This is a genomic window from Nostocoides sp. F2B08, from assembly GCF_009184895.1.
Lineage (GTDB): Bacteria > Actinomycetota > Actinomycetes > Actinomycetales > Dermatophilaceae > F2B08.
Genome location: NZ_WESE01000012.1, coordinates 1 through 88,816, shown reverse-complemented (window position 1 = coordinate 88,816; position 88,816 = coordinate 1). Strand labels below are relative to the sequence as shown.

At 67.7% G+C, this 88,816-nt stretch carries 91 protein-coding genes; 52 read left to right on the top strand and 39 right to left on the bottom strand.

The genetic code is table 11. The features are described from left to right. Positions 1–84: 84 nt before the first annotated feature. From GA707_RS18960 to GA707_RS18920, 9 genes are all read right to left on the bottom strand, one after another. Entirely contained in the window at positions 85–555 is a 471-nt protein-coding gene (locus GA707_RS18960) for a hypothetical protein (protein WP_152180019.1), read from the bottom strand. 127 nt (positions 556–682) lie between these two features. Continuing rightward, a complete protein-coding gene (locus tag GA707_RS18955; RefSeq protein WP_152180018.1) occupies positions 683–910 on the bottom strand; it encodes a hypothetical protein in 228 nt (75 codons plus the stop codon). After that, the gene (locus tag GA707_RS18950; RefSeq protein WP_152180017.1) at positions 907–1,137 is read right to left on the bottom strand and encodes a hypothetical protein; all 231 of its coding nucleotides are present in this window, start codon (positions 1,135–1,137) and stop codon (positions 907–909) included. Before GA707_RS18950 ends, GA707_RS18955 begins: the two co-directional genes overlap by 4 nt. 187 nt (positions 1,138–1,324) lie before the next feature. Then, entirely contained in the window at positions 1,325–1,672 is a 348-nt protein-coding gene (locus GA707_RS18945) for a hypothetical protein (protein ID WP_152180016.1), read from the bottom strand. Between the two features lie 146 nt (positions 1,673–1,818). Beyond that, positions 1,819–2,574: a hypothetical protein gene (locus tag GA707_RS18940; protein ID WP_152180015.1), complete on the bottom strand. Its 756-nt coding sequence runs from the start codon at positions 2,572–2,574 to the stop codon at positions 1,819–1,821. A gap of 161 nt (positions 2,575–2,735) precedes the next feature. Further along, positions 2,736–3,035, bottom strand: a complete 300-nt coding sequence (locus tag GA707_RS18935) for a hypothetical protein (protein WP_152180014.1) — start codon at positions 3,033–3,035, stop codon at positions 2,736–2,738. A gap of 91 nt (positions 3,036–3,126) precedes the next feature. Next, the gene (locus tag GA707_RS18930) at positions 3,127–4,035 is read right to left on the bottom strand and encodes a DUF3560 domain-containing protein (protein ID WP_152180013.1); all 909 of its coding nucleotides are present in this window, start codon (positions 4,033–4,035) and stop codon (positions 3,127–3,129) included. Between the two features lie 141 nt (positions 4,036–4,176). Next, entirely contained in the window at positions 4,177–4,710 is a 534-nt protein-coding gene (locus GA707_RS18925) for a hypothetical protein (RefSeq protein ID WP_152180012.1), read from the bottom strand. 138 nt (positions 4,711–4,848) lie between these two features. Then, positions 4,849–5,049, bottom strand: coding sequence for a hypothetical protein (locus tag GA707_RS18920; RefSeq protein WP_152180011.1), 201 nt, complete (start codon positions 5,047–5,049; stop codon positions 4,849–4,851). A 306-nt stretch (positions 5,050–5,355) separates the two neighbouring features. Between GA707_RS18920 and erm the strand changes: the two genes are divergently transcribed. Beyond that, positions 5,356–6,174 carry a 23S ribosomal RNA methyltransferase Erm gene (erm, locus tag GA707_RS18915; RefSeq protein WP_048700196.1) on the top strand — a complete coding sequence of 273 codons (819 nt, stop codon included), beginning with the start codon at positions 5,356–5,358 and terminating at the stop codon, positions 6,172–6,174. A 78-nt stretch (positions 6,175–6,252) separates the two neighbouring features. On the opposite strand, the gene GA707_RS18910 is transcribed toward erm, so the two are convergent. The 18 genes from GA707_RS18910 to GA707_RS18825 form a co-directional block, all read right to left on the bottom strand. After that, on the bottom strand, positions 6,253–7,380 hold the full coding sequence (locus tag GA707_RS18910) for a hypothetical protein (protein ID WP_048700198.1): 1,128 nt from the start codon (positions 7,378–7,380) through the stop codon (positions 6,253–6,255). A 1,108-nt stretch (positions 7,381–8,488) separates the two neighbouring features. Further along, on the bottom strand, positions 8,489–8,812 hold the full coding sequence (locus GA707_RS18905; protein WP_048700200.1) for a helix-turn-helix transcriptional regulator: 324 nt from the start codon (positions 8,810–8,812) through the stop codon (positions 8,489–8,491). Further along, on the bottom strand, positions 8,790–9,896 hold the full coding sequence (locus GA707_RS18900; RefSeq protein ID WP_226963962.1) for a tyrosine-type recombinase/integrase: 1,107 nt from the start codon (positions 9,894–9,896) through the stop codon (positions 8,790–8,792). The genes GA707_RS18905 and GA707_RS18900 overlap by 23 nt, the downstream gene beginning before the upstream one ends. A gap of 75 nt (positions 9,897–9,971) precedes the next feature. Next, positions 9,972–10,271: a hypothetical protein gene (locus GA707_RS18895; RefSeq protein WP_048698326.1), complete on the bottom strand. Its 300-nt coding sequence runs from the start codon at positions 10,269–10,271 to the stop codon at positions 9,972–9,974. After that, positions 10,271–11,251 carry a caspase family protein gene (locus GA707_RS18890; protein ID WP_048698327.1) on the bottom strand — a complete coding sequence of 327 codons (981 nt, stop codon included), beginning with the start codon at positions 11,249–11,251 and terminating at the stop codon, positions 10,271–10,273. Before GA707_RS18890 ends, GA707_RS18895 begins: the two co-directional genes overlap by 1 nt. Before the next feature lie 3 nt (positions 11,252–11,254). Then, positions 11,255–11,626, bottom strand: a complete 372-nt coding sequence (locus GA707_RS18885) for a TIR domain-containing protein (protein ID WP_048698329.1) — start codon at positions 11,624–11,626, stop codon at positions 11,255–11,257. 82 nt (positions 11,627–11,708) lie between these two features. After that, positions 11,709–12,317, bottom strand: coding sequence for a hypothetical protein (locus GA707_RS18880; RefSeq protein WP_193315424.1), 609 nt, complete (start codon positions 12,315–12,317; stop codon positions 11,709–11,711). Between the two features lie 238 nt (positions 12,318–12,555). Then, entirely contained in the window at positions 12,556–12,897 is a 342-nt protein-coding gene (locus GA707_RS18875) for a hypothetical protein (RefSeq protein WP_152180009.1), read from the bottom strand. 19 nt (positions 12,898–12,916) lie between these two features. Further along, positions 12,917–13,738, bottom strand: a complete 822-nt coding sequence (locus GA707_RS18870) for a phosphoadenosine phosphosulfate reductase family protein (RefSeq protein WP_152180008.1) — start codon at positions 13,736–13,738, stop codon at positions 12,917–12,919. Further along, on the bottom strand, positions 13,735–14,076 hold the full coding sequence (locus GA707_RS21425) for a hypothetical protein (protein ID WP_226963961.1): 342 nt from the start codon (positions 14,074–14,076) through the stop codon (positions 13,735–13,737). The genes GA707_RS18870 and GA707_RS21425 overlap by 4 nt, the downstream gene beginning before the upstream one ends. A gap of 377 nt (positions 14,077–14,453) precedes the next feature. Further along, positions 14,454–15,335 (bottom strand): hypothetical protein, encoded by an 882-nt coding sequence (locus GA707_RS18860; RefSeq protein WP_152180006.1) that lies wholly within the window; start codon positions 15,333–15,335, stop codon positions 14,454–14,456. Then, complete coding sequence (locus GA707_RS18855) at positions 15,335–15,763, bottom strand: hypothetical protein (protein ID WP_226963960.1); 429 nt, start codon at positions 15,761–15,763, stop codon at positions 15,335–15,337. The genes GA707_RS18860 and GA707_RS18855 overlap by 1 nt, the downstream gene beginning before the upstream one ends. Then, entirely contained in the window at positions 15,760–15,990 is a 231-nt protein-coding gene (locus tag GA707_RS18850) for a hypothetical protein (RefSeq protein ID WP_152180005.1), read from the bottom strand. The genes GA707_RS18855 and GA707_RS18850 overlap by 4 nt, the downstream gene beginning before the upstream one ends. After that, positions 15,987–16,388, bottom strand: a complete 402-nt coding sequence (locus GA707_RS21420) for a hypothetical protein (RefSeq protein ID WP_226963959.1) — start codon at positions 16,386–16,388, stop codon at positions 15,987–15,989. Before GA707_RS21420 ends, GA707_RS18850 begins: the two co-directional genes overlap by 4 nt. 352 nt (positions 16,389–16,740) lie before the next feature. Continuing rightward, a complete protein-coding gene (locus tag GA707_RS18840) occupies positions 16,741–19,332 on the bottom strand; it encodes a DEAD/DEAH box helicase (protein ID WP_193315423.1) in 2,592 nt (863 codons plus the stop codon). Positions 19,333–19,336: 4 nt separating this feature from the next. Next, the gene (locus GA707_RS18835; protein WP_152180002.1) at positions 19,337–21,454 is read right to left on the bottom strand and encodes a site-specific DNA-methyltransferase; all 2,118 of its coding nucleotides are present in this window, start codon (positions 21,452–21,454) and stop codon (positions 19,337–19,339) included. Between the two features lie 119 nt (positions 21,455–21,573). Further along, positions 21,574–22,017, bottom strand: coding sequence for a hypothetical protein (locus GA707_RS18830; RefSeq protein ID WP_226963958.1), 444 nt, complete (start codon positions 22,015–22,017; stop codon positions 21,574–21,576). Positions 22,018–22,214: 197 nt separating this feature from the next. Continuing rightward, entirely contained in the window at positions 22,215–22,745 is a 531-nt protein-coding gene (locus GA707_RS18825) for a WhiB family transcriptional regulator (RefSeq protein WP_226963957.1), read from the bottom strand. 134 nt (positions 22,746–22,879) lie between these two features. Here GA707_RS18825 and GA707_RS18820 point away from each other — a divergent pair, with 134 nt between their 5' ends. Continuing rightward, positions 22,880–23,329 (top strand): hypothetical protein, encoded by a 450-nt coding sequence (locus tag GA707_RS18820; RefSeq protein ID WP_152180000.1) that lies wholly within the window; start codon positions 22,880–22,882, stop codon positions 23,327–23,329. Positions 23,330–23,472: 143 nt separating this feature from the next. On the opposite strand, the gene GA707_RS18815 is transcribed toward GA707_RS18820, so the two are convergent. The 8 genes from GA707_RS18815 to GA707_RS18785 all read right to left on the bottom strand — a co-directional run bounded on the left by GA707_RS18815 (position 23,473) and on the right by GA707_RS18785 (position 33,891). After that, on the bottom strand, positions 23,473–24,120 hold the full coding sequence (locus GA707_RS18815) for an A24 family peptidase (RefSeq protein ID WP_226963956.1): 648 nt from the start codon (positions 24,118–24,120) through the stop codon (positions 23,473–23,475). 234 nt (positions 24,121–24,354) lie between these two features. Continuing rightward, positions 24,355–24,513, bottom strand: a complete 159-nt coding sequence (locus GA707_RS20985) for a hypothetical protein (protein WP_193315422.1) — start codon at positions 24,511–24,513, stop codon at positions 24,355–24,357. Between the two features lie 20 nt (positions 24,514–24,533). Next, positions 24,534–25,421 carry a hypothetical protein gene (locus tag GA707_RS18810; RefSeq protein WP_152179999.1) on the bottom strand — a complete coding sequence of 296 codons (888 nt, stop codon included), beginning with the start codon at positions 25,419–25,421 and terminating at the stop codon, positions 24,534–24,536. Positions 25,422–25,558: 137 nt separating this feature from the next. Continuing rightward, positions 25,559–26,053: a hypothetical protein gene (locus GA707_RS18805; RefSeq protein WP_226963955.1), complete on the bottom strand. Its 495-nt coding sequence runs from the start codon at positions 26,051–26,053 to the stop codon at positions 25,559–25,561. 196 nt (positions 26,054–26,249) lie between these two features. Continuing rightward, positions 26,250–26,846 (bottom strand): helix-turn-helix domain-containing protein, encoded by a 597-nt coding sequence (locus GA707_RS18800; RefSeq protein ID WP_152179997.1) that lies wholly within the window; start codon positions 26,844–26,846, stop codon positions 26,250–26,252. After that, on the bottom strand, positions 26,846–32,008 hold the full coding sequence (locus GA707_RS18795; RefSeq protein ID WP_226963954.1) for a hypothetical protein: 5,163 nt from the start codon (positions 32,006–32,008) through the stop codon (positions 26,846–26,848). Before GA707_RS18795 ends, GA707_RS18800 begins: the two co-directional genes overlap by 1 nt. 440 nt (positions 32,009–32,448) lie before the next feature. Next, positions 32,449–32,628 carry a hypothetical protein gene (locus GA707_RS18790; RefSeq protein ID WP_152179995.1) on the bottom strand — a complete coding sequence of 60 codons (180 nt, stop codon included), beginning with the start codon at positions 32,626–32,628 and terminating at the stop codon, positions 32,449–32,451. A 609-nt stretch (positions 32,629–33,237) separates the two neighbouring features. Further along, a complete protein-coding gene (locus GA707_RS18785; protein ID WP_226963953.1) occupies positions 33,238–33,891 on the bottom strand; it encodes a hypothetical protein in 654 nt (217 codons plus the stop codon). A gap of 478 nt (positions 33,892–34,369) precedes the next feature. Here GA707_RS18785 and GA707_RS18780 point away from each other — a divergent pair, with 478 nt between their 5' ends. From GA707_RS18780 to GA707_RS18710, 14 genes are all read left to right on the top strand, one after another. Continuing rightward, complete coding sequence (locus GA707_RS18780) at positions 34,370–35,344, top strand: ParA family protein (protein WP_193315421.1); 975 nt, start codon at positions 34,370–34,372, stop codon at positions 35,342–35,344. Continuing rightward, entirely contained in the window at positions 35,341–35,955 is a 615-nt protein-coding gene (locus tag GA707_RS18775) for a hypothetical protein (RefSeq protein ID WP_152179993.1), read from the top strand. Before GA707_RS18780 ends, GA707_RS18775 begins: the two co-directional genes overlap by 4 nt. Positions 35,956–36,128: 173 nt before the next feature. Then, positions 36,129–36,701 (top strand): SAF domain-containing protein, encoded by a 573-nt coding sequence (locus GA707_RS18770; protein ID WP_226963952.1) that lies wholly within the window; start codon positions 36,129–36,131, stop codon positions 36,699–36,701. A gap of 46 nt (positions 36,702–36,747) precedes the next feature. Next, positions 36,748–37,503 (top strand): hypothetical protein, encoded by a 756-nt coding sequence (locus GA707_RS18765; protein WP_226963951.1) that lies wholly within the window; start codon positions 36,748–36,750, stop codon positions 37,501–37,503. Further along, a complete protein-coding gene (locus GA707_RS18760) occupies positions 37,500–39,089 on the top strand; it encodes a CpaF family protein (protein ID WP_152179990.1) in 1,590 nt (529 codons plus the stop codon). Before GA707_RS18765 ends, GA707_RS18760 begins: the two co-directional genes overlap by 4 nt. Before the next feature lie 3 nt (positions 39,090–39,092). Next, on the top strand, positions 39,093–39,959 hold the full coding sequence (locus GA707_RS18755) for a type II secretion system F family protein (protein WP_152179989.1): 867 nt from the start codon (positions 39,093–39,095) through the stop codon (positions 39,957–39,959). Next, the gene (locus GA707_RS18750; protein ID WP_152179988.1) at positions 39,956–40,864 is read left to right on the top strand and encodes a hypothetical protein; all 909 of its coding nucleotides are present in this window, start codon (positions 39,956–39,958) and stop codon (positions 40,862–40,864) included. The genes GA707_RS18755 and GA707_RS18750 overlap by 4 nt, the downstream gene beginning before the upstream one ends. A gap of 253 nt (positions 40,865–41,117) precedes the next feature. Continuing rightward, entirely contained in the window at positions 41,118–41,282 is a 165-nt protein-coding gene (locus tag GA707_RS20980; protein ID WP_193315425.1) for a hypothetical protein, read from the top strand. Next, positions 41,279–41,695 (top strand): TadE/TadG family type IV pilus assembly protein, encoded by a 417-nt coding sequence (locus GA707_RS18745; RefSeq protein ID WP_152179987.1) that lies wholly within the window; start codon positions 41,279–41,281, stop codon positions 41,693–41,695. Before GA707_RS20980 ends, GA707_RS18745 begins: the two co-directional genes overlap by 4 nt. After that, a complete protein-coding gene (locus tag GA707_RS18740) occupies positions 41,692–42,141 on the top strand; it encodes a TadE/TadG family type IV pilus assembly protein (protein ID WP_152179986.1) in 450 nt (149 codons plus the stop codon). Before GA707_RS18745 ends, GA707_RS18740 begins: the two co-directional genes overlap by 4 nt. Continuing rightward, a complete protein-coding gene (locus GA707_RS18735; protein ID WP_152179985.1) occupies positions 42,138–42,578 on the top strand; it encodes a pilus assembly protein TadG-related protein in 441 nt (146 codons plus the stop codon). Before GA707_RS18740 ends, GA707_RS18735 begins: the two co-directional genes overlap by 4 nt. Positions 42,579–42,580: 2 nt before the next feature. After that, positions 42,581–46,003, top strand: a complete 3,423-nt coding sequence (locus GA707_RS18730) for a LysM peptidoglycan-binding domain-containing protein (RefSeq protein WP_226963950.1) — start codon at positions 42,581–42,583, stop codon at positions 46,001–46,003. Positions 46,004–46,017: 14 nt separating this feature from the next. Next, complete coding sequence (locus tag GA707_RS20975) at positions 46,018–46,644, top strand: hypothetical protein (protein ID WP_193315420.1); 627 nt, start codon at positions 46,018–46,020, stop codon at positions 46,642–46,644. 452 nt (positions 46,645–47,096) lie between these two features. Then, entirely contained in the window at positions 47,097–47,528 is a 432-nt protein-coding gene (locus GA707_RS18710) for an ATP/GTP-binding protein (protein ID WP_152179982.1), read from the top strand. Between the two features lie 78 nt (positions 47,529–47,606). Here GA707_RS18710 and GA707_RS18705 read toward each other — a convergent pair whose 3' ends face one another. Then, on the bottom strand, positions 47,607–48,524 hold the full coding sequence (locus tag GA707_RS18705; RefSeq protein ID WP_152179981.1) for a hypothetical protein: 918 nt from the start codon (positions 48,522–48,524) through the stop codon (positions 47,607–47,609). A 327-nt stretch (positions 48,525–48,851) separates the two neighbouring features. On the opposite strand from GA707_RS18705, the gene GA707_RS18700 reads away from it, so the two are divergent. Genes GA707_RS18700 through GA707_RS18665 form a run of 8 tightly spaced genes read left to right on the top strand, consistent with a single transcriptional unit; the run spans position 48,852 to position 58,461 of the window. After that, positions 48,852–49,190, top strand: a complete 339-nt coding sequence (locus tag GA707_RS18700) for a hypothetical protein (RefSeq protein ID WP_193315419.1) — start codon at positions 48,852–48,854, stop codon at positions 49,188–49,190. Continuing rightward, positions 49,187–50,248, top strand: a complete 1,062-nt coding sequence (locus GA707_RS18695) for a conjugal transfer protein (protein WP_152179980.1) — start codon at positions 49,187–49,189, stop codon at positions 50,246–50,248. The genes GA707_RS18700 and GA707_RS18695 overlap by 4 nt, the downstream gene beginning before the upstream one ends. A 13-nt stretch (positions 50,249–50,261) precedes the next feature. Further along, positions 50,262–50,630, top strand: a complete 369-nt coding sequence (locus tag GA707_RS18690) for a hypothetical protein (RefSeq protein ID WP_152179979.1) — start codon at positions 50,262–50,264, stop codon at positions 50,628–50,630. A 43-nt stretch (positions 50,631–50,673) separates the two neighbouring features. After that, positions 50,674–51,333 (top strand): hypothetical protein, encoded by a 660-nt coding sequence (locus GA707_RS18685; RefSeq protein WP_152179978.1) that lies wholly within the window; start codon positions 50,674–50,676, stop codon positions 51,331–51,333. 20 nt (positions 51,334–51,353) lie between these two features. After that, entirely contained in the window at positions 51,354–53,906 is a 2,553-nt protein-coding gene (locus GA707_RS18680) for an ATP-binding protein (protein ID WP_226963949.1), read from the top strand. Continuing rightward, complete coding sequence (locus GA707_RS18675; protein ID WP_152179976.1) at positions 53,903–56,149, top strand: integral membrane sensor protein; 2,247 nt, start codon at positions 53,903–53,905, stop codon at positions 56,147–56,149. The genes GA707_RS18680 and GA707_RS18675 overlap by 4 nt, the downstream gene beginning before the upstream one ends. Positions 56,150–56,164: 15 nt before the next feature. Then, positions 56,165–56,800, top strand: coding sequence for a hypothetical protein (locus GA707_RS18670; protein ID WP_152179975.1), 636 nt, complete (start codon positions 56,165–56,167; stop codon positions 56,798–56,800). After that, positions 56,797–58,461 (top strand): peptidoglycan DD-metalloendopeptidase family protein, encoded by a 1,665-nt coding sequence (locus GA707_RS18665; RefSeq protein WP_152179974.1) that lies wholly within the window; start codon positions 56,797–56,799, stop codon positions 58,459–58,461. The genes GA707_RS18670 and GA707_RS18665 overlap by 4 nt, the downstream gene beginning before the upstream one ends. 120 nt (positions 58,462–58,581) lie before the next feature. Here the strand turns inward: GA707_RS18665 and GA707_RS18660 are convergent, their stop codons facing one another. From GA707_RS18660 to GA707_RS18650, 3 genes are all read right to left on the bottom strand, one after another. Then, the gene (locus tag GA707_RS18660; RefSeq protein ID WP_226963948.1) at positions 58,582–59,073 is read right to left on the bottom strand and encodes a DUF6650 family protein; all 492 of its coding nucleotides are present in this window, start codon (positions 59,071–59,073) and stop codon (positions 58,582–58,584) included. A gap of 105 nt (positions 59,074–59,178) precedes the next feature. After that, the gene (locus GA707_RS18655) at positions 59,179–59,997 is read right to left on the bottom strand and encodes a TIGR02391 family protein (RefSeq protein ID WP_226963947.1); all 819 of its coding nucleotides are present in this window, start codon (positions 59,995–59,997) and stop codon (positions 59,179–59,181) included. Between the two features lie 231 nt (positions 59,998–60,228). Then, positions 60,229–61,845 (bottom strand): hypothetical protein, encoded by a 1,617-nt coding sequence (locus GA707_RS18650; RefSeq protein ID WP_152179971.1) that lies wholly within the window; start codon positions 61,843–61,845, stop codon positions 60,229–60,231. Between the two features lie 530 nt (positions 61,846–62,375). On the opposite strand from GA707_RS18650, the gene GA707_RS18645 reads away from it, so the two are divergent. The 28 genes from GA707_RS18645 (at position 62,376) to GA707_RS18515 (ending at position 88,733) form a co-directional block, all read left to right on the top strand. Then, the gene (locus tag GA707_RS18645) at positions 62,376–63,317 is read left to right on the top strand and encodes a hypothetical protein (RefSeq protein WP_152179970.1); all 942 of its coding nucleotides are present in this window, start codon (positions 62,376–62,378) and stop codon (positions 63,315–63,317) included. 1,179 nt (positions 63,318–64,496) lie between these two features. Further along, positions 64,497–66,602, top strand: a complete 2,106-nt coding sequence (locus GA707_RS18640; RefSeq protein WP_226963946.1) for a cell division protein FtsK — start codon at positions 64,497–64,499, stop codon at positions 66,600–66,602. Further along, entirely contained in the window at positions 66,599–66,922 is a 324-nt protein-coding gene (locus GA707_RS18635; RefSeq protein WP_152179968.1) for a hypothetical protein, read from the top strand. The genes GA707_RS18640 and GA707_RS18635 overlap by 4 nt, the downstream gene beginning before the upstream one ends. Further along, the gene (locus GA707_RS18630) at positions 66,919–67,233 is read left to right on the top strand and encodes a hypothetical protein (RefSeq protein WP_152179967.1); all 315 of its coding nucleotides are present in this window, start codon (positions 66,919–66,921) and stop codon (positions 67,231–67,233) included. The genes GA707_RS18635 and GA707_RS18630 overlap by 4 nt, the downstream gene beginning before the upstream one ends. 320 nt (positions 67,234–67,553) lie before the next feature. Continuing rightward, positions 67,554–68,348, top strand: coding sequence for a hypothetical protein (locus GA707_RS18625; protein ID WP_152179966.1), 795 nt, complete (start codon positions 67,554–67,556; stop codon positions 68,346–68,348). Between the two features lie 272 nt (positions 68,349–68,620). Then, positions 68,621–68,839: a hypothetical protein gene (locus GA707_RS18620; protein WP_152179965.1), complete on the top strand. Its 219-nt coding sequence runs from the start codon at positions 68,621–68,623 to the stop codon at positions 68,837–68,839. Between the two features lie 221 nt (positions 68,840–69,060). Continuing rightward, a complete protein-coding gene (locus GA707_RS20970) occupies positions 69,061–69,495 on the top strand; it encodes a hypothetical protein (protein ID WP_193315418.1) in 435 nt (144 codons plus the stop codon). Then, the gene (locus tag GA707_RS18615; RefSeq protein WP_193315417.1) at positions 69,492–72,407 is read left to right on the top strand and encodes a DEAD/DEAH box helicase; all 2,916 of its coding nucleotides are present in this window, start codon (positions 69,492–69,494) and stop codon (positions 72,405–72,407) included. The genes GA707_RS20970 and GA707_RS18615 overlap by 4 nt, the downstream gene beginning before the upstream one ends. 16 nt (positions 72,408–72,423) lie before the next feature. Next, positions 72,424–72,756, top strand: a complete 333-nt coding sequence (locus GA707_RS18610) for a WhiB family transcriptional regulator (protein WP_152179963.1) — start codon at positions 72,424–72,426, stop codon at positions 72,754–72,756. Further along, the gene (locus GA707_RS18605) at positions 72,753–72,974 is read left to right on the top strand and encodes a hypothetical protein (protein WP_152179962.1); all 222 of its coding nucleotides are present in this window, start codon (positions 72,753–72,755) and stop codon (positions 72,972–72,974) included. The genes GA707_RS18610 and GA707_RS18605 overlap by 4 nt, the downstream gene beginning before the upstream one ends. Before the next feature lie 17 nt (positions 72,975–72,991). Continuing rightward, entirely contained in the window at positions 72,992–73,651 is a 660-nt protein-coding gene (locus GA707_RS21415) for a DUF4031 domain-containing protein (protein ID WP_226963945.1), read from the top strand. Between the two features lie 180 nt (positions 73,652–73,831). Next, the gene (locus GA707_RS18590; RefSeq protein WP_152179961.1) at positions 73,832–74,935 is read left to right on the top strand and encodes an AAA family ATPase; all 1,104 of its coding nucleotides are present in this window, start codon (positions 73,832–73,834) and stop codon (positions 74,933–74,935) included. Beyond that, a complete protein-coding gene (locus tag GA707_RS18585; RefSeq protein ID WP_152179960.1) occupies positions 74,932–76,188 on the top strand; it encodes a VWA-like domain-containing protein in 1,257 nt (418 codons plus the stop codon). The genes GA707_RS18590 and GA707_RS18585 overlap by 4 nt, the downstream gene beginning before the upstream one ends. 154 nt (positions 76,189–76,342) lie before the next feature. Further along, entirely contained in the window at positions 76,343–76,672 is a 330-nt protein-coding gene (locus GA707_RS18580; RefSeq protein ID WP_226963944.1) for a hypothetical protein, read from the top strand. Further along, complete coding sequence (locus GA707_RS18575; protein WP_152179959.1) at positions 76,663–77,784, top strand: integrase core domain-containing protein; 1,122 nt, start codon at positions 76,663–76,665, stop codon at positions 77,782–77,784. The genes GA707_RS18580 and GA707_RS18575 overlap by 10 nt, the downstream gene beginning before the upstream one ends. Positions 77,785–78,033: 249 nt before the next feature. Continuing rightward, positions 78,034–78,219: a hypothetical protein gene (locus GA707_RS18570; protein ID WP_152179958.1), complete on the top strand. Its 186-nt coding sequence runs from the start codon at positions 78,034–78,036 to the stop codon at positions 78,217–78,219. Further along, positions 78,216–79,379 (top strand): hypothetical protein, encoded by a 1,164-nt coding sequence (locus tag GA707_RS18565; protein WP_152179957.1) that lies wholly within the window; start codon positions 78,216–78,218, stop codon positions 79,377–79,379. Before GA707_RS18570 ends, GA707_RS18565 begins: the two co-directional genes overlap by 4 nt. Positions 79,380–79,471: 92 nt before the next feature. Further along, entirely contained in the window at positions 79,472–80,767 is a 1,296-nt protein-coding gene (locus tag GA707_RS18560) for an AAA family ATPase (RefSeq protein WP_152179956.1), read from the top strand. A 270-nt stretch (positions 80,768–81,037) separates the two neighbouring features. Next, positions 81,038–81,538 carry a 3'-5' exonuclease gene (locus tag GA707_RS18555; RefSeq protein WP_193315416.1) on the top strand — a complete coding sequence of 167 codons (501 nt, stop codon included), beginning with the start codon at positions 81,038–81,040 and terminating at the stop codon, positions 81,536–81,538. Continuing rightward, positions 81,535–82,278 carry a metal-dependent hydrolase gene (locus GA707_RS18550; protein WP_152179954.1) on the top strand — a complete coding sequence of 248 codons (744 nt, stop codon included), beginning with the start codon at positions 81,535–81,537 and terminating at the stop codon, positions 82,276–82,278. Before GA707_RS18555 ends, GA707_RS18550 begins: the two co-directional genes overlap by 4 nt. Before the next feature lie 194 nt (positions 82,279–82,472). Continuing rightward, on the top strand, positions 82,473–83,351 hold the full coding sequence (locus GA707_RS18545; RefSeq protein WP_152179953.1) for a hypothetical protein: 879 nt from the start codon (positions 82,473–82,475) through the stop codon (positions 83,349–83,351). Beyond that, positions 83,348–83,587, top strand: a complete 240-nt coding sequence (locus GA707_RS18540; RefSeq protein WP_152179952.1) for a hypothetical protein — start codon at positions 83,348–83,350, stop codon at positions 83,585–83,587. Before GA707_RS18545 ends, GA707_RS18540 begins: the two co-directional genes overlap by 4 nt. Further along, the gene (locus tag GA707_RS18535) at positions 83,584–83,787 is read left to right on the top strand and encodes a hypothetical protein (protein ID WP_152179951.1); all 204 of its coding nucleotides are present in this window, start codon (positions 83,584–83,586) and stop codon (positions 83,785–83,787) included. Before GA707_RS18540 ends, GA707_RS18535 begins: the two co-directional genes overlap by 4 nt. Positions 83,788–83,884: 97 nt before the next feature. Further along, positions 83,885–85,372, top strand: coding sequence for an ImmA/IrrE family metallo-endopeptidase (locus tag GA707_RS18530; RefSeq protein WP_152179950.1), 1,488 nt, complete (start codon positions 83,885–83,887; stop codon positions 85,370–85,372). Positions 85,373–85,375: 3 nt separating this feature from the next. Next, positions 85,376–85,540, top strand: coding sequence for a hypothetical protein (locus tag GA707_RS20965; protein ID WP_193315415.1), 165 nt, complete (start codon positions 85,376–85,378; stop codon positions 85,538–85,540). 124 nt (positions 85,541–85,664) lie between these two features. Next, positions 85,665–86,132: a DUF3145 family protein gene (locus GA707_RS18525; RefSeq protein WP_152179949.1), complete on the top strand. Its 468-nt coding sequence runs from the start codon at positions 85,665–85,667 to the stop codon at positions 86,130–86,132. Positions 86,133–86,315: 183 nt separating this feature from the next. Next, on the top strand, positions 86,316–87,524 hold the full coding sequence (dnaN, locus tag GA707_RS18520) for a DNA polymerase III subunit beta (protein WP_152179948.1): 1,209 nt from the start codon (positions 86,316–86,318) through the stop codon (positions 87,522–87,524). Between the two features lie 207 nt (positions 87,525–87,731). Next, positions 87,732–88,733 carry a DUF4192 domain-containing protein gene (locus GA707_RS18515; RefSeq protein ID WP_152179947.1) on the top strand — a complete coding sequence of 334 codons (1,002 nt, stop codon included), beginning with the start codon at positions 87,732–87,734 and terminating at the stop codon, positions 88,731–88,733. The last annotated feature ends 83 nt before the right edge of the window (positions 88,734–88,816 follow it).

Here is an 88,816-nt window from a genome sequence, read left to right as displayed (position 1 = left end):
CCTTCGGGCAGGGTGCCAGGCGCTGCGCGCCTGCATCCGAAGGAGCGTGCCGGCAAGCCGGCCCGGCCCGGGGTCACTCCGAGCTCACGTCTCGGCCGCGGGGTGGCTGTGGGTCTCGGCGTACTCCTCGGCCCACCGCTGGCACCGCTCGAGGTCGTCCCCGTGCAGCAGCACCTCGTCACGATCTGCCCAGCGAACATCACCGGCCGGTGTGACCAGCAGCGTGCCGGTGGGTGCGGTGATCGACCAGCCCTCGCGACCCTGCTCGTCACGGGTGCGAACACTCCACACCGGGAACCCTGCTGGGCGAGTCGGGGTTGCGCGGATCACGCGGCCGGTGGCGAGCGCCCCCCGCACCCGGGTGCCGGCTGCGTCCTGGTTGCCCTGGTGCAGGATCGCTCCGGTGATCCGCCCGGAGCGCCGACCCACGTAGATCGCGCCGAAGCAACCGTCCTGACCGTGCTGGTCGACCACGTGGATCGTCCGTCCGCCGACAGTCGTGGTGCGGATCCGGAAGCCACGGTTCTGAGCCTGCCGGATGATGCGCTCAGTCACGCTGGTCATTGTGATCTGCCCTCCTTCGCTCTGTGCCGTTACCGGATCGTGATTGACGTAGTGGTGTGCGAGTGGTGGGTAAGTGGTTGCCCTGCTTGGGGGTGGGGGGCTGCGCTCCCCCGGCCCCTTAGGTCAGACGAACCTGCCGCGTGACCCGGGCGGCCCGCCGGAAGGCTCGGCGGGTCTGCCGTCCCCGGCGGGCCCTGGAGAGGACCGCCAAGGGCCCAACGACCACCAGCCCGGCCAGCCACGCCAGCGACCCATAGAAGGCCACTGCGAGCGCTGTGCACGCCACGGCGAGCACGAGCAGCCGCAAGCCTCGACGGGCCCCGTCGTGACCCTTCTGACGGCTCACCGGTATCCCTCCTTGGCCAGCTGCTGACGCTCGAAGCCTTCGAGGTCGTCCACCTCGTCATCGCGCCATGCGAGGTTGCCGGTCCAGTCGTCCCGCAGGCGCTGCCCGCCGGCGTTGTACCAAGCACCGCACGAGCAGGAGACATCCCCCTGCCCGCGCCAGCGCTCGACCTGCTGGCCGCACTTCCCGCACGGCTTGGCCCAAGTGGGCTTCTCATGGTCAGACATCTCGGTGCCCCTTCCGGCGGCGTCAGATCAAGTGACGGATGGTCAGTCCGTCGAGGTTGGTGTCTTCGACGTTAGCCGCCACCCCTGACAGCAGCCAGGGTTTGTGTCCCAGGGACGGGCGGCATGGGGTGCCCGTCCCTGGGGTGACGATTGCTTCCCCGTCCCCCGGGCCGGGACTGTCCGGGGGCTAGCGGTTGGGCGCTGGCAGGGTGGCGACCGGTGTGTCGCCGACGTAGACGCGGACCTCGAGCTCGAGGTCGTCCCGGTCCAGGTCGAGGACGACCACCGGCAGCGGCCCGTCGTCGGTGCTCCGGTGCTGGTACATGGCCAGGCGCAGCCCGCCGATCGCGCCGAGGATCACCGGCAGGTCCGCATCGCCGGGCCAGACGGCGGCGTGCGCCTTCAGGGCGCCGGGGCGATGGCGGACCGGGTAGGCGTTCCAGTGCCCTCCCCCGCTGCCCTCGCGCTCGATTGCCTCTTCGGCGCTGTCTGCCTCGATCGGCATCGAGGTGTAGGTGACGATCCACTCGCTCACGACGCCACTCCGCAGAGCCAGTCCCGCCCGTCCCGGCCCTCCACGTGCGTCCCGCCCGGCGGGGCCGCGAGCGCGGCCCGTAGCGGCTTCTGGAGGCCATCGCTGGCGCGGGTCAGGCAGTCGTCACGGTGCTCGACCCAGTCCGGTCACTGCCACCCGGCTCCGGCGTCGACGGAGAACACCCGCACCTGCCCGGGGTGCACGCGGTGCCCGAGGACGGCGACGTCGACGTCGTTCGGCCCATCTGGATCCCGGGTGACCAGCACCTCGGCGAGCACCGGGTCCTGGTCGCACTCGGCGAGGACCTGGTCGACGGCGAGGACGAAGATCCCGCGGCGACGGTCGGTGCACCACAGGCCGGGTACTGCTCCGACGTGCTCGCCGTTGCCGATGTGCGGGAGGTAGAGGTGCGCTGCGGCGAAGTCCACGTCCTCGGGCAGGTCGAGGTCTTCGATTGCGCGACCGGCGTCCCAGCCGGTCACGTCCAGCCAGTCGCCCTGGTCGGACGCCTCCAGGTGCACCCGCACGACGGTGGGGTGCTGCTCCCGGGTCTGCCGGGCGATCGCATAGGCCGCGGCCCGCATCTCGGCCACGGTCGCCTCGATGACGATCGCGGCCAGCTGATCCATGCGTGCCAGCGCCTCTGCGACAGAAGAGCCCACCTGCTCGACCCTGGCGACCTCGCCAGACGACGGATGAACGGTGCTCATTCGAGAGCCGTCGAAGAGGCCCCGCTCGGTGACCCACCACGACACCTCTCTCCCGGTCTCCACGCCATGGTTCCGCTCGTCCTCTGTGTGGTGCAGACGAACGACCCGGTCACGTTGGAGGTTGTTGTTCCATACAGCCAGCCCGGGCGTGATTGGCACACCATCAGCGGTGTGGCTTGCAGTCGCAGCCATGACATCTCCTTGCGGAGTCAGGAGCCGATGGTCAGCCGGCTCAACAGGTTTGGTGGTTCTCACGCTACCCGCCAGCACTGACGCGCAACTGCCGTGAGCCTCCGAAGACGGGCGGCATGGGGTGCCCGTCTTCGCAGGTGGTCGATGATCGCTGAGCGACCCTAGTTGTCGCGGCCTTCGGTGAGTTCGACGGTGACGGTGCCGCCCTCGAAGGTGACAGCTGCTGTCCACTCACTGAACATCTCGCTCTCACTCTCGGCCGGCTGGGCGTCGAGCAGCTGCACGAGCTGGGCCAGGCACCCCCGGCCACCCTGGATGCTCACGATGCCGGTACATCCGACGTGGAAGGCGTCGGCATCGCCGGCGGCAAGCGCGTGCGCGGCGAGGAACCGGATCCCGCGCAGTCGGGCGATGCGCTGCCGCTGTGCCTGCTCGCCTTCGGTCTCGATGGTGGCTGTCATGGCTGCCTCCTTGCGTCTTGTGTGGTGTTGAGTGACACGATTCCGCTGCTGGCGCTGGCACTGCACGGTCGGTGGGTGAGAAGGGGGGTTATCAGGCGTTGCCGGCACCTCGGGGTCGGTGTTCTTGGACCGTGTGCCAGGGCGCCTTGCTGGTCCAGGAGTAGCCCGTCTTCACCGCTACGGTCTTGGCGTTGCAGCGGGCCACGGTGTGCCAGGAGCCGCTGATCTTGACCAGGTCGCCCACGGCGACATTCTCGGGGCTGTAGTTGGTGGCCTGGCCGGTGGCGAGCTGGTCGGCCCGCACCTTCTGCCAGTGCTCGAGGTCGGCCCGGTCGATGGCGAGCAGGTCTTCGAGGTCCTGGCGCTGGTGCCCGGCCGCGGCAGACTGGGCGAGGCTGCGTTCCATGCGTCGGACGCCGGCGGCGAGACGCTCAATGCGGTTGGCCACCGTCACCGGACTCTGCCGATGCCGGGGTCCTGCCGCCGCGACCGCGGCAGCCGCGGCCGCACGTTCGGCTCGCTCCTGGTGCTCCAGGCTGGCCTCCATGTGGGACCGGATCTTGCGAGCGTCCCGCTCGGCCCCGGCCTGCGAGTGGTGCCCAAGCAGGATCGGCTGCCCGAACGGGATCCCGTCCGCGATCCGGCGCGAGGCTGCGTACCGCTGCTGCGCCTTGGCCTGCTCACGCTCTGCCCGGTCCTCCAGTCGCCCCGCCCGCGCCTGCGCACGCACGGCCAGCCGCTCCTCGACCTCGCCGCGGTCCCCGGTCGTGGTGTCGATCACCACCTCGACCTCGAACCCGGCCGCGCGCAGCTGGACTGCGGTCTGCTCGATCAACACCCGCTTCGGTGCCGCGTCCCGGCTGCGCGGAACGAACCACAGCCCGATGCTGCGCCCCCACCGCCAACCCAGCCCCTTGACGACCTCGGCCGAACCGTCCCCTCGAGATGTCCCGTGCAGCAAGGTGCCTTCGGCCTCGGTGTGCTCGATGGTCAACGTCATGACCCCTCCTCGGGTCTCAGCAAGCGATGGTCAGTCGCTCGAAACGTGGTTGGTGCATTCGACGCTACCGCCCACCACCGACCCCGGACCGACCCACAGCAGCCGCGTCAGGCGGCATGGGGTGGCCAGGCTCGGGGGTTCTCAGACTGGCTCGATGAGGATGCTCACCCCGGCGGGTACCCGGATCACGACCGCATCTGGTGACTGGACCCGCACCGAGATCCGGGACTCGAGTTCCTCGACGAGCTCTCGGCGGCGTGAGTCGTGGCGATACCGAAGCATCTCGATCAGGAACCCCTGCATGGCCGCTTCGGCGTTGCCGGGTTGCCTCGCCACGTGCACCCACCGCAAAGGCCGCGCCTGGCCGCGCCTCCAGTCGCCTCCCGGCAGCGGCGTTCCGATCAGGCCGGCGAAGTCGTCAGCAGGCCTCCCGCTCCAGCGGATCCGGTCATCATCGCCCCGGGTGTATTCGGACACGGCGTAGGCGGACACGATCGTGCCCAGGTATGAGCCGAGGATCAACTGAACGCTCTGCGCATCCTTCGTGCTCACCCGCGCCCAGTCCCCGAGAGTCACCTGCTTCAGCCGCTCGAGCTGGGCAGCCCGGTCTCCCTCCAGCCCCAGTTCGATCACAAGGGGGTATGTCCGGGCGATGTTGACGGCGATTGCCTGCATATTCGCGCAGCCTCCTAACATCCGTTTCTATGTTAGGGATGATAGTAGCCTGTGGCGGCGTCAGGCAGGCGGTGGTGGTGGGTACGCCGGCGGCGGGCTGTGGCGCTCACCCGCCGCCGGCGTACTGGTCAGAGGAGGTCAGTCGACGTCGACGTCGCCGACCTCCCACGTGATGTCGTCCTCGCCGAGCGCGGCCCAGACTCCCTCACGGGTTAGTGCGCAGATGGCCTCGCTCTCACTGGTGGCGCTCAGGGTGACTCGGACGGTCGCGCTGACCTCGACCTCGAGGTCGTAGTCGCGGCTGCGTACTGGTAGGGGTGCACTATTCGGGGTGAGCACAGTTCTCCTTTCGCAGCCTGCGAGTTCTCGACCCTGGAATGACCGACGCGGCGTCCGCACCGCCGGGGGAATGCTCACAGGGAGGGCATCGTGTGAGCGCGGGCGGTACTTCAGATACTCGATGGGAACTTCCTGGTCCGTGCTCTAGGGTGGTGGGCATGTTGGTTCAGGGCACTGCCTCGCTGCGCCTGCGCAGCCGCTGACGGCGGCGAGCAGCACTTCTCTTCGTGACGCTCCCGCCCCCGGAGTCATGCCGGGCGGCCGCTATGCCATGCCCGGCTCCGCCACGAACAACGGAGCGAAGCAGTGCCCACCTACCGCCACGGCCGTCACGAGCACGGCCAGAACTACCTCACCGACCGCCAGACGATCCGACGCATCATCGACCTGGTCCGCGACACGTGCGGACCGATCTTGGAGATCGGACCAGGCGAGGGCGCGTTAACCCGCCCACTCCTGAGCCTTGGTAGACCCGTCCACGCCGTCGAGATCGACCCCCGTCTCGCCCGAAAGCTCAACCAAGAGCTTGGTCTCGCCACGATCACCGAGGGCGACTTCCTCAAGCACAGGATCCCTGACTATCCGCACGTGCTCGTCGGGAACCTCCCCTTCCACCAGACCACTGCCATCCTCCGCCACATCCTGCATGCACCCGGGTGGACCGACGCGGTGCTACTCGTCCAGTGGGAGGTTGCCCGACGACGGGCCGGCGTGGGTGGAGCCAGCATGATGACCGCTCAATGGTCACCATGGTTCGAGTTCACCCTTCACGGTCGCGTGCCGGCCCGAGCGTTCACCCCGGCTCCGGGAGTCGACGGAGGCCTGATGGCGATCCGGCGCTGCCCAGACCCGCCCATCCGCATGCGCGATCGTCGCCGCTTTCAGGCCCTTGTCCATCGGGTGTACACCGGTCCGGGACACGGATTGGCTCAGATTCTCGCTCGCAATACCGCCCTCGGAAGTCCGAAGGACGCCACGTCCTGGTTGCTCAAGCACAGACTCGCGGGATCCGACGTGCCCAAGTCGATGAGCACGATGGCATGGGTCGACCTGTTCCGCACGACGGGGACGTCTCCGCCACCGACACGCACCAATCGCGGTCAACGCAGCCGCCGGCGAGGTTGACGACCGACGGCGGGAGGCCTGGCGCCCGCGTGGATCCTGAGGTAAGCGCCTGGCGGTGTTCAACCCGACCAGCGTTCCTCACGCCGGATCCTGAGCTCGGCGCAGGACGACGTACTCAGTCCACTGGCGCTCGACCAGGGCAGCCCACTGGGAAGCGGTGGTGTGTGCCAGGCCGAGGTAATCCGCGAGTACGGGGACGGGCAGCTCCTTAGCGAGATGCGCGAGTGCGGCGTTCCTGGAAGGACGGACTCCGATTCCCAAGCACTGCTTCGTGCGTGCTGCCAGACTGCCGGGGTTGAGGTGTCGGCCGGGGTGTTGACCGGGGAAGAGCCAGCCGCTCATCGACTCTTCGGCCACTTTCCGCTGCTGCAGCACGAGATCCGCTAGAGAGTCAGGGAGGTGGATCGGCGTTCGCCCGACGATGAGTTCGACGCGGCCTTCATGTTCGACGACCTGTTCCACGCTCATCGTGGTCAAGGCGGTCGGCCCGAGGGCGAAAAGGAGAAGGAGGGCGCCAGCCACACGGATGTTTAACGGAAGTGAGGAGTCGACGATGCACCGGTGAAGCGTCTCCCAGCGCCGATCCGTGGGGAGGAACTCCGATGGCTGGCTATGTCGCCGCAGCGGTACCCGCAGCTCGTCCACCAAGCCTTGGCGATGGGCCCAGCTGATGAAGTCACGGATCTCCACGCGAGCCGGCGGTCCATTGGCGAGCCAACGGTCGAACCCCGACTGCGACAACTCTTGGAGCCCATGCCCTTCGGCTTCCAGCCACGACAGAAGGCGTAGGGCGAGGAGGAGACGTTCGCGTGCGTGATGACGAGTTGCCGGGCGGTGAGGGCGCCCCTTCGCCCGTCGCAGTACGTGCCACATCGCGTACCGTCGAACGATCGTCTGGTGCTGGGGCTGTACGGCGCCAAGTCGCTGGGTCAGCCACTCAAGGGTGTCGTCTAGTTCCGATGCACGACCTGGCAAGACTCCGGTGAACATGAGAAGTGCTCGAAGGAAGTTGGCGGCTGCGGTGTTGTTCTCGGCATCGAGCGCCTCGTGGCTCAGACCTTTGCCGTTGAGGAGTTCGCGAAGGATGGCCGCGGATCGGCTGCGCGTCCAGCCAATCGCGGTCATGGGGCGGTTCTCGATGTCGAAGTAGTCCAGCAGCGGTCTGAGGCTCTCAACCACATCACCGTCGCGTGAGATCACAGACATCAGTTCTTCCTGAGCGGTGCACCTCGGACATCGTCCACGAGAGTAGGGAGCAGCGAGGACACCGCAGGCGTGGCAGGTCCACGGGCGTCGTTGGCCCGCGCATGCACCGCAGATCCGGCGATCACCGCTGGCGATCCCGACCAGGGGTCTACTCTCGCCGCACTGAAAGCAAGGGTGAGGCTTGGTGCGGATCTGTTGGTAGCAGGCGCTGCACACAGGTCCGAGGGGAAGCTCGGCCCACACGGGCGAGGTACGACCGCACGCCCCGCAGGGTCGTTGCGGGCGACTGAGGACGTAGCAGGCGTAACAGAGATGCCCGCCATTGACCCGCCTGACTTTGGGCGACGTGCCCTTGCCACAGTCCCGGCAAGAGACCGGTCTCGGGTCCCAGCATCGGTCGCATAGTCGCTCCCCCCGTGGTCCCCGCCGGGGGACCTGCGCGTGCTCTCGACCGCAGTCAGAACACGCCTGCTTGTGGTGACGCTTGTAGCAGGCCCAGCACAAGGCAGCACCGGCGACGTTGAGGCTCTTCACCGTGTGCGTGCGCCCGCAACTCAGGCAGACGAAGCTCTCCCGCGGTCGGCAGGTCTGGCACAGGGGCTCGCCACCTGGAGTTCGGGCTGCTACGGGGTTGACCCGGCCGCAGAGGGAGCATTCCTGGCGACGCGCCGGATCATGCCTGATGCACGCCGTGCAGACCAGGCCATCCGTGGAGTGGCGGCCGCCGACTGGCCTGATGCGGCCGCAACGCCCGCAGGGGACAAGCCGATTGGCGAGATAGCAGGTGCCGCAGACTCGGTCGCCGTTGGCGCCCCAGCGGTTGAGAACCACTTGACGCCCGCAACCCGAGCACTTGGCTGGGACGACGAGCCCTGGGTGTGTCTCGGCAAGGGCCTTGAGAAGGCGCAGGCGACTTGCAGGGCCGTCCGATCGTCCTGACACCAGAGCATCGGGGTGGCTGTCCAAGTAGCTGAGCAACTTGGCTTGGACCTTGGGGTACAGGTTGAGCCCACCGAGAATCTCGGCAACAGAGTCCCGGACGTCGGGGTTGTCCAGCAACCGACAGATCGCCTCGACCAGCCGTGGATCAGTCGGCCAGGAGAGCACGTCATAGACCCTTGGGCCGCCGGATTGTCGTGCGTCGAACGGGAGGTTGCTCACGAGCTGCCGTCGTGCCGGTCTTGGCAACCTCCCGATTCACCACCGACACGCTGATGAGGTCTCCCGGCCCACACCCGAGGATGTCGCACAGCGCTGCGAGGGTGTCCATGGACAGCCGCTGCGGCGGCTGGGTCACCAGCCGGTAGACCTGCTCCCGTGATAGATGAATGCCTCGCTCCTCGAGGAGTGGAAGCAGGTCGCTCGTTTGGAACATGCCATGCGTTGCCATGAGCTGGCGCAAGTGCCAGTCATAGCCCATCTTGCGGATCATGAGTGATCTCCCATCGGTGTCGGTCCCGGTCGATGACGCGCTGAAGCAGCCGATGCCGGTAATCGTCTGAGACGCCGGCGTAGACCGCTGTGGTGGAGGCGTATTGGTGGCCTACCTGGTCCTGAACGAAGCGTTCCGGGTAGTCGAACTCGATCAGGTGGGTCACGTAGGAGTGGCGGAGCGAGTGCAAGTCCAGTTCTCCGGGCAGGCCCGCTTCCTCGCGGGCGTCGTTGAACGCTCGGTTGATCGACCTCAGAGAGAGACGTCCAGCTCGCTCGGAGAGGAACAGCGCAGGGTGGCCCGTCGGCCCGAACATCGGTCTCAGTTCATCGATCCACTGCCGCACCGAGGCAACGACCCAGTCCATCTCCGGCACCAGCAATACGGATCGACGCTTCGGAGGACCGCCACGCGAACTCTTGCCCCATCTCACGAACAGACAGCCCGCCTTGCCGTACTCGGGCACCTTGGGGTTGCCGTGGAGATCGGCGAGGTCAAGGCCCCAGAGCTCGCGGCGTCGAAGCCCAAAGGCATACACCACCTTGAGGACGATGGCGTCACGCTGCGCGGCGATCGCGCCTTTCCGGCCTCGGCAACGAATGCTCTCCACGAGACCGTCAGCGGCGTCGAATAGTGCCTGAACCTCGTCGTAGGTGAGTGGGCGGCGTCCGGGGTCGCCTTCGTAAGGCGTGGTGTGGTGGTAGCTGTTCCACTCGGTGACGACCTGGGTCGGGGCAGACCCGAACTCGTCCTTGCATCGGCTTACCCACTCGTAGTCCGCGCTCGTGACGTACTCCAGGAAGATTCGCAAGGCTGCTTGGTAGCCGCGGATCGTCGTCGGTCGAGCCCCGACCAGGCTGGTGACGAAGGCTTCGAACTCGGTTGCTGTCCACTGCCATGGGTACTGGTTGGTGTACTCCGCGAAGCGCCTCACGACAGCCAGCCGGCCCTCGATCGTCGAGGCCTTCAACTGCCGCGACCTCTGTTGAGCGGCCCACCCTTCCTGCATCGCGTCGAAGACGATGCGCTCGGGATCCACAGAAGGGGCAACCCCGGGGAATCGTCCCGCAACAACGTTCGTCACTGTTGCATTATATGCATCATTGATGCGGATGGATCACCCGAGGCCTGCGGGCCAAGCGTCGCGCCCCTGCTCTCGCTAGCTGTCCAGGGCCTGCCAGTCCTCCAGTGCTCTGATGACGACTGGCAGGTATCGCTGGACCTGTTCGCGATCGCTCTCCTGTTCTCCCTCCGGGAGGTTGACAAACGGCGTCTCGATCTGCCGCTCCCACCTTGCGACAAGATCTGGTGGGATGACGAGGGACCCATCGTCACGTCGTTGGCAGTGGGCATGGACGTAGCGTTGCCAGTGGGCCCATCGCTCGTGCTCGATCGAGGCGAGCCGATCGAGGATCCTCTTGCTCTCGAGGACCTGTCGGATCCTGTCGCTCTCGGACATTAGATGAGCTCTTGGTTGACTAGTCCCCAGTAATGCTGACCAAGGACGGTCAGTTCGCAAGCCTTTGAGTTCATCGCTGCGTGCCACATGTGCTTCTCCCCAACGGGCCGTACGAGGTTGACCTTTGCGAGTTCCTGCAAGATCGCGAAATCTGCGTTCTTCAGGGGATCCGGCAGCGGAGTGCCCGGGGGCTCGCTCCCATTACGCTCGGGCTCGTAGGACGGATCCAACGGGAGTTCCAACGCCGGGTCCTGAAACAGCTCGGTCAGCCTCTGCAAAGCTGTCAATGCGATCGGAGCTTCTGCCTTTCGCAGTGAAACGAAGCGCTCAACGTTGGTCTTGAAGACCGGCCGCTGGGCCCAAGGCCCTAGCGATTGATCGACATGTGCGTACACACTGCCCGGCGTAACCTCACCAACCAGGTTAGCCGCGGCACCGCTGAGAGCATCCACGAGGAGGTTGGTGAACACCCCAGAACCATTCGATTCCAGTGAATACTGTTTCGCCGTTGACGCGGTGAGAATCGTCACGCCGTCCTTGATCTCGGCAAACGCGGGAGAAATCGGATTGTTCCCCGCTCCTCCGCTGTGGCAGCAGTCGAGGATGATGACCTTGTTCTCCGCCGGGGACTGACTGGCCAACGTCATCACATCGCTGAGGGCGAGTCCGTCATGGCCGTCAGCACAGTCGCTAGGGCACAGGAATCCGCCCGTGCTGTCGATATAGCCGTGGCCCGAGAAGTAGAACAGCGCGATGTCGGCCTTGTCCCGAAACAGTTCCTGGACGGATTCGCGCAACTCGGTTCGCGACACGGCACTATCCTCGCTCGTCGCCACAAGCAACTTGGGCTGAGTGAAGTTCGTGGTCCCGTCGGCGTGCCGGTCCAGGACCCCCTTGACATTGTGCGCGTCATTGGCTGCTCCGTGCAGCGATACTATCGACTCGTAGTAGTCGATCCCCACGATGAGTGCCTTACGCATAGCTCAGAGCGAGTCGATGAAATTCGCCACGTTAGCGTCGGTCCATTCGACGGTTTGGACGCCCGCCAGCGCAGTCCGGTCATTGGAGTAGATCCAGATGCCTCGGATCTTCTTCCCCTCCTCCTTGGCGCACTGGATCTCCCACTTCTGACCAGATGACGTGAGCGAGTTCTTACTGACCAAAGCCACAATTCCGTCGGAGCGGCGAATCCGGGTGCGGACCTTTTCTTTCCACTCAGTGTCGTACGGCTTCTTGACCGACATGTCGATGAACTCGTAGGGGTGGCGCGGGTGCAGGGATTGTCCCTTGAAGAGGTCCCGCATCCTCTCGTCTTCGATCGCGAACGCGACGAATACAACCTTCTTGTCGGTCATGATTACTCTCCCATCGCGGCTAGGGCGTGAATGGCCCCGCAAGTTACTTCGGTTGAACAGGGCTCGATCGACTGTAACCTCGTCACGAGATGTTGGGGCCGCCCGCTGGACGAGCGGCCCCAACGTTGCATCCGTTGAATATGGCTCGCTTCCGGGGCAGCCCCACACGGGCCATGAAGTCATCGAACTCCCCACACCACTCGCGGTCGTCGGCCTCACCGTGTGCCTCAGCCACGACCTGCTCGCGCCACGCCTCATGCTCGCTACGGGTGGCGTGGTGGGCCCTCGCCTCAGCCAACAGCGCCCCCATCGCGGCTCGCTCGCCCTCGGTGGCCCTCCCCGTGACCAGGTGGCGTGCGTCGGCCTTGGCGACCGGCATCACCAGCCGACGCACCGTGGACCCGCACAGCACGAACACCGAGAACGTCTCATGCACCCGCGTCACGGCCTCCACCGGCCCCAACCAGTAGCCCTTCACCCCGGAGGGGATCACGTCAGGCATCTCGACGAACTCACCGGTCACCGGCAGCAGCACCACCGTCGCACCCTCCCGGCCGGTTCCCGGCTCACGCGCGGTGAACACCTCACTGCCCCGCAGCGCCGTCACGGTCGTGATCTCCTGGTCGACCACAGCGGGTCGTCCCACCAGGTCAATGCTCCACGCTGGAGCCTCAGCAGCCATGGTTGTCATGGGTCATCTCCTCATCGGAGTCAGGGGGCAGATGGTCAGCCCGCCCCAGTTGGTTGGTGCCATCGACACTACCGCCACCACCGACACCGAACACCCCTGAAACACAGGGAAATCCACTGTGCCCGGCGGCATGGGGTGCCGGGCACAGTGGAACAGCGCACAAGCTCTTGAGGGCCGACACGAGGCGGGTTCGCCCCTCCTCGGGAAGGTGGCCTTTTCCGCGGCGCGGCGTGCCTCGTCAGGGCAGTGAGGTGATCAACCCGGTGCGCAGGTCCCCCTGCCAAAGTGGCGCGTCGGAATCGACCGGGACCAGGGTGACCAGTTCGGCGTACTCGGGGAGGTGATCCGAGGCTTCCACGAGCGCGTCGTCGTAGACATGGCCTGCGTAGTAGCCCAACTGTCCGTTGACGGTGCGATACACCCGGTCAGAGGTCCGGGGCAGCAGAAGAGACTGCGCCTGGTCGAGTGAGATGGAGAACTCGACGCCAGGGTTCTGCGCTCGGGCTCGCGCGAGCAGCGCGTCCGTCAACCTCGTGACGTCCCCGACTGCGTCGGCAACGATCTCCTCGTACGGCTCCACGACTGGTTTCCTCCTTCGCTCACACGAACTCGCGTAGCCGGGGAAGGACAGTCGCGAGCTCCTCGAACAGGGTTGGCCAGCCGCGCCGAAGCCAGGTGATCCGGCCCTCTTCGAGTCTGCTTCCGTCGATCATCGCCGATACCCGCAGGAAGTGCTCGGGGGCGCCGAGCCGCCGCAGTTTGTCGTAGACCGGGTTGACCGGGAGCTGGTTCCGGCTGATGTGACCCCAGATCTCGTCGGTGTGCCAGTCCCACACGGGACCGTAGGCGACGGTGCCGTCGACCCGGCTGATCAGCCCGCCGTGCTGTGCTCGTCGCTGCTGCGTGGTGCAGGTGGTGGTGCACCTGCAAGTGGCTGATCGAAGTGCGTTGACATAGCCCGCCGCTCGTCCGCGGGACTCCTGCGCGCGCACCCCCCACAGCTCGCCGGGTCCGTGTGCTCGGTGTCCGATGGCGGCTGGTTCGACGATGAGCACCTGGTGCAGGTTGGGCACCCCCAGGTCAAGAGCGCGGTGGTCCCAGCCGCCGTTGCCGGCCAGCACCTCGAGGGTCGTCATCCGGGCTGGGATGACATGCAGATTCAGCGACCACAGTGCCGTCAGCTGCTCGAGGTAGGCGTAGGTCTCGGGGAACTCCAGTCCGCTGTCGAAGAACATCACGACCGCATCAGGCGCAACCTGGCGGACCAGATCGAGGACGACGAGGGAGTCCTTACCACCAGAGAAGGCGACATAGCCCTCGTGTTCGTCGAGATGCCTGCGGATCCGTCGCCGAATGAGGTCGAGGTCGCGCCGGGTGGCCCGCAGCCCTTGCAGGGCGTGCACGTCGAGGCCTGCGGTCATGAGCTCAACAGCGCCGGGAGCGCGAGCTGGTGCTGGCGTGTTGGGTGCATGTATGGAGGACGAATGCCGGCGCGACCGCGGCCGCCGTCGAGAACGTCACCGCCGGCGCGGGCTCGACAACTCAAGGGAGACGGCCGGCCGAGAGTCCCGTCGGGGTGCAGATGACCCGCGGTGAAGTCGTCGAGGTCCCCGGCGAGCTCCACCTCCCAACGCAGTACGTGGCCTTCACCGGTGGAGCGCTTCTTACCGATGCTGACGATCGGCTCCAGAAGCTCGAGGATGGCCGAGGGGTCGCCGACGGCGTGCCACGTGACCGAGGAGCATGGAGTGACCAGCAATGGCATCCTGCGCGCGCGGTAGCGACCCTGACGGTCAGAGACCGTCTTGGGTAGTCCGTGGGACACCTGTTCAAGTGCTCGGGCGTCCACTCTCCCGGTCCAGGTGTGGACGTCCACCCGTCCAGGGTCCTGGTCAGGGCGTGCGCAGGTCGCGGCCCAATGCCAAGGGCCCTGGCTGGGCGTGCAGCGCGCCAACGGAAGATCGAGATCGGGAGGGTCGTCTCGTTCCATCGCCCGCACGTAGTCGTGACCCTGCTCCCTGTAGATGGCCTTCTGTCGAGCCCATAGCTCCGAGGCGAGCAGCCCGTCTAGGGCGATCCCCCAGGGCGCGGCCTGCGCGATCCCGAAGGCGAGGTGTGCCCGGACCCTCAGTTTCTTCACGAGAGCCCCTGAAGGGCAGTGAGGATTTCCTCACGGTTCTGGGTGACCACAGATCGCCAGTCCGGAATGTCCTCATCCGCTGATGTCGAGTCGTTGGTGAGGTTTGCCCGCACCTGCCCATGTCCGATCCCGACCCTGCCGCCGAGCCGTCCGTCGGAACGGAACGTCTGGAGGACCTCGAGGAAGAACGCCATCTCCAAAGGGCTGGGTCGCCGCAGCCGCAGCCAGGTGCTGAACACCGTGCCGGCGGGGAAGGTCTCGATGTGGAAGAGCATCTGGTTGCTACCGCGCAGCACCGGCTCAGGCTGGCCGTCGTCGCCGAAGATGAGTTCGGCTCCGGTTTCGGTCGAGGGGATGACGCCGGCGAAGTCGTGCCCGTCGCCGTCGTCCTGGCGCGTGTATGCCTCCAGCTGGGTGGCGGTGAACGCTGAGCGGGTCGTGGTGACTCCGGTGATGTGCCTGGTTTCGCGCAGCTGGGGGACCACCTTCCCGACGTCGAGGGCGCCGTTGATGATCGTCCCGCCGCCGGCCGCGCCGAAGACACCGATCTGGGGCACGAGGTCGCGCAGCTGCTGCAGGCGGTTGCCAGACAGTGGCTCATGCCCGGTCTTGGCCAACGAGCCGCCACCTCTGAGTGCATGAGCGGCCGCCGGGTGCAGCAGGCCTTCGTAGCCAACAGCGTCTCGCAGCAGCTCCTCCCCCAGCCGGCGCAGACGTCCACGGAAAGTGTTCCCGGAGACGATCGGAACGTGGACGAGATCTCCGTTCGGGGCGCTGACCAGCTCACGCCGCAGCAGCGTGATGGTTCCTCGGGTCACGCCGCCATGGGCGATCGAGGACAAGGCGGTCAGGGTGCCGTCCCAGCTCGTGGTGCGCATCAGGCCACCGCCCCGACACGGGTAGCGCGCGTCTGGCGGACGGCGTCGGCCACGATCCGGGTCCTCAGCAGCAGCGCCTCGGTCTCGAAGCGGAGGACCTCGAGCACTGGGAGAGACTCCGCGCGCAGCAGCTGCTCGAGCTCGGCGCGCTCGGCGGCGGTGCGGGGCTGGGACCCGAGGTCGTCGGCGACGTCGCGCCACCACCGGCGAAGGTTGCCGGAGCGGTAGGTCGCGCAGATCACCCGGTCAGGCAGCAGGCTCTCCCAATACGTCGATCGGTACCGGGAGACCCATCCGCCGGACCAGTCGATGCCGTAGTGCACAAGCAACAGCAGGCGTTCGGCCTCGCCGGCGGGCCCGGCCAGGGCCGGCATGAAGTCAGCCGTGGTGGCCAGCCATCGCGACGTTGGAGTGACGTCCTGGTTCACAGCATCACCGCGTAGGTCGGCAGCGCCATGAACGCTGGCGCCCGGTCCAGACATCGGGGGCACTGCACCTCAGCGGGGTGGTTGTCGATCTCCTGCAGGGCAGCGCGGCCACACAAGGTGGTCGCAGGCAGGTCGTCGGGTCGGGTGCCTGGCAGCGCCGGGCTTGCCACTACCAGGTGAGTGAGCGGGCTGCCCGCGGCGGTGACGCTGCGAAAGGGGGTGTTCATCGACGGCTCTCCTTCGTGGTGGTTGGGGTGGTGATGTGCACAGCCAGCGCCATCCAGGGGTTTCCCTGCTGTCGCCAGGGCTCGAGCAGGTCCCAGGCCTGGAGCGCCTGCCGAAACTGCTCTTGTGCCAGGTTCTTCATGACGTGGAAGGGCGGGGCTGCGGCGGTGAGCATGCGTGAGCCGAAGCCCAGGGTCCGCAGCTGGTCGAGCTGCCGCAGCAGGCGCACCTCCTGATGGCTCCAAGCCAGGTCGACGTCCTCGATGCTGACCCGACCCCAGACGGCCGCCGGGAGCAGGTGCTTGCGTCCGGGCCTGAGAGGAACGACCAGCGCGTCTCCGGCCTTGAGCGGGCCGGATCTCAAGAAGTCGGCGACACCGGCGCGGCCCAGAGAGGTCAACGATGCCGGCTTACGAGTGATCAGGTGTGCCCCGGCGCGTAGCTCAGCGGTGGAGTAGCCCCACGCGCACATGGGGCACACCCCCCGACCAGAGGGGTTTGCCCACCCGTCGAAACCGGTGAACTGCTTGGACACCACCGCACGCAGCGGGGTCAGGTGCTCGTGGGCTCCGCAGTGGGAGCACTGTCCGGTCAGGGTGGACAGGAGAGGGGTTGGGGAGCCTGCCCCGACCCACGCAGCAGTGAGCACATCCATGGTGGCCTCGCACGGTCAGTGGTTTGCGACGGTCACCTGGGAAGGTTCACCAGCAAGGTCTCTGTGACCCCGCCCTTCCCCTCGGTCGAGAAACGGATCAGTAGGTTCGAGAGTGAGGGCCGTTGAAGAGGTCGACCGCTGACTTTCCGGCCTTCTCGGCGGCCAGGATCGCCGACCGCACCGCCGGGTCCTTCAGATCCAGGGAGCGCAGTGTCTTGTCCCGCCCCTCGTCGATCGCGTCGATCCGTGCGTAGACCGCACCGTGATCCTCGGCGTACCGGGCCAACCCCTCGAGGCGTTCCAGGGCGCCGGTGAAGCTGCCGCTGTGAGGGTCGACGATCGAGGGCACGATCTGCCCGTCGGCGTTGGTGTCGAAGAAGATGAAGTCCGGCTGCAGCGACTTCCAGGCGCCGTCCTTGCGGTAGGGCACTCGGATGGAGTGCTTGCCGGCATCGGAGGGGTTGCGATACCAGGCCACCACCGAGGATCGCTCGAGCTCTTGCGCCAGGACGTCCTTCTCCCAGCTGGTGAACTTGGGGTCCAGTGGCCACTGGCCGTCGCTGTCGGCCAAGACGTGCTTGGGGTAGCGCGGCAGCTTCTCCCCGTCCGCTGTGGCGCCCTCTACGCGCTGATTGAGTTTCAGCTGGGTGGGTGTCGGTTCTGGCTCGCGCGCCTGGCCTCGAATGTCGTCGTACACCGCTTGTCGGGGGTCGCCCAGGAGTTTGATCTGGCCGTGGTACTTCTCCAACCATGCCCGGGTTTGGGTCTCGGCGGCGTCATGCAGTGCCTTGACGACGACGGTCTCTCCGTTTCGTTCAATCCGGGACAAGGCCGCAACCTTGGCGTCGATGCTGACCAAGTCAGCGGTGATGCCGTCGGCGGCAAGCGCCTGCTGGTAGAGCCGCTTGAGGTACCCAGTGACCACAGCTGCGCCAAAGATCCGCCGGGTAGTCCCAAGTGCCTCCTTGACGGTGTTCTCATCCGCCTCCCTCACCATCTGGCTGGACTGCGCAGCGCTGTCCCCGTGCCGGGTGGTGAAGCGTCTGATCTCGGCTTGCATGATCGCGGCCGCGATCTGCTCGACGTCGGCGGCGTACTGGGCCGCAGCACCGTCGAGAACCCCGAAGAAGGTGCCCATGAGCTGCTCGTTGGGCTTGTCCACCAGGCCGTCGACGGCCATCGCGGTGGCCGCGTCGATCGCTCTCTTGACTGGTTTGGGCATAGCCGCCGGCTTGGGTAGGGACGGCAGGCTCTCCAGCAGCTCGCGCACCTCGTCAGGCACCTGCTCGTTCCAGGCCAGGTCGACCGGCTGGAAGATCACCTTTGGTCCCGGAGGAAGCGGTGGCTCGCCGCCGCGTGTCTTGGCGACACCCATGATCTCCTCGGAGACCGCCTTTGCTGTGGGCCGGTCGAAGTGCGGCAGAAAGCACGAGGCCGAGTTGAGCCGGTCGTCGTTAGTCGACCTGGCCAGGGGGGTGCGCACCATTCGACCGAGCAGCTGGGTGATGTAGGTCTTGTCTCGTGCCGGCCGCAGCGAGACGAGCACCTCCGCGCGAGGGCAGTCCCAGCCGGTGGAGACGGCGTCCTTTGCCAGCAGCACCCGCACCGTGGGGTCGTTCTGGATGTCCTGCGGCTTGACCTTGGGGATCGGCACACCGTTGATCTCCAGATCGCCGCGGTCGCCCAAGACGTGAGCGACGCAGTCGTCGGTGAACTCTGCGAAGGCGCCACGGATGACGCTGAGGGTGTTGGCGATGAACAGGTCCTCGGCCTTCTCCCCCGCCGCCCCGGTCTCCTTGTTGGGTAGCTGCACCACCAGCAGCGGGGTGACCAGGTCCTCCCCCACGCTCGCGCAGTACTCGGCCCATCGTGCGCTCTGATCGACGAACTCGACCGTGCCGTCCCGCAGCATGGAGGTCTCGAAGTCGCCCTTCTCGTCGGGTATGTCGAGCACGAGCGTGTTCTTCAGCAGTCCAGATGCCTGGACCCGCACGGGGTCGATGACCACGTTGGACTTGGCTGTGCGCTCGGTGGCGCTGGCCATTGCGGTGGTGAACCGCTCCGGTGTCGCCGAGATGCCCCAGACTATCGGGACAGGCAGGTTGGAGCCGTTGCCATTGATGATCTTCTGCACGATCGTCTGGCGCTCCTCGGCCTCGTCCCGCCGGACCGCCTTCATGCCCTCGTGGGCCTCGTCGAGGATGACGTAAAGGGTCAGGTGCTCGTCCCTGATGGTGTTGTCGAGGATCTCCCAGAAGGTGAACTGCCGAGCGTTGGTCTTGCGCACGAAAAGGCTGCTGCTGGCCAGCTTGGCCGGGTTGATGAAGTAGACGGTGCCCTTCTCCAGCTTCTCACCGGCGAAGTCCTTGTCCAGCAGCACCAGGTCACCGACCGGGACCCGATCAGCGGCCTCGATGATGCGGTGCCGGGTCTGCTCGTTCAGGGCGGGGTCCTTGCTGATCCACAGCACCACTGCCCCGGGGTCGGCCTCAACGTCGAACTCGGTGGAGCCGTGAACAAGTGCCTCGATGACCGTGGCCGCGATCACCGTCTTGCCGGCCCCGGTGGTAGCGGACAGCGCGAAGGAGAACCGCTCCCCGCGGCGGTGGTAGTCCTCACGGCACTGCTCGAGCCGTTCCAGCACGGCGCGGGCTGCGTCGTCCTGGTAGTCCTTCAACTGGAAGCGCAACCGCTTACTCCTTGCCGGTGTTGATCTCGAAGGTCCGAAGGTACGACTCATAGAGCCGAACCGTTTCGACCTGTGAGGGCAGCAGTCCGGACACTCGCTGGAACTGCTTCTCGTCGTCGGTCACGATGAATGCCACTCGGACCGAGTTCTTCGACTCGACGGCCTTGGCGAAGGGTCCCGCGGCGTCGATGGCGAAGAGCACCCCATAGGAGTCGACCACCGCGTAGGTGTCGGTGCGGGCGATGATCTGCTCACCAATAGCCCCGGCATGCATCCACAACAAGGGGGCAATGGCCTCGAACCCGAGGTCGGCCGCGACGACCCGGGGGTCCTCGTAGGTCAGGGTGAAGAACTCAACGTTCTCCTCGAGCCCGTCCGACATAGGGAACTCGTCGATGGACTTGTAGTCACCCTTGATGGGAGCACCGGTGGAGGTGTGACCCGTGATCGCTGCAGTGAGTCGAGGTTTGGTGATGTACTCACAGATCCCCAGAGCCTCCCAGTCGGGATCACCGGGGCGCAGCATCTTGGCCAGGAGTTCCCTCTGCTCAGCCGCAGATACCTCGTTGTTGGTGACCGAGATGGAGCGCCGACACCCACTGTCCTGCTTGTTCAAACGCATCACGGCGTGGGCCGTCGTACCGGATCCAGCGAAGAAGTCGAGGATGAGAGCATCTGGCTTGTCGCCGACGAAGAACCTGAGAGCGTCCTCCACCGCGTAGAGCGACTTGGGGTACGGAAACTTGCGATCTGGCATGAGGAGTCGGTTGATGCGTGAACCGTTCTGGTCTGCGTCGTGCGACGGCATGTTCCAGGCGGACTTTGGTTTGACCTGGCGCGCAACCTCCGCACCCCAGTCGATCTCTAGGTATCCCTGTTCGTTCTGGCCACGGGATACCAGCTCACCGGTTGCCAGCCGCTGAATCTCAGACTTTCTGAGGTACTGGATGCTCGGCTCACCTCGGTGCACCTTCAGCCTCAGGTATCCCTTCAGGCGGAGTTCTTCGGCGGTTTTGGGGTTGCACTCATAGCGACCTTGAGTGCCGTCCTCTTTGATCGGGTACATGGCCGTGGCACCGGGCACGTCGGGTTCGTCCCCGGGCTGCTCTTGCGGACTAAGCGGTGAACCGATGGCGACGATGGAACCGTCTCTCACGTAGATCGGATAGAAGCAGCCCGGCCGATCAACGCGCAGATTGCCAGCGCCGCGTCGCCGCAGGCTGTTCCAGATGGCTCGGCGTTGCGCAGGGCCGCCGGCCTCCTTGGTCATGTCAGTCACCCAGGAACTGGGCACCGCGCTCCCGATAGCCACGAAGAAGATGTATTCGTCTGTGCGCCAGAAGCCCAATGGCCTCTGTGACCCACTGGGATTGATGACAGAGCTCACCATCTGGATGTTGGCCTCTGGGAAGGTCTGCTCCAGTAGCAGCCCGAGGCGCAGGTACTCCTTCTCATCAATGGTGACGATCAGAACTGAGTTGGTGGGGTTGAGCAGCTTGCGGGCGAGCTTGAGTCGGCGCTCCATGAAGGACAGCCATTTGCTGTGTCGATAGGCGTCCTCGCCGTCAACGTAGTCGTTGTTGTACTTCCAGTCCTTGGCGCCACTGTTGTAGGGGGGGTCGATGTAAATCGCGTCTACGGCGCCTTGGCTGGTGAACAGCATCGTCTCGAGTGCGTGGAAGTTCTCGGCGTTGATGACCACATGATGTGGCTTGTCCCCACCTCGGCGTATGGATCCGGTTGAGCGCAGCCCGGGGTAGATCGGGTCGCGGAAGTCGGCGATGACCACGAGCTCGTCCAGCGGGGCGGTCTGCTCGTCGTCACCCTCGAGGTCCTGGAGTCGCGCCTGGTGGCCAGCCTTGGCCTTGGTGATGGTCTTGACTCGCCAGGTGCGACTGTCCTCGCGGGGCCCGTGCTGCCCTCGGGGGTTGAGGAGCCGGACCTTGTCCCCGGCCCGAACGGTTCTTCCGTATAACTCGACGGTCTCCGGCTTGTGCTTCTCGAAGTTCAGCCCGAACTCACGACGCCTGGCCAGGGTGCTGATCTGTTGGCGCAGTTCAGACGCCAGAGACCTGTCAACCCGCTCGACGCGGTCCAGCAGGTTCTTCAAGTCGTTGGCCATGGGGTGGTGAGCTCCCGAAGTGGTGGGTGGGTTCTGCCCATGACCTTACGGCTCGTGTTGCGTTGGGAGCGTGGCGCGGCTTGGGAGCGTGGCGGCGTGGCGGCGTGGCGCGTGGAGTGTCAGCGGTCCCTGGTGTCGTAGTCGCGCGGATCGAGCCCAAGGCGGGCCATGACGTCCCACAGCTCGGCGTCTGAGGCGGTGGGCTTGCCGAACTCGCGCAGCACGTCTGCGCGATGCCTGGCGATCGCCGCGATCAGCGAGGCGATCACGCGGCGAGACTGCGGGGGGTGGGCGGTGGCGTGCTGCCCGGCCCAACCTAAGGCGCCGTTGCGGTCGCGGCCCCGGTTGACCCGCTGCCAGCTCATCTCGCACTGCTGCGTGAACTTCTCGGCTCGTTTGGTGCCGGCGTCATCGAGATTGCCGCTCTCGATGGCGTCCTCCGTGGTGCTGAGGAACTGCTCGAGCACGTCGTAGGTGCGGTCAGCGAGCCGGTCGTCCTCACGAAGGACCCTCCAGAACCTCTCCCAGAGCCGCCGCCCTTGCGGGTCCTGGTCGCGTGGCACCAGGTGCGCCTGGATCAGTTGAGCAAAGGCCAGGTCGTCGAGGTCGATGAGGGTCCGGGCGGTGAATCCAGGTGGGATTGGAGCCGGATTCCGAAGTCGGCTCCAAGGGCTGTCGATAAGGGCCATCGTGTTGTGCCAGCTTTTCTCGGGGTCGGGTAAGGGACTACTCCGAGTCTCGCCTATCCAGAGAGTCGTCGTCACGCCGCCTTCTCCTTGGCCTTGGCGCGCTCCTTGGCACGTGCCTGCGCGTTGGCGCTCTTGCACTCTCCACAGCGGCACCCGCGCCGTCGGTACCAGAAATAGCCGCCCTCCCCGATGGGGTGCAGCGCACCGTTGGTGAGCTCGTTGCGTGCGAGGTCCTGTAACCAGTCGGCGGTATCGACATCGTCCTGGTCGAGCTGGAGCATGATCTCGCGATCGTTGCTGGTGGTCCCTGCCCAGTAGCCCTGCTCCTGCCCGGCCAAAGCCCAGAGCAGGCAGCTCTGCCGCGCCGGGCAGCGCCGGCAGAGGGCGGCCATCATGTCGGGGACGACACGCCGTTCCCGGTCGGGGACCCACTCCATGTGGGTGGGGAAAGTCGCGCACCTGGAGCCGCTGACGGGGAACGCCTGCCGTGAAGACGACACGGAGGCCGCGCCACCGTGGTGACGAGCCTCCGGGTCAGTCTGCATGCTCGCAGTGAGCTCAGTGTAGGTCGTGAGGCTTCGGTGATGGGTCGTGATGGTCATGAGGTTCCCCTCTCTCTCCGGCTGGTCAGTCCGGTTCTCGCCCTTGGTGGGAGCGATGGATCCACCCTCTCGCACTTGCTGCGACCCGTCAACTCCAACCGGCTGTCGCTCGTGGTGTCCGTAGACTGCAGCCCGTGAGCGACCCCCGGCAGGTCACCTATGGCTACGAGGAGCTGGCATCTCGGATTGAGGAGATCGTCGGTGAGCGGCCCTCTCGCTCATCCCTTCGAGCCGCCCCCGCGCAGGCTCGCCGCGCCGAGTCGACGTTGACCAAGCCCCGATTGACGGTGGGGATGCCGGCACCCCTGCCGTCCGTATCCAGGACCGCCCCGGCAGCATTCGACGCCGACGAGGTCGAGAGATGGTTGGCGGACCACCCGCGCCTGGCGTGGAACCGTGCCGTAGGCGAAGCCCGACTCGCCTTGGATCAGGGTGTCGACCTCGAGCTCGTGATCACGAGGGCGTTGGGAAGCGGCCTGTCATGGCGCACCATCACCACGCTCCTAGTGGAGCACGACGGGCTCGCACGCAGCACTGCCGGGGTGCACAAGCGCTACAGACACTTGGCTACCCCAGCCGACTAGCAGCGGCTGCCCGCCACGCCCAAGGCATTGCCCATCGGCTCGGGTCACGGCCACTGCGTAGGTAGTGCGAGGACGACCACCGCAATCAGTAGGCGAGGCTTCACGCCCGGGGAAGGTGCAAGGGTCACCGGCCGGGGACACCCTCACCCGGCGAGGCCGGCCCTGGCGATTGCTGCGGCCGCTCCGACGATGATGGCCGGCCCGAAGGCAAGATGGCTGCTCGCCCGAGCACCACGTACCAGCATCCAGAGGGCGGCGACAGCGCCGGCGGCAAACCCGGCGGCCACACCGGTAGTCAGGGCGGCCCATCCGAGCGCGCCGAGCATGAGTCCGGTCACTCCGGCGAGCTTGACGTCGCCCAGTCCCATCGACCCGACCAGCGCCAGGACCAGGAACAGCACCGTCAGGGCTGCGCCGGAAAGCAGTGCGGTCACGAGCATTCCCCAGCCCCCACCACCCATAGCTGTGGCCAAGACCAGAGAGGCGAGCAGGGCCGGGGCCCACCAGCTCAGCAGACGGTCTGGGATGCGGTGCACGTCCAGGTCGATCCAGACCACCACCACCGACCCGACGAGGTAGACCCACGCAGCGATCACCAGCCATGGGTCATCCAGCACCCCAGCGAGGGCTCCGGCCGCGGCCGCGGCCGGGATAACGATCCGCGTATGGGCCAGGCTCAGACGAGGGGCGTCCTCACTGAGGCGGTACCTTCCCGTGCGCAGCCACACCCACAGGGCCACCCCGGCCCCCATGCCCGCGGCCGCGCCGATGAGGGTGCTCGCCAGGTTCACGCCGGGCCCGCCTCACCAGCCGCCAAGCACACCCGATGCCAGATCTGCTCCATCAGGTGCGGGTAGGAAGAGGACGAGCACTGGCAGCTCTCGAAGGTGTAGACCAGCTGCGGCAGGCCAGTACGGCAGCAGTCCTTCTCGCACCCCGGGCACACGCTCTGACGAGGGTGGGAGTGGGCCCATCTCGTCAGCAGGTCCGACCCGGTCGGTTGTCTCGGCATGCCAGCCAGCGCGTCAGCTGCGCTCGGCCGCGGTGGGGTCTTCGTAGACCCGCCCGGCGACCTTGCGGGGAAGGCCCGCGGCCTCACTGAGGATCTCAGGGTGGAACCCGAACATCTCTTCTCGCTCGGATCGCTCGGCCGCTTGGGCTGCGTCGTCGTTGGTCTCGGTCATGACTGCTCTCCTTGTGGTGATCAACTCTCGGGGGTGACATCGCGCAGCTGCACGACCATGCGGGACCCGGTGGATCCGTCGGGCGCACGGTAGGACGCCTCCTGCACCCCCACCACCTCGAGCTCCATCCCCCGAGGCAGCAGGTGCTGAGTGTTGTCCTTCTTGTCCGACTGTCCCAGGTAGGCGCCGCGCCGGGTCTGTAGCTCGAACACCGCGACCCGCCCGTCCGGGTCGTTGACGTAGCCGGCGGTCTCGTGCAACTGGTGGGTGGCATGAGTGAACCGGTCGAAGGCGACGCGGTCACCGGCGCCGAAGTTGTTGCGCAGGAACCCAGGCAGGTTCTGATGGTTGATGTAGTAGGGCATGCGGACGTTGCTGTAGAGCACGTGCCCACGGTCGTTGTGACGCTCGTAGGACTGGATTGCGCGGTCGACCCGTCGCACTTGCTCCTGGTCTTTCTCGGTGAGCGCCTGAACGTCCCCGGTGCCGGCTGACAGTTGGTCGTTGAGATCCCGCCACCGTTCCGGCCGGGTGACCAGGTCCTTCTGCGCGCGCAACTGGGTCAGCGGCATGGTTGCCTGGGCGTCATGGCGGTCCTTGCTGCGCTCGTTGCGCTGACGCGAGGACAGCGGCCTACGCTCCTGACCTTCCTGGGGTAGCTGACGCCGCATCCGCGAGTCGCCCAGGTCAGCGTTTGTGCCGCGAGGGAAGAGCCGCTCGCGGTCCTTCTGCATCCGGCTCAGTCCACTCATGCCCTCGGTCATGGAATCCAGGTCCCGCAGCCCGGCACGGCTCTGGCTTCGGTCAAGGTGCTCGTCGAGGTCGACCAGGCGGGCATTCTTGGCCGGTGACGCGCTAGAGCCACGGTCCGGGTCTACCGCGTAATCGGGGTGGCCCTTCCTTGGCATCGTTCGGCTCCTTTTCCTTCGCGGTGGGCTGGTGGTGGTGGAAGGTACCCACCGGCCACGCTCTGTGACAGCCAGGGCCAGGATGAAGGATGAGGCCGCTGACCCGCCGTAATGCCACTGACGGGGAGGGCTGGCGATCATCGCCGACGTGCTCGGGTCAGTAGTAGCGCGGCGGAGCTCAAGTGGGTCTTCGGGGTGGTGCCCTCAGCCATCCATGCCTGGGTGAATCCCTGAACGACCTGGTCATCGCCAGCCTGGAACCGCCAGGGGCCCAGCTGCGCCAGTGTCTCGTGCACCAACACGGTGGCGTGGAATCGTGTCGGGACCAGGGCTTCGTCGACGACCTTGCCCCGCCGCGCCAACTCGGCGACTCGATTCGGCTCGTCCCGGGTGATGGCGAGCTGGCGGATTCTCAGGTGGCCGACGGGGATCTGAAGGACCACAACCCTGTGTGTCTCAAGCCAGCGCTGCTTCTCCCACGCGGGCTTGATCCCCATCTTGCGGGGCAGACGCAGACCGTCGATGGCCTTGTATGCGTAGCGCGCCTGCTGCTCTTCGCGCGCCAGGGTCTCGGCTCGAGGGAGCAGCAGCTCGATCAGCTGCTCGAGCCGCTTGGCGGGGATGTGGGCCACGGAGCGACCGTGCTTGGCGTGCAGCCAACGCTGCACGGTGCGCCTGGTGACTCCCATCGCCGCGGCCGCGGCTGCAGTGTCTGGCGACACCTGGTCATGGCCGAATCCGAACCGCAGGCACATGGCCCGTTCCAGTCGCGACCTGGTCCAGACGGGGGCCATCAGATGCTCTTCCGGTTGCCGCCCCGGCGGGTGGTCATCGCCATCCACCGCCGTAAGGCCTCTCGATGTCGATGCCGTCGACAGCATCGAACTTCCAGTCGTCGAGGTACTCGTTGCCCCAGTGGCCGGTGGCCCACGCCATGAAGCCCTTCTCCCCGCCATTCTCCCAAGCGTTCATCATGGCTTCGGCTTCGGCAGGGTCCAGCTCGAGCTGGGTGGTCCGGTTGCGCATGTAGTCCCGCCCCGCGGCGTGCGGCCCTTGGACGCCGGTGATCGAGAGGCGGGCGCCTCGGCTGGCGATGGCTTGCCGCATCGTGGAGCCGGCCAGGGCTGCTCGCCTGCCGGCTTTGGTGGTCGCAGCCTGACGCGCCTTGGTGGCCAGAGACTTGGCGTGCTGCGCTGAAGGACGCTGACCGGCGCCGGTCTGCTCTGTCTTGACCCATCGCTCGACGGTGCGTCGTGAGACGCCCAGGGTTTTGGCCGCTTGGGTCAGGTCAATGCCGGACTTGGTGCGGCGGGAGGTTCCGCCGACGGCAATGAGCATGCCGCGCAGGTCTCCCCCGGCCTGTCCGGAGACGTCGGCCTTACGGCCGGTCAGGGCGGTGAAGAGCTTGCCGCGAAGGTCGCTCATCACTCAGCCCCGGCATCGCGCTGGACGATGGCGTCCTTACCTTTGTAGTTTCCGCCGGTCAGGAACTCCAGATGCTCGTGGAGGCGGGCACTGCCTTCGACCTTGTACCGGCCGAGCTCGCGGCCCAGCCACCGTTGGCCCCCGGGCCAGGCGGTGAGAGGGTCTGGATCCGGGGAGGTGTAGAGGACGGTGTCAGCGATGACAGCGACCGGGTAGCGCCCCGTCTCGTTGCCGATGGTGGTGATCCGCCGCAGGATGTTGGTGCGCGCCTTGGCGATGATCATGTGCCGTCTCTCCGGCGCATACCCGACACGGCCGCTCATGTGGGTGCTGGAGCCGAGCATCCCGATAGTGGGCGCGTAGATCTGCTTGAGCTGGTCGCGCGCGACCTGGCTGTCGACATCGTCGACGTCCAGGCGGGTTCTGGCGTCCCGGATCCGCTCGTACCAAGGGTCGAGGATCCGAGCCCGCTCGGACCAGGTGTAGGCCTCGACGACCTCGGGCTCGTAGCCTTGCTCGCCGGCGAACTCCATCGCCGGGGTGGTCACCCAGCGCACCTTGCCGGCGTGCAGCCCGCGAGGGTCGAGGGGGTGGGGCATCCGCCAGTCTCCGGTCTCGGGGATCTCCACCCTCCAGTAGCCGGGCATCCTGGGCACGAATGCGGTCCCGTCCGGGTGGTGGGTCGGTGCGCCGACGCCAAGCTCAAGGCCGCTGACGCCGGCAAGGTAGGAGCCGGAACGGTCGTAGGCGTGGATCCACTCGTGGGTGAGCTCCTCGTCGGTTGGCGGCCTGCACCAGGAGATGTCGGCCTCCACGTTGCTCACCTGAGCGGGAGGGCACGGCTCGAGGACGGGGAAGAACCGGTCACGGTCGCGGTGCCGCAGGGTGGTCATCAGGTCCAGACCGGTGGTGGATCCCGACAGCTGGTATGGGTGGCCGAGAGCGTCGGCGAGAAGCCCGATACGTCGAGCGAGCGCGGCGTGATCCGGCTCGTCGCGCATGAGCGCGACGTTGGTGTCGTCCCGGCTGATCGCTGCGAGTAAGACCACCCACACCGATTTCTCGGACCCCTTCCAAAGCCGCGTCCAGCGCCCGAGCGCGTCCCCGTTCTTCCCGCCGAAGCTGTACCCGGCGCCTCGGGCAGCGGTAACGGCAGTGCTGCTTGCGCTGACCTCTCGGGTGACCTTGTCCCTATCCTGCTCGGATGCCTTGGCGATCGTCTCGACGTCGATGCCCATACGCCGAGCCAGGTCGTCTCCGACCCACACCTGAGCGGCCGCGTCCAGGTACTTGGTGACTGTGGTGCCAAGTGAGAGCCACTGGGCCAGGCGGACCAGGTCGCCGGCGTGCTGGGGCCCCTCCCCTGGCATCTCCATGAACTCACCGTTACTGAGCCAGATCCCGTCAACATCGACGACGGCTGCGGCCGCACGGAACTTGGAGTTGTCGTCAGCAGTCTTGGCTGCACTGGTGCGTGCCCGCGACGACGGTGCCGCAGGTACAGGATCCTGCACCTGTGCGGCCGCCACGTCGACCACGTCGGGTGCCTCTTGCGGCTGTGACTGACCGGCGGGCTGGCGGCTTCGCTTCCACGGGTGGCCGATGGGGGTCTGAGAGGCCCGCTCGGTGGCGGTGCTGCCCTCCCAGCAGACGGTGTGCACACGGGTCCCGGAGATGACCACGCCACTGCGCACCCCGCACACGACGCACTCGACGGTCTGCCCGCTGGGCGCGTCGTCGGCGGGTGGGATCTGCTCGGTCCAGCCCACGACCCCGTCGAGGTCGGTGTGCGGTCGCGGGGTGAACACAGCCTCGCTCATTGGGTTCTCCTCGCTGGGATGGTCAGTCCCTTCACTGTCGCCGGCGTGGTTGGCGTCGGCACTGTTCCCAGACTGGGTCGTGCTGCGCGCGGCGTCCACCGGTTGTGGGTCCTCGCTGTCCAGGCCAGGGATCTGCAGTACCGGGTCGGCTCCGCCGGTGTCGGGGCTGTGTCCACCGTCGTCGCCTTGGGGTCCGTCGTCCGGTGCGTTGCCGTCATCCTCCGGACCGTTGTCCACCTCGTCGTCCTCCTCGCCGATGACCCGGTCGAGGTAGAGGGTGACCATGCGAGCATCCCGCTCCTCAGCGTGGATGCGGCACTTGACGGTGTGACGGGTTCGGCCCTCGGATGTGTCGGGGATCAGGACGTGCTCATCGTGCAGGGCCCGGCAGGCGGTGTTGCGGTCGATCTCCAGCTTCTCGGCCTGGGTGGCCGAGGCAGCCTTGAGGACGGCCTCGAGCTGGGTGGACTCGCACATGAGGACCCGGCCGCGGTCCTTCGGGCCGGGGTCGTGCATGACGTATCCCAGGCGGATGCCGTTGCGCTCGAGGCGGTACTTGCTTGGCGAGCCGGCCATGTCGGTCTCGGTGACCGTTCGTCGCCAGCCCAAGCGGCCGGCTAGGGGCCATGGCGGGCACTCACCGGTCCTGACATCGTCGACGTAGGCGATGCCTTGGCGCAGCGCGTAGGCGAGCAGCTCACGGGCTCGGGCGCCGGTGGTGCGGGGCATATCGGGGTTGACCGCAGCCCGGCCGGCCTCGTGTAGTCCCTCGTCTACGCGCCGGAGAGTGAGTGTGCGCTCCTGGGCGGTGATCGCGCCCGCTTGGAGCAGGAAGTCGCTCATGGCGACCCAGCCGACCCAGATGTGGGAGATCGCCGCGGCCTGCCGCACGCTCTCCCCCGCCCGCTCGACCAGCACGTCGGCGTAGTCGTCGGCGATCTTCATGTAGTGCGTGCGCTTGCCCACCAGGTCCCCGGCCAGCCAGGAGATGTAGGACGCCATCACCAGAGCCCGCTGGTGCCGCGAGAGCTGTTCGTCGAGCGGGAACAACAGCGCGGTGTCGACGTCCTCCTTGGCCAATGGAACAACCAGCATCCGCTCGGCGCCAGACCCCGGCCGGGGCATGACCTCGGAGGTGCACAGGCCGCTGGCCCGCGGCCCGGTGCCGTCGCTGATGGACAAACCGTCTCTGGACGATCGGGACCGCTCTTCTTGGTTGTGGATGAGCCGGGCGGTCTCCTCGAGGTGCTTCTGTGCCTCCAGCCAGCTGCGGGTGGGCGCGAAGTCGTCCATCCAGTAGAGGCAGTCCTTGGCGTTGTGCAGCTTGAAGCGCAGCGCGTTGAAGGTGTCACCGTTGCCGGACATCGAGGAGGCGGGCTTCTTGTGCTCCCATCGCTCACCGAAGTGCTGCATGGCCTTGGCGGCCACTGAGGTCTTGTAGGACCCGGGCGGTCCGACGAGGGTGAGCACCCAAGGGTTGTGGCCCATGACCGCCCTGAAGACCTGGCCGAGCAGCGGGGCTGCGATGCGCACGGGGAGCCGGTCCAACATAGTGGCCGACGCGGACTGCCACGCGGTGCGGAGCGCTACCGGATCACGGACAGGGTCAGGCAGGTTGTAACGCTCGATCGGCCCGGAGAAGGCGACCTCGACATCCTCGTGCCCGGCTGCGGAGATCGCCCCGCGCCGGTGGATGAACCTGTGGGTCCCGTCGGGATTCTCCCGCCATCCGGTTGCGCGGTAGAGCACCTCGTCGACGACGTTTTCGCTGATCGCGAGGATGGCTCGTTGCAGCTGGTCGAGGCCGGCGCGCTTGTGGTCGTAGTCCGGCGGACCGGGCAGCGACTCCAGCCAGGAGTGGTCGCGCCACTGGTCGGCCATGACCCGAATCTCCAGCAGCTCCCCGGTGACCTCGTCGGGGTATCGCAGTCGAACTGCGATCAGCGTCTTGGGTGCGCTCACCTGCCGCTTAGTCGGTGTGGAGCGGCCCATGAGCTCGGTGTCTTCGACGTCGTGGTCGTGCTCGACCTCCAGGTACTCCCGACAGGAAACCTTCACCACCATGGAGAGGAGGGTCTTGAACTTGCCGGCCTCGCCGTCGTCCTCGTCCCAGTCCTCGCGCTGCCGACGGCTGGAGCGGTCTGGCTCCCACTGCACGATCTTGCCGCCCAGAACCCGGAAGGGGGTGTTGTCCGAGCCGACACCCTTGTGCCCGAACCAGTCGCTGTCGTCGGTGACGACCTCGGTCACTGAGGCTTTGGGCGGATCGTTCTCCGCCGGCGTCCCGTCTGAGGCGGGGGTCGCAAGTCGCAGCGACTCCGGCACGGGAACCTGGACGAGCAGGTGGCAGCGGCGCGCGGCCTCGGTCCCCTCGAGGAGCAGGTTCTCGGCGATCTCAAGGGCTTCGCCCACCCAGGCGGTGCCGATGCGCATTCCCCGTGCGCAGATCTTGTCGACCACATCACGCAGGGCCTCTTGGCGGATCTGGCTCTCCAACGCCCACCGCTTGGCGAACCGCCGGTTGTCCTCGACGTCCTGCCCGTCCTCGGCCAACGCCCAGCGTCCCTGCGCCTCCTCGATGGCTTGCTGCAACGAGCGGAACTCGCCCTGCACCGACATCAGCTCGTGCCAGATCGCGACCTCTTCGACCTCGACCCACTGCAGTTCGTCGAGCGCCTTGCCCGCGTCGACATGGTCGGTCAGGTCGGACTTGGGCTCGGTCAGGTCGGGTAGACGTAAACGGACGGTCGCGCCTACGGCGGTGAGTTTGGCATGCAGGTCGACCCCGCGGGCCCAACCGGTGGAATCGCGGTCAAGGACGACCACGACCAGTGCGTTGGCGAACTCATCCACCAGGTCCGCCGGGAAGCTCTTGCCGCCCTGAGTGTTCGTCGTGGCAACCAGTCCAAGCCTCTCGGCGGTGTGAACGTCCTTCTCCCCCTCAAGCAGCCAGACTTCCTGGCCCGCCTTGACCGCTGCGGCGACCTGGGGCGCCCGGTAGAGCACCGGGTAGAAGCCCTCGGGCTTGCGCCTGACCCGGCGCCCTTCACGGGTCACAAACAGCTGGCGGAACTGCTTGTGCCGGTTGCCCTCGGCGGTGCACTCCTCGCGGAGAACCTCCTGCACCAGGCGGCCCTCATGGTCGAGGTAGGGGTAGCGCTCGATCTCCACCCACTGGTGATCAACCTCGGGGGTGGCGGCGGCTGGAGGCTTGGGCAGCAGCGTGGGGAGCTTGCCCAGCTTGCCCCGTCGCTGTCCCGCGCGTCGGCGCGCGGGACTCTTCCCGACCCGGTACAGGCTGCGGTCCCGCTCGGGTAGGGGCTCGTCGAACAGATCGCTCATCGTCAAGCCGATGGCCTCGGCGATCTGATCCGCTTGCGCCTGGCATCCGTGGCAGTAGAGCAGCACCCCTCCCCCGCGGGGCCCGCTGCGCCAGGTGATGTGCAGTGAGGGGGTGCTCTCATCGTGAACCGGGCACCCCGCCATGACGCTGTTCTGACGAGGCGATGCGGTGGGCAAGCCTCGCGCCTCGATCGCGGTCACAACGCGATCGAGGGAGGAGCGAGGTCCGCTACCGCCAGCTTGGCGGCTCGGTTCAGTCACAGCGTGGTCACCTCCCATCACAAGGGAGGGACACGCCGAAGCGCGAGTGAGGGGTTACCTGATGCTGCATCAGGTAACCTCGGAGTTGCCGAGGCCACATCAGCCTTTCGTAGTAGGAGACGCCGCCCCATTCAGCCGCCAAGCATCGGGGGTGGCGTTCTCTGTTGTCTGGGGTCCTTTCAGCCAGTTCCCGTGAGGGGTAGCACCTGCTGGTGTTCGTCGTGGCGTCGATGCAGATACTCGGGTTCAGGGAGGCCGTGTCCCCTAGCCAGCACCTCGGTGAGGTAGTCAGCCAGGGACGTCCCTCTTTGCTCGGCCTCGGCCTTGTAGACCGCGAACTGGTCCGCGGGAAGGCGCATCGTGAACTGCTTGCGAACGCCCTTTGGCTTTGGACCCGGCTTCCTCCGCAATGACGACATGAGTCATTCCTAGCGGCCGTGTGACTCTGAATCAGGGATATGGCCTCACACCGGCGTGTCGCTGCAGCTGAGAGCCCAGAGTCCGTCATGGGTGCGGAAGGTGCGCCCTGGGGAGGTGTGTGACATCGGGGACCTGATCGTTGTTCGCTGAGGTCCGTCGACGGTGACGGTGCCGGACAAGTCGAGCGACGCTGAGGCTTAGAGCGCGCGGCTCGCCCGAGCGTCTGAGAGGCGCCGTCATGCAGCGCATCTGCTGCAGAAGCTGCCGCCGCCGCACACACTCTTCGCCGTCAAATCAGAGCCTCGCGCGCGTACACGCGCAGACACGGTGTTGGATTTAGTGGGAAACGTGGGAAGTGAGGGTATGTGTGCAGGTGGGAGGGTGTTTTTCACTTCCCACCGAGGGGGGAAACGACGTGGGAAACGTAGGTGGGAAGTGAGGAGTAGAACAAGGGGAGGTCGTTCTGCAAGGGTTGGAGAACAGTTCACCCCCCCCGGCACCGAACTGCGTTCGGCAGGGGGTCTGTCTCGCTGGGGAGACGCGCGGGTTTAGTAGCGCTGCTCCACACGCCGGCGGGAATCGCCTGGGAGACCGCGGTTGCGACGCTGTTGCTCAACACGTAGACGGATGCCGTTGCCGGTGTAGTGGCGCACGGTGCTCGGGACCAGGCTGTCCCAGCCTCGCTCGTTCGCGAGATCGGCGGCGAGGTCGCAGAAGGTGTCCTCGAGGATGTCGTCGGCGGCTGCGTACATGCCGTGCATCTGGCGAAGCTCCCACACCTGACTGAAGGGGTTGGGTAGCGGTATCCCCCGCAGGGCCCGCCTTGCCTCTGGATGGTTCCGGATCCTGCCCCCGAGGGCGCTGCGCCGGAGGATCTCGACGTCTGTGTGGGTCATACCCACAAGCTCAAGCCCTGCCTGGTAGTCCTGTCGGGTGCAGCGCTGCTGTGCCAGCGCCAGGGGGTCAAGCATGGCGTCCTGGATCCCGGCGGCGTACTCACGAAGGGCGTGCAGCTGGAGGTCGAGCTGACGCAGGTGCCGGGCGGTGGTGAACTCAATGCGGCCCTTGGTCCAGGTCAACGCGATCGACATCGGGTCTTCCGGTACCCAGCGAAACTTGGACTGGTCGTACATACGCCGGTGCCAGGTCATGTCCTCAAGCCAGTCGGATGGCTCTCGTAGTTGCGCGGCCGCGGCGGTCATAGCTCCATCATGCAGCCACACACCACTCCCCCACCAGAGGCACACCGGCCTCCCACCGCGCGCACAACCGGTGAGCCACCAGCAGCACACCACTGGCACACCACTTGCACACCACTTAAACAGTAGACAGGCAACAGACCACTAAAAGACCCCTAACAAGCGGTCTGTTGACTATTGACTCGTTGGTCACTAAGCGCATAGCAAGCCATAGTTGATGCCTAACAGAGGGTTTCTGGACCCCTTGCAAAGAGTCCGCTGACAGATTGCTAGGGGACACGGGGGGTCAGCGTGCGGCCTGCTGACCCACAACGATGCGACAGTGGGGGATAGGTGAAGCCAAAGTGGGCCCACTAGAGACCGTCCGTTGGTGGTCAGTCGTCGCACCGAGAGGGAGCAGTTGGCCCTCATCCGACACTCGCGTGTCACAGGGTGTGCCCTCGACTCACCTTCCACGGGCATGAGCGTGATGGAGGGACGGATGTCCGAACCGGAACTGCCGGACGTGACCGCACTGAGCCGTGTGGTCGCGGTCATCAACGGCAAGGGCGGCGTGCTGAAGACGAGCATTGTGGCCAACGTGGCCGGGTGCCTGGCCAAGAGCATGCGTGTACTGGTGATCGACCTCGACATCAGCGGCAACCTCAAGATGGACCTGGGTATGACACAGGCCGAGGAGGATGACGCCGGAAAGAGCGTCGTCGATGCCGTTTGGTCCGGCGCGGACCTTCAGATCGTGCGCAACGTCCGACCCAACCTGGACATGGTCTTCGGAGGTCGTGCCCTGGAGATGCTCAGTTCCCTGGCCAAGTCGTCGATGTCAGATGAGCTACCGACTGGGTCGATCACCACCGAGTTCGCGGCACGACTCGCCGCGGTGGCCGACGACTACGACCTGATCCTGCTGGACTGCCCTCCCGGCAACGGAGACCTGCAGGACATGGCGTTGACCGCCTCCCGGTGGGTGCTCATCCCGACCAAGACTGACCCTGGCTCGTGGGATGGCCTCCTCGGGGTCGGTCCCCGGGTCAAGCGGGCCCGAGCCATCAATCCTGATTTGACCTACCTAGGGGTGGTTGTCACCGCTCACAACCCGCAGGCGACCCGGGTCATGCGCAACACCAAGGTGCGACTTGAGGAAGTGGGGGAGACGGTCCCGCTGCTCCAGGCTTACATCCGGCACTCGGAAAGCTCTGCCCACGACTGCCGCTATCGAGGCCAGCTTGCCCACGAGCTCGCTGCCGACGCCGACGCCAATCGCGCCGAAAGGCTCGAGGCGCTCAGCGCCCGTCGACGAGGCGAAGGCTCCGCAGACAATGTCATCCCCCTGCCCGTCGCGCTCTCCGGCACGGCGGACTCCGTGGCCGGCGACTACGACCGACTCGCCGCGGAGATCTGCGCAAGGATCTCCGCCGCCGAGTCTGAAACCTCGTACCTGGCAGGAGCGAAAGCATGACAACCGGAACAGGCTCGGCCCGCGAGATCCCGCCCGGCCGTCTTGCCAACTTCGAGGACAGCCCCATGGAAGATGCGCCTGCGCCGCTGCTTCCCCCTCGCCGCACCTCGAAGCCTGCGACCGCAGCCAACCTCGCCCTCCGCGGGAAGAAGCCCACGGAGCCCCCTGTCCGGACCGCTGAGTCTCCTGCAGCCGTCATAAGGTCCTCAACCCCGTCCACCTCCTCCCAGTCGGCTGAGGCTGCGCTGAAGGGCCCGGAGGACAGGGTCCGCCCGTCCAACGTGCACATCCCTGTGGCCCTGCTGGAGCCGCTGGTCGGCAAGTGCAAGGCAGACGGGCTCTCTCACGGCGAGGTCATCATCGTCGCCATCGAGAACGCCTACCCCCGCCTGAAGGACCTCATCCATCCTGCGGCAACCGCCGGCGGTGGGCTCTTCGCCTCTCGCCGAGGCCGCGCATCGCGCCAGAACGACGGCCCGTTGACCCCCCTGAACTACAGACTCCGCGAGGCCGACTTCGCCACCTTGGACAAGCTCGTCGACGAGTTCGGCGCCAGCTCCCGAGGGCACCTCATCACGGCGGCACTGAGCGACTTCTTCGGCGACAGCTGAATCCGAGCTAGAACCAGACCCCAACCAACCCGAAAGGCCCGACCAGCCCCATGTCGACCACAACCTCCGCCACCGAGCCTCGGCGGCAACAGCGAAAGAACCCCTCAGACGGGGAACCGGCTTCGGCGCCTGGTCAGCAGTTCGCGCCGCCGCCGAAGCTGCGCCGACGTCCGGTGCTGATCGCGGCTTCCGTAGCCGCGATCAGCCTGGGCGCCCTGGTCAGTCTGTGGGCCTACCAGTCCACCTCCGACACCCGCAGCGTCCTAGCTGTCCGTCAGACCATCGAGCGGGGCGAGGTGATCACCGCCGACGACCTCATGACCGTGAACATCAGCGTGGATCCGGCGCTGCGCCCGCTCCCTGCCGATCGCGCCGAGAGTGTGGTCGGCAAGTACGCGGCGCTCGACATGTCCGCCGGGGGAGTGGTCACCCAGGATCAGGTCACCGATCAGGCGCTGCCGGCCGCAGGTTCCTCAGTCGTCGGCATCGCCCTGACTGCGGGGATGCTGCCAGCCGATCAGGTCCGCGCCGGAGACAAGGTCAGAGTCGTAGTGACGACTGGACAGCAGGGGGAGATGCCCACCGGTGAGCCGGACTCGATCGAGGCCGTGGTCGTGGGTGTCGCCCGCGACGAGACCACGGGCAATGCGATCGTCAACGTCCAGGTGCCCACCGACGGTGGGCCGCTGCTGGCGGCTCGTGCGGCCACCGGCAAGGTTGCGATCGTCCTGGACAGCCGGGAGTGACTTCGTGGCGCTCATCGTCCTGACCTCCGCCAACGGATCCCCTGGGGTGACCTCATCTGCTCTCGGCCTGGCAATGGCTTGGCCGCGACCAAGCATCCTCGTCGACGCTGACCCCACCGGTGCGCGGGCGATCCCAGCCGGCTACTTCCGCGGCGGCCAGCTGCCCTCCGAAGGGTCCATCGTCGACCTGGCGGTGGCCCACCGCCAAGGATCCCTGGTCGAGGAACTCCCACGACTGTTGATGCGCATCCCCAACACCCACATCCAGCTTCTCAACGGACCGGTCAGGCACAACCAGGCACGCGCCCTGGACAGCCTGTGGGAGCCACTAGCCGGCGCATTCAAGGGCTTGGAGCGCAACGGTCAGGACGTCATCGTCGACGCCGGTCGGCTGGGTCTGGAGGGGTCCCCGTACAAACTGCTCGCCGCCGCGGACCTGGCCCTGCTGGTAACCCGATCAACCGTCCCGGCGCTGGTCGGCGCGGCTTCCTGGGCGCCCACCCTTCGAGACACCTTCAGCCGATCCGGAGCAGCCAGCAGCCTCGGCGTGCTCGTCGTCGGCCCAGGAAAACCCTTCACAGCATCAGAGGTCTCCAAGACCTTGCAGACGCCTACCGTCGCAGCCCTGGAGTGGGACCCCGCCTCCGCCGAGGTGTTCTCCATTGGAGCCCAGCCGCGCCGCAAGTTCGAGAACACCGGCCTCAGCAAGTCGCTGCGTGCAGCCGTCCAAGCCATCCAAGCCACCCTGTCTAGCTCCCGGGCCGCGATCGACCTCGCGGCGGGGGAGAGGAGCCAGCCATGACCGACCGTCTCGATCCGACCTCGCTGCCGATCTTCGGTGCTCCCACGCACTCACAGCCCCCTCCCAACGGACACCGGGTGCCGACCATCTCCTACGCACCGGCCCCGCCCGCTCCGTCGCGACCGGCGGCGAGATCCCTGGCCGGCCCGATCGGCACCCCAGCCCAGGCACCTCTCGTAGTCACGGCTGCGGCGGTCGCGCCGATCCTGGACAAGGCCGCGACCCGACCCGCTGACGTCGCTGCCGCTGGGGTCGACTGGCAGCAGGTGGCGATGCTGCGGGCTCAGGCATCGGATCAGCTAACCGCGGCCCTGGGGGAGGAACGGGGCATGGACCCCGACACCGAACGCGAGCTCGGCCGGACGATCATCCAAGAGCTGCTGCAGACCACCGCAGCCGACCGCCTGCACGACGGCGAGTCCGCCTGGTCGATGGAGGAGCAGGACGCGATGGCGGTCGCCGTCTACAACGCACTCTTCGGCCTCGGCCGGCTGCAGCCTCTCGTCGACGACGACACCGTCGAGAACATCATCATCACCGGCGCGCAGAACGTGTGGGTGGAGAAGGTCGACGGAACCCTGGTCAAGGCCGACCCAGTCGCTGACTCCGACCAAGAACTGCTCGACTTCCTGTCCTTCGTGGCCTCCCGCAGCGAGGTCAATGCCCGCAGCTTCTCCTCGGCCAACCCGCGACTGCACATGCGCCTGGACGGCGGCCCTCGGCTCGCTGCCGCAGCATGGGTGACCGCGCACCCCTCCGTGGTCATCCGGCGCCACCGGCTGCGCCGCGTCACCCTGGACGAGCTCGTCGACCGCGACATGATCACCCACACCCAAGCCACCTTCCTCAGGGCGGCGATCAGAGCGCGCAAGTCCATCGTGGTGGCAGGACCCCAGGGCGCCGGCAAGACGACGATGGTGCGCGCCCTGTGCGCCGAGATCAACTCTTGGGAGGCCATCGGCACTTTCGAGACCGAGTTCGAGCTGCACCTGCACGAGCTCACCGACGTGCACCCCATCGTGCACGCCTGGGAGGCACGACCAGGATCGGGCGAGATCGGCCCCGACGGCAAGCAGGCCGGTGAGTTCACCCTCGACGAGGCGCTCTACGACTCGTTCCGCTTCAACCTCTCCCGACAGATCGTCGGCGAGGTCCGCGGCCGCGAGGTGTGGGCCATGATCAAAGCGATGGAGTCCGGCGCCGGCAGCATCTCCACCACCCACGCCGGCAACGGAGAAGGAGCCATCCGCAAGCTGGTCACCTGCGCCATGGAAGCCGGGCCGCACGTCACCAAGGAGCTGGCGACCTCCAAGCTCGCTGAGACCGTCGACCTTGTCGTCCAGATCCACCTGGAGACCGTCCCGCTGGGTGAAGGCAAGTGGCGCCGTTCCCGCTGGGTCTCCGAGGTCGTCCATGTCGCACCCGGCGAGGCCGCCAAGGGGTACGCCGTCACCCACGTCTTCCGACCCAACCCCGCCGGCGGCCCAGCGGTCCCGGGCACCCTGCCTGATGAGCTTCGTGAACTTGAGCAGCACGGCTTCGACATCACCGCCTACCTGGCCGCCGACGGCCGCGAGGAGGCGTAGCAAATGCCGCTTATCATCCCCACCCTCGCCGGCGCCCTGGTCGTCGCGGGCCTCATCGGACTCGCGCTGGGCATCCGGCGCACCCCCGCCACCCCCCGCAGCGCCAGCCAGTCCCGCATGGGTCCGAAGATCTCCGCCATGAACCGGCGCACCAAGATCCTGGCCCTCGCAGGCCTGATCGCCGGCGCAACCATCTACATCCTGACCGGCTGGCTCATCGCCGTCGCGCTCGTTCCCGTGGCCGCCGTCGGGCTGCCCACCTTACTGTCCGCGCCACCGTCGGCTGCCAGGATCGACCGCCTCGAGGCGCTCGAGGAGTGGACACGCGCCCTGGCCGGAGTCCTGACCGTCGGCGTCGGACTCGAGGAAGCGCTGCGCTCCACCCTTCGCTCCACCCCCGAGGCCATCCGACCGGAGGTCACCACCTTGGTCGCACGGCTGCGGGCCCGCATCAGCACCGAGGAAGCACTGCGCGCCTTCGCGGACGACCTCAACGACGCCACCGGAGACCTGGTCGCTGCATACCTCATCCTCGGCGCCCGACGCCGAGGCCAAGGCCTAGCCTCCGTCTTGGAGTCCCTGGCCGAGTCGGTCGCCGCAGACGTCCGCGCGCGCCGAGCCATCGAGGCCGACCGCGCCAAGCCCCGCACCACCGCCCGCTGGGTCACCATCATCACGATCAGCGTCCTGGGCTTCCTGACCCTCACCGGCGACTACATCAGCCCCTACGGATCACCTCTGGGACAGCTGCTGCTGATCCTTCTGCTGTCGGCCTACGTGGCACTGCTGATCTGGCTGCGGAACATGGCCAAAGGTGAGGCGATGCCCCGCTTCCTCGGCGTCGCAGCACGTGAAGGAGCACACCCATGACCACCGGCCTGCAACTCGCACTTCTCGGCGGATCCCTCATCGGTCTCGGCCTGTCACTGATCCTGTGGCGCCTGCTGCCCGCCGACCCCGACCCCGTCGACGTCGTCCACCGCTACTCCCCAGAAGGAGTCCGCGCCCGAGCGGCCGCCGCCGCCCCCACCATGTCCGCCAGCTCCACCCCCGACCGCCTCGGCATCTGGGCGATCAGGCGATTCCCCGCCGCCTGGTGGGGCAAAACCCCCACCAAGGAACTCGCACTCCTACGCATCCCAGTCCACCGCTTCTACGGCAAGAAGGTCCTCTACGGCATCGCCGGGCTCGTCATCGCACCCGTGCTGTCCTACTTCTTCGTGGTCTTGGGCTGGTCCATCCCGATCCTCATCCCAGTCGCCGGCTCGGTCCTGCTCGCGATCGCGCTGTTCCTGACCCCTGACCTCGACGTGCGCACCGACGCACGCCACGCCCGAGCCGAGTTCGGCCGAGCACTGGGCGCCTACACCGACCTGGTCGCCCTCGAACGTCTCGGCGGTTCAGGGTCCCGCCAGGCCATGGAGCTCGCCGCCGAAGTCGGCGACTCCTGGGTGTTCCAACGCATCGGTGAAGAACTCGCCCGCTCCCGCTGGTCCGGCCTGGCGCCTTGGGACGCCTTGAACGCGCTCGCCGACGAGCTCGGACTGCCCGAACTGGACGACCTGGCCGACATCATGCGACTGAGCAAGGAGGGCTCACAGGTCTACAGCAACCTGCGGGCACGATCCAGTGCCCTGCGCTCAGCCATGCTGAACGAAGAGCTGGCCAAGGCCAACGCGACGGGGGAGCGGATGAGCATGCCGATGTCCCTGCTCGGCGTGGTCTTCATGGTCATCCTCATCGCCCCTCAGCTGCTCCGCGTGATGGGGGGCTGAAGACGTCGAAGCCACGGCAGGAAGCCCCAGTCCGCACACAGAACCACCGGCCGCGTAACCCCTCACTGAGGCCCGCGACCGTTGGACCGTCGCCCCCCCGACCCACGCCGAGATGCAATCTCGGTAGGAAACACCACAGAATCGTTGTCACCAGGCACCACATTCCAGCACCTTCCGGTCACGACCGGAGCTCGCACTAGAAAAGGGGACCCTCATCATGCTGCACCTCGTCGCAACACTTCACACCGTCGGTGTGACCCTGATCGAAAGGGCACACACGAAGCTCACCACCGAGCCCGAACGCGGCTCGGAGACCATCGAGAAGGTTCTCTGGGCGGTCGCGGTGATCGCGATCGTCGCGATCGTCGTCACCGCCATCCGCAACTACGTCACCTCCGAGGCCGGGAAGATCGGATGACCTCTCGTCGACCCTCGTGCCTGCCGCGGCGCCTGACCACTTGGTTGGCGTCGCGGCAGGAGCGTGGGTCGGCGACCATCCAAATGGTGGTTCTGATGCCCGCGCTGTTCACCCTGGTCTTCCTGGGAGTGCAGGCTGCAGTGCTCTACCAGGGCCGCACAATCACCTTGGCCGCAGCCCAGGAAGGTGCGCGGGTCTCCGCGGCTGCAGACGGCACCAACGCGGCCGGCGTCGCCGCCGCCTCCAACTTCGTCTCCTCCACCTCGGCCGGCCTCAAAGGCACCTCCGTCTCGGGGAACCGCACCGCGACCACAGCCTCGATCACAGTGACCACCCACACGGTCAGCCTCATCCCGTTCGTCTCCCCGAAGATCACCCAGTCGGCGTCCATGCCGGTGGAACGACTGACATGACACGCCGGTTCTTCAGGATCCGCCCCCAAGGCGCCCCGGATCGAGGATCTGAGGCGCTCGAGGCTGCCATCGGAGTGCCCGCCTTCCTGCTCTTCATCGCGATGATCATCGCTGGCGGCCGCCTGGCCATCGCGGACCAGTCCGTCCAAGCCGCTGCCGCCGAAGCTGCTCGCTCCGCCTCCATTGCTCGCACCCAGGGCCAAGCACACGGATCCGCGGTCAGCGGGGCGACCTCGTCCCTGGCCAACCAGAAGCTGCAGTGCGCCAGCAAGTCGGTGAGCGTGGACACCAGTGGATTCGCATCCCCGGTCGGCACCCCCGCCAACGTCACCGCCACCGTCACCTGTGTGGTCAACCTGTCCGACGTCGCCGTGCCCGGACTGCCCGGCACACGGACCATCACCGCGACCATGACCAGTCCCCTCGACACCTTCCGGGAGCGATGATGGCCGCCCAGCGCCACCAGCAGGAGGAACTCGAGCGCGGATCGGTGTCGGTGTGGCTAGCGACCGCCTCAATCGTGATGATCATCCTCGTCGGAGTCGTCGTCGACCTCGCCGGCCAGGTCCACGCCCAGCAGCACACCCGCAACATCGCCAACCAGGCCGCGCGGGTCGCCGGCCAGCAGATCAACGCACCGGCCGCCATCCGTGGCATCGGAGTCCAGGCCAACGCTGCCCAGGCCGTCTCGGCTGCCCAGACCTACCTGAACGCATCCGACGTCACCGGAACAGCCAGCATCGTCAACGGCAACACGATCCGGGTCGCCACCTCGTCGACCTACAACACCAAGTTCCTCTCGATCATCGGGTTGGGAAGCATGCGCGTCACCGGCCAAGCAGAGGCCCGAATCGTGCGCGTCGTGGACGGGGTATCCCAGTGACTGTGATCCGACGCCGTCTTCTCGGACTCCTCGCCCTGCTGCTGATCCTCGGCATCGTCATCGGGCTGCCCATCGTTTTGGTTGCTGTTGGCGCGAACCCCTTCACCAGCGGAGTACCCAGCCTCGACGAGCTCCAGAACGCATTGACCTCGCCCGATGACGGAACCCTGGCCGTGGCCGTGATCAAGGTCGTGGCTTGGGCGTCCTGGGCGTTCCTTACCGTGTCCATCCTCCTTGAGGTGCTGGCACGTCTGCGCGGCGTTCGAGCACCGCGACTGCCAGGCCTGAGCCTCCCGCAGAACGCCGCCCGCGGGCTGGTAGGCACAGCACTAACGCTCTTCGTCGCGTTCCCGGCGGCGGGTGCCGCACACGCGGCACCGGTTACCGCGATCGCGGCGACACACATCACCGCCACCGTCAGCGCCCCGGCGCCTCTGGCCGACCCCGCCACCCACACTGGTGACCCTGATACGAGCATCAGCGCCCAGTCTGCCCAGCAGAACACTGAGCCCCCGCAGACCGTCCACCACACAGTCAAGCGCGGTGAGACGCTCTGGTCGATCGCCGCCGATCGCCTGGGAGACGGCCACCGGTACAAGGAGATCCACAACCTGAACCGGGAGATCCTCGGTGACCAGCCCGGCTTCATCAAGGCCGGGTGGGTCCTGGACATCCCGACACCCGATCCGGCGGCACAGGACGGTGCAGCCGACACCGTCGTCGTCGAGAAGGGCGACACCCTCTCCGAGGTCGCGCTCGAACAGTACGGCGACGCCACCCGATACCCGGAGATCTTCGAGGCCTCTCGCTCAATCACCCAGCCGGGTGGAGCTCAGCTCACCGACCCCGACGTGATCGACGTCGGCTGGACCCTGAAGATCCCCGGTGCGGCCACCCCGTCGACGACACACCCTGAGCTCCCTGACCCTGTCACGCCACAGCCGCAGTCCCCGTCCACCACAGCCCCCGCGGAGGTCGCGGCCCCCGCAACTGGAGCACCATCCGCTCCAACGCCTGAGGCCCCCGAAACAGCACCCCCGGCCACCCAGGCACAGCCACAGGCGCCCACGGGTGCAACGGTCACCACCCCCGACCACCTGCAGTCTGAGCCCCCGTGGATGGCCCGCACCAGCTACGGCGTCGGGGCCCTCCTAGCTGCCGGCGTAATCGCCCTGCTCGCCACCAAGCGCCGCACCCAGCAGCGCCGCCGCAGTCCCGGCCAGCGTATGCCGATGCCCACCGGTGCCGCCGCACGCGCCGAGCAAGAGCTGCGTGCCACCGCAGACGCCTTGTCGATCGAGACGGTCGACGTTGCGCTGCGCACCTTGGCCCGCAGCTGCGCCGACAACGGTGTCGCACTGCCGGCCGTGCGCGCTGCACGCCTGACGGCCACCCAGTTCGACCTCTACCTCGCCGAGCCAGCCGACCTACCAGCCCCATGGACCGGCACCGCCGACGACACGGTCTGGACGCTCGAGGTCGACAACACCTTCGACCTGGCCGAGGTCGACGTCGCCGACATCCCGGCGCCCTACCCAGCCCTAGTCACGATCGGCCACGACGAGGAAGAGGGGCACGTGCTGCTGGACCTCGAGTTCCTCGGCACCCTCGGCGTCATCGGCCAGGACGCCGCTGCCACCCGCGAGATCCTCGCAGCACTGGCCATCGAGCTTGCCAACTCCACGTGGGCCGACGACCTGCAGGTCACCCTGGTGGGCGCATTCCCCGACCTGGAGGACACGCTGCAGACCGGCCGTATCCGCTACCTGCCCTCCGTCGGCCGACTCCTCGAGGACCTGCTCCACCGGGCCGAGCTCGACCGCCAGGCCATGTCCGCCCACGGCGCATCTGACTTGCACCATGCCCGGGTGACCGGTGCCGCACCAGACGTCTGGGCCCCAGAGATCGTCCTGCTCGCCGGCGAGATCACCGACCGTCAACGCAACCAGCTTGAACAGCTTGTCACCGATCTCCCCCGTGTCGCGATGGCCATGATCACCAACGGGCTGACTGTGGGGGAGTGGGGTCTGGACCTCACCGCCGGCGACGGACCCGAGTACGCAGTGCTCACACCGATCGGACTCCAGCTGCGCCCTCAGCGTCTACCCGCCGAGCAGTACGGCCACCTGCTCGAGATCGCCTCTCTTGCTGACATCGAGGAACTGGACCCCACGCAAGCCGCCCCTCTGCCCTCCCTGGCCGAGGTCGAGTCGATCACCCCCAACAACGAACCGGCCACCCCGGTCTCGGCCATGCCCGAGATCACTCTCGACCACCTCGAGGCAGTCACCCGAGAAACCTCCGCGACCGCGCCTACTCTCGACCCGGCGAGCCTCCATGATCAGCGACCCCAGACCTCCACCTCCGGTTCGATCGCCGACGACATCGAAGAGACCATCTCTGCCCGCCAGCCCCACGCCACCGAGGACGCCTTCGCGGCTGAGGACGACCTGAGCCCTCAGCCGCCACTCACCGATCCGCCCACGGCCGATCCGCCCCCAGCAGACCCGACCACTGCCCCCACCACGCCAGTCGCAGATACCGAACCAGAACTCACCGCCGAGGCCCACGTTGCGCCAGGCACATCCGGCGAGGAGGACGACGCCCACGCGCTCGACCATGCAGTTCCGCCGGCCCAGGTGCACCCCATGCCGATACCTGCTCCCAGAATCGTCGTCCTGGGCCCGGTCGACCTACTCAATGCCACCGGCAAGGTCGAACCGACCAAGCGTTCGCGCCTCCTGGAGTACGCCGCCTATCTCTCCCTCACCCCCGGCACCACCCACACAGCCATCGACAACGCGATCTGGCCAGACCGGAAGAACGAGGACAACCTCAACACCCGCAACACCGCCACCAGCAAGCTGCGCCGATGGGTCGGCACTGACCCCGTCTCCGGCGCGGAGTACCTGCCTCGCATACAGGCAGGAGAGGGCTACGCCTTCCACCCGGCCGTCACGACCGATGTAGGCGACTGGGAGCAACTGCTCGGCCACGACCCCCTGAACGCAACTACCGAACGCCTCGAGGAGGCGCTCGCCCTGGTCCGCGGCATCCCCTTCGAGGGCACCCATCGAAAGCGGTACGCCTGGGCTGAGCCGATCCGCCAACGACTCATCAGCGAGATCGTCGACGCCTCCTACGAACTAGCCCGCCGCCGGCTCATGGATGGCCGCTGGCGCGGCGCTGAGGAAGCCGTCGTCGTCGGCCTGCGGATCGAGCCGGCCCAAGAGAACCTCTGGCGTCTGCGGATCCTCGCCGCCCACGAGTCAAGGAACACGGCTGCGGAGACAGAGGCAATCGAAAGGCTCCTGACCATCACGGAACAGCTCGAGTGTGACCTCGAGCCGGAGACCGAACAGCTACTCGCGGCGCTCAAGACTCCAGGAACAGACTTCGACCAACTCATGGCCAACGCACTCTAGGAAGAGATCACCCAATGACTCGCCCCACCCAGCATCTCGCCAGCATCGCGACCATCGCCGCGGCGGCCCTTGCCCTGAGTGCGTGCGACAGCGCCGGAAGCGACACCCCCACGGCAACCGCCTCGACGCCTTCGGCCACATCGACTTCCCCGACAGCCACGTCCACCCCGACCTCGACCGCCTCCCCCGAGGAAGTGGCCATCGCCGCGGCCGAGAAGAAGATCCCGGAGTATTTCGCTGTCGCCGATAGGTCGCTGCAAGATCCCGACACGTTCAAGTTGGACGACTTCAAGGGAGTAGCGATCTCTTCCGCACTAGTGGACCTGGAGAACCGTTTCAGCGTCTTCACCGGCCAGATGTTGACGCAAACGGGCGCAGCCAAGGTTGAGTCCATCGAGAACCCGCGCGTCGCCCTGCAGTTCGACCTGGAGAAGTCACCGCCAGATGTCCCTACGGTGCAGCTCGATGTCTGTGTCGATGTCAGCAAGATCAACATGGTCAATGAGGCAGGGGAGTCGCAAATCCCAGCGACACGCGCGCCGCGCCAGCTGTGGCTCATTGGCGTCTCCAACTACGAATACCCGTCTCCGGACGACTGGCGAGTCTCCTTCACCGACACCCAGGGGGGTAAGACATGCTGAGATGGGTAGCAAGGTTGACGCTTGCGTTCATGGCGGCAGGCCTGGCCGTTGCCGTCCCCAGCTCGGCCGCCCAGGCTGACGAGCCGACCTGTTACAAGACGGATCCTGCAACCGGTCTCTGCGTCATCTGGGTCGGCGGCCCCGGGTCCGGCGGTGGCGGAGGCGGTGCCGGAGGAGGAGGAGGAGGAGGCGGCGGCGGCGGCGACGGCGAAGACTCGTCGGTTGTCACCTTGGTCATCAACGGCCAGCAGTGCACCTTCTCGGGTCCGATTAGCCCTCAACCGCCAAGCTCGGAGCCCATCTGGGAAGGGCGCACCGACGGCGCGATCTATGGGTGTCTGGCTACGAACGGTCGTTTCGGCGCACCGGTAACTCTTCAGTTCTGGGCTGCATCAGCCCCGTCACTTCCTCCGCCGGACCCTGCGGTCCTGGCACAACAGGCTGTGCGGTCGATGAATCTCCGCGCCGTCGACATCGGATTGGTACCCGAAGACGCTCCTGGCCGGGTGGGCATCATCGGGATGCCGTCGTGGATGTGGGTCGAGTCTCCCGGTGAAAGCACGATGGGGCCGATCACCAGGTCCGCCTCAGCCCGGGGCTACACCGTTACTGCGGTCGCGAAGGTGGCCAAGATCGTCTGGAACATGGGAGATGGGCAGACGGTTACCTGCACCGGTCCCGGCGTGCCGTACGCCGACAGCTACGGCAAGCAGAGCTCGCCCGAGTGTGGGCACACCTACACCCGCCAGGGCCGCTACACCGTGTCGGCGACCTCGTACTGGACGGTGAACTGGTCCGGCATCGGGCAGACAGGCACGATCCCGATCGACTTCACCACGACGACGAACATCACCATGGGGGAGTCCCAGGTCATCAACCAGTAGGGCTGCTTCCTGCCTACAAGCCGGCCCTCACCCAACTCTCGGGGTGGGCGAGGGCCGGCTTATGGTGTCGAGGCTGCGTCAGGCGACCAAGCTCTGATCAGCCATCTCGACAAGGGCCGGGGTGCGCAGCTCGACCCTGACGGCCTCGGTGAGCTTGCGGGAGGCCCTAGAGCAACGCTGGCGCACGGCCGCCTGGGTTAGCCCCAGCTGCTCGGCCACGGCCGCGAACCCGAAACCGGTGGTGCGCTCGGGCAGGTAGGAGGCGACCAGCAGTTGTGCTTCATCACGGTTGATCGTGGCGTTGCGTAGGCCCCAGGCGATGACCTCAAGGAGATCTGAGTCCTGCGTGATCTCCTCGACTGGGTCCGAGTCGGTGGTCCTCAGCCCGGCCAACCATGCCCGCCGAGCACCGTCTCGGGCTTCTTCGTCGCGGAAGTCATGGGGGTCGACCGGCAGGTCGACGGGGGGCTTTCGGGCACCGGTGACGCGATGAAGGGTGTCCAGCGAGAGGTTGGATGCGACCGAGCTGGTCCGGCGGTGCACGGGGTAATCAGCCATGACATCCCAGAACTCGGCGATCGTGATGTGGCGCCGGTCCTCGGCCCACGTGTCGCTGCTCGAGGTGCACATCCCACCGGCGTGGGCCGCGGTCTTGGCTAGCTTGGGCAGGAGCGCCTGGAGCACGACGCGGCCGGCGAGCTGATGTCCGTTCTGGAAGAGCCGGATGAGGGCCAGGAGGAGCTCGTTGGTCCGATCATGTCCGGCTGCGTCAATGGCGTCGACGATCTGGCCAGGTAGCGAGAAGTCGACCAGGGTCTCCTCAGAGCGCCCCCATCGCCGCACTGTCGCCGTGACGCTGGCAGTGGCGTGCAGATCGGCCCACTCCTGGGTCAACTGCCGATAGAGGGGTGAGACAACCCCTACCGGGGCAGTCAGGTGTTGGCGGAACATCCGCTCGATCTTCTTCACGGCTTCTGGCTCCTCCGTGTGGTTCATGCTCCGGACGGTAGGAGTGCTTGCTGCGACCCGTCCACTTGGTGTGGGTCGCCCCCTACGCAAACCCACTCAAGTCGGGCACCCTTGCCCGTTCTCTTGCCCTCCTCGGTCAGCGTCAGATCATTCTTTGGCAAGGGCCCCGCTGACGCTTGCCCGCACCGACCCAACAGGCCTTTGAACTGCGCAAACACGGCTTGCCGAGACTCCTGTCTGCCGCGTGCGAGATCGAGGAAAAAAGGGTGCGTCAGTACTGCCTGGCCCGTCACAGCGCGCGGCCTCGCGCACCTTCCAGGGGTGACAGAAGAACCTGCCGCCCAAGGAGAGACCATGAGCCGCCCCGATCGCGTTCCCCGCGACTTGGTCGACGCTGCCGCTGTCCATGCTGCCCGCGAGGCGATCGTGCTGGCCCTTGGGCCGCTGGCCGCCAGCCCCCTAGATGAGCAGGCGACCAGCCGGATGAAGGCTGCGCTCGAAGGCGCGGAGTCCCCGGCGGTCCGCCGGGCCATCCGCCGCCTGACCAGGTCCGGGGAGCCGCGCCCCCCGCTGCAGGCGGTTCCGTCCATGACCAGTGACAGGACCGCCGGCCTCCGTCCGCAGACTTCGCGGCCGATCCGCCGGCCCTGCCAGCTCCTGACGCCACTGCTGACCCCTGGAGGCGCGGCATGAGTCCGACCCTGTCGTTGCGGCGTACCTCGGCGAACACTGACCCGACCCTCGACCAGCCAGGGGACGTCGAGGAACTCCCACCGGTCGCGGACGGACGACACCAGACCACGTCTGCGCTGGGAGCCAAGGCCGCGACCTTCGGCCTGCTGACCTGCCTGGCGCTTGGCCCTGTCGGTGCCGTTCTCGGCGGGCTGGCCTTCCTCCAGTCCGCTCAGCCCCCGGCCGTCCCGGCCGCGGCAGCGGTGGACCAGTCCCACGAGCGCGCCGTCGTCGGTCAGTTCGCTCAGCAGGTGGTCGTCACCTGGTTGACCACCACCCAGGAGAACCCGGATGCTCTGCTCGCCTTGATCAAGGACGCCCAGGTCTCCGGACTGTCTCAGACGGCCTTCACGGTCGTCGACCCGGCAGTCTCAGGGATCAGGTCCGTCGAAGGCACCTGGTCGGTCACGGTGGCGGCAACCGTCACTGACGCCAACGAGACCACCACGCGACGCTATTTCCAGGTCCCTGTGCGGTATGCCGACGGCAGCGTGACGGCCCTTACCTTGCCCTCCCCAGTCTCACCACCGCCGGTCACGGTCGGAGCCACCACTGGGTATCGAGCCCAGGTCGACATCACTACACCCCTCGGGCAGACGGTGGGCCAGTTCCTGAACGCCTACATCGCCGGCTCTGGCGATGCCTCTCGCTATCTGACTCCCGGTGTCGTCCTGACCACTCTCACGCCGGCGCCGTACACCTCCGTGGGACTGTCCGAGATCCGGGCCGAAGGAAGCGACCAGCCACCTGCAGTCGTCCCGGTGGACGGGACACAGATCCGGGTGCTGGCACTGGGCACCGCGGTGGTGACCGACCAGCAGACCTCGAACGTCGCCTACGCGCTGACCCTGACCGCACGCGCGGGCCGGTGGGAGATCTCCGCGCTCGACCTGGTCCCTGTCCAGTCTCAGACCCAATCTCCCGACGCCTCCTCGGCGCCGGGCCCAGTGCCCGCCCGGTCCCCGGGCAGTGCATCGACCACCCCGGCCGACATCCCCACGTCGACCACCACCCCGTAGGAGGAGTACCACCATGTCCACACTCATCCAGCTGAGCAACGAGGTCATCTCCGCTCACCAGGCCGGCGCACTCCCGATGGCCGCAGGTGACGGAATCCTCGACTGGGTCACGGCCAAGAACACCCAGACCCAGACGGTGCTGCGCGGTGTCGCGGTCACCCTCGGGATCATCTTCGTGATCATGCAGGCGGTCGCCTCACGAGGCGCCATGGCTCGCATCATCGTCTCCCTGATCGCTGCCGGCATCTTCATCTGGGGCGTGTGGAGCGTCACCGACATCAAGGACCGCGTCGGCAACGAGATGGCCCTGGGTTCGATCGTCGTCCAGGTCGAGCTCGGCGCCCCCACCCCGGGCAGCTCGCTGAGCTTCTCCTCCACCTGATCGGCACCAGGACCTACGGGCACGTCAAGGAGAAGGACATCTGATGTCGACCCCCACACAGACACACTCCGGCAGCGGCGACGGCTACGAGGTCGTCAAGTGGTACACCCGTGCCCGACGATTCCCCCAGCTGATCGGGAAGACCCCCGACGGCGCCACCATCTGGGGCGGTCCCTACACGTACACGCAGGTCATCGCGGGGGTGGCGTTCATCGTGATCGGCAGCAAGACCACCTGGCTGTGGGGCCACTTCGGCCTGCTCGGCAACGCTCTCATTCTCCTGGGCTGCGCCTATGGCCTCGTGGTGCTCCTGGGCCGGCTCCCGATCGGGTCGAGAAGCCCGATCTCGATCGGTTCAGGCGCGATCCGAGCTCTCACCTCGCCGGCCCAAGGGAACCTGGGTGGATCTGCGGTCAAGATCCGCCGGCCGCGTCATGCCCGGTCTCGCCTGGTCATCAATCACGACGCACGCTCTCTGTCTGAGGTCCAGACACGCCGCGATCACCCGATCCCGCCACGGGCTCGCCGGCGGTTGCCGCGTCCGCGCTGGTCACGGCCTGCGCCATCGCAGCAGCGGCCCGTCCTCGCGTCATCGCCCCGGATCCGTCCCGTGCCCGCCACCACACAGCGCAGTGCGGACTCACCCGCCCTCACCGGGGTGCAGCGGCTGCTCGCCTCCTCGGGCGCCACCCGGGAGAAATGATGCGTACCCCCTCTCGTTCCATGGCGGCCAACCTGCGCTGGACCCGTTCCGGGTCGGTGTGGGCCGACTGGCTGCTCACCGGACTTCCCTACGGGCTGCGCCCCACCAAGGACAAGCACGGCGTGCGAGCCCTGCACACGGCGTTGTTCCGGGCCCTGCCGGGGGAGTCACTGCTGCTGGGCATCAACTCCGGTCTGGACCCGGCCGTAGTGGTCTCCAAGATGCTCGAGGGCGTGGACTTGGAGGACTGCCCGGACTGGGTTGCCGAGTGCGAGGCCACTCTCGACACCCTTGACCGTCTGGGGCCTGGTCAGCGCGTGTTCTGGCTCTCTGTCCCACTCGGCGACGACAAGCCCTCCGACCGGTTTACCGAGCCGTTCAAGGCGGCCACGTCCGACCTGCGGGACCGACTCGGTTTGCCCCGCGCCGAGATCCCACTCGGCGACGTCGAACGCCGCCTGGCCCAGGCTGCCCGAGTCGCCGAGAGCATCCCCGGCCCCTTCAACCCCGTCCCGGCCACGCCTGCTCAGATGGTCTGGCTCCATCAGCACGCGATTCGTCGAGGTCTGTTCCAGGACCTCGACCTGCCCGGCCCCGGGGAAGACGACGTCGCCGCGGCCTTGCTGACCCCCAAGACAGGCGCTGCCCTGGGTGAGCCGGTCCTCGACGAAGGTGGCCAGAGCGACCTCGACCCCAAGTCGCCGGCTCGGCTGAACCCGATCTCCCGTCGCTACCTCAAGGTCTCCGACGCCTCCTCGGTTGCCGAGGTGGAGTCGTCCTACCAGTCACTGATGGTCATCTCCGACGTCCCCGACGGAGGCATGCTCTTCCCCGGTTCGGAGGTCATCGGACGCATCGACGAGTCGGGAATCGACGTCGACTGGGCGATGCGGCTCTCGATCCGGTCCTCCGCGGCCGTCGCCTCCCAGAACCAGCGTGCCCTGCGCAACCTCAACGAGCAGTACGGCCAGCGCGAAGGCGAGGTCTCCCACGGCCTGAACATGCTCGACCGGGTCGGTGACGACCTAGCTGAGTACGTGGGCATCCTCGAGTCCGACAAGCTCGAGGTCGAAGCCCAGGCCACCATGATCTTCGCAGTGGCCGGCCCCACCCCCGCCTCATCCCGGCAGCAAGCGCGAGCCCTGTCCGACTTCCTCGGCGACACCGGCTACAAGCTCTCGGCCCCCTTGGGCTACCAGGAGGAGTTGTGGTGGGCAATGCAGCCCGGCGTACCCGCCTCACGGGCCGTGCGGGAGTTCGCACAGATCACCACGAGCAAAGCCTTGGCGGCGACCGTCCCCCTGGCCTCGGTGCGTCTGGGCGACTCCAAGGGGTCCGCCCTCGGGCTGAACATCGCGCACGGTCCGCTCCTGGCCGAGAACGTCCCCTGCGGCCCCTCCAGCATCGTCCTGCATGACCTCGAAGGAGCCTCCGACCGGCAGATCTCCGGCTCAGCCGCGGTTGCGGGCGAGCTCGGCGCCGGCAAGACCGCCACGCTCATGAAACTGGCTGGTGACGTCATCGACCGCGGCGGCCAGCTCGTCATCGCCGACCGCACAGCAAAGGGGGAGTGGGCGTCCTGGGCAGGAGCACTGACCCGGGCCGTCGTCGTCAACGCTGCCGACCCCGTGCTGTCCCTGGACCCCCTGCGCGTCTTCGGGCCCCGCACCGGCAGCCGAATCATGCAAACCTTCCTCACTCCGCTGCTCAACGTCCGCCCCACCAGCGAGCGAGGCGTGTTGCTCTCCGACGTCCTCGACCCGGTCTACCTGGAACGGCACGAGCTGACGTCCTCCGGTGACCTGCTCGCCCACCTCCACGACGGCTGCACCCTGGCCGGGGCTGGGGAGCTGGCCCGCCTGGTCAACGTCTTCGCTCGCCGTGAGATCGGTCGTGTCATCTTCGACGGTTCGGTCCCACCCCTGGACTTGTCCACCCGGGCTGTGGTGATCCGCACCCACACCTTGCAGCTGCCCTCACGCGAGGAGCTCGAGCACGAGCACCTCTTTGAACAGCTCGGCTTGGAGAAGCTGTTTGGTCGCGCGCTCAATGCACTCATCGCGGCGCTCTCCCGCCACGTGTGCTTCGAGGACACCTCGATCCTGGCCGGGTTCGTTGTCTCCGAGGCGCACTCGATGACGATCTCCTTCGAGGGCGAGCGGGAGCTTGTCGACTTCGTGCGAGACGGCCGCAAGCACCGCGCGGTGGTGCTGCTGGACTCTCATGACCCCGAGGCTGACTTCGGCAGCCCGACTCTTCGTGGGCTGATCCCCACTCGGATCCTCATGCGCCATCGAGACAAGACCTTGGCCAAGCGCGGCCTTGCTTGGCTGGACCTGGACCCCGAGGACGAGCAGCTGATCGAGATGGTCCGCCACGACACCTCCCCGTTGGGCTCGGACGGCAAAGAGGTCCCCGTGCACCGCCGCGGCGAGGCCACCATGCGCGACATGTCCGGCAACGTCGGCCGGGTCAAGGTCCTGCTCCCTGCGCGGCAGGAGCGCGCGGCCGCCATCACCGCCGGCGGCTCGGCCAGCGTCAAGGCCTCTCACCGCGTTGAGGAGGAGGGATGACGTGGCTGCGAGGTCGCGGTCTGTGGGTGCTGCGCGCCCTATCCCTGGCCGCTGGCTGGCTGCTGTTGATGGTGGTGCGCGTGCCGAGTGCGGCGGCGGCCCCGGTTGCCGCCGCAGACAAGATCGGACAGACCCCTCCGGCGTTGGCGTGGATCGAGCTGAAGGACTCGCGTGGGATCTCGATCTGGAACTTTGAGATGTCGCTGGACCGTGGCGGTATCACCTCACCGGACAAGTTCTTCTGGGCGTCGATGACGGACGCCTGCTGGGGCGCATACCGGTCCTGGTGCGCGCTGGCTCTGTGGTTCCTGGACTGGGTTCTGTCGTTCACCTGGATCCAGACGATCGCCACCCCGCTGCTGGCCGTGGGCAGCGCGATGCAGCAGGTCGTCACCCGACTGGGTCTGGTGCCCACTTTCTTGACGTTGACCGCGTTGCTGGCCGGGCTGTGGATGCTCAAGGGCCGGCACACCACCGCGATCTGGGAGGTCGGCATCGCCTGCGTCATCGCCGCGCTCGCTTCGGGTGTGTTCGCGCAGCCCGTGCAGATGATCGCCGGACCCGACGGGTACATCGTCAAGGCCAACCAGACCGGTCAGGAGCTCGCAGCCGCTCTGGCTACCGGGGACGCGGCTGGTAAGAGCCCCGAGCAGCTGCGCCTGGAGCAGACTGGCCAGCTGGTCGATACCTTCATCCGCCAGCCCACGCAGATGATCAACTTCGGCCAGGTCCTCGACGGCGGCGCGTGTGAGGGTCCCTACAACGACGTAGTCAAGGGCGGGCCCTACGGCAACGAGTCGGACATCCGGGACAAGATCTCCGACTGCGACGACACCCTGGGTGAGTACGCCGCCAACCCGTCCGCCTCGATGGCCCTGGGTTCGGTGGTGTTCTTCCCGGCCGCGTTCGTGATCCTGGCGATGTGCATGCTGCTGGGCGGGTCCGTCATCGCGGCCGCTGTGTGGGCGATGTTCCAGTCACTGAAGGCGATCGTGACGTTCGTGACCGGGCTGCTGCCCGGTGGCGGCCGCGGGTCGCTCATGCTCACGGCCGCCGAGACGGTGGTGGCGTTGCTGATCATCGTCTTCACCAGTGTCTTCCTGTCGGTGTTCCTGCTGGTGATCCAGGCGATGTTCGCTGCCTCGAAGGGGGAGTCGATCCCGAAGACCTTCGTCATCGTCGATGTCCTCATCGTGGTCGGGCTATTCATCTACATGCGGCAACGCAAGCAGCTCAAGGCGGCCTCTGCGCGCCTGGCGCAGTGGATGTCGCAGCGGCCCGGTGGCGCCCCGGCCACGCGGCTTCCCGAGCGCGTTCCCGGCGTCGGGATGGGTGCGGCGGCGACGGCAGTGCGCACCGCCACCGGTCTGGCTCAGCTGCGAGCCCAGCGTGCCGTTGCTGGCCGAGAGCCCAGTCCCACGTTCGTGGACAACCGGCAGCAAGCCGCGATCTTTCTGCCCTTCCCGCGACGCAGCGACGGCGGTAGCGGAGGGCCGCACGTGGACGCGGTGCCGACATCGCGACCAGGCGGTGGAGGGGCTGGCCGTTCACAGCTGCCGAGTGGGCCGGACCGCCCGCAGCTTGGCCCCTCGGACCGGTTCTTCATACCTGGTGCGCCGGGGGAGAGCCCGACTTCAGGTGGTGGGGGTCTCAAGCGGATCGAGGCGCGGAAGAAGGCCGCTGGCGCACTGGTGCGCGCCGGAACCCACGTTGCCCTAGCTTCTGCCACCGGCGGTGCTTCGACTGCGGTCACTGGCGCGGCCCGAGTGGCCAGTGCCGGCAAGACCGCCCGGCGCGCGGCCCTGGCCTCTCGGCTGGCGATCAGCGCCGGGCAGTCTGGAGCCTCCACTAGCGGCCGCCCGGCCTCACCTCGGACCACGCCCGCCCCAGTCCGGGGTCCGGCGTACCGGGCGTCGGGGACCGTGGTCCAAGGCCAGGTCGTGTCCTCGCGGTCCTCGACCAGGCCGGGCCCGCTTCATGCCACGGAAGCCGCCGCCTCGCCGTCACGCCCCGGCAAGGACACCCGGGTGCCTGCAGGCAAGACCAAGCCGGTCCAGGGCAAGCAGCTGCCGCCGCGCCAAACGGACCCACCTCCCACTACACCGCACCACCCGACACCGGTGAAGAGGCCGTCGCGTCAGAACCCGACCCCCAGCCCGCCACGGTCGGAGAACGCACAACGGGCCGACCGCCTGCGCCAGCGGCTGGCCGACCGGGCCAGTCGTCCTCGCCGCTCCGCCTGAAGGTCGTGATGTGACATGCGCCGGTACCTCGGCTCCCTCGTCCTGGCCGTCCTCACCCTGATCGCCCTGTGGTCTCTGCAGCAGCGCGACGACACTGCCCCGCCGGCGCCGGCGCCGGTCCAGCCCAGCTCGGCCTCGTCGGCACCCGTCGCGGCGACTTCGGCGCCGGCCGCCGCCACCCCTGAAGCTGCGACCTCCACCCCCTCCAGCGCTTCGCCCACGAGCGCTCCTGCGGCCCCTCCTGTGGAGCCGGTCGAGCCCGACGGGGAGCCGGTCAACCCAACCGAGCCTGCCATCCCCCGTGACGACCTACAGGCGCGACAGTTCAGCGCCTACGCCCAGGCAGCAGTGACCTTCATGGCCGACTTCGCCCGCCCCCCGACGTCGGTGTCGGAACAGCAATGGTGGGGCAGAGTCGCCCCGCAGCTGAGCGAGCAAGCCGTGGTGGCCTATGCGGGCACCGACCCCCAGAACGTGCCTTTCAGTGAAGTCACCGGGCCCGCGATCATCCTGCCCAGCGTCGCACCGAGCGAGCTCCTGACCATCGCTCGCGTACCCACGAACGCCGGCTGGTACGAGGTCGAGATGACGACCTCGAGCGACGGCATCCGAATCACCCGCGCGACTCCGGAGAGCGGCGGACAGCGATGAAGAAGACGCTGCTCCTGCTCCTGATCGCGCTGACCGGGACGGGTCTGATCCTCGCCCCAGCCCTGCTCGGCTTGATCACGGTGATCTTCACCGCCAGCGCCTCGGCCGCCCAGAACCCGTGCGTCACCTCGATCGTCAACGCGGTGGGGGGGCCAGTGCGCCTACCCGTCACCGGTGCCTTCACCGTCACAAGCGAGTACGGCATGAGGTACAACCCTGGCCCCTACGGTGGCGGGGTCTACAAGCTCCACGGTGGCATCGACCTGGTCATGACCGGGACATCCAAGACGGTGGTCGCCTCGAGTGCGGGGGTGGTCTCCGCGCTGCCCTTTTCTCCCCGCGGTGGCGGAAACTCCGTCGTCGTCGACCACGGAGGAGGGGTCAACACCGTCTACATGCACCTCGCCTCCCGCTCGGTCAGCGTGGGGGAGAAGGTCTGGCCTGGCAAACCGCTCGGCATCGAGGGCTCCACCGGCAACTCGACCGGCTCACATCTGCACTTCACGGTCAACATCAACGGTCAGCCGGTCAACCCGCGAGAGTGGCTCAACACGCAAGGGTTGGCCCTCCCCACCACCCGAGGCACCGCCGCCGCCCCGCCGGCGGTTACCGCCGCCCCTTCCAGTTCGACCCTTCCTGAAGACCCGACCCCGATCCTGGCCACCCCGGCAACGGGGCCGATCAGTGCCAAGCCGCTCGTCTCGACCTTGCCTGCCCAGGTGGGTCCCTACAAGGGTGAGCAGGTCGTCAACGCCGGCTACGTCATCAAGGCGGGCCACACCATGGGGCTGGACGCCAGGAGCATCACGATCGGTGTGATGACCGCGATGGGGGAGTCGAACCTGGTCAACATCGGCCACGGCGACGCGGCAGGGCCTGACTCGCGTGGACTGTTCCAGCAGCGAGACAACGGCGCCTGGGGCACCCTGGCCGACCGGATGAACCCCACCATCGCCTCAACCAACTTCTTCAAAGCCCTCACCGCTGTCCCGGGCTACCTCTCCATGGAACCGACCCTGGCCGCGCACAAGGCACAGCGCAACGCCGACCCTTACCACTACACGCCCTACTGGGCCGACGCCGTCCTAATGGTCTCCACCCTGACCGTGGACCCCTCGCTGCTGGAGAGCCTGCCCGCCGGCGGCTTCCTCGAGGGCTGCGACGAAGGAGGACCTGGTGAGCTGCTCAACCCTGGAGACGGCTCCGGTGAGGCCATCGTCGCGGCCGCCAAGCACTACCAGGGCACCCCTTACAGCTGGGGCGGCGGCAACTACCAAGGTCCGAGCCTGGGCATCTACTCCAGCCCCAGCCTCGACGGGACCCGCACCGTCGGCTTCGACTGCTCCGGGCTGGTGATGTTCGCGGTCTACAACTCCACCGGGGTCCAGTTGACCCACAGCGCCGAAGCGCAAGGGAAAGACTCACGCGGTACCACCGTGCCCCGCGACTGGAACCGGATACAACCCGGTGACGTCATCTCTTTCAGTGAAGACGGCTCAGGTTCCCCAGGCAGCTTCGGACACGTCGGCATCTACATCGGCAACGGAGAAATGATCCACGCACCCCGACCCGGCAAGACCGTCGAGATCGTCCAACTCAAGGGCTCCAGCCACTACGAGGCAATGGCCTGGTCCATCAAGCGCTACGCGAACCACCCATAGTCGCTGCGACACAACGTGATTCGTTCAGCACTCTCCCAAGGGTCGTCGTGTCGGAGGGCCGCTCAAGAGGTGGTTTGGCGACTCGAACTCGGCGGGGAGTGGGGCCAATCGCGATCGGGTTCACTGGGAAGGCAACATCCGAGCCAGGTCATCGTCCACGTCCAGCCCAAATGATGCGGCGACGATCGCTACCTGCAGCCCAACGCCTGAGCGAAGCTCCCCGAGGGCCTCTCCGAACCAGTAGTCGTTCATGTGCCACTGGGGGTCGCGGAACAGGTGGCGCTGCGCTCCGCCGTCGCGGGGCTCGACTGCACCCACTCGTTCGAGGAACCTCACGCAGTAGCGGCGCATCACTCTCAACGGGCCAGACAGCTCATCGGCAATGCGTCCCTGCCCGATCACCTCGGTTAGGAACGAGCGGATCTCTAGCACCGAGGCTACGCACTGGTCGGGGACCTCGTTGGTGTAGGACGAGAACAGCACGCGGCGGGTCTCGACGAAAGAGATCACTCGGCGAGCAACCTCGACGTCGGCCGTCCCGGGATCCCACTGAACACCGAAGATCGGGCAGCTCACGCCGTTGACACGGTTCACGATCTCCTTGAACTTCACGGGCCCTACATTGCCAGCCCAGAGCACAACTGTCGGTCGATCTACTCGGACCGACTGCCCAGCATCTCCTGGCGATCGCGCTCCCGGGGGTCGGCCTGCCCTCCGTCACGCCTGGACGCCGGCGTGGTCGAGGCGTCGGTGTATGTAGGAAAACAGGGCGAAGGCGTCGAAGAAGTCCTGGCGCTGCTCGGCGGAGCCGAGCCGGGTCTGGTGGGCGCGTGGGTTGCGGTAGTGGCCATGGATGCCGAGCAGGAGGTTCTTGAAGCCGCGGTGCTCGCTGATCTGGGAGTCGTTGGTCAGGCTGGTAATGGCGACCAGTGGCGCCACATTGTTGGTGCCGAAGACCTGGTCATACAGGGCGGCCCCATCGCCGGCGAGGCGGGTGTGGCGCCGGATCCGGTCCGGGATGCTCTTGGCGGCCTCGCTGATCGCGTGAAAGAGCGACTGACGAATGAGCTCCTCAGAGCAGTACAACAGGAGGGCGTCGTGGCATCCCCGGCGTCGCAGCTCGGTGAGGAGTTCGCCAGACAGTTGCGCAGCCTCGGATAAGGTCGCCGCGACAGCGCCCCTCGCGAGATTGCCTTGCTCGTTCACTCGGAACCCGTAGAGCACCAGCATCGCGTTCAGCTCGCCTCGCAATGCCTCGAATCTTGTGTGGTCCTGGACGTACCGTGTCGGGTTCATCGCCGCGTTGATGAATGCCACCAGGGTGTTGCCGCTGCCCCGCTTGACCTGGGCGTTGTGAACGGTCGTCAACAGCCGAGTGCGCTTGTTGGGTCCGTCATCCAGACCGTCGAGCTTGGCTGGGCGGAGCGCCGACACGATCTCGCTGACCGTCAGCCCGGGATAGTCGGTGGCCGCAAGGATGTTGCACACCGCTTCGGTGAGCTGCAGGTCGAAAACTGGGGTCGGCCGTCCTGCCACGTCGTCACCCCGCCTTCCTCTCGGTCTGCCTCCGGACTCTGCCATGGGTAGCGCCGTTCCTGGCGGGGAGAACCGCATCCTGACAAGCCCGACGGGTCGGCGGTCGAAGTCCTACGGGAGTGTGACGCCGCGGAGCGGCCAGAACTGCCCATTCACGCGGTTGGAATAATGGCCTCGCCCAAGAGGTGACGAGCGTCTTCGCCTCGAAGACGCTGCGCACCAACCGAAGTGCTACTTCCCCGGATTGGCGCGATAGCGGATCCACGTCGGTGCTGGGGTGATCTTCTGGCTGTCCTCGACTGGCGGCAGCACGACCCCACGAATGGAGTGGACTAGGCGGTCGACAACGAGGGCGACCAGAGCAACGTTCATGAAGTAGTGACCCGAGTTCAGGACGACAAGGGAAGGCTCCTCGTGGTCGGGGGTGGTAACCAGCAGGGGTGCTCCATCAGTCGTGCGAAACGAGCGCTCGATCGCACCAGAGACCGTCGCGCGGAGTCCGGGTACACCCAGCTGGTCAGCAACTCCAGGACCGTCCGTTTCGAGCGATGAGCTGATCGCGTCGAGCTGGTCGATGACTGAGCGCATCACGGTCAGCATGAGTGATGGAGCGGGGAAGTCCTTGAGCAGTTCGACGGGCGGTGCCACCTCGTACTCATTCATCGTCGAAACGACCCCTTGGAGGTAGTCGTCCTCGTTCGGGCCTTCCGCGGCGACGCCGCCAGCCCACTGATGATGTACGAACAGGAGGTTCCCAGGGTCAACAAAAGCTAAGGCGGCGAGGAACTCGAAGAATATGTGGTGGGCCGAGCTGAGAGTTTGGTATAGGCGCACAGCAGGCTCTCGTAGCTCCGGTGACTCGAGCGCCTCGACGAGGTGTTGCCGGTCTGCGCGGGCGTTGCGCCCGATCACGCGCAGCGTCGCCTCAGTGATGAGGTCAGAGCGCATCACCCTGACGCGGTCGCGGCTCTTCTTGCTGCGACTGAACCAGTCAGCGACCGTCGCTGCTTGCGCGAAATAGAGCGACCCGTCCGGTTCGGAGTAGATCATCAAGTATCCGCTCGGCACGTGCGCGCTCAGCAGGGCAACGTCGTCTTGGGAGGCATATGGTCCCAAGAGCTCGCCTCGGTTGCCCTCGCGGGTGTGACCCCTGAGAAGGCGAACAGGGATCTGGAAGGGGAGCATGGCGCCGTCCTTGTCGGTGGGTGTCATGAACCCGTCGAGGCCGCTAACCGCGCCCGTGCGGGCAGGCGTCCATGTCCAGCCGACCTCGGCGAGAGCTCGCTCCAGCGCCTCGACTGCTGCGTCCAACTGGACTGGGCGAGACGCACCGAACTGTTCGCGCAGGATTGAAAGCGCCTCGTACTGTCCCGACAGCACCTGGCCCTGGCTCTTCAGCACCTGCCCCACGCCGGCGGCCGTCGCGAAGCCTCGGGCGGTTTCATCCTCGAGATACCACGCGCGACACAGCCGTGCCACTTCCCGCGTGAGTGCGGCCGCGTAGGCGGCTTCGTCCCGCGACCACCCGTTCATCTCATGGCGCAACACTCGGTCGGTGACGGCGTCGATCAAGTCATCAGTTCCGGCGAGGGCGGCAACTGGGACGGCTTCCTTGCCTCGTTCGACGGCTCTCCGGAACGCGCTCCCGACCGCGGCCTCCATGGCCGAGTAGGAGTTAACCGTCACCTCGCGGTACTCGTGCGCCATCTGTCCGCTCTGCTGCAGCCGGCGCGTCCCCTCTCGCGCGAGAGACTTGACCCGCCTCGTGGAGAGGCCGGTCAGATCGGCGATCACGTCTGCCAGGTCAGATCCCCCAACGAGCCTGAGACCCGCCTTCGCAGCACTCACGCCGAGCGTCTTCCCTGAGCTGGAGCCAGGCAACTGAGTCACCGCGGGTCACATCGCGGGCGTAGGTACGACAGCATGCCTCCATCGTCGCAGGGCCAGGCCGGCTGGACGCTGACTCTCGAACGATCGGGTCGGTTCGACCCATTCAGACGGTTCCAACAATGGAGTTGCACCAGCAAGCTAGCCCCTGCCGCTGCTCGTCCTGGTCGCTACAAGAGCTCCGGGCGTCTAGTCTTTCAGTCAGGGCCGTGCGCCGGCCCCGCTCTGAGTAGATCCTCCGCGCAGGGTCCACACGGACGACAGGGTCCTTCGGGGATCGCGCATCAGTTTCTCCATCCGTCTGGCGGGCAGCCGCAAGCGGGGCGCGGCCCCATGGCTGCGTTCGACACTCGGATTTGAGCAATGTGATGACCAAGCACGCAAACCGTAAAGCCCGAATCAGGGCAGCAGCCAAGGCCGCAGGAACGAACTACACGACGGCTCTCCGTCATGGAACGCAAGCGTCAGGATCGGGCGGCGAAGGATCCCGGGTGCTGCCGATCAGTCCGACAGAGCCCCCAATCTTCATTCTGGGCGACGCGGTGGCTGGCTCCGACTCGGATGCCAACCAGGTCACTTGGAGTCCTCAACCCGGCTCATCGCGGATCGTTCTTGACGACTCGGCCGGCGACGCCCTGCCTCTGGCGCAAGAGCTTCTGCGAGTGGCTGCTGCTGCTCGGATCCCAACTCTCGCGATCGGTCCGTACCCCGAGCGGTACCGGGCAGCTCACGCGCGCGCCGTCGTCTTTGGCGCCGGTAGTGAGGTGATCGGGTATGCAGAAGTCCCCGAGGCTGTCGCTGAGCTTGCCGAGTTCGTCGATGCCCGGTCGGACTGGCGCCTTCTGCTGGTTCACCTAGAGAGACCCGCCCTCGATGCCGATGGCCGGCTCGCATGGGAACCTGCGTTCGGCAAAGTGGCCCAACTCGACGACCCAGAGATCCAGGCACTCGTCCGGCTCGAGGCAATGCTCCGCCGTCTCGCGACAACCGATCCCCCCCGTCTCATGGTTATCAGCGTCTTCACCGATAACGACCCGGAGCTCGCGGAGCTACTGCCGGCCGAGATGTACCGAACAACGATCTCAGCTGGACTTCACTTGGAGTACCAGGCCGGCCCGTACTTCGACAGCGAGCTTCCCTCCGTCGACCAGTACCTGCCAGAGCTGGAGGCGCAGGTTGATCGACTGCACAAACTCAGGCTCGGCGGTGCGTTCTGGTCTGGAATGAACCCCAAACGTGGACGGATCGTGCTGGCCAGCCTTCACGGGTCTGCAACGCAGGCAGTCCTCATCCTCGACCCGCCAGCGCCCGAACCGTGGTGGGCGCCGACCCGGGAGGCGATCTTGGCCGCAGCCCGTCGCCAAGCCACCGACCGTAGGTCGCAGCGCCATCCCCGAGGAAGGGGCGGGGAGCATGACGAGACATCTGGGTGACACAAAACTGGCGGCCCTGCGCATATACCAAGAAGCGAAGGAGGCAGGCGCTACCGAGTACGCGGCCGCCTTGATCGCTGCTGGACACACAGGCGTGCGCACACCAGCGACGATCCTGGGCTGGGTTTCAAACCCAGATCTGCAGGCATGGGAGAGAGAGGCTCGACTAGTCAGTGACGCGGCCGAGGCACGTGCCTTCGTTCTCGAGCTGCTGGCCCTGGATCTTTCGTATGCGTGCCATCGTCCCGCGTGCTCGAACCTCATCGAGTGGCGAGCCGACCAGCCCCCACCAGACCAGCTCTACTGCTGCCAGGCTTGCGAGACTGAGCATCACTCTGCGGCCGCGGAGCAAAGACGACTCGGCGAATGGGTGGACTACTACCTTCGCCAGTGCGGGTACTCCCACTCTCCGGGGCGGAAGATCTTTGGCCCGGAGCTCCTCGAGCAGTTGCACGAGGCCAGCCGGCTCCTCTCCCTCCGATCAAGTCTTGAAGAGCCCCCTGTGAAGCGCCGTCCCCGGCGGAGTCGGTTGAAAGCAGAGAGCAACAACTCGAGGGCCAGGGGCGACTTCAGCGTGGCGTGCCCCACCTGCGAGGTGCCGGTCGGCGAGAAGTGCAAGAGCAGCGTGCAGCACGCCGCACGAGTGCGTGCCCGAACGGAGGCACAACAGTAGGTGCATCACGACGACGGGAACTCAAAGTTCATCGGGCAAGAGTTCAATCTTGGATGCATCTCCACAACAAAAAAAAAGAGCTACTGCAAGTGGGCTGAAGGGTTCCTTAGAACTCGTCTCTCGTTCAGAACCTCTTCGAGAACCATGCCCGAGGCCGAGTTTAGGGGGCACGTCAAGCGACCAACTGCCCCCTCGGTAGGGCAAGGTCCACCCCTAACTAGCGGGCAACGCCTCGTCGATGGTGGGAGCACTGCCTCTCCGTTGACCGGTCAACGCACCATCAGTTGATGGGCAACCAGCCCCCACCACGGTCACACCACATCCCCCACAGGCTCGCCGTCACAATCTTCCAAGCTCCCGCACCTTCCTGATCGAGGACAAGACTCGATCAGAAGGAGGCCGGTATGCCGGCTGCTCGAACACTCCAGCGTCGACCAGGCGCTCCCCGGCCGGGTACTGCTCCCGCGGCCCCGGCCGCAAAGGTCCCCGCTCGTCCCTCAACGCACTTGCGTGACGCAGCGCTGTTCGCTGTAGCAGGGGTCGCTGGCTTCGGCGCTGCTCCTTTGGTCGGATACCCGGGTCTGGAGCTTCCCTCGCTGCTGGTCGGTGTCGGCGGGGGAGCCGCGCTGGCGGTGACCGGCCAGCGGGCCAAGCGTCGCCGCGACCTCGAGGACAAAGTCCTCGAGGCGTTGGCCCCCCTGCTGGGGGTACGGCACCTAGACCGGCGCATCGTGAAGACGACGAAGTGGACCAACCGCTGGCCCGGACTGCCGGCGCGGGTACGGATCCACTATGCACCCGGCGCCCCCGACAACGATCCGATGTGGAAGAGCGAGATCCTCGCTGTCCTCAACTCCAGACTGCTGGCCCGCTACGAGGTGGCTCGACACGAGCCACGGCGGTGCACGATCTGGCTGGCCTTGGTCACCAAGGATCGGGCCGAGGAGAAGGAACCGCCCTACTCGCAGGTGCGGGCCGAGCGCGCCATCACCGAGCTGATCGGCCCGACCGCGAAGGTCACCAGCACGGAGCTGGAGGGAGACGAGCTCCGAGCGCTCACTGTCAGCCACCAGGCCGGCGCGAAGCTGGCCGCCTCCGGCTACCGCAACCGGATCGAGAGGGTGATCTCGACGATGATGCCGGGGCGCTGGCGGGCGGTCTGGGACTTGGAAGGTGACGAGGTGCGCTTCGAGGTCCGCCCCTCGCTGCCCTCCAGTGTCTGGCTTCCCCCACGTGCCCCAGAGGACACTGACGACCTGCTGCGCAACTACCGCCAGGTGAAGATCCCCTGCGCCGTCGACGAGGACGGCCGCGAGATCCTCTGGTATCCAGCCCGGGTCCCGCAGGCCATGCTCACCGGCGGCACCGGCACCGGCAAGACCTCGACCGCCCACGCGCTGCTGGGCCAGATCACGCAGTTCGGATGGCCGGTCTGGGTGCTGGACGCCAAGCGGGTTGAGTTCCTGGACTTCCGCACCTGGCCCAATGTGCAGATCGTCGCCGGCAGCATCCCCCAGCAGGTGGCGCTGATCCGCAGGGTGTGGGAACTGATGGAGTACCGCTACCAGCTGATCGAGGAGGGAAAGGCGACCGTCAACGACTTCGAGCCGTTGGTGGTCTTCCTCGATGAGTTCGCCGAGTTCCGCTCCAACCTCTTCGAGTGGTACGCCCAGATCAAGGTGAAGGGCGACCCGACCAAGCCACCGACCCTGGCCGAGGTGGCCTCATTGGCTCGCAAGGCCCGCACCGCCAGGATCCACCTGGTGCTGTCCACCCAACGTCCGGATGCGGAGTTCCTGGGCGGTGAGATGAGAGACAACTTCGGCTTTCGGATTTCCATGGGCCGCCTCAGTCCGCAAGGCGCGATGATGATGTGGGAGAACCCGGCGGTCGGGGTCAGCCTTCCTCGAGCTCGCACCGGCCGTGCGACCGCCACCCATGAGGATGGCAAACCCGTCGAGGTGCAGTGCTACCGCTTCCCCGACATCAACGCCGAAGAGGGGAGCGAGGAAGGGCAGCTGCTCGAGGCGATCCGGCCCATCGAAGCGCGCTGGCCCCGACTGCTAATCGTCCCTCCCGAGGGCGAGGTCGACCTCGACGGAGGGGAGCCGACCCCTCCGACATTCCGGGACTATGCGCGCGCAACGTGGGACCTGGCCGAGAACCGTCCCGATCTCGACCCGCTGTCCGGTGCCGCCGGCACGGACTCCGTCGACGGGAGGGCGCTGTCCTCAACGATGGCTTCGCTGGGCATCGGTCCCACCGATGCCGTGGAGGCCTCCTGCCGGCCGCACCTGCGCCTCGTCGAGGCGCTCGAGCAGTCCGCGGCCGAGGGGGAGCACCCCAGCGGCACAGCCTGGACCGATCTTGATGAGTACGTCGGCTACGCGCCGCCGGTTGGATGCTCCGCCCGGGACTTGATCGTGGGTGACCTGATCCAGATCGAGGACGGGACGGGGGAGTGGGTCGTCATCGACGAGCCACCCGAGGAGGACCTCGCAGCCCCAGGACTGATCGCGGTCTCCTGGCGCGGCGACGGCGACGAGTCCGGATCCATCTCCCTGCCTGACGACAACTACATCGACGTGCGCCGACCAGAGGAGACAGCGTGAGCACCAGCCCGTACCGAGGTAACGGACTTGCCGACACCCCTGAGGAGGAGGTGCTGCTGATCCACGTCGGACTTGCTCTGCTCGGGATCGTGATCGCCTCAGCGGGCGCGTTCTGGCTCAAGGGCGCCACCTGGTTGGTCGAGCATCAGGTTCTGGTGGCTGCCCCGGCTGAACCACTCGTCCAGGTGCCCGGCGCTGCCGGGGCCGGCCTGGACGTCGCGCGCTTGGCGATCCTGGCGGCGGTGGTGGCGGCCGCTCTTGTTGTTGCTGTCAGCTCGGCCCGGCATGCGATCGCCCGTCGTCGACAGGATCAGGCGTGAGCTCGCGGAGCAAGGAGGCTTTGGCTCAGGCAGCCTCTGTTCGGCTGGTTGCCGCTGCGTGCGCGGGGCAGGGCAAGAAGTGGAATCAGCAGGAGCAGCTGCACTCCGCTGCTGGTTCCCAGGCCAAGGCGTGGGCCGCTGCGGAGCCATTGGTGGTGGTCTGCGCGCGCTGCCCGATCGTGACTGAGTGCCGGATGTGGGCGGAAGCCGACGACTACACGGGTATCGCGGCCGGTTCCGCCTGGGTCAAAGGGGTCGAGAAGCCGGCTCACTGGATTCCTCGCCACCCGATGAAGAAGCTCGCCAGCTGAGGCGAGGTCCTCACGCCGGTCGGCGAGCCCCGACGGTGCAAATGAGGAACGCCTACCCGTCTCGGGTCGCCGCGGTGAAGTAGTCCCTGCACCGCGGCCGCTTCGCTCCGGCTGCGGCAAGACTCACCCGCTGCAAAGGCGACCTGACGGTTCAGTTGTTCCTCCTCGATCGTCCGCCGGGTCCTCCACTCGTCCATCTCGGTAGACCGGGTGGGTGTGTGGCGGCGACCCACACCGAGTGGACGGGTCGCAGCAAGTGGTGTCAGGTTGAGGTCACCAACCACACGAGCCTGACCAGCTCGACAGAGGGAGCGATCCTGATGACAACGACCTGCCCGACACCCGTCCTGAGCGACGACCACATCGACCTGCTGGTCACCGCCGCTGCTGAGTGGCGGCTGTTGGCCTCGCCCACCACTGCGGCTTTCGCCCAGTCCTCCCTTGAGCGTCACGTCGTCGTCGCCTCGAGCACCGATGCCGGGCGGATGCTGCGCGCCGAGAACACCGCGGCGGTGCAGTGGCTCTCCGATCACGGCCGCACCCGCCTGGTCGACCGTGCACCCGCAGGCACCTATACCCACCATCGGGTCGACACCATCGACGCGGTGGAGGTCATCAAGGCCGTGCACAGCGCGCAGGTGGCCTGCAGGAACAGCCCGACCTGGGCGGCGAGCACTCCCTGCAGACTGCTGGCGGCCCTCGTCACCGCGGCCACCCACCGCCTGCCCGGCTACGCCGACGCACCATGGTCCTGGACCCGGCCCCAGCTGCGCTGCGGACCTAGCGTGGGAGTGGCCCTACCCCAGTCGTCCCCACCATCGGTGCCAGGCCTGACCTGGGTGGCACCCGAGCAGGTGCGCGAGCACTGGGCTGATGCCCCTCTGGTGGTGATCCGCTGCGACGCAGCCTCCTTGGTCCCTGCTGACCTGCCCTCACGCAGTGGCGTCTTCGTGCTCTCCTTCGACGGTCAGGAGGACGCCAACCAGGTGTGGGAGGCGGTCAGCGGACTGAACATGCCCACCCTGGCGCTGCTGTGGCCCTCCTGCCGGCCGTGGCTGATGCAGCAGCTGCGCCACCCTTCCCCGGAGTTTGTCGAGCACCGGAACCAGACGTGACCCACATGCCGGAGGGCTGTGTCCCCGCTCCCATCTACACTGGCCCCGGCCGGACTCGTCTGGCCCCCCGGGTCGAGGACTCAACGCGGGTTGGTACTCGCGTCCTTGACTTGTCATCCGTCGGGGTCGAGTTGAGTTGCGCTGGGTTGGTCCCCGGCAATACTGCCTCCTCGGCCCCGCGGATGTTCGGGCCGCGGCCTGGCCCGTCACAGCCGTCCGACCTCGAGCACCTTCCTTCGGGTATCAGCACCCGTCTGGAAGGCGGCACCGAGATGGCACCCCACGGCGTCCTCGACACCTACGTCAACCACCGCTGGCGCTGCTTGCCTTGCCGGGCTGCCTCGACAGAGCTCGCCACCCAGGGCGCCACCTGGCTCGAGCTGGAGCACCGCGTCGGCGCCTGCCGCAACAGCATCGAGGTGGCCCTGACCCGAGCCGGCCGAACTGAGCTGATCGGCCGGATCACCAGCAACCGGTGGGTGGCGGCATGAGCGCCCAGACTCCCGCCACCCACCGGCCCTCAACCCGGCTCCCTCACCGCGCCGAGTCAGGCCACCACATGCATGTCTACCGGCTCGCGGAGAAGTGCTGGCTGTGGGACTGCCCGTGCGGCGGCGGAGTCCATGGGATCGCGCACTCGCTGCCTACCCAGCGTGCCGCCTTCGTCGCGGCACTGAACCACTCCACCGGAAACCCCGGGAACTGATAACCCATGACGACACTCCCTTCCCTCCGCCCTCCTCACGGTCGCTGGCAGCAAGGCAACGTGTGGGCCGGCTACCTGGTCTTCGGCTTCCCCGCCGTCGCGGCCATCCCGGCCTTGGCCAGCACCATCAGCCGCTTCGGCCTGCGCGACAGCCTCCTCAACGCCGGCCCAGCAGCGCTGACCGCCTGCCTGCCGCTGCTGCTGTGGGCCCGCTACACCCGCCGACGCCCCGGCACCTACACCGGCAAGGTCACCTGGTTCGTCGTCGGCCTTGCCGGCCTTGCTGCCCTGGCGTTCTCCCCCCTGTTCTTCTGGGCCGGGCCGGCCATGCTGGTGCTGCTCTCGGAGATCCTGCGCCTGATCACCGCGCCAGCCCTGGCCTTTGCCTCCAACCGCGTGCGCGCCGGACGCCGGGCACTGAGCAGCAGGAGCAACTGGTGACCCTTACACCTCGTGCCCACCAACTGGAGGCGATCGCCGCCATCCAGGCGAACCTGCACACCACCGATCGGGTGAGCGTCCTCATGGCCTGTGGCACTGGCAAGACACTGGTCGGGCGCTGGCTGGCACAGCAGCGCCGGTGCGCGACGACACTGGTGGTGGTTCCCTCGCTCGCTCTGATCGCTCAGACGCTGGCCGAATGGCGCTCCGATGCCGACTGGATGTTCGAGGCACTGATCATCTGCTCCGACCCCTCCACCGCCGACGCCGCCAAGGAGCGCGCCGGCAGCGACGGCGAGGACATCCCGGCCCCCTTCTGGGCGAGGCACCGAGCCCAGGTCACCACCTCGCTGCACGCGGCCTCCCGCGTCATGAGCGACCGCCGTCCCGACCGGCCACTGGTGGTCTTCTCCACCTACCACTCCGCCCCGATCGCAGCCGCGGCCGCGCGCACCGCCAGCACCCGGTTCGACCTGACCATCGCCGACGAGGCGCACAACCTCGCCGGCCACCCCCGCGCGGACTTCCGGGTTGTTCTGGGCGAGGAGCTGCCCACAAACGCTCGCGTGTTCATGACCGCCACCCAGGTCAACGCCAGCCCGGCACCAGCCCAGGCCGGCTGGGACGACTGGTCCGCGCCGTTGTCCATGGACGAGACACTCCTGTTCGGCCCAGTCGTCTACCGGCTGGACTTCGCCGCGGCGATCGAGCAGGGGCTGCTCAGCGACTACGAGGTCCTCATCTACGAGACCCCCGGGGAGACCGCCCCGGACCCGGTCGCCGCCCTGCTGACCGCCGCCGGCACCGGCCTGTCCCGCGTCCTGACCTTCCACGGTCGCGTCGCCAAGGCACGTGCCTTCGCTGACACCGTCGACGGTGTCCGCCTGCCTGATGGCCGCCGGGTCCGCGCGGTCGCCGTCGCCGGCGCCGACCCGGCCATCCACCGCTCCCGCGCCCTGACGCTGCTCGAGGACCCCGACCCGACCACCCTCGTCGTCGTGGCCAGCGCCCGCTGCTTGGCCGAGGGTGTCGACGTCCCCGCGGTCGACGGGGTCCTCTTCGCCGACCCCAAGTCCAGCGACGTCGGGATCATCCAGTCGGTCGGTCGCGCGTTGCGCCTGGCTCCCGGAAAGAGCACCGGCAAGGTCCTCATCCCGGTCTGCTACTCCGCCGACATCGACGAAGACACCACCTTGTCGAACAGTTCGTTCGCCGCAGTGTGGCGGATCCTACGAGGCCTGCGCACCCTGGACGCCCGACTGCCCACCGAGCTCGACAGCCTCACCCGGACGCAGTCCCGCCGCGGCCGCGAGGACGGTTCCCGCAGCGGCCCTCGGGTTACCTTCGACCTGCCGTCTACCGGCGACCTGCACTGCCTGATCGCCCGCTTGGTCGAAAACACCACCACAGCCTGGGACGAGCGCTTCGCCGAGCTCAAGGCGTTCGCGCTGGAGCACGGAACCGCAGACCCCCCGGCCAAGAACAAGCGTCTGACCACCTGGTGTCAGTACCAGCGCAAGGCCTACCGCCGCGGGATGCTCCTCCCGGACCGAGCCGCAGCGCTACGGTCCCTGCCCGGCTGGACCTGGGACGCCGAGCTGCGCGCCTGGATCGAACAGTGGAAGGAGGTCCACGCCACCATCCCGCCCGGTGGCCGCCTCGACCTCGAGAACCGCGAGACGATGACCCGCCGCCTGCCTGTCACATCCGGCTGCGGCCGCAACCGCGCCACCACGATAGGCCGGTGGTGCGCCCACCAGCGAGTCCTGGCCCGCCGCGGCGACCTGGACACCGCCCGCCGTAACTACCTCAAGGCGATGCCCGGCTGGACCTACGACGCGCTGGCCGACGTCGACGCCGCCTGCCTGAACCTGCTCGCCGAGTACGTCGCCTGGAAGGGGCACGCCAATCCGCCGGCCGACTACGTCGACGACGATCTCCCTGTCGGCCAGTGGCTGAACATGATCCGCCGCGCCAAGGTCCTGGGCACCCTGAGCCAGGCGCTCCTGGACGAGCTCGAGGCCACCACCCCCAACGCCGGCTCACCCGGCACGCTGCGCTGGGAGACCCGCGAGACCCAATGGCAGCTCGGCCTGGAGGTGCTGCACCAGTACGTCGCCCGTGAAGGCCGCTGCCGCATGCCCGAGAACCACATGGAGGACTTCGCGGGCATCCAGTACCCGCTCTACGTGTGGTGCCGTCGGCAGCGACACGACCACCGCTCTGGCAACCTTGACCCGTCCCGCGCAGTAGCTCTGGAGCAGGTCCCCGGCTGGCTCTGGGAGATCCAGCCCAGCCCACGGATCGGCATCGACATCGGAGACACCCGCCACGGCACCCGCACCGGCTACGTCAAGGGATGCCGCTGTCAGCCCTGCACCGACGCCAACCGCCACGCCCAGTCCGCCCGCGACCAGAGGTCCCGCGCCGGCGGCCCCAGCACCGACCTGGTCAGCGCCGCGCGAGCTCGCGGCCACCTGCGCATCCTGACCGGCCAGGGCGCCACCCAGAAGGGACTGGCCCGGGCCGCCGACCTCAACGTCAAGACCATCGTCGAGATCCTCGAGGGCGACCGCACCCGAATCCAGCCCGACACCGAACGCATCGTGCTGGCCATCACCATGAACGACGTCCGCCAGTCCTACGCGCCCGGCACCCTCATCCCCGCCGCCCCCACCTGGGAACGCATCACCGACCTGGTGGAGCGCGGCTGGCCCAAGAGCTGGATCGCCCGCGAAGCCGGCCTCGGCAACAGCATCCAGCTCAAGATCGACCAGGTCACCGCCGGCAACGCCGCGCGGATCGCGCAGCTGCACGCCCAGCTCGACGACATCACCCCACCCCCGCGCCGCCACCGCGACCCCATGCCCCCACTGTCCGAGATCACCGCCGATCCGACCCGGTCGGCCTGAGACCCGAGGGAGAACCATGTACGACTACCCCCACTTCGACGGCACCCAGGCTTGCCAGGACCCCACTCGGGCTGCCGCCTCGGCCTTCTCCGGCTCGATCGGCGCCGACCCTGCGCCAGCCCTGGCCCTGTGCGCCGCCTGCTCGTTCGTCGACACGTGCCGCGACTGGGCCCTGACCCACGACGTCTACGGCGTCTGGGGAGGCACCACCGAGGCCGACCGCGCCGAGATCCGCACCCAGACAGAGCTCCCCTCGCCGGCCTCGATCACCGACCAGCTCGACGAGCTGGTCATCGCCATGCGCGACCGCGTCGTCGGCGACGACCCGATCCTGGTCCGAGCCTCATGACCACCCACTCCGCTGTCGGTGCCCCGCCGCCGCTTCGAGGCAGCACCCCCTGGCACCTGAACCGGTTCGCCATCGCCTGCCGCGCCTCCGCGATCGTGCTCGACCTGCAAGGCCACCCCGGCCACGCCGCCCACCTACGCGACCTCGCCGCGGCCGCCGCGCATCGCGCCACCCAGTTCAGCGCCCAAGACCATCCCACTGTGCTGTCCGCCGCGTGAACCAAGGGAGACGCCTGATGACCGTCTACGTCGACGACATGCTGCGCGACGCCGTCGTCCGCAACGGCGACCACACCGTCCGCGGTCGCTGGTCCCACCTCATGGCAGACACCACCAGCGAGCTACTCGACCTGGGTGACCACCTCGGACTGCACCGCGCCTGGCTCCAGAAGCCGGGCAGCCCCCTGGAGCACTTCGACATAACCGCCGGCAAGCGGCTGCGCGCGCTCGAGCTCGGCGCCGTGCCGATCACCTACGGCGAAGGCGGCCACCTGACCCGGGCCAAGCGCGTCGGCGTGCCCTTCGACCTTCAGCTCCTGCGCACCGACCCGCGCGCGTTCGAGGCCGCGATCGCCCTGCCCACCGCCACCGCCACCGTGACGAGTCCCGTGCGGGTCCGTCTCTCCCGCCGAGCAGGGTTCACCCTTCCGGCCAACACCGTCTCCGTCGCCGCTCCGACCCGCTGGGCCAACCCCTTCCGTCCCGCGGCTCGCACCCTCGAGGCCAATCAGGCCGCCGTTGAGCACTTCACCGCCTATCTACGCCGCAACCCAGCCCTCGTCGACCAGGCAGTCAAGGAGCTCTCCGGGCGCAACCTGGCCTGCTGGTGCGCCCTCAACCTGCCCTGCCACGCCGACATCTGGCTCGCATTAGTCAAACCCACCGCCTCGAAGTAGGGCGCCCGTGGTCAGTCCGAACCCGGACGGCGGACCCACCGGGACGGGCGGCATGGGGTGCCGGTCTTGTGGTGTGAACCTCGTTGCAGGGCAACGGTTGTCGGTTGGCGGTGGCAGGGTTGGTCGTACCAACCAATCACCGGACTGACCATCCGGACGACCCGAAAGGGGTGCTCCTTCATGAGCGACCTCGCCACCACTGTCACCGTGATCGACGCCTGCGGTCGTGCCGCTGTGCCGGTGCTGCTGCTCTCCGATCCCGGCATGGGCAAGTCCAGCCTGGTGCGGGGGATCGCCGCCGCCGAGGGGGTGCCGTGTGAAACGGTGCTCGGCTCGATCCGCGAACCGGCCGATGTGGCGGGCCTTCCGCTGGTCACCGAGGCTGGGGTGGTCCTGTCTCCGCCCGCGTTCGCTCGTCGGCTCGCGGCCGAAGGGGCGGGCTACTTGTTCCTCGATGAGTTGACGACCTGCCCTCCGGCTGTGCAGGCCGCGATGCTGGCTCTGGCGCTGGACCGGACCGTGGGTGACCTGACGCTGCCGGTGGGGGTGCGGGTTGTGGCCGGGGCCAACCCGCCTGACCGGGCTGCTGACGGGTGGGAGATTTCTCCGCCGCTGGCTAACCGCTTCGCGCACGTCGAGTTCCGGCCCTCGGTCGATGAGTGGTTGGACGGTATGACGGTCGGTTGGGGAGCGCCGCCTGCCTCACGGGCGATCACCGCCGACCCGACCCGGATCGAGGCGGTCAAGGCGATGGTGACCGGGTTCATCCGGCACAAGCCCGAGCACCTGCACACCTTCCCGCGCACCGCCGAGGCCACCGGCAAGCCGTGGCCCTCCCGGCGCACGTGGGCGATGCTGGCCGGCGCGCTGGCGAACGTGCGCGACGACGACGCTGCTGCCAGGCAGGGCATCACCTTTGGACTGGTGGGTGAGGGGGTCGGTGTCGAGTTCCTCACGTGGTGCGAGCAGGCCGACCTGCCCGACCCTGCCGCCGTGGTCGAGGACCCCTCGCTGGTGGACTGGAACGGCCGGCCCGACCGGGTGTGGGCGGTGCTGTCCTCGGTGGTCGGCTGGGCGGCAAGCGCCGGGACCGTCGATGCCTGGCGCAAGGCGTGGGGTCCGTTGCTGGCCGCTGCCGAGGCCGGGGCACCGGACGTATCCGCTGCCGCCGCCCGCCCGCTGGCCGCGTGCCGCCCCGCCTCGGCCCGCGTCCCCACCGCCGTGCGGGACCGCTTCGCCCCGGTGCTGGCCGCTGCTGGCCTGAGCGCGGTTGGTGCGGCATGAGCGTCCAGACGCGACCGCTGAGCCTGGATGAGTGGGAGGCGTTCCGCCTCGGGCGGCTCGTCGCGGCTGAGCGTGCCCCTTACTTCATGCACGCCTTGTTCGCCGCCGCCCCGGTGGCCGCGCCCGGTTTGGGTACCTTCGCCGTCGATGGGGGGTGGCGGCTCTATCTGGACCCCGATCTGCTGGTGGGAGAAGACCGATGGGACAGCGCCACGGTGGCCGCTGTACTGCTGCATGAGGTTGGGCATCTGCTGCGCGACCACGCGGGCCGTGCCGCCAACCTGCCCACCCCCCGGCATCAGCTCGCGTGGAATCTGGCGGGTGACGCCGAGATCAACGACGACCTGATTGCTGCCGGTGTCCCGCTGCCCGAGGGATGCGTGACCCCGACCGCGCTGGGCTGCCCTGACGGTGACCTTGCGGAGACGTACTACGCCGCACTGGTGCCACCCGAGGGTGACCCGGCCGGGTCGGGGCTGCCCGACGACGACTCGGCCGGGTGCGGTTCGGGGTCGGGATGCCCCCCGGTGCCCGGTGAACTGCCCTCCGGTGTCGGCCTTCCCGATGGGTCGGCCGAGCCGGTCAGCCCCGCAGAGGGCGACTTCGTACGGCGTCGGGTCGCCCACGACGTGCAGGCGATCGAGCAGGCCAAGGGCCGGGGCAGCATGCCCGGTGGGCTGACCCGTTGGGCCGCGACGGTGCTGGCACCCCCGACCGTTGTGTGGGACCGGGTGCTGCGCGCCGCCGTCCGCCGCGCCGTGGCCGACCGAGCGGGGCGGGTGGACTACACCTACAGCCGTCCCTCGCGACGACGCCTTCCCGGCATCATCAAGCCCGCGATGCGCGCTCCCTCGGTGATCGTCTCGGTCGTGGTGGACACCTCCGGCTCGATGAGCCAAGCCGACCTGGACGCCGCGATGGGCGAGGTTCACGGGGTGCTGCGATCCTCAGGGGTCGCCCGCGAGCACGTGCGGCTGCTGTCCTGCGATGCTGCCGCCACCACGGCACAGCGGGTCCGCTCGGCCACGTCCGTGCGCCTGAGCGGGGGAGGGGGCACCGATATGCGGATCGGCATTGCCGCCGCCGAGGCTGCCACCCCCGCACCGCACGTCGTCATCGTCCTGACCGATGGGGACACCCCGTGGCCGGACACCCCGACCCGCTCCCGGCTGGTCTGCGCGGTGATCAGTAACCGCGACCCGCACGGCACCCCCGAGTGGGCCACCACCGTGCACATTCCACCGGCCGCCTGACGCATCCGTGCGCGTCGGGTGTTGTCGGTGCTCCCGCCTACAGTGGCTCNCTGTTCTGCGTCTGAGTTCGTGAGACATCTGGGGGATTTAACTACCAGCCAGGGTGCGGCGTGGCGAGTCGATCAGGAGGTCGATGACCATGTCGGATCAGAGCATGTCGAAGAAGACGACAGCACGGAAGAAGAGGCGCGTGTTGGCGCCGTCTCAGAAGTACGAGATGTGGGTGGCGATGCTCACCGGGCAGGGCACCCAGCGCGAGATCGCGACCAAGTACGGGGTGGACCGCTCGGTGGTGGTCTCGGTGGCCAAGGCCGCCAAGACCGGGGCGTTGACGGCGTTGTCGGCCAAGCCCGGCCGTCCGGGGCTCTCACCGGAGCAGGCCGAGATCGTCGAGCTACGCGCCGAGGTCGAGCGACTCAAGGCGACGGTGACCGAGCAGGCTGTGGCGTTGTATCTGCACGAGGGAAAAGCGCGTTGGGACTGAGCGCCGGCCCGGTCCCGTCCCGGGTGGACGCTACCGTCAAGGCCGGCCTGCTCGACCTGATCGCTCACGCCGAGCGGGCGGGCTGGTCCACCCGCACGGCGTGCGCGCTGCTCGAGGTGGATCAGGACCGGGTCGCGCGGTGGCGGGCCCGCTACGCCCGATATGGTCGTGACGGGCTGGCCGACGCGGTCCCTGGCGGTGGGGCGGTGCACGGGATCCTGGAGCATGAGCGGGCCGCGATCATCGAGCTGCACGCTCAGTGGGGCGAGGTCGACCGTTCGCACCGCAAGCTCGCCCACCGCGGCTCACGGGAGCAGCTGGTGCATGTCTCACCGGCGACGGTGCGGCGGGTTCTGACCACGGAAGGGCTTGTGCTTCCTGGGAATCCGCCACGAGATCCGGCGCCGAAGCCGACCTGGCCGGACTGGCTGCAGTGGGCTCCGAACCGGATCTGGTGCTACGACTTCACGCACTTCACCCGGGCCAAGCGGTGCGCGGTCGCGGTCCTGGACGTGGTTTCGAAGTACTGGCTGGCCACCGTGGTCTCGGCCGAGGAGTCCTCCACCCAGGTCGAGGTGTGCTTCCTCGAAGCACTCTATGAGCAGGGCCTGATGGCTGCGGTCCAGGCCCGTGACGAGCAGGCCAGCAAGGTCCTGGTCGCTGCGCTGCGCAGCGGTGAGGCCGACGCCCTCGAGAAGGTCATCGCCGAGACCAACGAGGTACCGCTGCTGTTGACCGTCTCGGACAACGGACCCCAGATGAGGTCGCACTCCACCCGCGAGTTCCTCGCCGGGGTGTACATCGCTCAACGCTTCGGCCGGCCCGGCACCCCCACCGACCAGCCCTGGATCGAGTCCCTCTTCGGGCACGCCAAGACCGAGCACCCGCACCTGGAGAAGGTCACCGACCCCGGGGTGCTCGAGGCCGAGCTCACCCTCGTCAGGGACCGCTACAACACCATCCGCCTGCACGCCGGGATCGGGTACGTCACCCCCGAGGACGAGCACCACGGCCGAGGCGAGCAGATCCGCCAGGCACGACGTGACGGCCTGAGCGCCGCCCGCCAGAACAGGATCGACTACCGTCGATCCCAGCAAGGAAAACAACCATGACCAGGACCGGGCCTTGGTTGGGAATTAATCCCGCGGAATGTCTCAAAGACTCAGACACACCTCANGTCTGCGCGGTGATCAGTAACCGCGACCCGCACGGCACCCCCGAGTGGGCCACCACCGTGCACATTCCACCGGCCGCCTGACGCATCCGTGCGCGTCGGGTGTTGTCGGTGCTCCCGCCTACAGTGGCTCCCAACCAACCCATACAACGACTGACCATCGTTGAGCGAGATAGGCATTCATGCCATGAACACACTGGACCCGACGCTGCGTGAGCACGCCGAAAGGCTGCTCGTCGGCACCGACCTGACCGTCGATGACCTGCTCGTCGTCGCCACCGGCGCACTGCCGGCCTCAACCCCGGCCGCCTCCGCCGTCCGTGACGGCTGGAACGCTGCAGCCCCCCTGAGCGAGCCAGTGAGCCAGCCATGACCGCCGAATGGTTCGACCTGGGCCAGCGGCTGCGAGCCGCCCACAGCGGCCACCCGGTGCCGCGCCTGCTGCACGCACCACTGGCGAGCGTCCTTCACCCGGTCGCCGTGCGCGCCCGCCGTCGCGGAGACCAGGTGACAGTGGCCGCTACCAGCCCCGACCGTCGCCCCAGAACCGCGACCGGTCCCGCCGCGCTGGACCTGCTCGGCTCGCTGGGGGTCACCCTCGCGGCACCGTCCCCAGCCACCCTCATCACTGACGACCCGGCCACCTTGGGCAACCTCCACCGGCTGGCGCTGACCGCCGCCCCCGATACTGACGCCGACACCGTGGCCGCGCACATCGCCTGGTGGCGCGACCGGGCCGACTACCCAGCCGGTCGCGCCGTCGTGGACACCCTCGCAGCCTGCCGCACCCGGTGGACCCTCGGCGCTGCCCTTACCGCCGAACACCACCCCGGCCCGTGGCGTGCATGGCTCGGCATCCCCGACGACTCGGTGAGCGGACTGCTCGACCTGCATACCCTGCTCACCGCTGGCCCACCGCTGCCCTGGCTCGACGTGCTCGCCGAGGACGACGTGTGGTCCTACGGGCCAGCGCAGAGCGAGCACAGCGACGGTCTGGACTGGCGACGACCGGACACCACCAGCCGTGCAGCCCTCGGCCTGCGCTCCCGATGCGACGCCGCCGATCTGTACGCCGCCGCGCTACTGAACGACCCGATCTACCGCCGTCGTGCCGTCCACACCGGCCACGTCGTCACCGGCACCGCCAGCCCGCTGGGTGACAAGCTCAAGCGAGTCGAGGTCACCTGCACCCGGCTGGACTCACGGCTTCGCCCCGGCAACGCGCTCACCGGGTGGGTCGGCGGCCCGGAGACCAGCGCAGCACCGTTCACCGCTTCGGTATCCGCTGCGACCGTGCGCGCCGGGAACCTGATCCTCACCCTGAGCGGCACCACCGGGGCAGCCCCCCGTGACGGCGACCCGGTGACCCTGACCACAGCCCCGCCGTCCCCGCACCGACAGCGTGCCGGCCGCAAGACCTACCGCGCGCTCTACAGCGCCCGCCGCTCATGGCTGACCACCGGCCGCACCCCGACCGCCACCCGCCGCCCGGTCCCGCTCGACGTGCTCGTTGCCGGTGCCGAACCCCTCTGACCACGCCGGGTGTCGGTGCTCCCGCCTACTGTAACTCCCAACCAACCCATACAACGACTGACCATCGTTGAGCGAGATAGGCATTGCAAACCATGCGAACCATCCCCCGACCCACCATCCCGACCCCGCCGGGTAGCGCCCCTGACCTGCCCCCGTCCCCGCCGCTCAGCCGCCCTGAGCGCCACCCCGCAGCCGCGATCATGGACGACCCCACCACTGCTGGCGTCCTGCACTCAGCATGGTCCGGTGACCCGGCCGTCGTCGTCCCCAGCCCACCCGGTGCCGGAAAGACCCGCCTGGTCGCGCTGCTCGCGGCCACCCTCGCCAGTCGCGCCGACCTGCGCGTCGGGATCGCCGCACAGACCCGCGACCAAGCCGTCGAAATCGCCCGCCGCCTCGGCGCGCTCAACTTCCCCGCCCGCCTGATCTGGCCCGCCAACCAGCCGATGCCCGACCTCAGCAGCGGCACTGCCGCTGTCGTCACCGGCCGATCCGTGCGCTTCCCCAACTCCGGTGGGGGAGTGCTCATCGCCACCACCGCCCGCTGGACCTACGCCGACCCCACCGTCCTGGCCGCCGACGTCCTCGTGGTCGATGAGGCATGGCAGGCCACCTATGCAGACGTGGGCGCTCTTGGCGCGTTCGCCCCGCAGATCGTCTGTGTCGGTGACCCCGGCCAGATCGACCCCGTCGTCACCGGCCAGACCCGCCGCTGGGACGGCTCGCCCACCGGGCCGCACCTGCCCGCGCCAGCCGCCCTCATCGCGGCCCACGGCGATGCCGTCTCTGTGGTCACGCTGCGCCACACATGGCGGCTCGGCCCAGCCACCACCAGGCTGATCCAGCCCACCTTCTACCCGAGCCTGCCCTTCACCAGCCGCCGCCCACCAGAACACCTGAGCGGTCCTGACGGCACCCCACTGCCAGAGGTCACCGCACATCCCGTCACCGCCACGGCTGGCCCCGGCGACCCCGCCCTGACCGGTACCTGTGCCGACCTCACCCGAGCCCTGCTCGCCACCACCCTGACCACCGACGACGGCACCCGCCCCGTCACCCCCGCCGACCTCGCCGTCGTCGCCGCCCACGTCAGCCAAGCAGCCGCCGTGCGCGCCCTCCTCGCGGACCTGCCCGACGTGCTCGTGGGCACAGCGAACCAACTCCAAGGCATGGAGCGACCCGCCGCCGTCGTTCTGCACCCCCTTGCCGGATACCGCGACCCCACCGCCTTCGGCACAGCCCTCGGCCGAGCCTGCGTCATGCTCTCCCGCCACCGCGCCCACCTGACCGTCGTCACCGACACAGCCACCCCGTCCGTCCTTCGCGGTCCCGACCCCGACCCGGCCACCCGTACCCACCGCGACCTGCTCGACGCGCTACTCACCTGACCAGACCCCCTCGCCGCCGCACGGCAGGACCCACTGGCCCAGGCACCCCATGCCGCCTGGCCCAGTGGGTCCTGCCGCGAGCTCGCACCGTGCGGCAACGCCAGGAGTGGCCGGGCGCACAACGCGCCGCCCTTCCGGATCAACCGGTCACCGTCGTTGCTGTGGAGAAGGAACGGCACCTGATGACCGCCCCCCCGTCACCACGCCGCCATTGAGGAACCTTCCCTCGGTGTGAAGAGCATCCATCGCCTGCGCCGAAAGGTCCGCACCGTGAGGACACGCAGCTGGGCCCGCTCCCGGCTCCGTCTCCAAGATGCCGTGATCCTGGACACCGAGACCACCGATCTGTTCGGAGAGGTCATCCAGGTCAGCGTCATAGACCTCTCCGGCAATGTCCTGCTCAGCACCCTCGTGCGTCCCTCCACGACGGTCAGTTCCGCAGCCGCGGCGGTGCACGGAATCCGCGACGAGGACCTTCTCGAGGCACCGTCCCTGCAGGACATCGCCGGCCAGCTGCTAGAAGTCACCCACGGTCGCCAGCTGCTGGCCTACAACGCGACCTACGACCGCCAGGTTCTCGCTGCCGGTCTAGGCGACGCCGGCGTGAACCCCGAGCACCTGGCCGACGGCACGAACTGGGTGTGCCTGATGCGGGCCCGCTCCCTTGTCGAAGGCCGCGGCTGGGTCGCCCTCGGCGGTCCGCACCACGCGCTGGGGGACTGCCTGGCCGCCCTCGAGGTTCTCCAAGGTATCGCCGGGCGCCCCGCATGATGGGCTACAACCACGTCAGCTGCGGTCTGGTGGCCGGCATCGCGACCCTGCCGATCGCCCCGATCGCCGGCCCGGCGGCCCAGACTGCATGGGTGCTCGCCCTGGGCGGCGCCAGCCTCCTGCCAGACCTGGACACCACCGGTTCTACGGCCGCCCGGATGTGGGGCCCGCTCACCCGCTCCCTGGGTGCCCTTATCGGCACCCTCGCCCAAGGCCACCGCCAGGGAACCCACGATCTCCTTCTGGCACCGATCGCTTTCGCCGGGGTGGCCCTGCTGGCCTCTCTCCACCCGGTCACCGCCGGCATAGTCCTGGCCGTGACCATCGGACTCTCCCTGCGCGGGCTCGCCTTGGCCGGTGTCGGCCGCATCGGAGCTCTCGCCAACCTGATCGTCTCCGCGCTCGGCGCCGTGGCCCTGGTGGCGTCCGGGGCTCACCAGGTCACGCTCCTACCTCTGGTTCTTGCGGCCGGTGTCCTCATTCACATCGCGGGGGACTGGCTCACCGATGAGGGAATCCCCACCCCCATCGCCTGGATCTTCGGCCACCGCGGCCGACTCAGTTTCGGCCTGTTCGGCGTCAACGGCCCCCTCGAACGTGCCGTGATCGCCCCGGTGCTCTCGCTCGCTGGAGTCCTGCTGCTCGCCGCCCACTTCGACATCCATGACGTCGAATCGTTGGTGAGATGGTTCGCCACCCAGCTGAACCGCCTTCCCCCGCCCTTCAACCCGACCGCGTAGACCCCGTCCCGGTCAGGTCTCCACGCGGCACGACATCTGGTGAACCGGTCCCCACCAGGCCATGGCCATGCGCATCCGCGACGTCCCGCGGACCCACAAGCCACCTTTATCTGTCAGCGACGACCGGTAGCGTCGAAGACACCAACCACATCACCGGCCTGACCAGCTGGCCCCCACTGCGGGAGAGATCCGACATGAACCACCCCAACCCAGTCCTGTCCACCGACCAGCTCTACGTGGCCTACGACCAGTACGTGTGCAATGAGTGCGCCGGGATGACAGCCGAGTACACCGGTGTCACCATCGGCGGCTACCGACTGACCGCCGTCACCGCCGACGTCGTGGTCGAGTGGGCCGGCTACGGCCTCGGCCCGTTGACCTGTGAGTGCCGCCGTCTCGAGGCCGTCCTGGACGACCACCAGCGCCTACAGATCCGCCCGGCCACCCCCGCGCCGTGCCCGGCGGTGACCGAACGGTCCACGCCTTCCGAGACGCTGGAGGCCTTCCCTGTCACGGCCATGAACCTGCACGACGTCCTCGAGGACATCCGCCTCCTGCTCGGAGGCGAGAACGACGTCGACGGCATCACCGCGACCACCGGCCACCACCCCGCCTTCGACCAGCAGTGCGCCGGCCCGGGCAAGGGAGCCGTCCTCATCACCTTCACCGACGCCGGCGGCCGCAACCGCATCGCCGAGGTCGAACTCACCGCCAGGTGGCGAGAAGACGGCTGCGACCACACCCAAACCCGCGCCGGCGCGCTCGGCGAGGAGTGCACCGACTGCGGAATGCTCACCTCCCCCAACGAGGTGACCGCATGGTGCCCCGAGTGCGGTTCCCCGGTCACCGACGAGACCACCTACTTCGGGGTTCACACAGCCTCATGCGCCCTGGTCATGTGCCAGTGCGAGCACGCCGACCACCAGCACCCGCCCGTCAGCCACCCCTACCTCGGTACGCGCGCCGGCGCCCGCCGTGCACAGCACGTCGGCCTGGTCTGTGACGAGTGCGCAACCGGCCACCTCGCCGACTACCTCCTCGCTGACAACGGGGGAGAGGAGCAGTCGCGATGAACATTGGGGAAGCCAGCGCTGTCACCACACTCGTCCAGCACTTCACCGACGGTGCACAGCCGGACGACTGCGCCGACGAGGTCGTCCTGGCCGTCGTCGACCTCAACGCCCGGGCTCGCAAAGCACTCAGTGCCGGCGCCGTGCTCCCGACCCTCTGGTTGACCCGAAGAGACGAGATTCTCGCCGAACGCCGAGCCCAGCAGCGCCGATCAACAACCCCACGCAGGCCCACGTGAGCAACCCGCCCGTGCAGCTGCGTCACCCCTACCTCGGTGACGGCGCCGACGGTGCCCGCCGATCGGCCCAGATCGACCTGGAAGAGGCCGACTGCCTCCCTCCCGGCGAGCAGCGCGACGACTGCCTGCTTTCGGCGAAGCGATGGATTCTGCAGGCCGAGCACCTCGAGGAGGAGATAGAGGGACGCCAAGGCCCATAGGCAGAACTCGTCGTCACCCGCGGCACCCCTTTGCACCTTCCCCAGTGATGGTGAGCGCACACGGTGCGCTCGCTGCCAGAAAGGAGGTGTCCCACCCATGATGACGACCGTCAACGCCCACTCAGACATCTGGGTCCACGACTACACCACCACGACCGGTGTCGAGGTGGCCGGCCACTGGCGCAAACGGCGAGCTGAAGCGTCCCCGTCCGCCGGTGACAGCCCAGAGCGCCTGGCTGCCGGCGAGGCAGGGGATCCCCCGCCGCCCAGCGTGCCCACCTCGGCGCGCAGTGCGTCCCACTCCAGCCCTTCGACCGCGCCGTCCACTCCCTGCCCGCCACCCGCCGCGACCCGCACCGCCCGCCTGGAGGCTGCCGAGACGCGCTACAAGGCAGCCATGGTCGCCGCCGGCATCAGCACCCTGAGGCACCGCCGCGGCGAGGACTGTGACCTGCAATCCACGATCCAAGAGCGCTCTGACGCCAAAGCCGAGCTTCAGGCGGCCCGAGCCGAGCTCGAGCAGCCCCCCGACCCGCAGACACCGCCCCCGTCCTCATCACCGAACGACCCCGGCGCCGTCCTCGAGGTTGCCGCCGCCAGCTCGGGTGCCGATCGGTGCCCGGGCTGCGGCCAGTTCCGCTCCGAGGACCATCAGTGCCCAACACCGGCTGGCCTGCCCGCCGGCGACTACGCCGGCCTGAAGGGAGACGAGCGCGTCAAGGCGATGGTCGCTGACCTCGAGTCCTCGGTGAAGGCCATTGTTGAGTCCGGCCAGCTGCACCGCTGGCTCAACGCCATGGCCAGTAACGGCCTGAGCCGCTGGAGCGCCAACAACCGCCTCCTAGCAGCAGTGCAGATGTTCCAGCGTGGGGAGTCCCTCGACGAGCTGCACATGATGGGTTTCCGGCAGTGGGAGAAGTGGAACCGGAAGGTATCCAAGGGCGCCAAGGCCGTCTGGATCCTCGCGCCGATCACCCGGAAGGTGGTCGACGAGGACGAGAACGGCAACAGCACCGAGAAGCACCGGGTAGTCGGCTTCAAGGGCGTGCCTGTCTTCAACGTCTCCGACACTCACGGCGAGCCACTGCCGTCCTCCCCGACCCGACCCGCTCCCGGCAAGGCCTCACCCGGCACGCTCGAGGGCCTGCGCGACCGCGTGGGGCAGGCCGGCTACTCCTACGAGGAGACCGAGATCCCCGACTGTCGCCCGCAGACCGGCGAAGGCACCCTGGGCTACACCGACCCCCAGAACAAGCGGATCGTCGTCGACGCCCGACTCAACGAGGCCCAGAAAGCCTCAACGATCGCCCACGAGCTCGGCCACGTCCACTGCGGCCACGTCGACCGCGACTACAGCGAGTACCGACAGCACCGCGGACAGATGGAGACCGAGGCTGAAATGACCGCCTACCTAGTGAACCGCTCAAGAGGGATGACCAGAGACCAGGTCGACGCCTTCAGCCCCGGATACATCGCCGGCTGGTCGCGCGGCAACCCCGCCGTGATGCACCAGGCCGTCGACAAGGCCACCCGCGCGTTCAACAAGATCACCGAGGGCACCTGGCCCGATACGAAAGGAAACTGACCGATGAACACCCGTCACATCGCCGACGTCACAGATCCCGTCACCGGCACCATCACCACCCTCACCGCCACCACGGCCGCCGACCTCGACCAGCTCGTCGACACCCACCTCGAGCAGCACTACCCCATAGCCCCGGACGAGGACCCTGAACCTGCCGGCATGGGGTGACCAGGGGGCCGAAGCGTCCCGGCAGGGGAGCCATCGGACCGGTGGTGGCAGGTAGCGTCGAAGACACCACCCACCCCGAGCCGGCTGACCATCGGCTCCTGACTCCGCGAGGAGACGACCACACATGGGCGACCGCACCTACTACCGTCTGGCACTACCTGCTGACCTCGACCGCGAGGCCATCCGAATGGCCTCGATCGCGTTCACCGACGATCCCTGGACCGACCAGGACGTGACCCGCCTGCTGGACTACGCCCGTCCCAACCAGGTGCTCTGGGTCGACATCGAAGAGCGCTCTGTTGGCGAGTGCCGCGCCGCCGCCGAGGCAGTCCTGACCGCCCTGCACGAAGAAGGCCAGGACGTCGCCTTCGCCGTCACGGAAGATCCGAAGTACGAGTTTCTAGGGACACTGTGCCGCTACCAGCCCGGCGGCAAAGGCATGCACGAGGTCGCCTGCGACGCCAACGCCCAAGCAGTCCTGACCGACTCAGCTCTCACCGCACTGCTCCGCGAGTGCACCGGCCCCGCCACGATCCTCGCCAAGATCACCGCCATCCTCGGCCTGGACTGGCAAACGCCCGCGGCGGTCTGAACACAGCCGCCAGGGGAGGGCCCTTCCGGTGTGACCCACCGAGGCAGCCGGCATGGGGTGCCTTGGTGGGTCGATGGAGGGTGTCTGCGGGTCCGTTCTGTCGGTGGTGGCCGATAGCGTCGAAGACACCACCCACCCCGAGCCGGCTGACCATCGGCTCCTGACTCCGCAAGGAGACGATCCATGACCACCACCGCCACCCGCCGGCAGACCAGCGACGAGAAGACCCCGAGCACCGGTGCTTTCACCGTCGCCCACAGCGACCTCGTGGACGCGCTGAAGACGCTCGCGCTGCCCGCCACCGGCCGCAAACAGCTGCCCGTCTTCAGTCGTGCTCTGGCCACCGTGCGCCCCGGCCAGGTCGAGCTCACAACCTTCGACTTCGACGTCGCGGCAACCGTCACCCTGCCCGCCACTGGCACGACCACCGGTCGCATGCTGCTGGACCACCCCAGCCTCACCAAGGTCCTCTCCGCCGCAGTCAAGGGCACCACCAAGGCGATCGCCGACCGCCTCGACGTCACGGTCACCACCCCCGACCACACCCCTGTCGTGCACATCGGCGGCTACAGCCTGCCTCTGGACGACACCATCGCCGTCGACACCTTCCCCCACCTCCCGCTGACCACAGCCCCCACCTACGTCGCCGCCCGCGAGATCTTCAGCACGCTCGTCGAGCGCGTCACTCCCGCGGCGGACCGCGGGATCACCCTGCCGATCCTGACCGGCATCAACACCGTCCTCGACAAGGGATCAATGACCCTGACCGCTACGGACCGCTACCGCCTGGCCTCCGGCACGATCCCCGTCAACGGCACCACAACCGAGAAGGTGCTCATCCCCGCGTCCGTCCTGGCGAAACTGCTCCCCAGGCTCACCAGCGCCCAGGTGCGACTGGGCGTCGACGTCATCGCCGGGACCACCTGGTTCACCCTGGCCGACGACACCACTACCGTTCAGATCCGCACCCTCGACGGCGAGTACCCCACTGTCTCCTCGATCCTGGAGCAGACACCAACCCGTACCGTCACGGTCCCGCGTTCCCAGCTCTTGCAGGCAGCCACCCGCGCGGCATCACTCACCGCGGCCGTCACGACGTCCAAGAACAGTCCGGTGACACTCACGGTCACTAGCGATGCGCTGACGCTCGCCCCCGCCACCCACGGCGACCCCACCAAGGTCACCGCACCCGCCCTGCAGGCCACCGTCACCGGCGAGACCGACGTCTGGACCACCGGCGCCAACCCGGCCTTCCTCCTCGCCGCGATCGCCACCCTGACCGCGGATGAGGTCACCCTCCACCTCACCGACCCCAGCCGACCAATGGTCCTCACCGACGCTGGCGACATCGACTACCGGCACGTTCTCATGCCCGTCCGCCTTGCCAGCTAGCCCAACTCGAAGGGTCCTCCCCGGGTACAGCCGCCAGGGGAGGGCCCTTCCGGTGTGACCCACCGAGGCAGCCGGCATGGGGTGCCTTGGTGGGTCGATGGAGGGTGTCTGCGGGTCCGTTCTGTCGGTGGTGGCCGATAGCGTCGAAGACACCACCCACCCCGAGCCGGCTGACCATCGGCTCCTGACTCCGCAAGGAGACGATCCATGTCCAGCACCCCCACGATCCGCATCAGCGGGCCAGAGTCCCTGCTCTCGGCACTGCCTCACCTGCTCGGCTACCAGCCCAGCGACTCAGTGCTCGGCATCGCCCTGCATGACCAACGGCTAGGGATGGTCGAGAGGATCGACATCCCACCCGCCGACGAGCTCGATGGCATGCTCGCAGCCACCGTCCCCCCGATGCTTCGCCAGCAGCCAACCGCTGTTCTCGTCATCGGTTACGAAACAGTAACGGGCAGCGCTGAGAAGGCGGTGAATGCGTTTGCCTCGACGCTGGCCGCAGCGGGCCTGGGCGTGCCCACGCCGGTACTCGTCACGCCCACAGGGTGGCGCCACCTGAGCTGCACCTGCTGCCCCACGGAGGGCAACCCGCTCCCGGCTGCCGAGCACCCCGTAGGACTCGAGATGAGCGTGGCTACCGGCTCGGCGCCCGCGACCTCCCGCGAGGACCTCGCACAGCGCCTTACACCCACCAAGCACGCCGAGGCGGTCGGGGCTGAGTGCGAGCGCGTCACCGGCGAGAGGGCCGAGGACGTACACGCTGCCGCACTCGCGTGGGGCCGGGTCGTCACGTCCGGGTCAGCCGTGCCGGACCTGCCGCCTCACGTCCTCGCACTCGCGGCCGTGGCCCTGACCCGCAACACCGTCACCGAGTTCCGTGACGCGCTGTTGTGCCACCTCTGCCCCGGCACGATGCCCTCAGATCAACTTGACCAGGACACGGTGGAGGCAATCCGGTCCAGCGTGACGATCGACCCCGCGCAGGCCCCGGCGCGCACTCTCGACCGGCTCGTCCAGACCGCTGCCAGCCTTCCGGACTGCCACGCCGTGCCCACGCTGACCGTGGTGGCGAACTATGCATGGTGGTGCGGTGACGGGACCATCGCCCGGCTCGCCCTCGACCGGGCACTCAGCATCGACCCGGACTATCGCCTCGCTGCCCTGCTGTCCCGTGTGGTCGATCTGGGCATACGGCTCACCCGCTAGGCCGGTGGGCCAAGGGGGGTGGCGGGGGGGGGCCGGGCAACGCCCGGCCCCCGCCACCCGCCACCTTGAGGCGCGCAGCGCCG

Excerpts from the sequence above, each read along its gene's own strand:
- GA707_RS18950 (WP_152180017.1), bottom strand. The coding sequence starts at position 1,137 with ATGTCTGACCATGAGAAGCCCACTTGGGCCAAGCCGTGCGGGAAGTGC.
- GA707_RS18940 (WP_152180015.1), bottom strand. The coding sequence starts at position 2,574 with ATGGCTGCGACTGCAAGCCACACCGCTGATGGTGTGCCAATCACGCCC.
- GA707_RS18935 (WP_152180014.1), bottom strand. The coding sequence starts at position 3,035 with ATGACAGCCACCATCGAGACCGAAGGCGAGCAGGCACAGCGGCAGCGC.
- GA707_RS18930 (WP_152180013.1), bottom strand. The coding sequence starts at position 4,035 with ATGACGTTGACCATCGAGCACACCGAGGCCGAAGGCACCTTGCTGCAC.
- GA707_RS18925 (WP_152180012.1), bottom strand. The coding sequence starts at position 4,710 with ATGCAGGCAATCGCCGTCAACATCGCCCGGACATACCCCCTTGTGATC.
- GA707_RS18910 (WP_048700198.1), bottom strand. The coding sequence starts at position 7,380 with ATGTCTGTGATCTCACGCGACGGTGATGTGGTTGAGAGCCTCAGACCG.
- GA707_RS18905 (WP_048700200.1), bottom strand. The coding sequence starts at position 8,812 with ATGATCCGCAAGATGGGCTATGACTGGCACTTGCGCCAGCTCATGGCA.
- GA707_RS18895 (WP_048698326.1), bottom strand. The coding sequence starts at position 10,271 with ATGTCCGAGAGCGACAGGATCCGACAGGTCCTCGAGAGCAAGAGGATC.
- GA707_RS18890 (WP_048698327.1), bottom strand. The coding sequence starts at position 11,251 with ATGCGTAAGGCACTCATCGTGGGGATCGACTACTACGAGTCGATAGTA.
- GA707_RS18885 (WP_048698329.1), bottom strand. The coding sequence starts at position 11,626 with ATGACCGACAAGAAGGTTGTATTCGTCGCGTTCGCGATCGAAGACGAG.
- GA707_RS18880 (WP_193315424.1), bottom strand. The coding sequence starts at position 12,317 with ATGACAACCATGGCTGCTGAGGCTCCAGCGTGGAGCATTGACCTGGTG.
- GA707_RS18870 (WP_152180008.1), bottom strand. The coding sequence starts at position 13,738 with ATGACCGCAGGCCTCGACGTGCACGCCCTGCAAGGGCTGCGGGCCACC.
- GA707_RS18860 (WP_152180006.1), bottom strand. The coding sequence starts at position 15,335 with ATGCGCACCACGAGCTGGGACGGCACCCTGACCGCCTTGTCCTCGATC.
- GA707_RS18850 (WP_152180005.1), bottom strand. The coding sequence starts at position 15,990 with ATGAACACCCCCTTTCGCAGCGTCACCGCCGCGGGCAGCCCGCTCACT.
- GA707_RS18835 (WP_152180002.1), bottom strand. The coding sequence starts at position 21,454 with ATGGCCAACGACTTGAAGAACCTGCTGGACCGCGTCGAGCGGGTTGAC.
- GA707_RS18825 (WP_226963957.1), bottom strand. The coding sequence starts at position 22,745 with ATGACCATCACGACCCATCACCGAAGCCTCACGACCTACACTGAGCTC.
- GA707_RS20985 (WP_193315422.1), bottom strand. The coding sequence starts at position 24,513 with ATGACCGAGACCAACGACGACGCAGCCCAAGCGGCCGAGCGATCCGAG.
- GA707_RS18810 (WP_152179999.1), bottom strand. The coding sequence starts at position 25,421 with ATGCCAAGGAAGGGCCACCCCGATTACGCGGTAGACCCGGACCGTGGC.
- GA707_RS18800 (WP_152179997.1), bottom strand. The coding sequence starts at position 26,846 with ATGAGCGACCTTCGCGGCAAGCTCTTCACCGCCCTGACCGGCCGTAAG.
- GA707_RS18795 (WP_226963954.1), bottom strand. The coding sequence starts at position 32,008 with ATGAGCGATCTGTTCGACGAGCCCCTACCCGAGCGGGACCGCAGCCTG.
- GA707_RS18790 (WP_152179995.1), bottom strand. The coding sequence starts at position 32,628 with ATGCGCCTTCCCGCGGACCAGTTCGCGGTCTACAAGGCCGAGGCCGAG.
- GA707_RS18785 (WP_226963953.1), bottom strand. The coding sequence starts at position 33,891 with ATGACCGCCGCGGCCGCGCAACTACGAGAGCCATCCGACTGGCTTGAG.
- GA707_RS18780 (WP_193315421.1), top strand. The coding sequence starts at position 34,370 with ATGTCCGAACCGGAACTGCCGGACGTGACCGCACTGAGCCGTGTGGTC.
- GA707_RS18775 (WP_152179993.1), top strand. The coding sequence starts at position 35,341 with ATGACAACCGGAACAGGCTCGGCCCGCGAGATCCCGCCCGGCCGTCTT.
- GA707_RS18760 (WP_152179990.1), top strand. The coding sequence starts at position 37,500 with ATGACCGACCGTCTCGATCCGACCTCGCTGCCGATCTTCGGTGCTCCC.
- GA707_RS18755 (WP_152179989.1), top strand. The coding sequence starts at position 39,093 with ATGCCGCTTATCATCCCCACCCTCGCCGGCGCCCTGGTCGTCGCGGGC.
- GA707_RS18750 (WP_152179988.1), top strand. The coding sequence starts at position 39,956 with ATGACCACCGGCCTGCAACTCGCACTTCTCGGCGGATCCCTCATCGGT.
- GA707_RS18745 (WP_152179987.1), top strand. The coding sequence starts at position 41,279 with ATGACCTCTCGTCGACCCTCGTGCCTGCCGCGGCGCCTGACCACTTGG.
- GA707_RS18740 (WP_152179986.1), top strand. The coding sequence starts at position 41,692 with ATGACACGCCGGTTCTTCAGGATCCGCCCCCAAGGCGCCCCGGATCGA.
- GA707_RS18735 (WP_152179985.1), top strand. The coding sequence starts at position 42,138 with ATGATGGCCGCCCAGCGCCACCAGCAGGAGGAACTCGAGCGCGGATCG.
- GA707_RS20975 (WP_193315420.1), top strand. The coding sequence starts at position 46,018 with ATGACTCGCCCCACCCAGCATCTCGCCAGCATCGCGACCATCGCCGCG.
- GA707_RS18710 (WP_152179982.1), top strand. The coding sequence starts at position 47,097 with ATGAATCTCCGCGCCGTCGACATCGGATTGGTACCCGAAGACGCTCCT.
- GA707_RS18705 (WP_152179981.1), bottom strand. The coding sequence starts at position 48,524 with ATGAACCACACGGAGGAGCCAGAAGCCGTGAAGAAGATCGAGCGGATG.
- GA707_RS18700 (WP_193315419.1), top strand. The coding sequence starts at position 48,852 with ATGAGCCGCCCCGATCGCGTTCCCCGCGACTTGGTCGACGCTGCCGCT.
- GA707_RS18695 (WP_152179980.1), top strand. The coding sequence starts at position 49,187 with ATGAGTCCGACCCTGTCGTTGCGGCGTACCTCGGCGAACACTGACCCG.
- GA707_RS18690 (WP_152179979.1), top strand. The coding sequence starts at position 50,262 with ATGTCCACACTCATCCAGCTGAGCAACGAGGTCATCTCCGCTCACCAG.
- GA707_RS18685 (WP_152179978.1), top strand. The coding sequence starts at position 50,674 with ATGTCGACCCCCACACAGACACACTCCGGCAGCGGCGACGGCTACGAG.
- GA707_RS18680 (WP_226963949.1), top strand. The coding sequence starts at position 51,354 with ATGGCGGCCAACCTGCGCTGGACCCGTTCCGGGTCGGTGTGGGCCGAC.
- GA707_RS18675 (WP_152179976.1), top strand. The coding sequence starts at position 53,903 with ATGACGTGGCTGCGAGGTCGCGGTCTGTGGGTGCTGCGCGCCCTATCC.
- GA707_RS18670 (WP_152179975.1), top strand. The coding sequence starts at position 56,165 with ATGCGCCGGTACCTCGGCTCCCTCGTCCTGGCCGTCCTCACCCTGATC.
- GA707_RS18665 (WP_152179974.1), top strand. The coding sequence starts at position 56,797 with ATGAAGAAGACGCTGCTCCTGCTCCTGATCGCGCTGACCGGGACGGGT.
- GA707_RS18625 (WP_152179966.1), top strand. The coding sequence starts at position 67,554 with ATGACAACGACCTGCCCGACACCCGTCCTGAGCGACGACCACATCGAC.
- GA707_RS18620 (WP_152179965.1), top strand. The coding sequence starts at position 68,621 with ATGGCACCCCACGGCGTCCTCGACACCTACGTCAACCACCGCTGGCGC.
- GA707_RS20970 (WP_193315418.1), top strand. The coding sequence starts at position 69,061 with ATGACGACACTCCCTTCCCTCCGCCCTCCTCACGGTCGCTGGCAGCAA.
- GA707_RS18610 (WP_152179963.1), top strand. The coding sequence starts at position 72,424 with ATGTACGACTACCCCCACTTCGACGGCACCCAGGCTTGCCAGGACCCC.
- GA707_RS18605 (WP_152179962.1), top strand. The coding sequence starts at position 72,753 with ATGACCACCCACTCCGCTGTCGGTGCCCCGCCGCCGCTTCGAGGCAGC.
- GA707_RS21415 (WP_226963945.1), top strand. The coding sequence starts at position 72,992 with ATGACCGTCTACGTCGACGACATGCTGCGCGACGCCGTCGTCCGCAAC.
- GA707_RS18590 (WP_152179961.1), top strand. The coding sequence starts at position 73,832 with ATGAGCGACCTCGCCACCACTGTCACCGTGATCGACGCCTGCGGTCGT.
- GA707_RS18585 (WP_152179960.1), top strand. The coding sequence starts at position 74,932 with ATGAGCGTCCAGACGCGACCGCTGAGCCTGGATGAGTGGGAGGCGTTC.
- GA707_RS18580 (WP_226963944.1), top strand. The coding sequence starts at position 76,343 with ATGTCGAAGAAGACGACAGCACGGAAGAAGAGGCGCGTGTTGGCGCCG.
- GA707_RS18570 (WP_152179958.1), top strand. The coding sequence starts at position 78,034 with ATGAACACACTGGACCCGACGCTGCGTGAGCACGCCGAAAGGCTGCTC.
- GA707_RS18565 (WP_152179957.1), top strand. The coding sequence starts at position 78,216 with ATGACCGCCGAATGGTTCGACCTGGGCCAGCGGCTGCGAGCCGCCCAC.
- GA707_RS18560 (WP_152179956.1), top strand. The coding sequence starts at position 79,472 with ATGCGAACCATCCCCCGACCCACCATCCCGACCCCGCCGGGTAGCGCC.
- GA707_RS18550 (WP_152179954.1), top strand. The coding sequence starts at position 81,535 with ATGATGGGCTACAACCACGTCAGCTGCGGTCTGGTGGCCGGCATCGCG.
- GA707_RS18545 (WP_152179953.1), top strand. The coding sequence starts at position 82,473 with ATGAACCACCCCAACCCAGTCCTGTCCACCGACCAGCTCTACGTGGCC.
- GA707_RS18540 (WP_152179952.1), top strand. The coding sequence starts at position 83,348 with ATGAACATTGGGGAAGCCAGCGCTGTCACCACACTCGTCCAGCACTTC.
- GA707_RS18530 (WP_152179950.1), top strand. The coding sequence starts at position 83,885 with ATGATGACGACCGTCAACGCCCACTCAGACATCTGGGTCCACGACTAC.
- GA707_RS20965 (WP_193315415.1), top strand. The coding sequence starts at position 85,376 with ATGAACACCCGTCACATCGCCGACGTCACAGATCCCGTCACCGGCACC.
- GA707_RS18525 (WP_152179949.1), top strand. The coding sequence starts at position 85,665 with ATGGGCGACCGCACCTACTACCGTCTGGCACTACCTGCTGACCTCGAC.
- dnaN (WP_152179948.1), top strand. The coding sequence starts at position 86,316 with ATGACCACCACCGCCACCCGCCGGCAGACCAGCGACGAGAAGACCCCG.
- GA707_RS18515 (WP_152179947.1), top strand. The coding sequence starts at position 87,732 with ATGTCCAGCACCCCCACGATCCGCATCAGCGGGCCAGAGTCCCTGCTC.